The organism is Quyinboa mangrovi, from assembly GCF_042219825.1.
Taxonomy (GTDB): Bacteria; Bacteroidota; Bacteroidia; order Bacteroidales; family UBA5342; genus JBHJHP01.
The window spans coordinates 1-115343 of the sequence record NZ_JBHJHQ010000003.1 but is presented as its reverse complement, the minus strand read 5'-3'; the positions used below and the strand labels follow the sequence as shown (position 1 = coordinate 115343).

82 protein-coding genes (1 of these 82 running past the window's edge) are annotated in these 115343 nt (G+C 38.9%); 39 read left to right on the top strand and 43 right to left on the bottom strand.

Annotated elements, in window-relative coordinates; translation table 11 throughout:
* The 13 genes from ACE1ET_RS06600 to ACE1ET_RS06540 all read right to left on the bottom strand — a co-directional run.
* Nucleotides 1-1208, bottom strand: the 5' portion of a protein-coding gene (locus ACE1ET_RS06600) for a deoxyguanosinetriphosphate triphosphohydrolase (RefSeq protein WP_375727585.1). It extends 136 nt beyond the left edge of the window; 1208 of the gene's 1344 nt are visible here — the first part of the coding sequence; it begins with the start codon at nucleotides 1206-1208; its stop codon lies off the left edge, out of view.
* Nucleotides 1205-1918, bottom strand: a complete 714-nt coding sequence (locus ACE1ET_RS06595) for a M48 family metallopeptidase (RefSeq protein WP_375727584.1) — start codon at nucleotides 1916-1918, stop codon at nucleotides 1205-1207. Before ACE1ET_RS06595 ends, ACE1ET_RS06600 begins: the two co-directional genes overlap by 4 nt.
* Nucleotides 1919-1977: 59 nt before the next feature.
* Nucleotides 1978-2733: a UDP-2,3-diacylglucosamine diphosphatase gene (locus tag ACE1ET_RS06590; protein WP_375727583.1), complete on the bottom strand. Its 756-nt coding sequence runs from the start codon at nucleotides 2731-2733 to the stop codon at nucleotides 1978-1980.
* Between the two features lie 15 nt (nucleotides 2734-2748).
* Nucleotides 2749-3066, bottom strand: coding sequence for an SUF system Fe-S cluster assembly protein (locus ACE1ET_RS06585; RefSeq protein WP_375727582.1), 318 nt, complete (start codon nucleotides 3064-3066; stop codon nucleotides 2749-2751).
* A gap of 10 nt (nucleotides 3067-3076) precedes the next feature.
* Nucleotides 3077-3523: a SufE family protein gene (locus ACE1ET_RS06580; RefSeq protein WP_375727581.1), complete on the bottom strand. Its 447-nt coding sequence runs from the start codon at nucleotides 3521-3523 to the stop codon at nucleotides 3077-3079.
* Between the two features lie 12 nt (nucleotides 3524-3535).
* The gene (locus ACE1ET_RS06575; protein WP_375727580.1) at nucleotides 3536-4753 is read right to left on the bottom strand and encodes an aminotransferase class V-fold PLP-dependent enzyme; all 1218 of its coding nucleotides are present in this window, start codon (nucleotides 4751-4753) and stop codon (nucleotides 3536-3538) included.
* Between the two features lie 47 nt (nucleotides 4754-4800).
* Nucleotides 4801-5337, bottom strand: a complete 537-nt coding sequence (locus ACE1ET_RS06570; protein WP_375727579.1) for a 5-formyltetrahydrofolate cyclo-ligase — start codon at nucleotides 5335-5337, stop codon at nucleotides 4801-4803.
* A gap of 3 nt (nucleotides 5338-5340) precedes the next feature.
* Nucleotides 5341-6729 carry a Fe-S cluster assembly protein SufD gene (sufD, locus tag ACE1ET_RS06565; RefSeq protein WP_375727578.1) on the bottom strand — a complete coding sequence of 463 codons (1389 nt, stop codon included), beginning with the start codon at nucleotides 6727-6729 and terminating at the stop codon, nucleotides 5341-5343.
* Nucleotides 6730-6749: 20 nt separating this feature from the next.
* Nucleotides 6750-7499, bottom strand: coding sequence for a Fe-S cluster assembly ATPase SufC (gene sufC / locus ACE1ET_RS06560; RefSeq protein WP_375727577.1), 750 nt, complete (start codon nucleotides 7497-7499; stop codon nucleotides 6750-6752).
* A 25-nt stretch (nucleotides 7500-7524) separates the two neighbouring features.
* Nucleotides 7525-8973: a Fe-S cluster assembly protein SufB gene (sufB, locus tag ACE1ET_RS06555; protein WP_375727576.1), complete on the bottom strand. Its 1449-nt coding sequence runs from the start codon at nucleotides 8971-8973 to the stop codon at nucleotides 7525-7527.
* Between the two features lie 271 nt (nucleotides 8974-9244).
* Nucleotides 9245-10657 (bottom strand): nitrilase-related carbon-nitrogen hydrolase, encoded by a 1413-nt coding sequence (locus ACE1ET_RS06550; protein WP_375727575.1) that lies wholly within the window; start codon nucleotides 10655-10657, stop codon nucleotides 9245-9247.
* A gap of 84 nt (nucleotides 10658-10741) precedes the next feature.
* Complete coding sequence (locus tag ACE1ET_RS06545; protein ID WP_375727574.1) at nucleotides 10742-11305, bottom strand: Crp/Fnr family transcriptional regulator; 564 nt, start codon at nucleotides 11303-11305, stop codon at nucleotides 10742-10744.
* A 69-nt stretch (nucleotides 11306-11374) separates the two neighbouring features.
* Nucleotides 11375-12658 carry an MFS transporter gene (locus tag ACE1ET_RS06540; RefSeq protein WP_375727573.1) on the bottom strand — a complete coding sequence of 428 codons (1284 nt, stop codon included), beginning with the start codon at nucleotides 12656-12658 and terminating at the stop codon, nucleotides 11375-11377.
* A gap of 306 nt (nucleotides 12659-12964) precedes the next feature.
* Here ACE1ET_RS06540 and ACE1ET_RS06535 point away from each other — a divergent pair, with 306 nt between their 5' ends.
* From ACE1ET_RS06535 to ACE1ET_RS06520, 4 genes are all read left to right on the top strand, one after another.
* Entirely contained in the window at nucleotides 12965-13231 is a 267-nt protein-coding gene (locus ACE1ET_RS06535) for a type B 50S ribosomal protein L31 (protein ID WP_375727572.1), read from the top strand.
* A gap of 74 nt (nucleotides 13232-13305) precedes the next feature.
* Nucleotides 13306-14523, top strand: coding sequence for a putative sugar nucleotidyl transferase (locus ACE1ET_RS06530; protein ID WP_375727571.1), 1218 nt, complete (start codon nucleotides 13306-13308; stop codon nucleotides 14521-14523).
* A 92-nt stretch (nucleotides 14524-14615) separates the two neighbouring features.
* Nucleotides 14616-17084 carry an endopeptidase La gene (gene lon, locus ACE1ET_RS06525; RefSeq protein ID WP_375727570.1) on the top strand — a complete coding sequence of 823 codons (2469 nt, stop codon included), beginning with the start codon at nucleotides 14616-14618 and terminating at the stop codon, nucleotides 17082-17084.
* Complete coding sequence (locus tag ACE1ET_RS06520; RefSeq protein ID WP_375727569.1) at nucleotides 17065-17493, top strand: acyl-CoA thioesterase; 429 nt, start codon at nucleotides 17065-17067, stop codon at nucleotides 17491-17493. Before lon ends, ACE1ET_RS06520 begins: the two co-directional genes overlap by 20 nt.
* Before the next feature lie 727 nt (nucleotides 17494-18220).
* Here the strand turns inward: ACE1ET_RS06520 and ACE1ET_RS06515 are convergent.
* Nucleotides 18221-19597 (bottom strand): alanine/glycine:cation symporter family protein, encoded by a 1377-nt coding sequence (locus tag ACE1ET_RS06515; protein WP_375727568.1) that lies wholly within the window; start codon nucleotides 19595-19597, stop codon nucleotides 18221-18223.
* Nucleotides 19598-19739: 142 nt separating this feature from the next.
* Between ACE1ET_RS06515 and ACE1ET_RS06510 the strand changes: the two genes are divergently transcribed.
* From ACE1ET_RS06510 to ACE1ET_RS06480, 7 genes are all read left to right on the top strand, one after another.
* A complete protein-coding gene (locus ACE1ET_RS06510) occupies nucleotides 19740-20312 on the top strand; it encodes a hypothetical protein (RefSeq protein WP_375727567.1) in 573 nt (190 codons plus the stop codon).
* A 236-nt stretch (nucleotides 20313-20548) separates the two neighbouring features.
* The gene (dacB, locus tag ACE1ET_RS06505; RefSeq protein ID WP_375727566.1) at nucleotides 20549-21937 is read left to right on the top strand and encodes a D-alanyl-D-alanine carboxypeptidase/D-alanyl-D-alanine endopeptidase; all 1389 of its coding nucleotides are present in this window, start codon (nucleotides 20549-20551) and stop codon (nucleotides 21935-21937) included.
* On the top strand, nucleotides 21934-22908 hold the full coding sequence (locus ACE1ET_RS06500; RefSeq protein ID WP_375727565.1) for a hypothetical protein: 975 nt from the start codon (nucleotides 21934-21936) through the stop codon (nucleotides 22906-22908). The genes dacB and ACE1ET_RS06500 overlap by 4 nt, the downstream gene beginning before the upstream one ends.
* A gap of 5 nt (nucleotides 22909-22913) precedes the next feature.
* The gene (locus ACE1ET_RS06495) at nucleotides 22914-24554 is read left to right on the top strand and encodes a carbamoyltransferase C-terminal domain-containing protein (protein ID WP_375727564.1); all 1641 of its coding nucleotides are present in this window, start codon (nucleotides 22914-22916) and stop codon (nucleotides 24552-24554) included.
* Between the two features lie 301 nt (nucleotides 24555-24855).
* Entirely contained in the window at nucleotides 24856-26289 is a 1434-nt protein-coding gene (locus tag ACE1ET_RS06490) for an MATE family efflux transporter (protein WP_375727563.1), read from the top strand.
* Between the two features lie 143 nt (nucleotides 26290-26432).
* On the top strand, nucleotides 26433-27320 hold the full coding sequence (locus tag ACE1ET_RS06485) for a LysR substrate-binding domain-containing protein (protein WP_375727562.1): 888 nt from the start codon (nucleotides 26433-26435) through the stop codon (nucleotides 27318-27320).
* An 80-nt stretch (nucleotides 27321-27400) separates the two neighbouring features.
* Complete coding sequence (locus tag ACE1ET_RS06480; protein ID WP_375727561.1) at nucleotides 27401-28324, top strand: YeiH family protein; 924 nt, start codon at nucleotides 27401-27403, stop codon at nucleotides 28322-28324.
* 185 nt (nucleotides 28325-28509) lie between these two features.
* On the opposite strand, the gene ACE1ET_RS06475 is transcribed toward ACE1ET_RS06480, so the two are convergent.
* Nucleotides 28510-29373 carry an SMP-30/gluconolactonase/LRE family protein gene (locus ACE1ET_RS06475; RefSeq protein WP_375727560.1) on the bottom strand — a complete coding sequence of 288 codons (864 nt, stop codon included), beginning with the start codon at nucleotides 29371-29373 and terminating at the stop codon, nucleotides 28510-28512.
* A 294-nt stretch (nucleotides 29374-29667) separates the two neighbouring features.
* On the opposite strand from ACE1ET_RS06475, the gene ACE1ET_RS06470 reads away from it, so the two are divergent.
* The 5 genes from ACE1ET_RS06470 (at nucleotide 29668) to fbaA (ending at nucleotide 36133) form a co-directional block, all read left to right on the top strand.
* Complete coding sequence (locus ACE1ET_RS06470; protein ID WP_375727559.1) at nucleotides 29668-30714, top strand: LamG-like jellyroll fold domain-containing protein; 1047 nt, start codon at nucleotides 29668-29670, stop codon at nucleotides 30712-30714.
* Nucleotides 30715-30976: 262 nt separating this feature from the next.
* Nucleotides 30977-32632: a pectinesterase family protein gene (locus tag ACE1ET_RS06465; protein WP_375727558.1), complete on the top strand. Its 1656-nt coding sequence runs from the start codon at nucleotides 30977-30979 to the stop codon at nucleotides 32630-32632.
* A gap of 27 nt (nucleotides 32633-32659) precedes the next feature.
* Entirely contained in the window at nucleotides 32660-33634 is a 975-nt protein-coding gene (locus tag ACE1ET_RS06460; RefSeq protein ID WP_375727557.1) for a fibrobacter succinogenes major paralogous domain-containing protein, read from the top strand.
* Between the two features lie 173 nt (nucleotides 33635-33807).
* On the top strand, nucleotides 33808-34857 hold the full coding sequence (locus ACE1ET_RS06455) for a LamG-like jellyroll fold domain-containing protein (RefSeq protein ID WP_375727556.1): 1050 nt from the start codon (nucleotides 33808-33810) through the stop codon (nucleotides 34855-34857).
* A gap of 196 nt (nucleotides 34858-35053) precedes the next feature.
* A complete protein-coding gene (fbaA, locus tag ACE1ET_RS06450) occupies nucleotides 35054-36133 on the top strand; it encodes a class II fructose-bisphosphate aldolase (RefSeq protein ID WP_375727555.1) in 1080 nt (359 codons plus the stop codon).
* A gap of 46 nt (nucleotides 36134-36179) precedes the next feature.
* On the opposite strand, the gene cysK is transcribed toward fbaA, so the two are convergent.
* The 11 genes from cysK to ACE1ET_RS06395 all read right to left on the bottom strand — a co-directional run bounded on the left by cysK (nucleotide 36180) and on the right by ACE1ET_RS06395 (nucleotide 50161).
* Nucleotides 36180-37103, bottom strand: a complete 924-nt coding sequence (gene cysK, locus ACE1ET_RS06445) for a cysteine synthase A (protein ID WP_375727554.1) — start codon at nucleotides 37101-37103, stop codon at nucleotides 36180-36182.
* 71 nt (nucleotides 37104-37174) lie between these two features.
* Nucleotides 37175-38779: a S41 family peptidase gene (locus ACE1ET_RS06440; protein ID WP_375727553.1), complete on the bottom strand. Its 1605-nt coding sequence runs from the start codon at nucleotides 38777-38779 to the stop codon at nucleotides 37175-37177.
* A gap of 11 nt (nucleotides 38780-38790) precedes the next feature.
* Nucleotides 38791-39162 (bottom strand): DUF3127 domain-containing protein, encoded by a 372-nt coding sequence (locus ACE1ET_RS06435; protein WP_375727552.1) that lies wholly within the window; start codon nucleotides 39160-39162, stop codon nucleotides 38791-38793.
* A 7-nt stretch (nucleotides 39163-39169) separates the two neighbouring features.
* Complete coding sequence (locus ACE1ET_RS06430; protein ID WP_375727551.1) at nucleotides 39170-39631, bottom strand: peptidylprolyl isomerase; 462 nt, start codon at nucleotides 39629-39631, stop codon at nucleotides 39170-39172.
* A gap of 94 nt (nucleotides 39632-39725) precedes the next feature.
* Nucleotides 39726-40337 (bottom strand): BamJ family beta-barrel-assembly machinery protein, encoded by a 612-nt coding sequence (locus ACE1ET_RS06425; RefSeq protein ID WP_375727550.1) that lies wholly within the window; start codon nucleotides 40335-40337, stop codon nucleotides 39726-39728.
* Between the two features lie 103 nt (nucleotides 40338-40440).
* Nucleotides 40441-41025, bottom strand: a complete 585-nt coding sequence (locus ACE1ET_RS06420) for a BamJ family beta-barrel-assembly machinery protein (RefSeq protein WP_375727549.1) — start codon at nucleotides 41023-41025, stop codon at nucleotides 40441-40443.
* A 95-nt stretch (nucleotides 41026-41120) separates the two neighbouring features.
* Nucleotides 41121-42251, bottom strand: a complete 1131-nt coding sequence (locus tag ACE1ET_RS06415; protein ID WP_375727548.1) for a sensor histidine kinase — start codon at nucleotides 42249-42251, stop codon at nucleotides 41121-41123.
* A gap of 97 nt (nucleotides 42252-42348) precedes the next feature.
* Nucleotides 42349-43488, bottom strand: a complete 1140-nt coding sequence (locus ACE1ET_RS06410; protein WP_375727547.1) for a sensor histidine kinase — start codon at nucleotides 43486-43488, stop codon at nucleotides 42349-42351.
* 236 nt (nucleotides 43489-43724) lie between these two features.
* Complete coding sequence (ppdK, locus tag ACE1ET_RS06405; RefSeq protein ID WP_375727546.1) at nucleotides 43725-46436, bottom strand: pyruvate, phosphate dikinase; 2712 nt, start codon at nucleotides 46434-46436, stop codon at nucleotides 43725-43727.
* A 206-nt stretch (nucleotides 46437-46642) separates the two neighbouring features.
* Nucleotides 46643-47683 (bottom strand): DUF4249 domain-containing protein, encoded by a 1041-nt coding sequence (locus ACE1ET_RS06400; RefSeq protein WP_375727545.1) that lies wholly within the window; start codon nucleotides 47681-47683, stop codon nucleotides 46643-46645.
* A 3-nt stretch (nucleotides 47684-47686) separates the two neighbouring features.
* Nucleotides 47687-50161, bottom strand: coding sequence for a TonB-dependent receptor (locus ACE1ET_RS06395; RefSeq protein ID WP_375727544.1), 2475 nt, complete (start codon nucleotides 50159-50161; stop codon nucleotides 47687-47689).
* A 197-nt stretch (nucleotides 50162-50358) separates the two neighbouring features.
* Between ACE1ET_RS06395 and ACE1ET_RS06390 the strand changes: the two genes are divergently transcribed.
* The 4 genes from ACE1ET_RS06390 to ACE1ET_RS06375 all read left to right on the top strand — a co-directional run bounded on the left by ACE1ET_RS06390 (nucleotide 50359) and on the right by ACE1ET_RS06375 (nucleotide 52520).
* Nucleotides 50359-50865 carry an RNA polymerase sigma factor gene (locus ACE1ET_RS06390; RefSeq protein ID WP_375727543.1) on the top strand — a complete coding sequence of 169 codons (507 nt, stop codon included), beginning with the start codon at nucleotides 50359-50361 and terminating at the stop codon, nucleotides 50863-50865.
* Complete coding sequence (locus ACE1ET_RS06385) at nucleotides 50843-51241, top strand: hypothetical protein (RefSeq protein ID WP_375727542.1); 399 nt, start codon at nucleotides 50843-50845, stop codon at nucleotides 51239-51241. Before ACE1ET_RS06390 ends, ACE1ET_RS06385 begins: the two co-directional genes overlap by 23 nt.
* Nucleotides 51238-51771, top strand: coding sequence for a DUF4252 domain-containing protein (locus tag ACE1ET_RS06380; protein ID WP_375727541.1), 534 nt, complete (start codon nucleotides 51238-51240; stop codon nucleotides 51769-51771). Before ACE1ET_RS06385 ends, ACE1ET_RS06380 begins: the two co-directional genes overlap by 4 nt.
* Before the next feature lie 203 nt (nucleotides 51772-51974).
* Nucleotides 51975-52520, top strand: a complete 546-nt coding sequence (locus ACE1ET_RS06375; RefSeq protein WP_375727540.1) for a hypothetical protein — start codon at nucleotides 51975-51977, stop codon at nucleotides 52518-52520.
* A 119-nt stretch (nucleotides 52521-52639) separates the two neighbouring features.
* On the opposite strand, the gene lacZ is transcribed toward ACE1ET_RS06375, so the two are convergent.
* Complete coding sequence (gene lacZ / locus ACE1ET_RS06370) at nucleotides 52640-55759, bottom strand: beta-galactosidase, LacZ type (RefSeq protein ID WP_375727539.1); 3120 nt, start codon at nucleotides 55757-55759, stop codon at nucleotides 52640-52642.
* A gap of 170 nt (nucleotides 55760-55929) precedes the next feature.
* On the opposite strand from lacZ, the gene ACE1ET_RS06365 reads away from it, so the two are divergent.
* From ACE1ET_RS06365 to ACE1ET_RS06355, 3 genes are all read left to right on the top strand, one after another.
* Nucleotides 55930-56673, top strand: coding sequence for an MlaE family ABC transporter permease (locus tag ACE1ET_RS06365; protein WP_375727538.1), 744 nt, complete (start codon nucleotides 55930-55932; stop codon nucleotides 56671-56673).
* A complete protein-coding gene (locus tag ACE1ET_RS06360) occupies nucleotides 56670-57434 on the top strand; it encodes an ABC transporter ATP-binding protein (protein WP_375727537.1) in 765 nt (254 codons plus the stop codon). The genes ACE1ET_RS06365 and ACE1ET_RS06360 overlap by 4 nt, the downstream gene beginning before the upstream one ends.
* Nucleotides 57435-57509: 75 nt before the next feature.
* On the top strand, nucleotides 57510-59951 hold the full coding sequence (locus tag ACE1ET_RS06355) for an alpha-ketoacid dehydrogenase subunit alpha/beta (protein ID WP_375727536.1): 2442 nt from the start codon (nucleotides 57510-57512) through the stop codon (nucleotides 59949-59951).
* Nucleotides 59952-60050: 99 nt separating this feature from the next.
* Here ACE1ET_RS06355 and ACE1ET_RS06350 read toward each other — a convergent pair whose 3' ends face one another.
* The 4 genes from ACE1ET_RS06350 to ACE1ET_RS06335 form a co-directional block, all read right to left on the bottom strand.
* Entirely contained in the window at nucleotides 60051-62801 is a 2751-nt protein-coding gene (locus ACE1ET_RS06350; protein ID WP_375727535.1) for an alpha-amylase family glycosyl hydrolase, read from the bottom strand.
* 107 nt (nucleotides 62802-62908) lie between these two features.
* Complete coding sequence (locus ACE1ET_RS06345) at nucleotides 62909-64387, bottom strand: SusF/SusE family carbohydrate-binding protein (protein ID WP_375727534.1); 1479 nt, start codon at nucleotides 64385-64387, stop codon at nucleotides 62909-62911.
* Nucleotides 64388-64431: 44 nt separating this feature from the next.
* On the bottom strand, nucleotides 64432-66015 hold the full coding sequence (locus ACE1ET_RS06340; RefSeq protein ID WP_375727533.1) for a RagB/SusD family nutrient uptake outer membrane protein: 1584 nt from the start codon (nucleotides 66013-66015) through the stop codon (nucleotides 64432-64434).
* A gap of 30 nt (nucleotides 66016-66045) precedes the next feature.
* Nucleotides 66046-68994 carry a SusC/RagA family TonB-linked outer membrane protein gene (locus ACE1ET_RS06335; protein ID WP_375727532.1) on the bottom strand — a complete coding sequence of 983 codons (2949 nt, stop codon included), beginning with the start codon at nucleotides 68992-68994 and terminating at the stop codon, nucleotides 66046-66048.
* 291 nt (nucleotides 68995-69285) lie between these two features.
* Between ACE1ET_RS06335 and ACE1ET_RS06330 the strand changes: the two genes are divergently transcribed.
* From ACE1ET_RS06330 to ACE1ET_RS06310, 5 genes are all read left to right on the top strand, one after another.
* Nucleotides 69286-70320: a LacI family DNA-binding transcriptional regulator gene (locus ACE1ET_RS06330; protein ID WP_375727531.1), complete on the top strand. Its 1035-nt coding sequence runs from the start codon at nucleotides 69286-69288 to the stop codon at nucleotides 70318-70320.
* A gap of 177 nt (nucleotides 70321-70497) precedes the next feature.
* Nucleotides 70498-71805: an MFS transporter gene (locus ACE1ET_RS06325; protein WP_375727530.1), complete on the top strand. Its 1308-nt coding sequence runs from the start codon at nucleotides 70498-70500 to the stop codon at nucleotides 71803-71805.
* Nucleotides 71805-72464, top strand: coding sequence for a beta-phosphoglucomutase (gene pgmB / locus ACE1ET_RS06320; protein ID WP_375727529.1), 660 nt, complete (start codon nucleotides 71805-71807; stop codon nucleotides 72462-72464). Before ACE1ET_RS06325 ends, pgmB begins: the two co-directional genes overlap by 1 nt.
* Before the next feature lie 10 nt (nucleotides 72465-72474).
* Nucleotides 72475-74757 (top strand): family 65 glycosyl hydrolase domain-containing protein, encoded by a 2283-nt coding sequence (locus ACE1ET_RS06315; RefSeq protein WP_375727528.1) that lies wholly within the window; start codon nucleotides 72475-72477, stop codon nucleotides 74755-74757.
* Nucleotides 74758-74893: 136 nt separating this feature from the next.
* Nucleotides 74894-77242 (top strand): glycoside hydrolase family 31 protein, encoded by a 2349-nt coding sequence (locus tag ACE1ET_RS06310; RefSeq protein ID WP_375727527.1) that lies wholly within the window; start codon nucleotides 74894-74896, stop codon nucleotides 77240-77242.
* A 1-nt stretch (nucleotide 77243) separates the two neighbouring features.
* On the opposite strand, the gene ACE1ET_RS06305 is transcribed toward ACE1ET_RS06310, so the two are convergent.
* The 7 genes from ACE1ET_RS06305 to ACE1ET_RS06275 all read right to left on the bottom strand — a co-directional run bounded on the left by ACE1ET_RS06305 (nucleotide 77244) and on the right by ACE1ET_RS06275 (nucleotide 83335).
* Nucleotides 77244-78170 (bottom strand): sialate O-acetylesterase, encoded by a 927-nt coding sequence (locus tag ACE1ET_RS06305; RefSeq protein WP_375727526.1) that lies wholly within the window; start codon nucleotides 78168-78170, stop codon nucleotides 77244-77246.
* A gap of 69 nt (nucleotides 78171-78239) precedes the next feature.
* Nucleotides 78240-79055 carry a hypothetical protein gene (locus ACE1ET_RS06300; protein WP_375727525.1) on the bottom strand — a complete coding sequence of 272 codons (816 nt, stop codon included), beginning with the start codon at nucleotides 79053-79055 and terminating at the stop codon, nucleotides 78240-78242.
* Between the two features lie 61 nt (nucleotides 79056-79116).
* Complete coding sequence (locus ACE1ET_RS06295; RefSeq protein WP_375727524.1) at nucleotides 79117-80088, bottom strand: NAD(P)-dependent alcohol dehydrogenase; 972 nt, start codon at nucleotides 80086-80088, stop codon at nucleotides 79117-79119.
* A gap of 1 nt (nucleotide 80089) precedes the next feature.
* The gene (locus ACE1ET_RS06290) at nucleotides 80090-80470 is read right to left on the bottom strand and encodes a VOC family protein (RefSeq protein WP_375727523.1); all 381 of its coding nucleotides are present in this window, start codon (nucleotides 80468-80470) and stop codon (nucleotides 80090-80092) included.
* Between the two features lie 79 nt (nucleotides 80471-80549).
* Nucleotides 80550-80912 (bottom strand): hypothetical protein, encoded by a 363-nt coding sequence (locus tag ACE1ET_RS06285; RefSeq protein ID WP_375727522.1) that lies wholly within the window; start codon nucleotides 80910-80912, stop codon nucleotides 80550-80552.
* An 82-nt stretch (nucleotides 80913-80994) separates the two neighbouring features.
* Entirely contained in the window at nucleotides 80995-81441 is a 447-nt protein-coding gene (locus ACE1ET_RS06280; protein WP_375727521.1) for a hypothetical protein, read from the bottom strand.
* 4 nt (nucleotides 81442-81445) lie between these two features.
* Complete coding sequence (locus ACE1ET_RS06275; protein WP_375727520.1) at nucleotides 81446-83335, bottom strand: mucoidy inhibitor MuiA family protein; 1890 nt, start codon at nucleotides 83333-83335, stop codon at nucleotides 81446-81448.
* Nucleotides 83336-83677: 342 nt separating this feature from the next.
* On the opposite strand from ACE1ET_RS06275, the gene ACE1ET_RS06270 reads away from it, so the two are divergent.
* From ACE1ET_RS06270 to ACE1ET_RS06245, 6 genes are read left to right on the top strand one after another with little or no spacing between them, the layout of a single operon-like run.
* Complete coding sequence (locus ACE1ET_RS06270) at nucleotides 83678-86563, top strand: SusC/RagA family TonB-linked outer membrane protein (RefSeq protein WP_375727519.1); 2886 nt, start codon at nucleotides 83678-83680, stop codon at nucleotides 86561-86563.
* 24 nt (nucleotides 86564-86587) lie between these two features.
* Nucleotides 86588-88180: a RagB/SusD family nutrient uptake outer membrane protein gene (locus tag ACE1ET_RS06265; RefSeq protein ID WP_375727518.1), complete on the top strand. Its 1593-nt coding sequence runs from the start codon at nucleotides 86588-86590 to the stop codon at nucleotides 88178-88180.
* A gap of 58 nt (nucleotides 88181-88238) precedes the next feature.
* Nucleotides 88239-90281: a beta-L-arabinofuranosidase domain-containing protein gene (locus ACE1ET_RS06260; RefSeq protein WP_375727517.1), complete on the top strand. Its 2043-nt coding sequence runs from the start codon at nucleotides 88239-88241 to the stop codon at nucleotides 90279-90281.
* A gap of 7 nt (nucleotides 90282-90288) precedes the next feature.
* The gene (locus ACE1ET_RS06255) at nucleotides 90289-91914 is read left to right on the top strand and encodes an arylsulfatase (RefSeq protein ID WP_375727516.1); all 1626 of its coding nucleotides are present in this window, start codon (nucleotides 90289-90291) and stop codon (nucleotides 91912-91914) included.
* A gap of 13 nt (nucleotides 91915-91927) precedes the next feature.
* Nucleotides 91928-93580, top strand: coding sequence for a glycoside hydrolase family protein (locus tag ACE1ET_RS06250; RefSeq protein WP_375727515.1), 1653 nt, complete (start codon nucleotides 91928-91930; stop codon nucleotides 93578-93580).
* Nucleotides 93581-93606: 26 nt separating this feature from the next.
* Nucleotides 93607-94857 (top strand): T9SS type A sorting domain-containing protein, encoded by a 1251-nt coding sequence (locus ACE1ET_RS06245; protein WP_375727514.1) that lies wholly within the window; start codon nucleotides 93607-93609, stop codon nucleotides 94855-94857.
* A gap of 311 nt (nucleotides 94858-95168) precedes the next feature.
* Here ACE1ET_RS06245 and ACE1ET_RS06240 read toward each other — a convergent pair whose 3' ends face one another.
* Nucleotides 95169-99176: a hybrid sensor histidine kinase/response regulator transcription factor gene (locus ACE1ET_RS06240; protein WP_375727513.1), complete on the bottom strand. Its 4008-nt coding sequence runs from the start codon at nucleotides 99174-99176 to the stop codon at nucleotides 95169-95171.
* 253 nt (nucleotides 99177-99429) lie between these two features.
* On the opposite strand from ACE1ET_RS06240, the gene ACE1ET_RS06235 reads away from it, so the two are divergent.
* The 5 genes from ACE1ET_RS06235 to ACE1ET_RS06215 are packed head-to-tail and all read left to right on the top strand — an operon-like array spanning nucleotide 99430 to nucleotide 110108.
* Nucleotides 99430-101244 carry a hypothetical protein gene (locus tag ACE1ET_RS06235; RefSeq protein ID WP_375727512.1) on the top strand — a complete coding sequence of 605 codons (1815 nt, stop codon included), beginning with the start codon at nucleotides 99430-99432 and terminating at the stop codon, nucleotides 101242-101244.
* A gap of 24 nt (nucleotides 101245-101268) precedes the next feature.
* Complete coding sequence (locus tag ACE1ET_RS06230; RefSeq protein ID WP_375727511.1) at nucleotides 101269-104058, top strand: sulfatase; 2790 nt, start codon at nucleotides 101269-101271, stop codon at nucleotides 104056-104058.
* 25 nt (nucleotides 104059-104083) lie between these two features.
* Nucleotides 104084-105652 (top strand): sulfatase family protein, encoded by a 1569-nt coding sequence (locus ACE1ET_RS06225; protein WP_375727510.1) that lies wholly within the window; start codon nucleotides 104084-104086, stop codon nucleotides 105650-105652.
* A gap of 57 nt (nucleotides 105653-105709) precedes the next feature.
* Nucleotides 105710-107272 carry a sulfatase family protein gene (locus ACE1ET_RS06220; RefSeq protein ID WP_375727509.1) on the top strand — a complete coding sequence of 521 codons (1563 nt, stop codon included), beginning with the start codon at nucleotides 105710-105712 and terminating at the stop codon, nucleotides 107270-107272.
* Nucleotides 107273-107300: 28 nt separating this feature from the next.
* Nucleotides 107301-110108: an MBG domain-containing protein gene (locus ACE1ET_RS06215; RefSeq protein WP_375727508.1), complete on the top strand. Its 2808-nt coding sequence runs from the start codon at nucleotides 107301-107303 to the stop codon at nucleotides 110106-110108.
* Nucleotides 110109-110428: 320 nt separating this feature from the next.
* Here ACE1ET_RS06215 and ACE1ET_RS06210 read toward each other — a convergent pair whose 3' ends face one another.
* The 4 genes from ACE1ET_RS06210 to ACE1ET_RS06195 form a co-directional block, all read right to left on the bottom strand.
* Entirely contained in the window at nucleotides 110429-110650 is a 222-nt protein-coding gene (locus ACE1ET_RS06210) for a hypothetical protein (RefSeq protein WP_375727507.1), read from the bottom strand.
* Nucleotides 110651-111168: 518 nt separating this feature from the next.
* Nucleotides 111169-111678 (bottom strand): hypothetical protein, encoded by a 510-nt coding sequence (locus ACE1ET_RS06205; protein ID WP_375727506.1) that lies wholly within the window; start codon nucleotides 111676-111678, stop codon nucleotides 111169-111171.
* 323 nt (nucleotides 111679-112001) lie between these two features.
* Nucleotides 112002-114230 carry a leucine-rich repeat protein gene (locus ACE1ET_RS06200; RefSeq protein WP_375727505.1) on the bottom strand — a complete coding sequence of 743 codons (2229 nt, stop codon included), beginning with the start codon at nucleotides 114228-114230 and terminating at the stop codon, nucleotides 112002-112004.
* Between the two features lie 143 nt (nucleotides 114231-114373).
* On the bottom strand, nucleotides 114374-115093 hold the full coding sequence (locus tag ACE1ET_RS06195; protein ID WP_375727504.1) for a hypothetical protein: 720 nt from the start codon (nucleotides 115091-115093) through the stop codon (nucleotides 114374-114376).
* Nucleotides 115094-115343: the final 250 nt, after the last annotated feature.

Below are 115343 nucleotides of genomic sequence, written 5' to 3'. Positions count from 1 at the left end.
TCGTATTGCTCAGGCAGACGTTGCAGTAATTGCTTTGAGTAAGATTTATCAGGATTTAAAGCGGCTTCCACAAACACATCCAGCAATGTTGAAAGAATGCGGTACCCGGCAATTTCGATTTCAACCACCTCTGGGGCTTTGTAAATTTTACGCACGGCAAGACCGGCACAGGTTTTATAAGCTTCACCAACCACACCCTGAATATTTTTAATCAGACTTCCCTGATATGATCCTGACATGATAGCTGTATAATTTTCCATAAATTCATGCGAACATGCATCTATCAGTTTCCCGATAACAGAAGCCCTCAGGTAGGCAATCTGTTCATTTTTATCTGTCACCCGGTTCATGGTTTCCCGGAGTCGTTCAATTCGTTTGCTTTCAAGTTCAGTATCAAAAAATGACAGCAGAAGAGATTTTGTCTTCCTGGTGGTTAGCATTCCCAGTTTATGCGCATCTTCAATATCCATAATCTGATAGCATATATCGTCGGCAGCTTCTACCAGATAAACCAGTGGATGCCTGAAATATTCTCCCGGTTGTTCGGGATTTTCAAGACCTAATTCTTTAGCAATCCGCATAAATTGCGACTCCTCGCTTTGAAAAAATCCGTATTTCTTTTTATTGAATTTATGAGATGCCCATGGATATTTTATGGTTGAAGCCAAAGTTGGATAGGTGAGGACAAAACCACCTTCCCTGCGGCCTTTAAACTGATGGGTGAGTAGCCTGAATGCATTGGCATTACCTTCAAAATTGGTAAGATCGCTCCATTCCTCATTGCTTACATCCGTTTTGTATTTAATGCCTTTCCCTTCTGTAAAATAGCTGCTAAGTACATTCTCACCTGAATGACCAAAGGGAGGATTCCCTAAATCGTGAACCAAACAGGCCGCCGATACAATGCTCCCGATTTCATGAAGTGTTTCGGATACAGTATTGTCTTTTTCTACAATCTGTATGGCCACATTATTCCCCAGGGACCTTCCTACACTGGCAACCTCAAGACTGTGGGTTAACCGGTTATGAACAAAAATCCGTCCCGGGAGTGGAAATACCTGTGTCTTGTTCTGTAACCTGCGGAACGAAGATGAAAAAATGATCCGGTCGTAATCGCGCTGGTATTCCGTACGGTTTTGTTTATCGGTTTTAAAATAGTCTTCAAGACCAAGTCGTTTTGTGGAGAGCAGTGAGTTCCAGTTCATCATAACCAGGGTTTATAAGCACGCATTTCTTTCTGATATTCTGTGGTTCTGCCTTTGGTAACCTTATCCATTAAGGCATAAAAATTTTTGCCATGATTCGGTACCACCGTGTGGCATAATTCATGTAAAAGTACATAATCTATTAAATGATGCGGCAATCTCATGATGTAAAGTGAAATACTAATATTCTTTAATCCCGTGCAACTACCCCAGCGCGTGCGTGCATCCCTGATACTAACATTCTGATACATAAATCCGAAGCTGTGTGATAACCAGGTGATGCGTTGCGGGATATATATTTTGGCCTCATTGCGCCATATTTCCCTGATCACTTCTTTGGCAACTTCCTGCACTTCTTCTGCTTCAACGGGAATACCATCAGGATAGTAAAGTGTTACATCCTTTTCTTTGGTTTCGGAATAAATTTTTGTTGTATCCGACGCAATTATGTTGAATGTATGGTATTTAAAAGGAACCTCCTTACCGGTTCTGTAAATCGTTTCAGTTTCCTCCAGTTCATACATTTTTTTAATGACCCAGGCTTTCTTCTGCACCAAAACGGATTGCCCTTCTTTAATGCTTGCTCTGTATGGCAGGGTGACAAAGACCAGTGGCCCCGGCTTTATGCGAATGGAAATATGTTTGGCGTTTTTATTTTTTCTAAATGTAACAGGTCCGAAATCGGGGTATGCTATTACCTTCTGTTCGCTCATTTTTGTTTGCTTTAAAATATTAATACCTTTCATGAGGAGTGAAAGTAATGGGGGTGTGGTCAATGCCCGAAAAATTCGAGCTTAAATGTTTTGTCTTCCAGTGATCCGAACGAAAAGTGGGTGATCCAGTCACCCAGAATTATAACTCTTGAATTTTTCGTCAGCATCAGGTCGAGTGTGATATGCCTGTGCCCGAAAACATAAAAGTTTATGTCGTTCTCCTTTAAATGTTTTTTTGCATACTGAACCAGGTGTTCTTTATCTTCGCCAAGATACGTTGCTGTATGTTTCTGGTCATGACTTTTACGGCTGCTGTTGGACCAGGTTTGTCCGATTTTTATAGCCAGATCCGGATGCACAAATGTTTCGAACATTTTTTGAAGAAACTTACTGTGAAATGCTCCCCGTACAATTCTGAATCCCAAAGATGTGTCGTTCAGTCCGTCACCATGCGCCAGGAACAGTTTCAGCCCGTTTCGCTCAAACACTGTTGGTTTTCTGTGGATGCTCATACCGATTTCTTTCTCCAGATAATCTTTGAGCCATATATCATGGTTTCCGATAAAAAAATGAACCGGAATGCCGCTGTCAGAAAATTCTGCCAGTTTGCCCAGCAAGCGCACAAAACCTCTCGGAACCACACGTTTGTATTCCCACCAGAAATCGAAAATATCACCTAAAAGGAAGAGTTCTTTTGCCGTTGGTTGAATGGACGTCAGCCAATCCACAAACCGTTTTTCGTGCAGTTTCGGATCGGTGATGTAGGGTGCACCCAAATGGAGATCTGAAGCAAAATATATCTTTTTGGTGTTCAATGCGGGCTGATGTTATTACAAAAATCCTAGTTCAAGTCTTGCTTCCTCACTCATCATATCTTTATCCCATGGCGGATCGAAAACAAGGTTTACAGTTGCACCTTTTATACCATCTACCGCGTTGACTTTATCATTTACTTCATCCATAATGAAATCCGCTGCCGGACATGCCGGAGCAGTCAGTGTCATCTCAATTTCCACACTGTTATCATCCTTAACATCAATGCTGTAGATGAGTCCAAGGTCATATATGTTTACCGGAATTTCCGGATCGAAAACCGTTTTGAGTTGCTTTACAATCTCCTCCTCAATATTCAAAAATTCATTTTCCATAATCAACTTGTTAAGCGTTTTTAGCATTAAAAGCCAATCCGTAAAGCTTCATTTGTTTAACCATAGCCACCAAACCATTGCTTCGCGTTGGTGAAAGATGGTTGTTTAATCCAATCTTTTCAATAAAATAAAGATCAGAATCCATAATATCTTTCGGGCTCTGGCCTGAAAGTGTGCGTAACAAAAGCGCCACAATTCCTTTCACTATAATGGCATCGCTGTCGGCATCGAAAAATATCTTTCCATCCCTGAAACGTGCATCAATCCATACTTTGGACTGACAGCCCTTAATCAGATTCTGTTCTTTCTTTTTGGATTCATCAATCGGATCCAGACCATTCCCTATTTCGATGAGATAGGCATATTTATCCATCCAATCATCAAAAATGCTGAATTCCTCAATTATCTGATCCTGTATTTCGTTGATTGTCATCTTTTCTCCTCTTTTGTGGTTCAAAGATAATAATTATTAAAACATGGCTGCAATCCTGTTAATTCCGTTCAACAGGGTATCGACCTCTTCTTTAGTATTATAGATAGCGAACGAGGCCCTGACCGTTCCTGAAATACCAAACCGGTCCATAACGGGTTGAGCACAATGGTGCCCGGTTCTCACGGCAATACCCATCTGGTCCAGCAATGTTCCCATGTCAAACGGATGAATACCATTTACCATAAACGATATCACGCTGCTTTTCATTTCTGCTTCACCATATATTTTCAAACCCGGAATGCTCTTCAGTTGTTCAGTTGCATACTTCAAAAGTTCGTCCTCGTATGCATGAATACTGTCAATACCGAGCGTTTCAATATATTTAATTCCGGCTGCAAAACCTACAGATCCTGTAAAGTCCGGTGTGCCTGCTTCAAATTTGAAAGGCAGCTCGTTATATGTTGTCTTCTCGAACGTAACCGTTTCTATCATTTCGCCACCACCCTGATAAGGCGGAAGTTCATTCAGGAGGTCTTCCTTTCCGTATAAAACTCCCATTCCGGTTGGACCGTACATTTTATGGCTAGAAAACACAAAAAAGTCGGCATTCAGAGCCTGCATATCCAGTTTGAAGTGTGGTGCTGACTGTGCACCGTCAATTAATACTTTAATATTGTTTTCGTGAGCTATACTGATAATTTTCTCTATCGGATTCACCGTTCCCAGCGTATTGGAAACATGCGCCACAGAAACCAGTTTTGTTTTAGGAGAGATCAGGTTTTGGAACGCATCCATATCCAGAGTTCCGGAATCATCAAACGGTATAACTTTAAGCTTTAATTCTTTGCGCTCACACAGCATTTGCCACGGAACAATATTTGAGTGGTGTTCCATCGCAGAAATAATGATTTCGTCACCTTTTTCGCAGAAACGTTCGCCAAAAGACCATGCGATAAGGTTGATGGATTCTGTTGTCCCTCGGGTGAAGATGATCTCTTTGGTACTTTTTGCATTGATAAATTCACGGATCACCTCGCGCGAGTTTTCGTGCGCCTCGGTAGCTTTCTGGCTCAGATGGTGTACCCCACGGTGAATGTTGCTGTTGTACTTCAGATACGCATCCTCAATTTCTTTCAGTACCTGAACCGGACGTTGCGATGTAGCTGCATTATCAAGATAAACCAGTGGTTTACCATGAACCAGTTCTTTCAGGATTGGAAAGTCCTGTCGTATTTTTTGTACATCTAAAGCCATAACACTGAGTTTGCAAAGGTAAATAATCTGAATAAAACGTGAAGATATCAGGCAAACAACACTTTATCAACTTTCACATCGTGAATATCTACCGGGAGCTGTTCAATGTACTGATGAGGGAAACAAATGCCTATTTTGGGACATTGGCTGTAACTCAGAGCCCTGTCGTAGTATCCTTTGCCTCGCCCCAGCCGGTTGTTTTTTTGATCGAATGCCACACCCGGAACTACAATAAGATCAATGGTTTTTATATTGTAAATATTGTTATTTCCCGGTTGCAATACACCAAATCTGTCTTCCTTCACCATGTCTTTCATGCCATCGTAAGTGGCAAAATATATATTGTCACCTTCAATAACCGGAAGAAGTATCGTTTTTTTGTCGTTCCATTTTACAATAAAACGGTGTGTGTCCACTTCATCATCCAGTGACCAGTACAAGGCGACGATTTCCGCTTTTTGAAACAGCGGATCGTTTTCAAGTAAGTATGTTGCACGGTCAGACATGGAAAGCTTTTCTTCCCTGGTAAAACTGGCAGTTATTTCCCTTATTTTTTTCCTGACCTCCGGTTTCGATGCTTCCATATATTAGTGCGTGTGATAGGTATCTGTATCCACCGAATTACAAATGGCACAGCCAACACATTTACTCAACTCACCTCTGAAACGTTTTTCTACCAGGTCGTGAATCCTCTCTTTCAAAGGTTCAAGTCTGATACTTTCAATTACGTCGTGGGTAAAGGCAAACATCAGCAGTAAACGTGCTTCTGCTTCCGGAATCCCGCGTGAACGCAAATAAAACAGCGCCTCTTCATTCAATTGTCCAACGGTTGCGCCATGGCTACACTTTACATCATCCGCATAAATCTCAAGTTGCGGCTTGGTGTGCATCTTGGCATCCTTCGTCAGACAGATATTTTTATTGGTCTGATATGCTTCTGTCTTCTGGGCATCTTTTGCCACATATATCCTTCCTCTGAAAGCACCTGATGATGAATCGTCCAGTACATATTTGAAAAACTCATCGCTTACACAATTGGGAACGGCATGAACCACATTTGTAAAATTATCCACGTGCTGCCGTTTGTCGGTCAGCGCCATACCATACAGATGGTTTTCGCAATGTTCTCCGGCAAGATTTACGAATGTGTTATTCCGGGTCAAACCGTTATGCAGCGTAATAAAATTACTTACCACATTTGAATCTGCCTTTTGATCAATGAAAGATGAAATGATCTGATTTACAAAATTGTGCTGATTTTCAATCAGGTAGTAATCCAGCCTTGCGTTTTCAGCTACAAATAACTCACGCACATGATTAGCTACATACCTCTGATCTGTCATGGTATGATCACAAACCAGAATTTTGGCTTCAGAATTTTCTTCGGCAATAATAAGCCCTCTCTGACTGACAAACAAATCCTGATTACTGTTGAGAATATTGATGATCTGGATTGGTTTTTCAATGACCACACCCTTGGGAACATAAATGAACAACCCGTCCTGGGCATACATGGTATTCAGGTTCACCATCGGATCATCAGACAGCATTGCCTGTTTATTGTAATACTTCTCAAACAGTTCCGGGTACTCCTTAGAGGCCTTTAGAATGCTTGAAATTATCACGCCTTCCGGCAGATTTTCCGGCAGAATATTCTTTTTGTAATACCAGCCGTTCACCGTAAAAATAAGGTGCGCATTCAGGTCCGGCACATCGCATTTAAATACATCATGCAGGTTGAACCCAAATTCATTTCTCGGGGTAATATCAATGCCGTATTCATGTTTAAAAATACGTTTGATATCTGTATTCTCGTAATTTTCAAAACCTGTATCCGGAAATCCTTTCTCTGCAAATTTTGCCGCAGCTTCATCCCGTGGTTCATTCAGTACTTCAGGACAAGGTGCGGAGATATGTTGCAGGTTTTCTTTCCACAAGTCAATATATTCGTCTTCTATCTTAACGGTTTCAATCATTATCCATTAAATTTACCCGTTTAAATCACGGCTTTTTTAATCCAGTCATATCCTTTTTCTTCCAGTTCCAGAGCCAGTTCTTTTCCGGCAGTTTTCACAATTTTCCCCTGGTAAAGAATATGAACATAATCAGGTACGATATGATCCAGTAAACGCTGGTAATGTGTAATAACAATGGTAGCGTTATCTTTTGTTTTTAGTTTGTTAACGCCGTTGGCCACGATTCTTAATGCATCGATATCCAGTCCGGAATCAGTTTCATCCAAAATGGCCAGTTTCGGGTTCAGCATCGCCATCTGGAAAATTTCATTTTTCTTTTTTTCTCCACCTGAAAAGCCCTCATTTACCGAACGGTTGGCCAGGTTAGAGTCCATTTCCACCATTTCTTTTTTCTCACGCATTAACCGTAAGAAGTCAGATGCAGAAAGAGGTTCCTCATTTCTGTATTTACGGTGTTCATTGATGGCTGTCCTTAAAAAGTTAACCATGCTTACACCCGGAATCTCAACCGGATACTGAAAACTCAGAAACATTCCCTCTCTCGAACGGTCTTCAGGAGACATCTCCATAATGTCCCGTCCGTTAAAGGTAATTTCGCCTTTGGTTACCTCAAATGCTTCATTACCTGTAAGTACTGCCGACAAGGTACTCTTGCCCGAACCGTTGGGTCCCATTATGGCATGTACTTCGCCTGCCTTAACTTCCAGGTTGATCCCTTTTAATATCTCTTTGCCGTTGATTGAGGCATGTAAATCTTTTATCTTTAACATTTTAATTAATTTTTCTTCAATATCATTAACCAACACTGCCTTCAAGGCTGATCTGCAGCAATTTCTGCGCTTCAACTGCAAATTCCATAGGCAGTTTATTTAAAACTTCTTTGGCATATCCGTTAACGATCAGCCCGATGGCATCCTCGGTAGAAATACCTCTTTGGTTACAATAAAATATCTGGTCTTCACTGATTTTCGAGGTTGTGGCTTCGTGTTCCACCACCGCTGTATTGTTTTTAACATCAATATACGGAAATGTGTGAGCGCCACATTTATCCCCCAGTAACAGAGAATCACATTGTGAAAAGTTACGGGCGTTGTCAGCACGTTTCCCTACTCTTACCAAACCCCTATAACTGTTTTCACTCACTCCTGCAGAAATTCCCTTGGAAACAATGATACTACTGGTGTTTTTGCCAAGATGAACCATCTTGGTCCCTGTATCGGCCTGTTGATGGTTATTGGTGACTGCCACGGAATAGAATTCTCCTTTGGTGTTGTTTCCCATTAAAATAGTACTCGGGTATTTCCATGTGATTGCAGACCCTGTTTCCACCTGTGTCCAGGTCAATTTGGAATTATCACCTTTACACATGCCTCGTTTGGTCACAAAGTTGTAAACACCACCTTTGCCCTTTTTATCTCCGGGATACCAGTTTTGAACCGTGCTGTATTTCACTTCAGCATCATTCATTACCACAATTTCAACGATAGCCGCATGAAGCTGATTTTCATCCCGCATCGGCGCGGTGCAGCCTTCCAGATAGCTCACATAGCTTTCATCATCAGCCACAATAAGCGTCCGTTCAAACTGTCCGGTATTCATTGCGTTGATCCTGAAATAGGTTGACAGTTCCATTGGGCAACGTACGCCTTTAGGAATGTAAACGAATGAACCATCGCTGAACACTGCAGAATTTAATGCGGCAAAATAGTTATCATTTGCAGGGACAACCGATCCCATATATTTTTTCACCAGATCAGGATGTTCCTGAACTGCCTCGCTGAACGAACAAAAGATAATGCCCAGATCTGCCAGCGTTTCTTTGAATGTTGTTTTTACCGAAACACTGTCCAGAACTGCGTCAACGGCTACACCTGATAAAACTTTCTGTTCTTCCAAAGGAATTCCAAGTTTATTGAATGTCTCCAGTAAATCCGGATCCACGTCATTCAGACTTTCCAACTTGGCTTTTTGCTTCGGAGCGGCATAATATATTATATCCTGATAGTCGATGGGCGGAATCTTCAGATGAGCCCATTCCGGCATCTTCATATTTAACCAGTTCCGGTATGCGGTTAGCCGGAATTCTGTCATCCATTCCGGTTCATTTTTTTTGGCAGAAATGATGCGAATTACCTCCTCGTTCAAGCCCTTCCCAATATCCTCAGTTTCAATGTTGGAATGAAATCCATAAGCATATTCTTTCTGAGTTATATTGTCTATTAATTGATTTTGATCTTCAGCCATATTACCTGTTATTTTCAAGTATAACACTTAATCTTAAAAGAAGTTGCAAATTTAGCAACTTTATACAAAAAGAAGACTGTAAAGTTTTAAAAATAAATAATTAGTCTAAATAGTACTTGATATCTATAATAAGGGCTGAAAAAGGGATTAACAACTTACAAAATGTCAATTGTGAGAGAAAAATCAGGGAGTTCAGCAATTTAGCCAACTTATCAATTACGACTGGCAAAAAATGCAAATATTTAAATTTAAAGATATCCTGTTATGTTATTTAGTTTCTGTTTTTAAAAGACATAAAAACCAGAAGAATGGTTATAAAAAGGATATAGATAAAAGAATCTCCTATTACTGAATACACCGATGTGATTTTCTTTGCGGGTAATGATGCCAACAGTAACCTTTCATTTGTATCAAAGCTACTGATCATCCCCACCATTTCACCCAATGGATTAATAGCGGCTGAAAGGCCAAACCTGGTTGATCGCAATATGGAATGGCCTTGTTCAATTGCCCGGTATGCAGCCATTTTTGTATGAACCGGATCAATACCACGCCAGTCAGAAGATGGTAGAGCAACTAATTCTGCTCCTGATTTTCGCAGTTGTTTTGCGATGTAAGGGAAATCATAATCATAACATATTGCACCTCCCGTTGCGGTATGATTCACAGTATTTATTGTAAAATCTTCTTTTCCCTTTATTGCTGGTTCTCCCGGAACAGGTTCATGTTTATGATACTCGGCTTTAATTCTTCCGTCCGTATTAATAAAGAGATATTTATTTTCATATGTTAAAGGATCTGTGGATATTGGCACAATATAAGATGCATAGAGAGAAGCTTGACACCCTTGGGCCAATTGCTTAAGATCATTTTTCCAGCGTGGTTCATTATCGGGTAACACATAAGTTGCTGCTTCGTTCCAAACAATAAGTTTTGCACCTGTTTTCGCTGCTTTTTTTGTATCATCAAACAATGTGTTTCGGACCTTTATTTCTGTTTGATCGGATGGGAGTGGCAGTCCATTTACTTTACTGGTTGTTCCAACTGCCGCTACTAAAATTGTATCATGAGATTTGGAATGATAGATATTTAAACGGATAGCTCCGAAAATAATCAGTACTGCAAGAGTTGCGAATGGTACGGATAATGTAAATAGGGTATTAGATTTTTTTAAGTAAGCTTTGGCAAATGAAATATTGATCCAGTAAATTAAAAAGCTTAAGCCTGGCATGCCAAATAACGATACCGTTTGGAGAATTGCAAGATTGTCATTTTGGGTATAGGCTGCAGTTCCCCAACTGGCCAGTGGCGTAAAAGTGTATTGTATCCATTCCATTATTGTCATTACAGAAGGGAAAAGAAGGTAGCCGAATCTTCTGGCTTTAAATCTGTCCCAGATCAGATATCCCGGAATTTGAACCAGGGTCATAGGAATAGAATACATGAACACGAAATAGAATTTAAGTGGAGGTGTAATAATTTTTGCGGTTACTAAAGACCAGGAAACCATCAATGCCGTAACAAACCAAACACGGGATTTGATACCCGAGGTTTGATACAGAAATACGATGAAGGGAGCATATGCAATCCAGGCGGCTAAGCTCAGACTAAAGGTCATATGAGTTATTGTTTGAAGGAGGATTCCTGCCACTAAATACCAGTAAGGATTTATTTTGTTGTTCATCATGAAAAGTTTAAATGATTGTGTTACAACAAAATTATGGTGGATAATATCCTATTCCATTAACAATTGATAAAAAGAGACAAGTCAGATAAGCTCTTTCCTAAGCCTGCTTAGCGATATGTTGGTAATTCCCAGGAATGTGGCTATATCGGTATGCGGTATCATATTTTCGAGTAAAGGGAACCGTTGTCTGAAATTGATTAATCGCTGCTTAGCAGTCAAAGTAGCCAGTCCGGTTTCTTTCTGAATTTTATGCATAAGTTCATTTCTCAGGGTCTGGTTTCCAAAGCTTCTGATTTCCAGATTTTCAATCATTAAGGCTTCAAAATCTTCAGCTTTAAGAACGCCAAGTTCAATATCTGTAAGTGCTTTGAAATTTAAAATAGATCGTTCACCGGATGTACGTGTTGTATATGGCGATAAAACAGAGTTGTCATCAAAAAAAGATATGGTAATTTCTTCTCCATCAGGATTATGAAGAAAGCTTTTGCAAATTCCCTCTATCAGGAAGTATTCGCTGCGATTTATTTGGTTAAGCTTAATAAAGACTTCCCCTTTAGGAATTGATTGATACTCAATCAGAGCTTTGATCTTTGCAATATTTTGTTGCGATAAAGGATGAATTGAGTGAATTATGTCGTCAACCATACCTGCACATTTATTTAGCTGTATAAAAATAACAGCGGGGGCAGTCAAAGGTTGAACTCTTATTATTATTTATTCGGTTCTTTCTTTAAATTCTCCCAGTGTTTTTGTAAAGATCCAGATAGCAATAATTCCGATTATGGCATGAACTGCCAGTGTGTACATAATAAAATGTGGATTTCCGGCTTCTTCGAAATTATCCATGTAAGACGTATAGATACCGCTTAGGCTTGCACCGATAAAAGTTGCCAGAAAGTTGGTTCCCATATATAATCCTGCTTTCTCTTTAGGTGCAATCCACATAATATATTCCTGGATACGCGGAGAAGAGATCATTTCTCCAATGGCAAAAATAAATATACCCAGGAAGACGAGGTTGTTATTACCGGTGTAAGAGAGTCCTAAAACTATAAAGCCTATTGCTGAAATAAACAATCCAAGTAAAAAAGATGGTATGGCAGCACGTTTCTCAAAAGTTCTCGAGATTACTAACTGCAGAAGGATTATGATATAACCGGTATGTGATATCGCTTCTGCATTTATTTTCCAGATACCATCATCATTATGCGAAATTATTTTAGTAAACCATTCTCCAAATATCGATCTTACAGAATGGTACAGTTGAGCTGTATCAAGATAATCATGTATATATACAGTTACTGTATTGAAAAAAGCCCAAAAAGGCAACCAGAAAAACAGCCCTAGGAGGATAAGAAAAATGAGGAATTTTACATCTGATAATGCCTCACCCATATCTCTAAACTTTTGTTTTAATGTAATTCCTTCAATTTCCCTTGGAGGTTCTTTATAAAAGACTAAAGTAATTATTGCAGCAATGAGCATGGTGACTGCTGCGGCTATAAATACATAATTCCAGTCCCAGCCTCTGAGCTTGCCAACAACAATTGGACCTAATGATGCTCCAAGGTTAACCATTTGATAGAAAATACCAAACCCCAGAGTTTTATTGGTTGAGTCAGTTGTAGCACGTACTGTAGCTGAAATTAATGGTTTAAATATGCCAGCACCAAATCCTAAAATAAGCATGGTCATAGCAATTCCGCCAGCAGTATCGGTTATCATAAAAAGTAAAAAGGCAGGTATATAAAAGATGTATGAAAACATCAACATTTTTTTGAATCCAAACTTATCTGCAAATGTTCCTGAAAATAGCGGAAGAAGATAGGAGAACCCAAGTAAAATACTTTGTGATAAACCAAGATCACCTTTAGTGAGACCGATGGATTCAAGATAAATACCAAATGGCATATACAGCCCGTAATAGGCAAAACGTTCCAGTACTTCAATGGAGTTGGCTGTCCAGAATACTTTTGGGAATGGTGTGCGTTTGCTCATAGTAAATTATTTAGATGGTGTAAGATACAAAAGAAAATGAAATCTGAATAAGGCGGTATGATTTATGTCAATCTAAAAAGTGCTTGGTTTGAGTTATTTGCAAGAGGCATTTTGCTTAACATAAAGTTGTGATTACGTGTTCTTACCTGTATCAGTTCTAAATTTCTGATTTTACTTTTGTGTTGCACTTGAAAACCAACATTTTAACATTTAAATTTTTTGTGGTATTATTTTGTAATTATAAAAATCAGTTATAATTTTGCAAGCCATTCGAAAAGAGGAAATAGAAAATAAAATTATAGAGCAATGAAAAAAGACATTCATCCAGAAGGATATCGGTTGGTTGCATTTAAAGATATGTCAAACGAAGAGACTTTTCTTACAAAATCAACTGTGAAAACAAAGGATACAATCGAAATTGACGGCGTTGAATATCCTTTGGTGAAAATTGAAATTTCAAACACTTCGCATCCGTTTTATACCGGAAAAATGAAGTTGGTTGATACTGCAGGGCGTGTTGATAAATTCCGTAACAGGTACAAACAACATTACGCAAATCAAACTAAAAAATAATTCTCCTGGAGCTCCGTACGACGGGGCTCTTTTTTTATCTGTTTCTTTTTTCGAACCATTCCACTCCCCATGCCATGTTTAAAACCATTACTTTCTTTGATGCAGGATTCAGGAATACGCTGAAACCACTCACCTTTACAAAGCCGGTATCCGAAATTCGCGCAGGCATTCAAACTTTCCGCGAAAAATGGGAGTTGATATTCGACGTCAAAACTTCGTGGGATGCGCATGAATACCTGAAAGATAAATTTCCGGATCGGCCTGAGCCGGAAACTCTTTATTTGTACGGCGGTTGCCTTCCAACACCCGAACTCATTGTACAAATAAAGGCATTGAATCCGGGAGACTCCATCTGGTACGATGATCGGTTGATGGCACTGTTTGGAAATCCGTTTGAATGGCTGGACTTTAAAAATTCGGGTCAGACTAAAGGGAAACGTTTTTTGCTGGACGGTGAACCGCATGTTCTGAAATATCCGTATCAGCTTTTGGGATGGAACCAAAATGAAATTAAAGCTGATTTTAAGCGGTTAACCGCAAACAGAAAAAGTGCTGTTGTCAGCGATTCTGTGCGGTTCATTGGCGACCAGTATGACAAGGAAGGCAATCCTCAGTTTTTTATGGAAGAGGGTGCTGTTGCTGAATATATTACGGTGAATCTTAAAAAAGGGCCTGTTTATATCGGTAAGGATGCAGAGGTTATGGAAGGAAGCCATTTAAGGGGACCGGTTGCCATATGCGATCATGCCACCATAAATATGGGAACCCGGATTTACAGCAGTTCAACTATTGGACCATGGTGTAAAGTTGGTGGAGAGTTGAGCAACGTTATTTTTACAGGTTACTCCAATAAAGGGCATGAAGGTTTCCTGGGAGATTCAATAATCGGGGAATGGTGTAATATCGGGGCCGATTCCAATAATTCAAATCTTAAAAATGATTACAGCGAAGTGAAACTGTGGGATTATGCCACACAACGCTTTTTAAAAACCGGTCGTCAGTTTTGCGGACTTATAATGGGCGACCATACCAAATGCGGTATTAATACGATGTTCAATACAGGAACAGTTGCAGGAGTTGCAGCAAATGTAGCGGTAAGTGGATTTCCACGGAATTTTGTGCCGTCGTATACGTTGACCACAGCGAAAGGTGTAGAGAAAGTAAAGCTTGAAACTGTATTTCAGATTGCTGAACGTGTGATGAGCAGGAGAAATATTACGCTTACAGATATAGATAAAGCCATTTTGAAAGCAGTATTTGACGAAACGGAGCAATTCAGATCAAGACTTTAGGGGCTTGGCACAATTCTTGAACAATTACACGACGCCTGTATTTAACGGATCGGGCGTGACAGTTTGTCACAATTTATTGAAAAATAATTTACATGCGCTTAGATAATATATTTTTAACGGATATGATGGATGGTGAAGCAGGGTTTATCCCTTTGGTTGACGAGAATAATCCGGAAATCTTTGAAGTGTCGGAATTACCTGACACCCTGCCAATATTGCCGCTACGAAACATGGTATTGTTTCCGGGAGTCGTTATGCCGGTCTCTGTGGGAAGAAAAAAATCGTTGCGACTGGTTCGCGAAGCTTTTAACAACGGGACTTACATTGGTGTGATTACCCAACGCGAAGTGAACACTGATAATCCAAAGGCAGAAAATCTCTACGCTGTTGGAACAGTTGCACAAGTTGCTAAAATTCTGGAAATGCCTGATGGATCAACATCTGTTATTCTTCAGGGAAGGGCACGGTTTAATCTGGTGGAATTTGTAAAAACTGATCCGTTTATTGTAGCTAAAATTACTCACCGTGAAGATATTCTGAATGTAGATGAAGGTGATGTGAACGAAGCTTTGGTAGCTGCCATAAAGGATCTGGCCGTTAAGGTTGTTTCCGGTTCTAATAATCTGCCGAACGAAGCAACATTTGCCATCAAAAATATCGACGGACTGCCGTTTCTGACCAATTTTATCAGCTCTAATCTTCCCTTTAAAATAAAGGATAAGCAAAAACTGCTTGAACGCGATAAAATCAAAGACCGTTCCTACCAGTTGTTGGAGGTTTTGGCGCGTGAAGCACAGTTACAGGAAATTAAAAACGATATTCAGGCTAAAGCCCGTGTGGATATCGATCAGCAGCAGCGCGAGTATTACCTGCATCAGCAGATGAAAACCATTCAGGATGAGTTGGGTGGAAATCCTATTGAAGCTGAGATACGCGAACTGAATGCTAAGGCAGCAAAGAAAAAGTGGAGTAAGGCAATCCGTGATGTATACGATAAAGAGGTTGCCAAGCTGGAACGGATGAATCCGGCAGCAGCAGATTATTCGGTTCAGTCAAACTATGTTTCTACTTTGGTTGAATTGCCGTGGGATGAGTATTCCAAAGATAATTTCAATCTGAACAGGGCTCAGAAAATATTGGATAAGGATCATTACGGACTTGAAAAAGTGAAGGACAGAATACTGGAATATCTGGCTGTTCTGAAGCTGAAAAATGATATGAAATCGCCTATCTTGTGTTTAGTAGGCCCTCCCGGAGTTGGTAAAACATCACTGGGGAAATCGATTGCAAAAGCACTGGACAGGAAATATGTACGGATGTCGCTCGGTGGTTTACACGACGAAGCAGAGATTCGTGGTCACCGTAAAACGTATATAGGGGCATTACCGGGACGCATTATTCAAAATATCAAAAAAGCAGGCACTTCAAATCCGGTGTTTATTCTGGATGAGATTGACAAGGTAAGTTCGGACTTTCGTGGCGATCCGGCATCTGCATTGCTAGAGGTGCTTGACCCGGAACAAAATAATACCTTCCATGATAACTACCTTGAAGTGGAATATGATCTGAGTAAGGTAATGTTTATTGCAACGGCTAACACGGTTGCATCAATTTCTCAACCATTACTTGATCGTATGGAGGTGATTGACGTGAGTGGCTATATCATGCAGGAAAAAGTGGAGATTGCCAAACGTCACCTTGTACCGCGTCAGATGGAGAATCATGGGCTTCAGAAAGGTGTGGTTAAGATCCCGAATAAAACGTTACAAGCTATTGTTGAAGGATATACCCGTGAATCGGGTGTGCGTGAACTGGATAAAAAACTGGCTACTCTGATGCGTCGTTTAGCACGAAAAGTTGCAAATGAAGAGCCGTTTGAAAAAACGCTTAACCCTGAGCATATTAAAGAATATCTTGGCACATCACGTTTTTCAAAAGAAGAATACCAGGGAAATGAATATGCAGGTGTAGTAACCGGTCTGGCATGGACCGCCGTTGGGGGAGAAATTTTATTTGTGGAATCCAGCCTGAGCAGAGGCTCGGGAGGTCGTTTGTCAATAACCGGTAACCTTGGCGATGTGATGAAGGAATCAGCTATGCTTGCTCTTGAATACATTAAATCTCATAACGAGGAACTTGGTTTGGATCAGCGTATCTTTGAACACTACAATGTGCACTTGCATGTGCCTGAAGGAGCTATTCCAAAGGACGGTCCTTCGGCAGGTGTAACCATGCTGACCTCTTTGGTTTCATCTTTTACACAACGGAAAGTGAAAAAGGGACTGGCAATGACGGGCGAGATAACCCTGCGTGGTAAAGTGTTGCCGGTTGGTGGAATTAAGGAGAAAATTCTGGCTGCAAAACGGTCGGGTATTACTGAAATTATTTTGTGTGAAGAGAACCGTAAGGACCTGGATGAAATTAAAGATATCTATATAAAGGGAGTGAAGTTCCACTTTGTTTCAAATGTAAAAGAGGTACTTGATCTGGCACTTTTGAAACAAAAAGTGGATCATCCGGTAAAATTTGACTTTTCAGACCATGGAGCTTCAAAGAATTGATTTTAAGGTAAATACTGAGGTTCAGATCCGTTTTAACGATATTGACGGACTTGGACATGTGAATAATTCGGTGTATTCCCAGTATTTTGATCAGGGCAGGATGCATTATTTCAACATGCTGAACGATAATCAGCCTGTGGACTGGCACGATGCCCGGTTGATTATTGCATCTACTCATATTGAGTTTATGCGTCCTATTTTTCTGGATGAGAAAATTGAGGTGCTGTCTAAGGTTTATAAGTTGGGTAATAAAAGTCTGAAAATGATGCAACACCTTACAGATAAAGAGACCGGTGAAATTAAAGCTACCTGCAAATCGGTGATGGTAGGCTTTGATCCCAAAACCAGCCAGTCTTTGCAATTGGCAGACAAATGGCGTTCAGCTATTGAGGGTTTTGAAGGATTGTGAGCAATAAAAAAGGAAGGGATTATTAAGGTATATGTAGGACTCCGCAGGAGTCCTTTTTATTTTCATTCAATTCATTCTACAAATGTTTGACCTCTAACGAGGTCATTTTATGTATTATCTCACTTTGAATTTTTGTATTCTTCTAAGATAAACATAAATCGTTCAAAAATGAAAAGTTTATACCTGTTTATTTTTCCTATTTACCTTATGTTGTTGTCAGTTTTTGCTTTAAATATGTTTTCCTTCACTGTTCAATACGTTTACGGTTTTAAAGCATTTTAATGATTATGACTCCGTAGGAGTCTTACATTTGTAGAAAAATGATCCTTCAATAAAACATGACCCCGGATGGGGTCAAACCCAATTGAATAAATACTTCAGATTATAATCGATTTGAAATTTCTCCAGAAACTCTATATATTCTTCTTTAAAGGATTTTATTTTGTGATGTTTTTTTTGATTAAGAATGTATTGAGCAACAGTATCAATTTGATTTCTGCTGTAAGAAAATGCACCAAAACCTTCCTGCCATGAAAAATTTATACCTGTTTATTTTGCCTATTTACTTTATGTCGTTGTCAGTTTTTGCTTTAAATATGTTTTCCTTCAATGTTCAATATGTTTACGGTATAAAAGTATTACTCTAATTATGACTCCGTAGGAGTCCAATATTTGTAGTTCCAATAATGAAGGAAATCCATGACCCTGTTAAGGGTCAAACATTGTATCAAATATTAGAATTATATTCGCCCATTTTCAGTTTTTTAAAATACAACTTTGAGGCATGTTTTACTTTAGGAGCCAGAAGCAAGGCAGCTATCATATTCGGGAATGCCATAAGGGCGTACGCTGAGTCGATAAGTGCAACAACTAGGTCAATGGATATTACCGCAGCTACAATTGACGAAGCAGCGCTTAATCCGTTATACAGATTTATATACCTGTGTCCGAACATAAATGATACACATTTGGATCCGTAATAAGGAAATGCAAATAGTGTGGATAATGCAAAAAATGATACACAAACAATCAGAATATAAGGTCCCCAGACGGGAAGTGCCGCGTCAAAAGCCATGGCTGTCAAAGTAATCCCGTCCACATCGGTGGAATGCCATACGCCGGTAACGATGATCGCGAGGGCAGTCATGGTACACACAATCAGTGTATCAATAATGGGTCCCAGCATGGCGACGAGTCCTTCGCGAACCGGTTCGTTTGTTTTGGCTGCTCCATGAGCGAGTGGTGCGGTTCCCATACCTGCTTCGTTACTGAATGCGGCTCGTTTAACACCGGTTATGATTATGGCTCCTACGGCGCCACCCAAAACGGCATCACCGCTGAACGCATCTTCGAAAATCAGTTTAAATGCGGGCAAAATTTTATCCGGTGAAGAAAAGATTATAAATAATACCAGGGCAACATAAATGACAACCATTAGCGGAACTAATTTACCGGTAACCTTTCCAATACGCTTAATGCCTCCGAAAATAACCACAGCCATTAACGCAGAAATGGCAATGCCTGTAATCAGGTCTGTCGTAAAGTTTCCGCCTAAATTATTTGGGATCAAAACCACATCGCGGATAACCTGCGTAAGTTGGTTCGCCTGAAATATAGGGAAGACAGCAATAGAAGCCACGAATGCAAAAAACACAGCCATAGGTTTCCACTTATTCCCGAGCCCTTCGGTGATATAATACATGGGACCACCCTGAATTTCACCCCTTGAATCTTTTCCGCGGTACATTACAGCCAGCGTACAGGTGAAAAATTTTGTCGATACACCGAGCAAAGCACTGATCCACATCCAGAAAATGGCTCCGGGGCCACCCATTGTTATTGCTACTGCAACACCGCTGATATTCCCCATTCCGATGGTTGCCGCCAATGCAGTAGACAAGGCCTGATAGTGGTTGATCTGGCCCTTTTCGTTTTTATTATCGTATTTCCCGGAAAGGATTTTTATGGCATGGCCAATATAGCGTACAGGAATTAAACGGGAGTAGATCAGGAAAAATAAACCGCCACCAAGTAAAAGGATCAAAAGGGGTGTTCCCCATACAAAATTGCTAAACTCGATGGCGACTTGTGTTATTCTACTCATTTTACGAATATACGGAAATAAAAATAAACATGTAATGATCTGAAAATGTGTGTATTAATTGATTTGAAAAATATTTTCTATCACCTGAATATGGAAATTGTTTTATGTATAATTTTGGCGTCAGAATGATTTTTAATTCTGAATGTACCATAAAGTTCTGGCAGTGCGCAAAGTATTTGCGGAAGCCGATAAGGTTGTTGTATCATACCGTAAAAGTTCTCATATATTCTGTGAGCTGAATTGTTATTCCTGTTGTACAAAACCTGATATTCAGGCGACCGTTCTTGAGTTTTTGCCATTAGCATATGATCTTTATAAAAAGGGTGAAGCGGAAACGTTTTATGATGAGCTTCAGAACAATGGGTTCAATACTATTTGTAAACTACTTGTTCCCTTTGCGGTAAATGGAGGTGAAATTAAGGGTTGTTCTAATTATAAATACCGTGGACTGATATGCCGCATGTTTGGGTATTCAGGGTTTTCGAATAAAAATGGTGAGATTCAATTGTCTACCTGTAAAATAATTAAGGAGGGACAAGGCAATAAAATAGCTGCCGCACCTGTTAATCCACCAGTAATGTCGGAATTTTATTACCGGTTAATGGATATTGACAGATCGCTATGCGTTCCTATGTTACCCATAAATAAAGCGATCCTGAAAGCAATAGAAGTGGTTTTATTCCATTACAGTTTTAAAGGAAAACGAACGGGATAACCTTTGTTGAAGGCATAAGATTATCTAATAATCAGGTTTACCCCAAACCCCTGAAGGGAGCCTGATTTTCAGCGACTTCCTTTAGGGAATTTAAGTTTAAAAAGGCTATGAGAATATTATTGACTTTTGAACAGTCTTTTTAGTTGAAGCCCTGTAATTTTCGTCAATATACCGGTACTCTCTGCTTTTTATTTTCCTGCTTGCATTATATTGAATATTTTTACAAAAAACTCTGAATGGGAAAATCCGGTTTCATCATAATTAGTCTAATATTTTTTGCATTTAAATGCCATTCGCAATTTCAAACTGAGGAATATCAACATGCATCTTTAGGATTTTCTGTGGTTGATGTTGCAACCGGTAAATCGGTTAAATCATTAAACCAGGATAAAAGTTTGGTCCCGGCTTCAACATTAAAACTGATTACTACAGCCACAGCTTTGGAAAAGCTCGGGAAGGATTACCGGTTTAAAACTGAGGTTTTGGCTTCAGCTATGCCAGTAAAAGGAGTCCTGAAGGGTGATCTGATCATAAAAGGCGGTGGTGATCCAACTTTGGGATCCCGATATTTTAACAGTAATATTTACAGCTTTTTAGAAGACTGGGTCACAGCAATTAAAAATAAAGGAATTACGGAAATAAAAGGGGATATTGTTGCTGACCTTTCATTATTTTACCCTGAACCCATCCCATCAAGGTGGATTTGGGAGGATATTGGGAATTACTATGGTGCGGGTGTATATCCTTTAAGTTGTTTTGATAACTATTACACATTAACATTTTATCCTGCAAAGGTTGGTGCTAAAGCAAGGGTTGCTTCTGTTGATCCTCAGATCAAAGGCATGACGTTTAATATAGAGGCAGTCGGAAGTCCTTTGATTAGGGACAGCGCTTATATTTATGGAGGACCATTTGAGCTGCAAAGGGTCGTTAGAGGTTCAGTTCCTGCCAATAAAATTGACTTTCCCATAAAGGGTTCAATTCCTGATCCCCCGAAGGTTTTACTGGAAATGCTGAAAGAAAAGCTATTGACTTCAGGAGTCAAGGTGAGTGGAGATGTGGTACTCTCTTACAATCCGGTTCAGGCCGGACTAAAAATTACAGAAACCCTTTCGCCTTCGTTACATGAGATTGCTGAAAATGTAAATTTTAATAGTAACAATCTTTTTGCTGAACATCTGTTCAGAGCATTGCAGCCAGACGGAGATATTCATCAAATTACCAATGATCTGAAAACATTCTGGGAGAAAAGAGGTATCCCTACGGCATCATGTTTTATGTATGATGGATCAGGCTTGTCGCCTTCCGATGCAGTGTCTGCAAAGTTTATGACAGATGTTCTGGTCTATATGGCTACAACCGGCAGAGCGGGTAAACCATTTATGGAAACCATTCCACAGGCAGGCAGAGAAGGATCGGTCAGTTATTTTCTCAGGGATTTAAAAAGTGCGATAGTTCTTGCCAAATCCGGATCAATGGACAATACCCGCTGTTATGCAGGATATATTAAAAAAGACGGGAAGACATTTGCATTTTCGATAATGGTGAATAAATTTACATGTTCACAAAAAAAAGTCATCCAGGATATTGAGGCCTGGCTGAGCCAAATGATTGAGACATTATGATAATCAGTCACTATTTAAAATCAGTATCCATTTTAACTACAGTGTTATTAACCATAGCACTTATTGTACTGAATCTGTATGTCCCTTATGATTATCATCCAACAATTAAGTTTTTGCCTTTGGCAGATTCTCTGGTCAGCAGATTTTCTGAAAATAAATATGTGAATGCGGTTACTCTGTTTGTGATTGCCAATATCATTGCATTTTTTTCCTATATAATCAACGACAGGTTTATCATTCTTACGCAACGAAGTTATTTCCCTTATTTTATTGCCGGAACACTGATCGTAGCCGGACCGTATATGCAAACATTATGTGCAACGCATTTCAGCTTTTTATTTGTATTTTTTTCACTGTATGCGATTTTATCCATCAAAGAAGGTAGCGATAACAGATATAACATTATTAATGCTTCATTAATCCTTTCGATAGGCAGTTTTATACAGTTCCAGGTCTTATTTTTTCTTCCGGTGTTATGGATTGCTGCATCAATGCAGAAAAGTTTTAATTTCAGGGCTTTTCAGGCATCTTTACTGGGGGTGATTCTGCCATACATGATAGTTCTAGGGGCATTTTATGTGTTTGGGTCAGTTGATACAATCCTTATCCCGATTAAAGAAACCATGCAGTTTAAAGGCTGGGATATGCAGAGCATTCCTGATGGTTTCTGGCCCATGTTTTTGGGTGTAGCACTGTTTGTTGTTATTGGTTTTTTTTCATTTTTGCGATACCGGGAACGTTTGAATACCATTTCGCGGCGCAGCATGGAAATTTTTATTGTGTTTATGCTGGCTAATTTTCTGTTATTTATTATTGGGATTCTGCCGTTGCAGGCCAGTCTCGTTTATGGCTCACTTTCAGCCGGAATAATACTTTCAGGTCTTTGGATCCGCATCAGTGTAAGGGCAAAACGACTGATGTACTACACCTATCTTATCATGTTGCTGATCAGTTTCATCGTTAAATTCTGATCCGGATGGGAAAACCAACTGTTGCCGTATATGCCATTCCGGAATGCTATCCTGCCGGTACAATTGCGTATGCGCACGATCATGCTATCGCCGTCATGCAGGATGGTAAGCTAATGAAATATCTGCACCTTGAACGTAAAACAAGGATAAAGCGCGATAACCGTTTGCAGGATCATTTATATGATTTACTGAAAGATGCCGGATTATTGAAAAAGGATTTTGACCTGGTCTCTGTTGATTCCGTGCAGGGTAGAAGCTTTATTACAAATGATGGTAAAATCCGGGTGGAGGCTGGTCCTGTAAAAGAATTATCTGCCGGTTTGGAAGAGCCAGGTTGCTGGTTTCTTGATGGTCCGAAGCAGGCTTATGTGGTAAACCATGAACTGGCACATATATTTTCTAATCTGCCTTTTTATAAAGGATTTAAGGAAAACAGCCTGTTAATTCATTTTGACGGTGGAGCCAGTAAAAGCAACTTTTCTGCCTGGCATTTTAAAAATAAAAAACTGATTCCTGTTGAAGCCCACTGGGAACTGAAACAGTTAAGTTCACTTTTTAATGCAAATGCGCTTACGTTTAATATTATAGGAGCAACATTTACAGATCAACACAGTGTTCCGGGAAAATTTATGGGATTTGCAGGATATGGTGACCCGGATGAAAAGATTCGTGCATTTTTAGAACAGCATAAGTTTTTTCAGGATACCTGGGGTAAACCTTCTTTTTTCCTTAAATCATCAGAGAAGGAGTTTGGAATTAAGCTGAACGAGTATGATCAGAATAATCCATACATACAGAATGTTGCTGCCACCATGCATGAGTATTGGGTGGAAACATTACTGACGAAGATGGGAATGCTGAAACAAAAAACAGGAGCTGATCATTTATATTACAGCGGTGGTTCAGCTTTGAATATAATTGCGAATAGCAGGTTAGTAGATTCCGGATTATTTAGTTCGATATATATTCCACCTTGTACGGATGACAGCGGACTGGCACTTGGTGCAGCGGCTTTTATGGAATATCAAAAAGGGAATACAATAGAAAAAATCCCGCCGTATATTAACTCATGGGGAATTGAAGACTATAAAGTAGAAATAGATACTGGAGTGGTCAGCAATGTTGCGGATGGTATTGCACGGGGCAAAGTCTTTGGCATATGTAATGGTTATGGCGAATGCGGTCCGCGAGCCTTAGGTAACCGGAGTATTATTGCCAGGGCAGATTCCAAATCACTGGCTCAAAAAGTGAGTTGTGAAATGAAGCAACGTGAATGGTACAGGCCTGTAGCACCTCTTATGCTGGCAGAAAATGTGCCGTATTTTACAAATACGCTGGCACATCATTTAAAGAAATATATGCTGTACGATGCTCCGGTTACACATCATAAGAATGAGTTGGAAGGTGCTACGCATGTGGATGGTACTGCCCGGATTCAGGCATTGTTTCGAAAGGAGGATAATCCATGGATGTACGAATTATTGAAAATACTGGATCAGAAATATAACATCAAAGCCTTGATTAATACCTCCTTTAATCAGAGGGGAGAACCCATTGTGCATACTAAAACCGATGCAATAGATGCAGTCAAAGCTATGAAGCTGGATGGCTTAATAGTAAATGGGAAGATGCAATTCATCGGATAAGTTCAATTCATTTTGTGACTATCATAAAATTTATTTGGCGTACAAAAATTAATTTTCATAAATTTGCGCATCATGAAAATTAATCGCTTTCATATCACCCCGGATCTGGTCTGCTAAACAGTAGACCCCACATCCACATTTACCATTTATTTTTTTATTTATTAATCTTTTAATCAGGAGGAATTGTTATGAAGACAATCGAATTATTATATCGGTACTTACCGGATTTATCAAAACGAGTGAATAATGCTGTTTATTCAGAGAATATTAACCGACATAAAAATCGATTACGGCAACAAAAATGGAAAAACTGAAACAAAATATAAAAAAAAGAACTACCCGCTTAAACTACAGGGAAATCAAACATGACATTATGGATGCCCTGCGTGGTAACGAAAAAGATTTTACTACCGGAAGCATCAACAAAGCCATATTTATTCTGGCAGTTCCAATGGTTCTGGAAATGCTGATGGAATCTGTATTTGCCATTGCAGATATTTTTTACGTGAGTAAGCTGGGAGCAGAGGCAATAGCCACTGTTGGCATTACAGAGTCGCTGATTACTATTGTATATGCGCTTGGTATAGGATTAAGTACCGGCGTTTCAGCCATGGTGAGCCGAAGGATTGGAGAAAAGCGATATGGCGTTGCTGCACGATCAGCTTATCAGGCCATCATTACCGGGGTATTTATTTCGGCTCTGATTGCCGTCCCTGGAATAATTTTTGCCAAAGACATTCTGCGGTTAATGGGAGCTGAGCAGGTAATCATTGATCAGATGTCTGGATATACATCGGTGATGCTGGGCGGAAACCTGAGTATAATTCTACTGTTTATTATTAACGGCGTATTTCGTAGTGCCGGAAATCCTGTGCTGTCGATGTATGTGCTGGGGTTTGCCAATGGCATCAATATAATCCTTGACCCTTTGCTCATATTCGGAATCGGACCGTTTCCCGAAATGGGAGTGGAAGGTGCTGCTGTGGCAACAACTATAGGGAGGAGTCTTGCAGTACTTCTGCAGCTTTATCTTTTGATAAAAGGCAAAGGGCGTATTAAATTTAAAGGTATTAGTCTGCTACCGGATAAAAAGCTGATAAAAAAGCTGCTGGATCTGTCATGGGGCTCTATCAGTCAGTACATTGTAGCAACATCCAGCTGGATCATTCTGGTGCGCATAATTGCCATTTATGGCAGTGATGTGTTGGCAGGTTATACAATTGCACTGCGTATTGTTGTATTTGCTTTGTTGCCATGTTTTGGAATAGCAAATGCTGCCTCTACATTGGTAGGGCAGAACCTGGGTGCCGAACGACACGACAGGGCCGAGAAATCGGTATGGATAGTTGGCAAAACAAATATGATTACTATGGGAATTCTTGGACTGATCCTGGTGATTTTCCCTTCTGTATTTCTGGAATTTTTTTCTTCCAGCGAAACAATCATCAGGTATGGATCGGAAGGCCTGAGAATCATCAGTCTGGGATTTCTTTCTTACGGACTTGGAATGGTGATGGTTTCTGCTTTGAATGGGGCAGGAGACACCCGGACACCTTTCAGGATTAATGTAATCAGTTTCTGGCTGTTCGAAATACCGTTGGCCTGGTTGTTATCTAATTGGGTGGGCTGGGAACAGCATGGTGTCTATCTTGCCATTATAACAGCTGAAAGTATTATGACCTTTTTCGCCTATATGGCCTTCAAAAAAGGAAAGTGGAAATTAAAAGAGGTATAATAATAACAATACTCACCGGTTGAATGCAACAAAGTTTGTAATGATCACCCGGTGAGTAACTTGTTATAGCTACTTTATTTTGTGATCCTGACCGGTAATTCAGTTATTTTTGTTAAAATAGTGCCTCAGTATTTAAAAGGACTATGAACTTTAGAGATATTGTATTTTTGTCCGTTGCCGAAAATTTGAGCTTTTCCAAAGCTGCCGAAGAATTATTAATAAGTCAGCCGGCTGTAACCAATCATATTAAGGAGCTGGAAGGGAAATATCAGACGGCGCTTTTCGAAAGGAAAGGGAACAGAATTTACCTGACTAAGCCGGGTAAGCTGTTGTATAATTATCTTAAAGTTATCAGGCAACAGTACCGCGAAATTGAATTTGAGTTGGGCCAGATTAACAATAATTTTAAAGGATCGCTGAGAATAGGGGCAAGTTCTACAATTTCGCAATATGTTATTCCAAAGGCTCTGGCTGCATTTTATAAACGGTATCCCCAAATAGAGCTGTACCTTTTGAATGGGAATTCGTTCGAGATGGAACAAAAGTTGATAGAAAATGAAGTTGATATTGCTTTGGTAGAGAATGAATCGTCAAAGTCGAATATACGCTACATCGACTTTTGGGACGATGAAATTATTGCAGTAGCCAGTAGTAACAGCGTTTATGCTAAACGCAAAGTTATTTCTCCTGCCGATTTAAAAGAAATTCCTGTTGTTTTAAGGGAAAAAGGTTCGGGAACACTGGAAGTGATCCAGAAATCCCTGAAACGGCACAATATTATTCTTGATAAATTGAACATTCTGATTCATCTTGGAAGTACTGAAGCCATTAAAAATTTTCTGCTGGACTTTGATGGCATTGCTTTGGTCTCGGAGAAATCTATAGAAAAAGAACTGCAGCTAAAAGAAATTGTAAAGATTAGCCTGAAAGGCATTCAGTTTAACCGTAAATTCAGGATTGCTCTGCTTCAGGGAAATGCTTCTTTCACCCCAAAACTATTTATGGATTTCCTGTATTCTTATAATTTTTAGTTATAGTTTATAATTATTTTCTATTTGATCTGATTATAATCTGTTCATACATTTGTCGCAAACTTTAAAAGACGAACCGTATGACCTTTTTTAGAAAACATGCCAAAACCATTTATGGAGTTGTATTGTTTGTTTGCCTGCTTCCGTTTATGACGCCGGCAATTGCTTTGCTGACAGGTATTCTGTTTTCTGTTTTGGGAATTACGCATAAAAACATTCATAAATACACTTCGTATGCTTTACAGGCTTCTATTGTTTTGCTTGGATTTGGAATGAATTTGGCCCAGGTACTTTCTGCTTCCAAAACCGGTTTTGCAGAAACTGCCATATCAGTAACACTGGTTATGTCGTCAGGAATCCTTTTGGGATGGCTGTTAAAAGTTGAGCCGAAGACAGCGTTGCTTATTTCTGCCGGTACGGCAATATGCGGAGGAAGTGCTATCGCTGCTGTTTCTCCTGTTATAAATGCAAAAAACAATCAGATTTCATTTGCGCTTATTACTGTATTTGTTTTGAACGCTATCGCCTTATTCATTTTCCCGGTTATTGGCCATTACCTAAACCTTAGTCAGGAACAATTTGGGAACTGGGCTGCTATTGCTATTCACGATACAAGTTCAGTTGTCGGGGCCGGGGCCACCTATGGTTCAAAAGCATTGCAGGTTGCCACAACAGTGAAATTGATCAGGGCTTTGTGGATCATTCCTTTGTCGGTAGTCATTGCACTATTTAATAAGGGGAAAACATCAGGTAGAATAAAATTCCCCTGGTTTATTCTGCTTTTTGCAGTCGCAGTGGTTGTCGCATATCTTTTCCCGGAAATGAAGAATACATTTGCTCATTTTTCGTGGCTGGGAAAACGTGGAATGGTTATTGCCCTGTTTCTTATCGGATCAAATATTTCTGTAGCAGAGATTAAGAAAGCCGGGATAAAAAGTTTCGCATTGGGTATTATGCTATGGTTTATTATTGGGTCAACATCGCTTTATTTGTTAACACGATAGATTTCTATTCCGTCGTATTAACCATGGAAATTACTAGTACGGCATTTATGTTTAATCATTCTGTCTTCCATAATTTTTATTGACAAACGGTTGAACAAAAAGTTATTGGCAGTTTTTAAGTGGATATCTGTTTCTGTTCCTTGTGCTGAGGTCGTTTAGTTTTTTAATATGTATTATTCTGAATGCTATTTTTTTACCAACTTATAAGCAGCAAGTGTATTATGACCAAAGGTTGGCACCAAAACAATATTTTTATCCTTGATAAATCCTATATCTGCTGTGTTTATCTTTTTGTCTATCGTATTTAAGAGAGATTGCTTTTTCATGTCGGGAGTAATCAGGGTTAACTCCCCATTCCAGTTTGATACGATATAAGTCTGATCTGCAACCTCAATAATACCATCTGCGCTTGGTAAACCATCCAAAGCTTTTGATTTTGTCATACTGTCAAAATCAACCGAATAAAGTTCTCCGTCACTCATGGAAAGAATCAATAAATCGTCTTTTTGATCCAGTAATCCATTTGGACGATTGATCTCTTTATTCAGAAACAGATCAACTTCACCATCCAACGCAGTGTATACATTATCAGAATCCATATCAGAAACATAGATTCTGCCATTGGGTGCTACAGTAATGTCATTCAACATTCCTGCATTGAATACAGGAAGCCGCTCCATGATTTTATCTTCACTTGTATTCACAACAGCTATATTGTCGATGTCCGCTGCATACAGTATGTTTTTGTAGAGCCCCAGACCTTTTGGTGCATCCAGAGTTGTAATCCAGTATCGGTCAATTATTTTCCCTTCCGGGCTTACTTTGGCAATAAAGCCATTTCCGTCTTTTGTCCTCGGGTCACCGTTTATACAGGAAACATAGATCACATTATGTACAGAATCGAATACGGCAGACTCAGAAGTTGTAAGAAGTGAGTCCGTTTCCCAGATTTTTTCAAGACTGTACTTTACAGTTTCTTCAGCTTGTTTTGGTTTTGATTTACACGAAATAAAAACTGCAATGCTTAAAAGAATAACCAGATATTTCATACTATTAATTATTAAGAAGTTTCACAAAAACAATAGATATTACTCTAACATTAAACGTTTATAGAATAATAAAGTTGAAAAAATATTGTGTAAATTACTGACAGTCAGCGAAGAATTTCAGAGTACGGAATTGGAGTATTGGGAATCTATTGAGTCAATTAATCAATTTTCATAATATTTATCCCGCTTTTTGGGAAAACTTTCCCTAAATTAAACTGACAAAAAACCTGTTCTTTTTTATTTTTTTCTCAATTTGTAGTGCAAGTTTAGTTGTTAATTTAAATACGTAATATTATGAAAAAACCTTTACAATTTTTAATGTTATTATTTCTGGTATCAACTGCCGTTGGACTAGCTCAAACGCAGGAAGGATTAGTGGGATACTGGAAGTTCGATGAAGGAACAGGTACTACTGTTAGTGATGAATTGGGAACTACAAATGGTGAATTGGTCAATGCTGTTGAAGCAACATGGGCAGATGGATACATGGGGAAAGCTCTTGATTTTTCTCAGACCGATGGAAATCCTGCGTATGCAAGATTTGACGGGTCAGGTGTGGCTGACATTGATGGGAGCTTCTCTATGATGTGTTGGGTTAAGAGTCCTATGTCGCCGGATGGTGATACTGAATATTCTATTATCAGTAAAGGTGTCCCATTTCTTGTAACAGACGGTATTGATGGTGGATGGTATCATCTTTCATTAAAGGATGGTAAAATTCGTTTTATGTTGTGGGATGAATCTCAATTACCTTCACCGGCTGGGGATCTTCCTGACGGATTTACCTGGGATGAAAATACCTGGTATCACATTGCATGTGTATTTGATAAAGACGCAGGATTTTTATATACCTTTTTGAACGGAGAGTTAATCTCTGATGCTGCCAATACCATGTCAGGCAGTTTACATAATAATGAAGACCTGACGTTTGGTAGCGTAGCCACAGGTGTTCAAACAACGCCAGGAGGGTCAGGAGATCCGTTCTGGGGAAGTAACTATATCGGTTCCCTTGATGAAGTGCAGCTATATAATGTTGCTTTAACTTCAGAGCAGATCAAGTCAATCTACGATGCTTATATGACTGTGGGCGTGGACAGTAAACAAGTGGAAAAACTTACTGTTTTCATGAATCCTTACAGTAATATGTTAACCATAAATAACGCTGAACGCTTAACTAAAGTTAAGGTTTATGCTTTGACAGGTCAGGTGGTTAAGATCATTGATACTTCTATGGCTCCAAGTGTGAGTGTGAATGTGTCTGATTTGTCGAAGGGAACATATATTGTGAAAGCTTATCGTACGGATTATTCTGTAGTTGCTTCTAAATTTGTAAAGCAGTAATACGGAATTACGTTTAATCCGCGAAAAAAATCTTATTAAGGTTAGATAATGTATCAGCCCATCGGCATAATGAAAGTTATGTGATGGGCTGTTTTGCATTAATTGCAGAATCATGAATGCCTTTGTTCTGTATTATCAGGATTAAAAGGAACGATTCCGATGTAACCATTAACCGGAATCTGATAAATGCAATGTAAGGCTGACCTTTAATAAATCCTGAAATATCAACTTTTTTGAATAGTGAATATTAAAACACATTTAGATGAAAAAAAATATAACGTTTATTCTGATACTGTTCTTGTTTACCATAGCTGTACAGGCACAGGATCAGCTTTATAACGAAATAGCTGATAAGGTAACCCTGATCGTTGCCAGGGATGGTTCAGGTCATTTTGACCAGGTTCAGGCTGCCATAGACTCCATTAAAAAAGCTGCCACTCCGGATGCTGTAATATATGTAAAGAATGGCGTATATGAGGGAATAATTTCTGTGAGTTCAACAGTTAAAAATCTGACCATCGTTGGTCAGGATGTCGATCATACAATTATTACAGCTCAACCAACCCATGGAGATGGTGGGTTTGGGACAGCATCTGTGAAGATTGCTTCAGAAGACTTTTTGGCTTTAAATCTGACCATCGAAAACAGTTACGGCGTTGGAAACCAGGCGGAAGCCTTGGCTACAGCCACAAAAGACAGGCAACAGTTTGCGCATTGCAGATTTATCGGTTTTCAGGATACCTACTATTCAGGAACGCCTTACCGTAACTATTTTAAAGATTGCCTTATTATAGGAGCCGTGGATTATATTTTTGGAAACAGTACGGTTATTTTTGACAGTTGCCAGATCCATAACCTGAGAGACCGCAGTTGGATAACTGCTGCCAGCACCAGTTCCAGGAGCAGGTTTGGATATGTCTTTCAGAATTGTTGGGTAACAGCTGAATATGGAGTGAGGAATGTTTACTTCGGACGACCCTGGAAAGACTATCCCAAGGTGATGTTTATGAATTGTTATCTGACCGATTGTATCAGTCCGCTGGGCTGGGATAATACCTGGTATAATCCTGATGATATCGGCAATGTGCAGTTTTATGAATACCATAATTATGGTCCCGGATCTGCTACAGATAACAGGATAAGCTACAGTAAAAGGTTAAACGATGAAGAGGCAAGTGTTTATGTTATGGATACTGTTTTTGGCACAAATAATTATCCGGCTTTAATTAAAACAGAATGGTCGCCGGATGTGGCAGAAGATCCCTTATATATTGCTGTTAAAAAGTATTTTAAATCATTTCTGGATGAAGATGTCACCAAGGCGGATCTTTCAGCACTTAAACTGAATGGTGAGGATGTGCCGGGATTTGATCCTGCAAACGAAGCTATAACGGTGACGTTACCATCAGGAACAACAGAATGGCCTGTACTGGAAGCTGTTCCTGTGTCGTCAGATATGGAAGTGAGGATCATCTATCCGAAGGAGATTCCGGGTGCTGCAACAGTGGTCGTGAGTTCAAAATATAAAGCGACGCACAAAGCTTATACTGTAAATATCCAGAATGATCAGACCATCAACCTTGAAATACCTTATGACATCAAACCTATTATTTTAAACCAGAATATTTATGATTGCTATGATGCAACTGATGAGATTTCAATCAGTGATGGTTTGTCCGTTTTTCCAAATCCAGCCGAGAGCAGGTTTACGTTAAGTTTTCGGGGATATCCGGATAAGGAGCCTGTATTGATTCAGGTTTATAATTTTATGGGTCAACGGATTTATTCAGAAGCATTAAGTGCGGACCAAATAAGGATGGATAACGTAATTGATTTGTCCGGATTTAGTGCAGGGCAATATATGGTCAATGTACATTCTGAGCATAAAAATTACTCAGGAATAGTTATTTTAAAATAATCCGGTAACAAATAAAAACATTGGAAAATGAAAAGAATAAGTATAATAACATTCCTGTTAACTATGGCTACAATATATTCCGTGGCACAGATAGATGGATATAAAAACAGGGCAGTTAATCAGAATGAGACAGTGATTATAAAACTGGAAGGAACAGAGGGAACTGTTGTTTGGGAAAAATCGAATGATAAAATTACATGGGAGGTTATCAATGGAGTAACAGATCAACTGGAATTTGTGGCTGATCAAACCACTTATTTCCGTGTAATTTCCACCGTTGATGATTGTTTGCCAGATACATCTGAATTAGGAAGTGTTACGGTGTATGGTGAAATGTCGGATATTGATGGTAATACGTATAAAACGATTCAGATAGGAAATCAGGTATGGATGGCGGAAAATCTGCGTGTAACACATTATCCGGACGGTCAGCCAATATTTAATGGTGTGGCGGATTCTTCATGGGCTTACACTGATTCTCTTGCATTTTGCTGGTATAATAACGATAGTGCTGCATATGCTGCAAGTCATGGTGCGCTTTATAACTGGGGAGCGGCTATGAATGGGAGTTTTACCAGTTCAGAGGTCCCCAGCGGTGTGCAGGGAGTCTGTCCGGATGGCTGGCATTTGCCCAGCGACATGGAGTGGCAGATACTGGAACAGTCGCTTGGTATGAGCTCCACAGAGACCGTAGAAACCGGATGGAACGGTACGAATGAAGGTTCTAAAATGGCAGGCGAAAGTCATCTTTGGGGGAAGGGCGTACTGATCTCCGATGAACAGTTTGGTGAATCAGGGTTTAACGGATTGCCAACCGGAGATCGCACCTGGGATGATGAGAGTATTTTTTATGGAGAAGGCATATTCGGAACCTGGTGGACATCAACCAGGCTGAAAAGTGACAATACCTGGTCCAGGTACATTCAGTTCGACCGGATGGAGATACGTCGGGCCGGCACCTGGAAGTGGAACGGAAACAGTGTGCGATGCGTTAAAAATTAAATATTAATCGTTAATAACGTGAGTCTGAAATTTCAGGCTTTCGTTATTTTTCATTATGCATTATAAAACAATTTTAACGCGCAGGATTTTGAAACCTGATATATAACTTTTATATTGTAATCGATTGCATAAAATTTATTTTTCAATTTTTACTAACGATAAAATTTTACATTATGAGAAAAAAACATTTACTTTTTGCATTTACTTTTGCCTTAATATTTAGTACGGGTGTGACAAAGGCACAGTTGTCCTTTGATGCTAATATTGTTTCCCACTGGTCCTTTGATGACGAAACGGCCTCGGATTCAAAAACAGGAGCAACCGGTGTAATCGTAGGTGATGCTGTAACTTTTACTGATGGGATTTCAGGTAAAGCTATTGACTTTAGCAGCTACGTGACCGGTGACATTGCTGGTGTGGTGGTTAAGGATGATGGGAGTAATTTAACTGCCATTAATTTTACGTCAGAATCTTTCTCCATTTCTCTTTGGGCAATTGTTGATCCAACCTTAGATGAACAGACACAAATAATTAAGGGTACAAATGGAGCTGATGCAACTGACTTTGAAGGAAATGCCGTAAATAATGCCAATGGATACAGATATACTATACAAACAAAACAGGGTGAAATACGTTTTGCAATTGATGATAATGATGATTTTGGAGGTAAAACCCAGTTAGGTGTTAATATTGCTGATCTCGCCAATCCATACCCTACCGGGGAATGGGTAAATATTGTTGGCGTGAGAGATCGTAATGCTGGTAATTTGTACTTGTATCTTAATGGAGCGCTAATTGGCGAAGCGGCTGATGCAACCGGTGATTTAAATATAGCCGGGCAGGATTTGGTGATTGGCAATTATGTTACCGGTGCCAATGTAACCATGGGACCTATTGATGAAGTTATGATCATGAACAAAGCGTTATCAGCTGATGAGGTTGCCGAACTATACAATAATTTAGCTACCAGCTTTAATGCACCTAAAGTGTCAATCGGAACATTAAAAATTCAACCAACTTTTGTTAACAGCTCATTGTCTATCCATGAAGTATCTGATTTCAATACCATTGAAATCTATAATTTAACCGGAGCACTGGTTAAGTCTGTAAACAATGTTGAAAGCAACGTTACATTAAATGTAAATGATCTTTCAAACGGAAAATATATTGTAAAAGGAATTAGTCAGAATAAAGTTAACGTTGGCAGCTTTATTAAGCAATAAAACTTATTTACAGGTAATAAAGACCCGGGTAAAATTTATCCGGGTTTTTTATTGTGAGGATTTTATAATTATGATCACTTTTTGAGAACATCCCTGACAATTTCGTCTTATTAAGGCTTTTTAGATAAACATTTTATGTTATTCAACATTTAAAACTTATTTTTGCAAAAAATTAATTACAGAAAAATAAAATACAATGGGTAAAATTTCAGACTATGTTAAACCGGGTGTAATTTTCGGTGATGATGTAAACAAAGTATTTGAATTAGCAAAGGCAGGTCAGTTTGCACTTCCTGCAGTTAATGTTGTTGGCTCAAACTCAGTGAATGGAGTTATGGAAGCAGCAAAAAAAGTTAATTCTCCGGTAATTATACAGTTATCAAATGGTGGTGCATCATTTTTTGCTGGTAAAGGTGCATCTGGTGAAGGCCAGGAAGTAGCTATTTTAGGTGGCATTGCTGCTGCTAAATATATTCATACGGTGGCTGAAGCTTATGGTATTCCTGTTATTTTACATACCGACCATGCAGCTAAAAAATTACTTCCCTGGATTGACGGTTTGTTAGATGCCAGCGAGGAAAACTTTAAAGCTACAGGCAAACCATTGTTTTCTTCACACATGCTCGACCTTTCTGAAGAACCGCTTGAAGAAAATATTGCAATAAGCAAGGAATACCTGAAACGCATGAGCAAAATGGGTATGACTCTTGAGATTGAATTAGGAATTACAGGTGGTGAAGAAGACGGTGTAGACAACTCAAGTGTTGATAACTCTTTACTGTATACACAACCGGAACACGTATATTATGCTTATAAAGAGTTAAGCGAAGTTTCTTCTAATTTTACTATCGCTGCTTCTTTTGGCAATGTTCATGGTGTGTACAAGCCGGGAAATGTGGTATTGAAACCTTCCATCCTTGGAAATTCACAGGAATATATTAAGGATAAAGATGGATTATCTGTTGACAAGCCAGTTAACTTTGTATTCCATGGAGGTTCGGGATCATCACTCGAAGAAATTCGTGAAGCCATTGGTTATGGTGTAATTAAAATGAATATTGATACTGATACTCAGTGGGCCTTCTGGGATGGTGTTCGTATATTTGAAGCAAAGAATCATGATTACCTGCAGGGACAGATCGGAAACCCTGAAGGTGATGATAAACCAAATAAAAAATATTACGATCCAAGAAAATGGTTACGTGCCGGTGAGGAGACATTGGTAGCACGTTTAGTGCAGGCATTTAACGATCTTAATAATATTGATACATATTAATCCATAGTATCATTCACAAAAAAAGGCGCTCAATAAGCGCCTTTTTTTATTCGTGAAACAGGGACGTGCTTAGATAGCGTTCTCCTGTGTCGCAAACAATCGCGACAAATGTTTTTCCTTTATTTTCGGGTAAGCTTGCCAGCGATAGTGCTGCCCAAACTATAGCACCGGAAGATATTCCGCAAATGATACCTTCTTCCTTCATCAGCCTTCTGGCAGTTTCAAACGCGTTATCGTTTGAAACAGGAACAATTTCATCAATAAGTTCTGTTTTACAGTTCCCGGGAATAAATCCGGCACCGATGCCCTGTATTTTATGTGATCCAGGCTCCCCTCCTGATAACACCGGCGAATCTTTTGGTTCAACCGCCACATTTGTAACCGATGGTTTTTTCTCTTTAAGTATTGTGGATACCCCTGAAAATGTTCCACCGGTACCTACGCCCGAAATAAAAAAATCTATCGTACCATCCGTATCGTTCCATATCTCAACAGCAGTAGTACGTTTATGGAATTCTATGTTAGCAGGATTTTCAAACTGCATGGGCATGAAAGAACCATCAATATCTTCGAGTAATTCGTTCGCTTTTGCTATGGCACCTTTCATCCCTTCGGTAGCAGGTGTAAGGACAACTTTAGCACCTAAACCCTCCATGAGCTTTCGGCGTTCTATGCTGGCAGATTCAGGCATTACAATGATAACATGGTAACCTTTAACAGCGCTAACCATTGCAAGTCCGATACCTGTATTACCCGAAGAAGGTTCTATAATGGTTCCTTCCGGTTTAAGTACACCTCTTTTCTCTGCATCTTCAATAAGAGCAAGCCCGAGTCTGTCTTTTACTGATCCTCCGGGATTTGCAGATTCCAGTTTAACAAACACGTTAGCATCTATACCTTTTGTGAGTTTATTTAATCTGACAAGTGGTGTATTACCAATCAGATCAATAACACTATTTGCAACTTTCATGCGTATAACTTTATATGTTTTTCAAGAATATCAGCAGGAATAAATTGTGGAAACTACTGACAGAGCACTTACTATTTCTCAGATAGTTTTTGTTCCAGCATGCCTGAGTTAGAAAGAATTTCTACCGCTTTCTGAAAAATATCGTCCTGTTCATTCATTACCTGGTAGTATTCACTGATATCAAAAATATCGCGGGCAACCAGAGCTTTAAACTGTGCAGAGATTAGCGGCAGCGAATGTTTAAATTGCTCATCGTTGTATTCCAGTTTTGCTTTTTCACCATTCGCAATCAGCTCATCCAGCATATCCTGTGTCACGAAAAATTTAGTATCAAACATGGCAAAGTCAGGATACAGGCTGTTTAATTCCTGTCTGTGTTTGTCAACATAGTTTAAAACCGTTTTGTTCATCACGCCTTTGGCTACCAGGCTTCTGTGGTAATCGGTGATAACAGCTGTATCAATAGGAACAAAAACGTCGGGCATAATGCCACCACCTCCATATACTGTCCGGTTCAGGACAAGCGTTTTATACTTTAATGAGTCGGGGAAATGTATGCTGTCCTCTGAAAGGAGTTCGCCATTATTATACCGGTTAATGATTTCTTTCCGGTATTCAGCCCGGCCATGATTGTAAGGCTTTTGTATCAACCTTCCGGAAGGGGTATAGTATTTTGCAGTGGTCAGGCGCATGGCAGAACCGTCTGGTAAATTAAACTGTCGCTGTACCAAACCTTTGCCAAAACTTCTGCGACCCACTATCAGTCCCCTGTCCCAATCCTGTATTGCCCCGGATAATATTTCGCTGGCAGAGGCAGATGATTCATCTATCAATACCACCAGTTCGCCTTTTTCAAATTTTCCGCCTTTTGTAGCGCGAAAGGTTTGACGTGGACTGTTAAGACCTTCTGTGTAAACAATAAGTTTATTGTTTGAAAGGAATTCGTCAGCCAGACCAGTTGCAGCATTCAGATATCCACCTCCATTACCTTGCAGATCAAGAATGAGACTTTTCATTCCATCCTTTTTCAGATCATTAAGGGCGGTTGAAAATTCGTCAAGTGTTGTTCCTGAAAACCTGTTCAGTTTAATATAACCTATATCGTCATTAACCATGTAAGCTGCGTCAAGACTGTGAAGCGGAATTTTATCACGTACAATGGTAAATTCCAATAACTTCTTCGTTCCATTCCGTTTTATTTTTACCGTGACCTCGGTACCTTTATCTCCCCTAAGCCTGTCAGTTACATTCTTATTTGTTATTCCGATTCCTGCAACCATATCATCATCAATATAAATGATCCGGTCCCCTGCCAGTATCCCTACTTTTTCGGAAGGTCCCCCGGGAATAGGATTGACAACCATTAAGGTGTCATCCAGAATATTGAACTGAATCCCGATCCCTTCAAAATTTCCCCGCAACGGTTCATTCATGCGTTTAACCTCTTCGCTGTTCATATAAACCGAATGCGGATCCAGATCCTCGAGCATTGCTTTTATCGCGTCCTCTACAATTTCTTCCTTATCAACAGTATCAACGTAATATGCCCCGATTGTTCTGGCAGCAACGGATAATTTGTACAGTTGCACATCTGCCTTAGAACGGATCGAATTCTGTGCTGTGGTTGATAATACAAGTGTTGCAAGGAACACAAAAAGAAATGCTCTACGTATCATAATACCTGGTTTTAGAATGGTAAATCGTCGTTTTCCGGAGGGATGTTATCAAGATCCGGAGGAGGAATATCAGCAGGGACAGGTGAATTCTGTGCCATAGCCCCTTCGATACGCCACGCCTCAAGATTTGAGAAATAGTTAACCTGACCGTTCTTTTCCCATTTCCTTCCTCGAATATTGAAGCTCACCTTAATCTTATCTCCGTTATTGTACTGATCGATAAGGTTGCACTTATCCTGAGTTAACTGAAACTTAATAAAATCGTTCCACTCAGAATTTCGTTCATTTTCTACTTCAATTACAAACTCCCGTTTTTTAAATTTATCCGAAATCTGCTGTTCGTTTTCTTTTAAAATAAGATTTCCTTCAATTTCAAAGTTCATAGATATGTTAGTCTTTTTCTACAATTATTATTTTTTCTATTACGTCTCCCTGCCTGATGGAGTCAATTACATCCACTCCTTCAAATACCTTCCCAAAGCAGGTGTGCTTTCTGTCAAGATGGGCTGTATTTCGTCTACTATGGCAAATAAAAAATTGCGACCCTCCGGTATTTCTTCCGGCATGAGCCATAGATAAAACACCCCGGTCATGAAATTGTTTCTCTCCATCAAGTTCACAATCAATTTTATAACCAGGTCCACCTGTTCCCACTCTTGGATCACTCATGTCTTTTGAAAAAGGACATCCGCCCTGGATCACAAAGTCCGGAATTACACGGTGAAATGCCAGACCGTCATAAAAACCGTCTTCTGAAAGTTTTACGAAATTTTCTACTGTGTTCGGGGCGTCATCTTCGTAAAGTTCGGCCACCATTACGCCTTTTGATGTATGAAATTCTGCTGTTAACATAAGTTCTATAATAAAAATGTACCCGGCTGCGGGAGCAACCGGGATACAATAAAAGAAAATTTTTACAAAAACGGTTTAAAACCGTTTGCTAATATTATTTTTTAATATCAATTAACTCCATTTCAAAGATCAAAGCAGAATTGCCTGGAATTGATTGATTGCCTCTTGCACCGTATGCAAGATCAGGATGAATGTATACCTTCCATTTTGAACCTACAGGCATTAACTGTAAAATTTCAGTCCATCCTTTAATGACGCCCTTAACGCCAAATACAGTAGGATTCGCAGGATCTAAATTACTATCAAATTCTTTCCCGTCAATAAATGTTCCTTTGTAGTTAACAGCAACTTTATCATCTGCTGTTGGCTTTGGTCCGTCACCTTCTTTGAGGATTTCGTACTGAAGTTTTCCATCCATTAAAGAAGTTACTCCGGGACGTTTAGCGTTTTCAGCTAAAAAGTCTTCCGCTTTCACAAGGTTTTCCTCAGCTTGTTTTTTCTGAGCCGCCATAAAGTAATTGTTAATAAAGCCCTGGATGTCTTCTACGTCTATTTTACTGTCATTCCCTTTGACACCTTCAACAAATCCTGCGGCAACCAAATCAAGGTTTACACTATCTCCAGGTACAGTGGAACGGTTTTTATAAAGGCCGCTTCCATAATTATAACCAATCAGATAGAATGTACTGTCTGCTTGAGTTTTCATAGGAACATTGTTGTAAGATTGATTGCTGGAGCAAGATGCTATTGTAATGGCTACCAATACAACGACGAATAAATTTTTTAATTTCATGAGTTTTCTATAATAATTAAACAATTTCTAATAATTCTACTTCAAATACCAGCGTAGTATCGGGACCGATCATTTGTCCGGCTCCCTGGTTGCCGTAAGCAAGTTCAGAAGGGATGAAAAGTTTCCATTTACTTCCTTCTGTCATCAACTGCAATGCTTCTACCCAGCCTTTAATAACCTGATTCACTCCAAAGGTGGCAGGTGCTCCTCTCTGAACAGAGCTGTCAAATACTGTACCGTCGATTAATGTACCATGATAATGGCATTTCACACTGTCAGTAGCCGATGGTTTATTTCCTTCTCCATCCGTTAAAACTTCATATTGTAGACCGCTGGGTAATACGGTTACTTCTTCACGTTTTGCATTTTCATTCAGAAAATCATCACCGGCTTTTTTATTTATTTCACTGGCTTTGTTCTGAACCGATTCAAAAAAATCATTTAAAACCTGACGCGCTTCCTCACTTGAAATTTCTGGCATTTTTCCTTCCATTGCATCGCGTAAGCCTTTGTTGAATTTTTCAAAATCCATTTCTTTAACACCACTTCCCAAAAGACTCCCTGCAACACTAAGTCCTAATGCGTAACTTAATTTCTCCATTTTACTTTTCTAAAAATTAAGCAGCGAAGATAACGGTTTTAGATGAGCAAAAAAAATAAAAGTTTGAGTATTAAAATTTATTAGAATTAAGCGTTTTAGGCTGTTAAAATTTGTGGAATCTCAAAGGAAAAAGTAGTCCCTTTTTTCTCTGCTGAAGTAAATCCGATTTTGCCTTTCAGGTACCTTTCACCCAATAATTTCATACTGTATGTACCTACACCCCTTCCCGAACCTTTTGTAGAAAATGACCGCTGAAAAATCTGACTTTGTGCTTTTTCGGGGATAACAGTACCGTTGTGAACCTCAATCATAAAATTGTTCCGTTTTTTGAAGATATTCAAAGTAATCTTGTCCCCATCCTGACTCGCTTCCAAAGCATTCTTTAGCATATTGAGCATGACACGGTTAAATATAACCTTGTCTGTAATAATCCCTTCATCATCAAATGGGGGAGTGAAAATTATATCTTTTCCTTTGGCAACATCATGATGACTGATCTTTTCAACGGAATCGGCCAGTAGTTCATGCATGACAAATGGCTCAGGATTTACTGATAATTCATTATTTTCAGCTTTTACAAGCTCTTGCTGTGATACAATCTCTTCAAGCAGTGAACTGCTGATTCTTTTGGCAGATTGAATGAACTTTTTACGGTTAAAATCGTCCATCTCTTCTAGCGTTTCCATGATGCCTTCCAGACTGCCTGCAAGATTGATGATGTCATGAAAGAATGTGCGTTCCAGTAATTCTTTTCTCTTTTTGTCTGTGATATCTTTGGCTGAAATAACAATCAACTCCGATCCGTCAATATCTAATGCAGATGCGCTTATTTCGAGATCAAGTTGTTCATCAACACCATTCTTTTTTGTTGTGATTCTCGTCTCTTTCACTGCTGGTAATTTTGTGACTGCCACATCAAGAATTACAGACAGCAGGTTACAGTATTTACAATATAAAGATGTCCCACATCCGTCAGGTCCTTCTGTATGATGTATACAGGAAAGAGCTTCTCCGGGTTTAATACCTTTACTTAAAGTCTCCTCCGTGATATTCAGATCATTCAGAAAACTTTCATTTGCATAAACTATTTCCCTGTTTTCGTTTAGTATGAAAACAACGTATGATAAAGAATTTAGCAGATCCTTAATTTTATTAATGTTTTCTAACGTAATATTTTGCGATAAAAAAGCATTCACGGAGTTATATTTTGCAGGAGCAAATGTCATATGCTAACTATTAATTAGTACAAAATTAACTAAAAGTTATTATAATTCAAAATTAATTAACGTAAAATTAACAGAATTAAACTTAATTTTATCTGAATTAGTTTTGCCGGATTGATTTAGGAATGCTGAAAGAAAAGGTTGTTCCGTTTTCTTGATTTGAAATAAAACTTACAGAGCCCTTTAAATATCTTTCTCCGAGTAGTTTCATGCTATAAGTTCCGATTCCTCTTCCTGACCCTTTCGTGGAAAAAGAACGTTGAAAAATTTGTTGCTGAATATGTACTGGCATGAAATGTTTATTGTTAACCGTAATGTTAAATTCACTATCGTTTTTAGAAAGATCTATCCATATAGTCTCGTTAGAATTGCTTGCTTCAAGGGCATTTTTCATCATATTGATCAGTATTCTGTTAAATAAGATTTTATCAGTAACTATGGTTTGATTTATTAAAGTGGGATTATAGTGTATTATTTTTTTTGTGGCCACGTGATGGTGAGATATGTTATCAATGGCATCAAGGATCAGAGAATTAATATTAAATTCTCCTGGATTAACCGTTAGTTCATTATGTTCGGCTTTTGATATTTGGTACTGAGCCATAATTTCATCGATCAGCGTATTGCTGATTCGTTTTGCCGTAATCAGTAATCGGTCTTTTTCGTGGCAACTCATTTCTTCCATCAGTTCCATAATCCCATCCAGACTACCTGCCATGTTTATGATATCGTGAAAGAAAGTTCGTTCAAGTATTTCTTTTCTCTTTTTATCAGTAATATCCTGTGCCGAAAAGACAGTATAATTGTTTCCTGCAAAGCGGAAAGGTGTTGCTGTAATTTCAAGATCCAGTTGCTCTTCCAATCCGTTATTATCAACAATAACCCTTGCTTCCCTGGTATTTATAACATTTGTAGCATGGGTTTCCAGGATTGAATTTACAACACTGCAATATCTGCAGAACTCGGATGAACCACAACCTGCCGGTCCCTGATTTGCATGGATACATGCGAAAATTTCACCTGGTTTATATCCGTGTATATCTTTGTTATTTACAATTTTAAATTTTGCCAACAAATTATCGTTCGAGAATACGATTTCTTTATTCCGGTTCAGAATAAATATAATATACGATAATGTTCCCAGAAGTTCTTTCAGGTTCGCGATATTTTCCAGTGAGTTAGTCTCATTCAGAAAATCTTTTATAGGATCATTTTTGCCAGGTGAAAATTCTACCGCCATAACTGTTAATTATAAAGTAATTAATAAAAGTGTCTGCCTGGTTTTATTTGGGTTAGGATATTACACTAACGCAACTAACGTTTTATCCAGGTTATTTGGATCTGGGCTGTATGCAAGTATAGATAAATAATAGGTCTTTAAACTCTAACAACTTTTACCTAAGTTTTGTTTTTATATGGATAAAAATAAAAGGGATACTTAATTAAGTACCCCTTTTATCATCAAAAGTTTTATAGCTATGCCTGTTTTATAGCGGCCTGAGCAGCAGCTAACCTGGCTATAGGTACCCTGTAAGGTGAACAGCTTACATAATCCATTCCAACAGAGTTGCAGAATTCGACTGAACTTGGTTCGCCACCATGTTCCCCACAAATTCCAACCTTAAGTTTTGGATTGGTACCACGACCTTTTTCAACACCCAGTTTAACCAGCTGACCAACACCTTCCTGATCGAGTACTTCAAAAGGATCGTTTTTCAGGATGCCTTTTTGAATATATACTGGCAGGAATTTTCCGGCATCATCACGGGAATAACCGAAAGTCATCTGAGTTAAGTCATTGGTACCGAAAGAGAAGAACTGTGCTTTGGTCGCAATCTGGTCGGCAGTGACGGCAGCTCTTGGAACCTCTATCATTGTACCCACCATATAGTCTACCTTAGCTCCTTTTTCTGCAAACACTTTTTCTGCTGTTGCATGTATAATGTCGTACTGCAGTTCAAGTTCTTTTAGTGTTCCCACTAAAGGCACCATGATTTCAGGACGCGCATCCACGCCTTTTTGCTTCAGATTCACAGCAGCTTCAATAATAGCACGTGCCTGCATTACAGTAATTTCTGGATAGGTATTTCCGAGACGGCAGCCACGGTGACCTAACATAGGGTTGAATTCTTCCAGTTCGGCCACTTTGTTTTTTACATAATCAAGACTTACGCCCATTTCCTGAGCCAGTTCTTTTTGTGTAGCCAGCTGATGAGGAACAAATTCATGCAAAGGCGGATCAAGCAGACGAACTGTTACTCCAAAACCGGCCATCGCTTCAAATATTCCTTCGAAGTCACTTCTTTGAATCGGGAGTAATTTTTCCAATGCTTTTTCCCTTCCTGCAACATCGCTGGCAAGAATCATTTCGCGCATGGCCTTAATACGTTCCCCTTCGAAGAACATATGTTCTGTACGGCAAAGACCAATACCGGTTGCACCAAACCTGCGAGCAACAGTAGCGTCTTTAGGAGAATCCGCATTTGTTCTGACATTCATTCTCGTAAATTTGTCAGAAAGGTCCATGATTTTAGCAAAATCGCCGCTCAATTCCGGTTCCATAGTAGCAACACGTCCTTCGTATACCACACCTGTAGATCCGTTTAAAGAGATCCAGTCACCTTCTTTAAAGGTTTTGCCTTCCATGGTGATGGTTCTGTTTTTATAATCAATTTTAATTGATCCGGCACCTGACACACAGCATTTACCCATACCACGTGCAACTACAGCAGCATGCGATGTCATACCACCACGGGCTGTTAAAATACCTTTGGCAATGTTCATTCCTTCAAGGTCTTCCGGTGAAGTTTCAATACGAACCAGAATAGTATTGTCATATTTTTTTGCTTCATCTGCAAAGAATACAATCTGTCCTGTGGCAGCTCCCGGAGATGCTGGTAAGCCTTTTGCCATAACACTGGCAGAAGCTTCAGCTTTTTTATCAAAAACAGGATGAAGTAATTCATCAAGTTTTTGTGGTTCCTGACGTAACAAAGCTGTTTTTTCGTCAATCATACCACTTTCGAGCATGTCAACAGCGATTTTAACCATGGCAGCACCTGTACGTTTACCGTTACGGGTTTGGAGCAGCCAGAGTTTTCTGTCCTGAATGGTGAATTCAAGGTCCTGCATATCGCTGAAATAGTTTTCCAGTTTTGTTTCCACATCAAACAATTCCTGAGCCACTTCAGGCATGGCCTCTTCCAGTGACGGATATTTCTCTTTACGAACTTCTTCAGTTACATTGGCTAACTTTGCCCAACGGCGTGAACCTTCCAGTGTAATTTGCTGAGGTGTACGAACACCTGCAACCACATCTTCACCCTGAGCATCAATCAGGTATTCACCATTGAAAATATCCTCACCTGTTCCGGCATCACGCGTAAAAGCAACACCTGTACCTGAGTTTTTACCCATGTTTCCAAATACCATGGCCTGAACATTAACAGCTGTTCCCCACTCATCAGGAATACGGTTCAGACGACGGTAGTAAATGGCACGTTCGTTGTTCCAGCTATCAAATACAGCCATCACAGCTCCCCAAAGCTGATCGTATGCATCTTCAGGAAAATCGTGGCCTGTCTGTTTTTTAACGGCTGCCTTAAATTTTTTAACCAGCTCTTTCAGATCAGCAACTTCAAGTTCAGTATCCAGTTCAACACCTTTGGCTTCTTTAACCTCTTCCATGATGGCTTCGAAAGGATCAATATCTTCTTTGCTCTCTGGTTTCATGCCTAATACCACATCGCCATACATCTGAACAAATCTGCGGTATGAGTCCCATGCAAATCTTTCATTACCTGATTTTTTTGCAATACCTTCAACGGCAGCATCGTTCAGTCCAAGATTCAAAACGGTATCCATCATTCCTGGCATTGAAACTCTCGCGCCGGAACGAACAGAAACAAGACATGGGTTTTCTTTGTCGCCGAATTTGGTGCCCATAAGATTTTCAATGTTGGCAATAGCGGCTTCCACATCTGATTTAAGCAATTCAACCACTTTTTCCTCTCCCAGTTGATTGTATTCGGTACATACGTCTGCTGTGATAGTAAATCCCGGTGGTACCGGAACCCCAATGAGGTTCATTTCGGCAAGGTTGGCACCTTTTCCTCCCAGGAGGTTTTTCATGTCGGCCTTTCCTTCAGCCTGGCCGTTTCCGAAAGTGTAAACTCTTTTGTTACTCATAGTTATTATTTAAATATGTAGTTATTAAATATTTGAATATTCATGAATGGGGAACAAAGGTAGGATAAATATTTAAAAAGTTGAATGTAAAAAATGTAAAAAACCGTTACTTCTGTTAAGGACTGTTTAATAGCCTTTCTCAGCTGGTTTCACGCGTAATATCTATCAGGAAATCTGCTGTTGTAGCCTGGAATTATGTTGTTTATTTAGTCTGGTTTTATCGTTAAACTTCGGCTTGTCTGGCTGGCAGCACCAAAAATTCCACGGCCGTTTTTAATGTTTGTATAAATGTATATTGGTTCAGAAAGCGGAAAATCATAATAACTGTTATACGATGCCAGAGACCTGAGATAATAAAACATATCTTTGGTGTAAGACGTCAGGGTAATTCTTAAATTCAGAATATCAACATCGGTATAGAAATAAAAATTATCTGAACTGAAGGAAATTTGGTTCTTTAGTCCCGGCAGCAACTGATCTTTGAAATAGAGAATATTTCCACCGGTTTCTTCCGTGATATCTGTATTAGTGTAAAGTCCGTAATCGTTTTTAAACTCATATATGCCATCCCAGGAACTAATCTCTACCGGGTTGAACACGAGAATACTATCTACTGAAACATAATTTTCGGGGTCAGGCGGAGGAAAATCATTGGTGTATTTATATTCTCCATCGTCCATAATGTAAGTATATGAAGCTCTTTCTATTTTGATGCTGTAGAAATTATCTGTTGCCGGAGCATCATCCAGAAGTACGGATAAACTTATGTTGTATATGATTGGCTCAACATAATCCGGTGGACAATCATAGCAGGGAGTTCCTGATTCTTCTTTTGTGATTTTTATATTTTCAACGGAAAAAGACGTGGAATCAGGAACAGTCAAATCAGCCTGAGCAGTTTCCAGTCCGTTTACGGATACATTAATGTCAAATTTATCCAAAGGTGTAACGTGAATATTATCGGCAACAAACAGATTGGAATCACTACTGTATCTCACATTTACATTGCTTCCGTTTTGGAGCAGCTCCAGTTCTGTTGGAGTGACTCTTGACCATTCCATATTCAGGTTATTCCGCATAGCAGTTCTGGCAATCATAAAGCTGAAAGCAGAGTCAGACTGTGCCATTCCGTTGATAACGATCTGAGGTTCATGTACCTGTAATGGAAAATCTTCCACAACTTTGCTGCATGATGAGCTAATGATGATCAGTACTAAAACCAGATATATTTTTAATATTGACTTCATGATCTAAAATTTAATAGTATAACTCAGTGTTGGCAAAGGGAAGGGTAACAGACTGAACTGACGGACCACGAATAAATCCTGCATCAGATTTTGATCCCACCGTGTTCCGGGAAACATAAAAGTAGGATTTTTAGCTGCCGTTACATTATACACACTAAGATTGAATTTATGAGTGGTTCTGGTCATTTCTTTTATATAAGTTATACCCAGGTCAACCCGTTTGTAAAATGGCATTTTGTAGCTGTTTTTAGACTCAAAAAAGTAATTGTCATCCACAAAAAACGGGATATTCCCGTCATCGGGGCCATATACATAGTAATTATTCCAGTACTGTTTGGTGTCAGGACTGTTCAGTAAAGGCATTTTCTGATCGTAAAGTGTAAATGAATTTCCTGAATTCAACTGCACATTGGCTGAAATCTCCCAGCTATCGTTTAATTTATAATTACCGACAACAGACAGGTCGTGGCGTCTGTCATACTTGAATGGATAAGGCATCCCGTTGTTAAGATCCTTAAAATACCGATCACTCCATGCCAGTGTGTATCCTAACCAACCAGTTAGTTTGCCCTGTGTTTTCTGAAAAAACAGCTCCATGCCATAGGCTTCGCCACTTCCCTGTGTCACTTTGTCTTCCCAGTTTGTTTCTATAAGAAAGAAGGATTCTCCCTCTTTATAAGAAACCAGGTTGTCCATCTTTTTATAATAGCCTTCGAGTGTAATCTCATACACATCGTTTATAGCCAGGGCTCCTCCCAGTGCCGCCTGCCAGGATTCCTGTGGTTTGATATTTTCTGTAGCGGGAACCCATAAATCAGTCGGTAAATTACCGATGGAATTGGCCAACAGATTAAGGTACTGCGTCATTTGCGCAAACGAGGCTTTAACTGATATATTTTTATCCAGTTTATATCTCAGTGATGCTCTGGGTTGAACGGACTGATAGTAGGTTTTCCCTTTGTTAAAACCAGAATAATGCACACCGATATTAGCTTTTAGCCGGTTTGAAAATTCGATGTTATCTTCGGCATACAGTGCCACTTCAAAAGCAGGAATATTGACAAATCCCAGTGTGGTGTCGAGCAGTGAACCCTGACCGGATGAATTATAATTTAATGCAGATGTTCCAGGCGTATAGGTATGATAAGTGTACCATCCTCCCATTCGAATATACTGTTTACTCGTCGGAATAAAATCAAAGTCCTGTTTGATCCCAAAGTCCCTTATGTTGGAGTAATAGGACAGATCAAAACTTTCCGATTCTTCTTCCTCTCCGGTTACTTTACTTTTATAGTCGAAACCAAGACTAGTCTGAAACTGGTATTTGGTATAGGTAAGAGTGGTATTAGAGAACAGCTTGCTGTTGAAAACATGGTTCCAACGCAATGCAGAGGTAAGATTTCCCCAGAAAAACCTGAACCCGATGGTATTTTCGTTATCGTAAGTAATTAAGGTTTGTGTTCCGTCCCGGTCTTCGTAATTGGAGTAGCTGTATTTGTCGGTGACCCCAAGACCCAGCACATCCCGTCCGTTATAGACACTTAAAAACAGACGGTCATGGTCAGAGAATTTATGATTGATTTTGGCATTGATGTCATAAAAATAAAGATCGAGATTAATATCGACGTTTGGATCTGTATTAGAAAGTTGAATGAATGGCGCTGCAACAGCATCAATATAAGTTCGCCGGGCAGCAAACAGGAAGGATGTTTTACCTTTGCTGATTGGTCCCTCCAATAAGATTTTGGAAGAGATTAAACCCAGTGTCGCTTCTCCGTGATAATTATACAGGTCTCCTTCTTTCATCCTTATATCAACTACCGAAGATAAACGGCTGCCATAGCGTGCAGGGAATCCTCCTTTTACGAGGTCCACACTTTTTATGGCATCTGCATTGAATACCGAAAATATTCCAAGGGCATGACTGACATTATATACCGGAACCCCATCCAGTAAAAACAGGTTTTGATCAGGGCCACCGCCACGAACATAAATCCCTGCAGTCCCTTCGGTTCCTCCCGCAACACCGGGCATCATCTGTAATGTTTTTAGTACGTCTACCTCTCCGAATAAAACAGGCATAGACTTAACCTGTTTGGGATTCAATGATACCGTGCTCATCTGTGAAGTCTCCACTGTTTGCTGTGGAGAACGGTCCATAACGGTAATTTCCTTAAGGGTTAAAGATGGACTGAGCTCAATATTAATGATTGTATCCTTTTTAAGGTTCAAACTCAGTTTAACCGGTTCATAACCAATATAGGAGTATTCGATTTCCACATCTTTACCAGCTTCAACACTGATGGAGTAAAACCCGTAATAGTTTGTAACGGTTCCTTGCTGCAGAGCCCTGATGTACACATTGGCCTGTATAAGCTGTTCACCCGAGCTTTTATCAGAGATGGTACCACCTATATTGACTTTTTGACTGAAGAGTGGAAGTGGGAGTAAGAATAGCAATATTAAAATCCTGTTCATTAGGGTTTTATTATTAGGTTAATATGATTATTAACACCCAAAGATAGTGTTTCATCATCTAAATTCATCAGTATATGCTGTATTAACGACGCATAATTAGATAAAAAGTTGCATAAGAGAATAAAAACTGTAAAAAATAATACCTTGCATTGTAATGTTTTTTTTTCTGGAACGTATCTTATTTAAAAGCGATTTTTTTGAGAACTAAGGAATTCAATACACATTTTCTGGAACATAAAGCGGCGCTGTTTGGCTATATATTCGGATTGGTAAAGAACCGGGAGGAGGCTGAAGATGTGCTTCAGGAGCTTTATCTCAAACTATGGCGTAAAAGGGATTCCATTAAAAAGGAGACATGCCGTTACTATTTCTACAGCAGTGCCAGATCGTTAAGTATTGATGCCCTTCGAAAAATAAAACGGACAATGGATCTGCAGTTTTCTGTGGAGTATGAAACGTTCTCTGAGAATACCTTTGAAAAGCAGGAACTGACCATGCACTTCAGGAGAGCTATTGATAATCTTCCGGGAAATTACAGGGAAGTGATTTACCTGGTGGATGTATGTATGATGAACACAGCTGAGGTTGTGGATTTGACCGGTCTGAAAACAAATAATGTTCGCGTTATTCTGAGTCGGGCCAGGAACATGATAAAGGAGGAACTGACTAAAATTTACAGTTATGAGCGCACAGAAAAATCCTGACGAACTATATAAGGCTGCCATCCAAAGTGAAAGGCAGGCACTTACTGAACAAGGTAACAGCATTCAGATAAAAATGAAATCTGATAAAGCGGTGAGAGTGAGGCGGATCGTATATTATGCATCTGTGGCCGCAGCGATTGTTGCAATGTTTCTGATTTTCAATCCCTCGGCGAAACAGAACAGAAAGTTGAGAACATTTCAGGTCATGGTTAGCAATATGGAGTTTACACCACCATCAGAGACATTCAGGTTTGACACCAGGATCAACCAGATTAATAAACTGAATCAGAAAATTGAAGAAATGAATAAGGATGATATGATAAACCGGTTAAATGCAAAAATGAAAAAGTATAAACAACAAAACAAAGCATTATGAAGACAAAACACATTGGACTTTTACTGGTGATGATATCAGTATTGTTCGTATCCCACACGACAGTGGCTCAGCAGTTTAAATCTCCTGTAAGAATGCTGTATGAAAAGTATGAAGACAACTCGGACATGAATATGATGTACATGAGTAAAAAAATGTTTGAACTGAAATTCAGGCAAAAGTTACAGGGGAATCCTGATTTTCCGGAGGATATCATTGATAATTTTAACGAGATGATCCTGATTGGAGGTGAAGATGATAAACTGATTCCGGATGATGAAATGAAGAGGCTGAAAAGTGAAATCAGGGATAAGAACTACGAACAGATCGTAAAAATGGTGGATGACGGAGAAAGCCTGACGGTTTATATCCTGGAAGATAAAAAGACGGATCGCATTAAGGATCTGATTGTAATGGCGCTGGAAGATGATGAACAATTAATTCTCAGTGTTTCAGGAAACATGACCATGAAGGAAATTATTACCGTTTCCCGACTGCTTGATATTAACATTCTGGATGTTTTAAATATGTAAGAAAAGCGGGCACTGCCCGCTTTTTTTGTTTTCTATTTTCACAGATAATTACATTTGTATTATTTTATGGCATTGAGTTACTTTTTAAAGAAGCCAATGAAAAAACTAACGGTTTTCCGTGATTTACTTTCGATATCAATATGTGTAAATTTATAGTTGTTTTTTGACCTTAACTTAAATTGAAATGGAATAAGCATTTAAAAATGAAAGCTAAATTGTTTTTTTTAATCCTGATTATGACATCGCTGTGTTCTGTGAATGCACAGGCGCAGGATGTTCCGGTAGTTGTAAAGCTTAAAAAGGGGGATAATTACACCTGTCCTTTGTTTTATGTTACAGTAACTATATCTAAGCTTCCATCCGCCGATTCAGTTAAAGTCTATATGAAAAGTATTGATTATGTTCAACCTGCAGGATTTAACTATGTTACAAGTCTTGAATTCTTTGTGAAAAATAAAACATTGAACACTCCGTTTTATGCTCCTAGTGCCATTCCGGATCGTAACCCTGAAAGTAAGTTTATTGAAATTACGACTACAGGATTAACATATAAGTTTAATTTGCTTCAGATTTTTATAGCAGGATCTATACCTCAGCGATTATCAACTGAGGCATATTTATATGATTTAAAAGTTATGCTGACATCAACATTTATGGTGGAGGAAGAATTATATCCATTCTATAAAATAGAATCAAATACAGAAACAAATCTTCTTCATACTTTTCACGATGATGATTTAGCGCATTGAGTATTTCGGGAAATATTTCACTCCAGAAAATAGTTACAGTACCACGTCTGCTTGATATTAATATTCTGGATGTTTTAAATATGTAAAAAAAGCGGGCACTGCCCGCTTTTTTTATGTTCTTATCTTACCGGATAAATTGTAAATCCGTATTCGTATTGTTCTCCGGCATACCGCATATATTGCGGATGAGGTTTGGCTCCCCAGCTGTTGTCGCCGCCAACGCCCATCTGAAATTTATCTATTCTCAGTTCCACCAGGTCGCGAGGCTTAATGTCCGTTGTATGACGCTGTGCCTTACGCATTCCGGCATCAAAATCTTCAACCGTATTATTCAGGGCACTGAATCCTATGGGTTCATCACCTTTTATGCATAAGCCAATGCCATCGTGGTTGATCAGTTTCACCCAGCGCGTATCCGTTTTATATCCGTTTTCCTGTGGCCGGATATATGGCCAGTACTGGTCAGCCACTTTTGAATGGTAAAGATCCACAAAGGCTGCAGTGTTACGGTCGACATAGTTTTCCCACGGGCCACGTCCAAAATAACTCAGGTTATCAAATTCTGCAGGCAGTTGCATGGTCATGCCGATTCTCGGAATCTCCGGCAGTTTTTCCTTGCGTGCTTTAAAGGCGTATGAAACGTGAACTGAACCATCGCCCTTAATATCATATTCCATATGGATAAACCCATCGATACTGTCCAGCTGGAAATGTGCATATACAATTACTTCATCATCAGAAACCTGTTTGGAATACACATCGGTAGCTTTGAGATCTGTGGTGACATCCTTCCAGATTTTGCATCTTCGTGGCATTCGGTTTCCGAAGTCATTATCCGTGGGAGCTCGCCAGAAATCAGGCTCGAGCGGTTCTTTAACCAACTGTGTCTGATTTACAATATATGAGCTGATCACGCCATGTGTTCTGCAGAAACCAACAGAAAAGTCAAGACCTGCAACACTGATTTTTTTATCGTCTGTTGTAATTGTCAGTTTGCGCATCGGCCTTTCCACTGGTTTCGGTTCAATGTATTCAGGATACCTGAACTGTTCAGTTGCAACGGTATGGATCAGAGGAATAAGATCCGATGTCTGACCGGTCATCGCCTCAATGGTTAAAAAGTATTCCACGCCCGGTTCAGGTTTAAAATTACTTAGATTGAGATTCACGGTTCTCGATTCCTGGGGCCTGATGTTTAAACCGGCCAGGTTTCCCTGAAGTACAAGCTTCCCGTTTCCTTTCAGTTCCCAGTGATAAACGAACGGGGCAAGGGACGTGAAGAAAAACTTATTCGTAATCTCTATCTCTCCCTGCTTCAGATTAACTGCTTTGAATCCAATATTCTGATACACTTTTTTAATTTCATGCAGTGCAGGATGCGGAATTCTGTCGGGATTAACCACGCCGTTCAGACAAAAGTTACCATCGTTTTTTGTTCCTTCCGGCTCAAAATCGCCACCATAACCAAAAAATGTTTCTCCTGTAGCTGTTTTTTTAACAATGCCCTGGTCCACCCAGTCCCAGATAAAACCACCCTGGATCTGTGGTTCCGATTCCACCAGATCCCAGTATTCCTGGAAGTTTCCATTACTGTTGCCCATGGCATGCGAATATTCACACCAGATAAATGGCCGTTCCGGATCATTTCCGGTATATCTTTCCTTTACATATCTGATACCGGCGTACATGTCGCCATGAATATCGGTATGGCGTTCTTTGATGTCGGTTTGTTTTTCTGCTCTTTCATAATGAACCGGACGGGACATATCTCGTTTTTTTATGGCTTTGTAGGCATTCAAAAAGTTCATGCCTGTTCCGGCTTCATTTCCCATACTCCACACAATAACAGAAGGGTGGTTCTTATCGCGTTCCACCATATTTATGTTGCGGGCAATATGAGCCTTTTCCCATTCCGGTTTGGTAGCAAGTGTGTATTTGGGGTCATAGCCAAAACCATGCGTTTCCAGGTCTGCCTCATCGTACAAATAAATGCCATATTTATCACACAGTTTATACCATAGCGGATCGTTAGGGTAGTGGGACGTACGGACAGCATTAAAGTTATTTTCCTTCATCAACTGAATATCTTTTATCATGGTTTCTTTATCCACCACATGCCCGTAGACCATGTCATGCTCATGCCTGTTGACACCTTTCAGGAGAATAGGTTTCCCGTTCACAAGCAGTTGTCCGCCTTTAATTTCACTGGTTCTGAAGCCGATTTTTGTACTGACAGCTTCCAGAACTTCACTTTTAGGGTTTTTAAGAACAATATTCAACGTATAAAGGTTAGGAATTTCTGCGGACCATTGCTTCACATTCTTAACAGTGCCGTTAAATGTTGTTGTGATTGATTGTTTCCGCTTAACGGTAACGTCTTTTTCTCCTTCAAGTACACTGATCCCATTTGCGTCCTTAACTTCATAAGACAGCTTATAACGGTAAGCAGAACGTCTCTGCAGGTTATCAACGTCAACATCAAGGAAGAATATACCATTTGTATATTGCGCATCGAGTCCGGGTTTGGCGAAAAAATCTCGGATATAAACCTGTGGTCTGGCAGTCAGGTAAACATTACGCTGTATACCGGCAAGGCGCCAGAAATCCTGATCTTCAAGGTAACTGCCATCGCTCCATTTAAATACTTTTACAGCCAGTTTATTCTTCCCGGGTTTTACATAATCCGTAATTCTAAACTCAGAAGGAAGCTTGGAATCCTGTGCATAGCCCACTTTTTCACCGTTGATCCAGACATAGTAAGCAGAGCTTACAGCTCCAAACGTCAGGAATATCTCTTTCCTGTCCCAATCCTCAGGGATGTCAAACACTCTGACATACGATCCCGTAGGGTTGTAGTTTTTGTCGATAAACGGTGGATTTTTTGGAAATGGATATCCTGCATTTACATAATTGGCAAATCCGTAACCAAAAATCTCCCAGTTTCCCGGTACAGGAATGTCATCCCATTTTGAAACATCATAGTTTTCCTGGTAGAAATCTTCCGGACTGTCAGCAATGCGATCTGCAAAACTGAATTTCCAGGTGCCATTCAGGTTGATATAATCCGGATTCAGAGATGGACAATCCTTCTGTGAAAGGTCAGAGTTCGGATATGCAAGAAAGGTAGCGTGAGCTTTTTCCGCATTAATTGAAATGACATCAGGATTTTCCCAGTCATTTTGTTGCGCGGACACCGTGAATGTCAGCAATAAAAAAGTCAGTATGGTTATGTTCTTCATATTAAAATGTTTAAATTCTTTTTGTTGTAAAACATTGATAGTATTTTCATAAAGTTATAAAGTGAGACCCGAAAGTTATTAATTAATTTTGGTAGGGCGGAAATATTAGGTGGGAAATTACGACAGTCTACTTCAAATAGTTTTTATATTTTTGTACAAAATCAGAAAGAATGAATTTTTTCGAACACCTTGGCCGATACGGTACGTTAATGGGAAAAGTTTTATCCAAACCCGACAAACACAGGGCCTTTGTGAAAAATACGATCATTGAGTTTCAGAAGCTGGGAGTTCAGTCTGCCGGTATTGTAGCTATAATATCAGTATTTATAGGTGCCGTTATTGCCATCCAGACGGCATATAACATGGAAAATCCGCTTTTACCAAGATATTCTGTGGGGCTGGTTACAAGGGATACATTATTACTCGAATTTTCATCTACCATTGTATCATTGATCCTCGCAGGGAAAGTTGGATCTAATGTGGCATCGGAGATTGGAACCATGAGGGTAACGGAGCAGATTGATGCACTCGATATTATGGGGATCAATTCTGCCAATTATCTTATTCTGCCAAAGCTCGTTGCATTTGTTATCATCATTCCGTTTCTGGTACTTTTAAGTATGGTTCTGGGAGTTGCAGGTGGTTATCTGGGAGGTGTTACGCTTTCAGGTGCAGTAACATCCACTGATTATTTATTTGGGATCCAATACTATTTTATTCCGTATTACATTGTTTATTCGCTTATTAAATCGCTCTTTTTTGCATTTATCATTGTTTCCATTTCAGCTTATTACGGTTATTTTACTAACGGTGGAGCGCTGGATGTTGGAAAATCCAGTACAAAAGCAGTTGTTCACAGCACTGTGACGGTGTTGCTTTTTAATGTTTTACTCACTCAAATGTTGCTGGGATGATAGAAGTAAAGAATGTCTCAAAAAGCTTTGATGGCAAACAGGTACTGAAAAATGTATCGGCGGTATTTGAAGCAGGAGTAACCAACCTGATTATCGGGCAAAGTGGTTCCGGTAAAACGGTTTTGCTGAAAAGTATTGTGGGACTCCATGCCATAGATGAAGGTAGAATACTGATGGACGGACGCTGTTTTTCAGCTTTAAGGCCAGGGAGTAAAGAAAAGAAAGCTGTTCGACGCGAGATGGGAATGTTGTTTCAGGGATCTGCATTGTTCGATTCCATGAGCGTTGAAGACAATGTACGGTTTCCCCTTGAAATGTTCACAAACATGACCGTAAAGGAGAAACAGGACAGGGTAGATTTTTGTCTTGACAGGGTGAATATTCAGGGGGCTCATAAGTTGTTGCCGGCAGAAATCAGTGGCGGAATGCAGAAAAGGGTGGCTATTGCCAGGGCCATTGCCTTAAATCCAAAGTATTTGTTTTGCGATGAACCGAATTCCGGACTTGATCCTAAGACATCGATCGTTATTGATCAGCTGATACAGGAAATAACAAAAGAATACAATATAGTTACCATTATAAATACCCACGATATGAACTCCGTTCTGGAGCTGGGTGAAAAGATTATTTTCATCAACCAGGGAGAGAAGGCATGGGAAGGAACCAGCGATGAGATCATGAAAACAAAGGACGAAGAGGTCCGGGCATTTATCTTTGCTGGAAATACAATGAAAGGTTTTAAGGATTATTACAATGAATAAACAGGTTCGCTAACCCCAAAGTGAACTCATTGATCGAAATTACTGTTTATTATAAGTTGTGATAATTTAAAATGCATGGCACTTAAAAGCAATATTGCACCACTTGGGAATATGGAAGAGCTTTCGTTTGAAGATTTCAAAAAAGAGGTATTAAACGATTATAAACTTGGTTGGGTCAGCCGTAATTTAAGTATTACAGGCAGAATGGAGGTCCTTACCGGAAAAGCCTTTTTTGGCATTTTTGGTGATGGTAAGGAGGTAGCCCAGATTGCAATGGCAAAAACATTTAAGAATGGTGACTGGCGATCGGGTTATTACCGTGATCAGACGTTTATGCTGGCTACAGGCATGCTGACTCCGGAAGAATTTTTCTCCCAGCTTTATGGTGATACAGATATAAACCGTAATCCTTCAACCGGAGGAAGAGGCATGAACAACCACTTCGGGTCAAGAATAATTGATGCCGATGGTTCCTGGAAAAATCAGACAAAGCAAACGAACTCTTCAGCTGACGTATCCTGTACTGCAGGACAGATGCCACGTTTAGTAGGTCTGGCGCAGGCTTCGAAATTATACAGGAATAATCCGGATCTTTCCCATCTTCAATCCATGAGTAAAAACGGGAATGAAGTGGCTTTCGGAACAATCGGGGATGCCAGCACATCAGAAGGTCAGTTCTGGGAATCTATCAATGCGGCAGGTGTATTGCAGATCCCAATGGCTATCTCCATTTGGGATGACGGTTACGGTATTTCTGTTCCGCGGAGTGTGCAAACCACAAAGGACAGCATTTCGGAAGCTTTAAAGGGATTTGAAAAAGAAAGCGGTACCAACGGATTAAAGATTTACAAAGTTAAAGGCTGGGATTATCCAGAGTTGATAAAAATATACCAGAAAGGCATACAGCTTTGTCGCAAAACACATACGCCGGTTTTGTTTCATGTGAACGAACTGACACAACCACTCGGACACTCTTCTTCAGGTTCCCATGAAAGGTATAAAAGTCAGGAGCAGCTAAACTGGGAAAAGGAACATGATTGCCTGGTGAAAATGAAGGAATGGATTCTGGAAAATAATCTTGCGCTTGAGGAAGATCTGGATAAACTGGAATCTGAAGCGAAGAAAGAGGTTCGTGATGCCCGCAAGAAAGCGTGGGATGCATACCGAAAAGAATTTGACACCTATTACAAGGAACTACGAGCGATTGTGACCGGAAAGACCTGTACCTGCGACATTGTTAATAAAGGCAAGATTGATAAGGTACTGGAAGAACTCGATGCAGTGCAGTTTCCGGTAAAAGAACATTTGCTGAGTGCGGCCAAAACAATTCTTTGGCATACCTGTCGTACATGTGAGCTTAAAGGTTCATTACGGGATCAGCTGAATGTATGGCTCAAACAGAAACGAAAAGAAAATTACGAAAACTATTCCAAACATCTTTACGATGAACCGTGGCCGAAACTGGTGGGCGAAAGTGTCCCTCCCGGAATAACAAATGCTGCAATACAGGTGAATGGCAATGAGGTGATCCGTCGGAATTTTGATGCATTGCTGGCTAACGATCCGCGGATTCTGGTATTTGGTGAAGATTCCGGAAAACTGGGCGATGTGAATCAGGGACTGGCGGGATTGCAGGATAAGTTTGGAGAGATGCGTGTGGGAGATACCGGTATCAGGGAAACAACCATTATCGGACAGGGCATAGGTCTGGCACTTAGGGGACTTCGTCCCATTGCCGAAGTTCAATACCTTGATTACCTGATTTATGCCATTCAGACCATGAGCGACGATCTGGCTTCACTGTCCTGGCGTACTGCAGGGGGCCAGAAAGCACCATTGATAGTCCGTACACGCGGGCACCGTTTGGAAGGCGTTTGGCATTCCGGTTCACCCATGAGTTTGCTGATAAACAGTCTGCGTGGTTTCTATATTTGCGTACCAAGAAATATGACGCAGGCCGCAGGTTTTTACAATACCTTGCTTGATCACGATAATCCGGCGTTGGTAATTGAGCCACTTAATGCGTATAACCTTAAGGAGTATCTTCCTGACAACTTAGGGAAGTTTAAAGTTCCTTTGGGCAAACCGGAGATCTTACAGGAAGGGGAAGATATCACCCTGGTTACATATGGCTCATGCGTAAGGATCGCTCAGGAAGCCATTGAACGATTAAAATCGTTTGATATATCTGTGGAGTTGATCGATGTTCAGACACTGCTTCCGTTCGATGTGGAACACGTTATTGCAGAATCCATCAAAAAAACCAACAGGGTACTCTTTTTTGATGAGGATGTTCCCGGAGGTGCTACCGGATTTATGATGCAGCAGGTACTGGAAGTACAGAAAGCCTTTGAATATCTTGATTCAGCACCTAAAACACTCACAGGAAGGGACCATCGTCCGGCCTACAGTACCGATGGTGATTATTTTTCAAATCCAAATGCTGATGATGTGTTTGAGTATGTATATGATATTATGAATGAAGCTAAACCGGATAAATATCCTGGCTGGACGTGATCATTTTTGCAAAATAAAAAGGTACCGTAAAGGGGAAAACGGTACCTCTCTGAAAAACAAACTAATCTTAGTTTGTATCTTCCGGAAACAGTAGTGAATCTAATGAATGATAATAAATGGTGAAGTTATTATCCCGGAAGACGTTTGAGCCTGTAAATAATACAGACCTGATATAAAGTGATTTGTGTTCATTACAGGAAACGTATTATCTGCTTTTTTTATTTCAATTAACCTGCCAATTCTGTCATAAATTTTTATTTTAAGGATTTCAGAAGCGCATTCAACGGTAATTTTATCTGTCGCCGGATTGGGGTATATCTTAATCTTACCGGGATCAACATACGGTGTGTCGATAATTGTTCCCTTCTGAGCAGCGCCGTTTAATTTGTATGAACTTAATATTTTAAATTGTCCGGCAGACAGGTCCATTTGTAGTGTCCCATTGGCTACCGCTATTGAGTCCCCGGTGAAGGCATCCCACCACCATCCGTTCATGGGCATAGAAACAACACTGGATTTATTTGAAACGTCAGTATTGGAAGCCACAACCACAAAAGCCGTGTCGTTATCATTCAGAATTATCTTTTTAATAGATTTTGCCCCAATATCTGTGGTAAAGTCGGTGGTTTTGAAAATGGGATTCTGAGTCTTAAGATTGATGAGTCTCGAAAATGTATTTTTCAGTGCGACTCTGTTTGTATCTTCCAGATAAGACCACACAATGGGTTTTTCTCCAATTCTACCGTTATAATCTATGGAATAATCGTAACCCAGTTCTTCAAACTGCCACATCATTTTAGGCCCCGGAATTGTAAAAAACAAGGATGCAGCCATGCCAATTCTTTTTAAGGCAGTCTTCGGATCTTTCACAGAATAATTCCCATTTGAATTTCCCCAGGTAAGGCATTTGTACATTAAACGTTCTTCATCGTGGCTTTCCATATAACTTACAAGGTTTGGATTATTCCATCCTCTGGTTTTGTATGACGCCCAGCTAAGGTTTGATGTTGTTACATATCCCATGGCATTTTCACCATAGGCATAATTCATATTGCCCCAAAGCAGAATTCCATGATTGGCCAACACTGTTTCCTCGGAATTATCTGCCAGATGTTCGCAGATCATGTAGGCCTCAGGCTTTTGTTCCTTCATTTTATCATAAATACGTTCCAGTATTTTGATGCGTGATAAATCATAGGCCTGGCCTGTTCCGGGAGTATTTGTAAACCCTTTGGTAAAGTCGAACCGGAATCCATCCAGGTTATAATCATTCAGCCAGTGATCGGTAACCCTGTCAACAAAATACTGAGTTGTCGGTGATTCATGGTTGAAATCGTATCCCCATGAAAACAAGGTATTGGGACTCGTAACATTGAACCATGGATTTTGAGGTGAGGGATTCCCATTTTCAAAATACATCTGAACCATTGGATTCTGTCCGTAAGCATGGTTCAATACCATATCCATAATTACTATCATTCCTTTGGCATGGCATGAATCGATGAACTCTTTATAGTCACCTTCTGTGCCGTAATATTTGTCAGGTGCAAAAAAGAAAGAAGGGTTATATCCCCAGCTGCTGTTACCCTCAAATTCATTAAAAGGCATTAGTTCAATGGTGTTCACGCCTAAGGATTTAAGATAGTCCAGTTTGGTCCGGACTTCTTTTATAGTATGAGACTCCACAAAATCGCGGATTAGTAGTTCATAGATAACTAAATCCGAAACTTCCGGCAATTCGTAATTCGTAATTTTCCATTCGTAATTGATTTTGCCGGGTTGTAAAACGCTTACAATTCCTGTGGTTTTTCCTGCCGGGTATGGTTTTAAATTTGGATATACACTTTCAGAAATGTAACCATCATTCCAGGGATCGAGTACTTTTTCGGTGTAAGGATCTGCGATCAGAAGTCCGTCATCGATAAGGTATTGGTATGCGTACTCAATCCCTGGAGTGAGATTATTCAGTGTAATCCACCAGTAGTCACCATCCTTGTATAACTGGTAATCAGAAGACGGCACCCAGTTATTAAAATCCCCGATCAGGTAAACATGTTGTTTGTAAGGAGCATAAAGTACAAGGGTCACGGATTGATCCGAGATATAGTTAATTCCGTCAATAACGCCTTCAGGTCGTGATTTTTCAACCGGAGTGTCCCTGACAAAAATCAAAGTGGTATCATAATCAGTATTGCCATCTTTTTCTGCTTTTATAATAGCCGTATAAGTTCCCGGATCAATAAACTGATAACTGAATTCCATGTTTATATCATTTACGGAATGAACTGTGCTGTTATTGATTGTCAGGCTTAAATCAGCAGTGTCGGATGCCGATGCTTTAAAAGTAATACTTTGGGTAGGATCAATAAGTAAAGGTGAAGCATCAGGATAGATGAAAGCAACAGAGAACTCATCTGTGGCCACATCCACAAAAATATCGGTTCCCCCGGTTCCTTTACCTTCCCTGGTTGCATCGGCACTACGAAATACAAACGCAAGTTGAAGTATCGTTTCACTTTCAGGAACACCATAATAAGATCGAATAGCCGGCGTTAATTCCAGTTTATACAGATTGGTGGATATCCGGGTCAGCTTACAAGCAGGAATATTTACTCCCCATTCTGTCTTTACATATTTCCAGTCACTTGTACCGGTACTTTTATCAGTGATAACACCTGTGTGTGCGTATATGTCACCAGTATAGTTTTCGAGGCCGCCTGATCCCTCTGATGCGTTGAAATATACTATAACCGGTTTCGAGTCCACTGGTATCCCCGGATCGGTATACACAACCTGTGCATAAGAGACAATTTCAAATAAGGAAAATAAAATAAATACGAGTTTCCTCATGCCTTCATGGTGTTTTTTAAAAGGTGACTAATTTATGATGTAAAAATTCAGAAACAATAAAAAAGCATACCCAAAACTGGATATGCTTTTTTATTTAAAAAGAAGTATTATTCGATAGTTCCTGTTCCATCAGTAAAGTTAAGCGTAACTTTTTGTCCTGCTGTAACATTTGCTCTTTCTTGATCATCACCGGTACCTCTGTATTCAATTACACCGTTAAGAACGATAAATTCAGCTTGCCACCAATCAATAGCATTGCCATCATCTTTAGTTAATGTATTTGCTTTAACATACATTCTCAACTCTCCGTCTGCTGTGAATACAGGTGACGTAATGGTTTTAGCTGTATTATCAACCGTGAATTCTATTCCTCCAGCCCATGAATCATCCCCAAATACAGGGCCAATACCATTTACGGAAGGAGCATTTATTTCAATAGTTTCATCAGCAAGATTGACAACTACCATGTAATATCCGGATTCAGCCACATCAGGTACGTTGTCAGTTCCTTTTGCATAAACTCCGTCTGTAGCTCCAGCTGTTGCATCAACACCAAAATCTTTACCCCAGCTTTTTTCCTGGCAAAATTTAATGCCTGCATCTGCCACTCCAGCTTCAATCCATACAACGCGCCAGAATAAGTGAGGATTACTATGTACAGGTATCATTTCGATACCATTAGCAGCCCAGTCCCAGCCTCCAATAGAAGCTCCAATCATATACATTTGTTCCGGGTATTCTGGAGGAGGCAATTCGCCAGCATCTTCAGTTGTGCCGACAACACCTGCAATACCTTTCTCTCCTGCAGTCCAGGTAAATGTAAAGTTTAGTAATTGTCCACCATTATCAACTTCAATATCATCACCATCTGCGGTCAGGTCAGCCAGAGATCCTCCGTAGCTTATATCAGGACGACAGTGATCACCGTCCTGGCCTCCTGCATCAAGGTTTGTCCATGGAACATCTTCTAAAATAAATTTCCAGGCTTTATTGATACGAACCTTAAACTTGCCACTTAAATTTACGCTTTTACTTGTTGTAAATGTTGCTGATTCTGCAGTTCCTGAAACATAAGAAGCAACATCTCCTGTTGCACTGATTTCGAATTCATTAATCTTCATAATCCAGAACTGTGAAGTGGTTTTATCGGTCATCACATAATACAAACCCGCTTCAGAGATAGAATAAGTATCAGTACCACCAGAAACCAGACTACCTTTTTTATACATGATAGAGTCGGTTGCAGTTCCTACCTCTGCATTTTGATAAACTGTTTCAACACTTGCAGCACTGTAACTGATGGTTTCATCTGCTGTAACTTCAGAAAATGCAAATTCGCCTGCTGAGAGATAGAAAATGCCATACATCATGCCTTCCCTAACAGCTTTTACAGCATAATCACTACTAGGTTCAACATATTGTTTTGCGTCCAGAACCAATACTTCATCTCCGGTTGCTGTTCCTTTAATCTGCATTCCATAGATAGGATTATCTATTACAGTAGGGCCATTGTCATCTTTATTACATGAGGTAAAATAAACTCCCCCAATAAGTAACATGAACAAATACAAAAGATTTTTCTTCATAACTTTTATTTTATATTAATTAGTAACTAAAAATAATTGCGTTTTTATAATTGTAAATTAACAGGATCACTGTTTAAATTAGGATTCGCATCAAGCTGATCCTGAGGTAAAGGGAACACACGTCTTTCGGCACCTTCTCCGGATTCTGTTGCTCCCAGCCACCAGTTTCTGTCAGCAAAAAGTCCAAACCTGATTAAATCACTTCTTCGGTGGCCCTCCAGAAATAATTCTCTTCCTCTTTCATTCAATACTTCACTCAATGTAGCTGTTACAGAAGGCAAACCTGCTTTGGTACGCGTTTGATTTAGATCATCATCCGCTGAAGCATCTGCAAGTGTAGCTCCTCTCAATGTTGCTTCTGCCCGCATCAGGTAGGCATCAGCCAGGCGGAACACCGGAAAGTCATTATTCATAATTGGTCCTGATCCGATTTCTACTTCGAATTTAACAACCCGATAACCTGAAAATCGTGTAACTGCAGCTCCATCAGTAGCGTCTGTCATTATGTCGGCTTTAATATTCTGTGTAAGAATTAGTTTACCATTGTCATTGGATAATTCATTACCATCAATATCATACTGCTGACCACGAAGGAAAGCACTCGCCCTTTGATCAACGATTTCATCGTTTACAGAGGTGTTATCGTCCGGATTATCATATCCGTCATTTGGTGCAAATAGTTTTTCATAATAGTCCGGTTTTACAGCACATCCGTTCCAGGGCGAACTTTGGAGGTCGTATGTCTTTTGATGCAGTGTATGCAGTGTTCTGAAATTGTGACGCATTCCATCATCCGCATTTTCATCTCCAAGGATTGAAAATATAACTTCCGAAGAAGCGGCATTATCAACTTTAAATGGTCCAAGTCTGTCTGATTCAAGTTGATAACCGGAATTTATGACTAAATTCATATACTTCGCCACAGAATCCATGTCGTTGACATTGAAATTACTATCACCCTTGTATATTGCTCCGTTCAAATATAATTTACCCAATAGCATATAGGCCATTGCTTTGGAAATTTTGTAGTTGTCAACCGTTCCCGGTTCCGGTAAATCAGGAATTGCTTCTGTAACTACTGTAATTAGTCTGTTGTAGATATCGGCTCGTTTAACACGATAGGGATTACTTTCGGCATTGCTAAACGATTCACTATAAGGAACTGCTCCGTAGTTGTCAATCAGCAAATAAAACAGATAGCTTCTTAAAACTTTCATTTCAGCACGGGCCAGAGTTGCTGCTTCACTGTCAGCCTGAAAATACTCTAAAGCCTGGTTACAACGAACCACACCTGAGTATAAATGAGACCACATGCTTTGCACTCCAATTGTTGTAGAATTCCATGTGTGTCTGTGCAGAACACGCCATTTCCCGTCATCTTCCCAGTCTGTTCCACGCTGAGGGAAAACCAGAAAATCAGATGTTACCTCCTGCATATATAACCACCAACCCCAGTCATCCAACAAATGCCTTTGCTCTGTATAGGCACTTAACGTAATTGACTCCAGTTGACCTTCGTTCTCCGGAAACTTATCGGCAGGTAAATTTTCATATATTTCAGTATCAAGATTACAAGCCGAGATCCAGAAAATACTGGCTATAATAATTAATATTCTATATGTCTTCATCACTTATTCAGTTATTTGATATGGTTAATTTTAAAAAGTAACATTAAACCCGACGGTGAATGTTGTACTTTTTGGATAAACATTAAAGATATCAATGCCAATTGTACTTGGATCAATACCAGAGTATTGAGTTAGTGTCCATAAGTTGTTTCCTGAGGCAAATACTCGTGCTCTTTGCAGCCAGTTAATATTTTTTGTATTAAATGTATAGCCTACGGTAATGTTTTCCAGCCTTACAAAATCTCCTTTTTCCAGAAAATAATCAGAAAAAGTAGAAGCCTCTTTGAGTTCAGTCCTGGCAGGTGCCGAATTCAGAACGTTTCGGGTTGGGAAATAACTTGGGTTATCAAATACCATATTAGTAGCATTCAGGATATCGTGTCCGAACATTCCGCGCAGTGTAAAGGTTAGATCCCAATCCTTAAAAAGAGTAATATTATTACTCCATCCCAACTCTAGCGTTGGTTGTGCATGTCCGAGAATTTGTTTGTCTTTTTCTTCAATATTATCAATAGTGGCATAAGTTCCATCCGCTTTCTCATATAAAAAAGAACCTGTTCTCTTATCTATGCCGACAAATTTAGGACCAAAGAATGTTCCCCTTTCTTCCCCTTTCTTCATAATTTGAGTATAGGTGCCATAACCAAGCGGTTCCTGTAAGTAGCCTTCATTTACTTTTTCTACTGCCGGATATTGCTCGTTTCCAAGGGCTGTAATAATAGCTTTGTCATGTGTAGCAACGATTGTACTCGCCCATTTTGCATTTAGACCGGCAAGGATATGTCCAGTTAATGAGGCCTCAAAACCATTTATATCAATAGCACCTCCATTAGCCAGGGTACTGGTAACAAGATTAGGTGGGACTGGAACTGTATAGGAATATATTAGGTCTGTGGTTTTTTTGTTATAATAATCCACAGATCCGGTAATTCTGTCGTTAAGTAATCCAAAATCAGCTCCGATATTTATTTCAGTGTTTACTTCCCATTTTAAATAAAGATTGGGATTCTGAATTGCCCCGTAATTAACGGTATACTTATTGGTGGTTGGATCCAGAGTATAACCTGTAACACCATACAATGCAATATTCTTATAGGAATCGATCTCCTGATTTCCTGTTTGTCCATATCCCAATCTGATTTTGGCCAGGCTTAAAAAGTCAACATCTTTCATAAATGACTCCTGCTTCATATTCCAGGCAAGAGAAGCTGATGGGAACAGTCCCCATTCTTTATTTGCTCCAAATTTGGAAGATCCGTCACGCCTTAAAGTGGCAGTCACAAAATATCTTCCGGCATAATTGTAAACGAGTCTTCCGAAACCAGAAATAAGCTTACTTTCACCTTTATAAGAATCAACATCTCCCGGAACAACCAATGCCAATGAAGCTAAATCGTCAGCTCTGGTATAATCTGAACCTGGATTTTTACCTTCGGCACTAAATCCGTCCCAAAGGAATTTCTGATAAGAATAACCACCGACCAGATTTAAAGAGTGATTGTTAAATTCCTTTTTGTAATTTGCAAAAGCTTCAAATAAAATGGATGCATTGTTCCCGTAATTCCGTCTGCCATATCCTTCTCCATTTATTGGTCCATTAGATGCAGGTTCAAAGTATGATGATTCTGAGTCATCGCGGGTATACGCACCGTTTAAGGTAATTTTAAAACCATTAAATACGTCAATATCTGTTTTTAATCTACCTAAGAAACGCTTGGCATCCCTTGTATTTTGAATATCGTTTAAAACGGCGACAGGGTTACTGTAATTATTTACCGGTTGCGTAGGATCCTGATAATATGTTTTATCTTCGTTATAAACCGGAATCGTGGGATTTCGCTGAAAAGCCTGGAACAACACACCGTCGGCTCCTGAGCTTCCATAATTTATATAGTCGTTATGTTCAATTGTATTTGCAATATTCATGGATAGCGTAACAACATCATTAAATGCTTTGGTTTCTGCATTTAATCGCATTATTGTACGTTGTTTACCTGAATTTAATACAATTCCCTGCATATTATTGTGAGAAAGAGAGGCTCTGTAATTGCCGTTTTCATTTCCTCCCGAGAATGCCAGGGATTCATTGTTGGAATATCCCGTTCTATAAATTTCGTCCTGCCAGTCGGTGTTATATCCCAAGTCTCTAATTTCAATTCCCAGTTCATTGGCATAGGCTCTGTATTCATTTGCCGACATAAGATCAAGTCTACTTTTAGATGCAATTTGATCAATGGTGCCATAACTACTGAATTCGATTCTTGATTCTCCTTTTTGACCCTTTTTCGTGGTAATAATTATAACGCCATTTGCGCCTCTGGATCCATAGATTGCTGCTGATGACGCATCTTTTAAAATGTTAAAACTTGCAATATCTTCAGGTGCAATAGTTGTTGGATCAACACCCACAACACCATCAACAACATATAAAGGATCTGTACCAGCCGATAATCCTGAGGCTCCTCTGATTTTTACATTAAATCCTGCATTTGGATCACTTCCGGCTTTTCGAATCGTAACACCGGCAACCTTCCCTTGTATCCCCTCAATAGGATCCTGAACGGCGACAGTCTGAATGTCTTTGTCAGTCACATTATAAACGGCCCCTGTTTTATCCTCCTTTTTCTGAACGCCATAGCCAATTACAAGAAACTCTTCCAGTTGCTCAAGTTTGGGATCAAGGGCTACGTTAAGTACAGTTTGCCCTGTAGTAGAAACTTCCTTAGCATTATAACCAATAAAGCTAAATACAAGGGTTTCGTTTGCTGAAGGAATGGTAATGCTGTAATTTCCATCAAAGTCAGTAATTACACCCATCGTTGTTCCTTTTACAAGAATAGAAACCCCCGGGAGTGGAGATTTGTCTTTAGCATCTGTAACAGTACCTGTTACAGTTACAGTTTGAGCAAATATATTTGTTGAAAATAAGAGAAATGTGCTCAACAATATTATTGCTTGCTTTTTGATTTTTTGTCTCATAGAATCAATTTCTTCGTTAACAATAAAAACCTGAAAATTAACTGAGATTTTATAGAGATTTTTTATGTATAGCCTTCCCAAGCCAGTACAAAACTATGACTGTTTAAAGCGATTGCATAGATTTTTTGCGCAAAAGGCAACAAATTTTAACGAAAACGTTTCCGCAAACGTTTTCGGAATTAGTGTTCCGCACGTAGGTTAGGTATAGATTATACTTGCAGTTGAATAGAGTTTTCTTGCTTAACTTAATATTAATACCTAATATTGTAACTGTACAACACCTCAATACCGGTGAAAAGAACTCAGATAACCATTAAGGATATTGCTCGCGAACTGGGTATATCTCCTTCAACCGTTTCCCGTGCGCTAAAGGATCATCCCGATATTAGTGCAGAAACAAAAAAGGCAGTTAGAGATCTGGCTGCTAAATATCATTATACGCCTAATTCTATAGCACTAAGCTTAAGAAGTCAGAAGAGTAATGTGATTGGTGTAGTCATCCCTCAGATTGTACATTTTTTCTTTTCATCCGTTATAAGTGGCATTGAGGAAGCCGCAGAAGAATATGGATATAATGTTATGGTGTGCCAATCGGATGAGAGTTACGAAAAGGAGATCCGTAACGTAGACACCTGTATCAGTAGCCGTATAGATGGTATTCTGGTTTCCATGTCAAAGAATACGCACAAATATGATCATTTTGAAAAGGTACTTGACGATAATATCCCTCTGGTTTTTTTCGACAGGGTGTGTCCAGGTGTAAAAGCAGACCGTATTGTTGTGGATGATTACTATGGTGCGTTCAATGCAGTAGAACATATGATCAAAGGCGGATGCAGGCGTATTGCTCACCTTGGATCATCAAAACATCTTTTAATTGCACGTAACCGGTTGAATGGGTATATTGATGCGCTGAAAAAATATGGTTTGCCGGTTGATGAAAGTATTATTCTTGAATGTGACAGTCGGGAAAGTGCATTGGAAAGAACCCCGACATTATTTACAAAAGGTGAAAATCCGGATGGAATTTTTGCCATAAACGATCTTGCTGCTTCAGGGGCACTGACGGCTGTGAAAAGACTTGGATTTAGTGTTCCGGATGACGTATCAATATGTGGCTTTTCCGATGGTCTGGTGGCACAGGTGGTCGAACCACCGATGACTACCGTGGAACAACATGGATTTGAAGTGGGAAAGGCAGCTGCACAATTACTGATTGACCGTATTGAAGGCAGAGCTACGACAAACAGCATCACCAAAATGATCAAAACAACACTTGTTGTTAGAGAGTCCACCAGGCTGGTAAAAGATTCTGCAAACGTTTGAAATTTCAAAAAATAAGATTAAGTCATTTAAAATCAGTGTCATATGAGAAAAGTAATTTTTTACTTGGTATGATTGTCCATATATTTGTTGCACTGATTTTATAAAAGAGATTTCCCGTATAACAACTTCCCGCCAATTAATAATCTGCAATATTAATTGCTAACCAATGCTATATTCATGAAAACGAAACCCCGCCTTAGTTTTTGGCAGATATGGAATATGAGTTTCGGGTTCCTTGGAATCCAGTTTGGCTTTGCTTTGCAAAATGCCAATGCCAGCAGAATACTTCAGGTTTTTGGAGCTGATGTTGAACATCTTAATTGGTTTTGGTTGGTTGCTCCTGTAACAGGTATGATCATTCAACCTATTATAGGGTATTATAGCGACCGAACATGGAACAAACTAGGGCGAAGGAGACCATACTTCCTTATTGGTGCTGTATTGACCAGTATTGCATTAATCATGATGCCGAATGCTCCGCATTTTGCACAATATCTTGCCCCAATGTTTATTGGAGGCGGTTTGCTGATGATTATGGATGCATCCATAAATATTTCCATGGAACCATTTCGTGCTCTTGTTGCTGATAAACTACCGGAAGATCAACATACTCTGGGATTTTCAGTTCAGACGCTGTTAATTGGAATTGGGGCGGTTATTGGTTCCTGGTTACCTTATATTTTGGGTAATTTTTTAGGGTTTTCAAAAGAAGCTGAAGAAGCAGGCAGGGTAGCACCCAACGTATACTGGTCATTTTATATTGGGGCCATGGTTTTGATAACAACCATTGTATGGACTGTTTCAACAACTAAAGAATATCCTCCAGAATTTTACGATGAGGAGAAGGTTGAAACAAAAGTTAAGGCAAAATTCAAGATTCCTAAAACGATGATCCAGCTTCTGGTGGTTCAGTTTTTCTCCTGGTTTGCATTATTTTCTATGTGGGTTTACACCACACCGGCAATAGCATATCATTTTTATGGTACGCTTGATGCCAACAGCACAGGGTATCAGGAAGCGGGGGACTGGGTTGGTATTTTGTTCGGCGTTTATAATGGTATTTCAGCCATTATTGCGTTATCACTACCTGTCATTGCAAAACGAATTGGAAGACGTCATACACATGCTTTAGCGTTGACCATTGGTGGATTATCTTTCCTGTCATTTATATTGTTTAGAGATGACACGTGGCTGATTTTACCAATGATAGGCATCGGTATTGCATGGGGGAGTATTCTGGCCATGCCTTACTCTATTCTTGCGAATACAATACCGCCAAAGCAAATGGGTGTTTTTATGGGACTGTTTAATATGTCCATTACAATTCCTCAAATTACAAATGGTGTTTTCGGAACGCTTATTCTTAAGCATATTTATAATGATAATCCTTTTAATGCCATTATTGGTTCAGGAGTTTTGATGTTACTGGGAGCAGCAAGTACATTCTTTGTGGAGGATAAGTTGGATAAAAAGACCGGGCATTAGTGGAAGTCAAAGCATGCATATTCGATCTGGACGGGGTGATTTGTGATACCGCAAAATATCATTACCTGGCATGGAAAGAGCTGGCAGATAGTCTTGGATTTAAGTTCACTCCTGAAGACAATGAACGGCTGAAGGGTGTAAGCAGAATGGTATCACTGGATATATTGCTGGAAATAGGAGGTTTAGCATTTGATGCTCAAAAAAAACACCAGATGGCTGAAGAAAAAAACATGCGCTACAGGGAATATATTTTTAAGATGAACCCAGATGATATTCTGCCCGGTGTTCTGCCATTTCTGGATGAACTGAAACGGTCTGGAATAAGTATCGCTTTAGGTTCGGCGAGTAAAAATGCGAAAACCATACTGGAACGACTCGGAATTCTATCGTTGTTTGATGCTATAGTAGATGGCTCCATGGTTCAACACGCCAAACCTAATCCCGAGGTCTTTCTCCTTGGGGCGGAACTGGTTGGAGTTCAACCGGCAGAAACGGTGGTATTCGAGGACGCACAGGCAGGTATTCAGGCTGCTTTGAATGGAGGCATGATTGCAATTGGTATAGGTGACAAACCTATGTTGCAAAAGGCACATTATGTTGCAGATGGATTTAAGGATTTTACGCTGAAAAAACTGCGTGAAATTGTGGTAAATCTTTAACAATGCCAATATGAAAAGTATCATAGAAAAAGATAACTGGAAAATCATTCAATACAGGTTTGACCCGGAGAAGCAGGAAGCTGCTGAAAGTATTTTCAGCATTGGAAACGGGAAGATGGGGCAACGGGCAAATTTCGAAGAATACTATAGCGGTGATTCCCTCCAGGGATCATATATTGCCGGCATTTATTATCCGGATAAAACCCGCGTAGGATGGTGGAAAAACGGGTACCCTGAATATTTTGCCAAAGTGCTGAATTCTCCTTCATTTATTCCGGTTCACGTAACAGTTGAAAATGAAGTGCTTGACCTGGCGACCTGGCAGGTGGTTGAGTTCGAGCGTGCTTTGGATATGCAAAAGGGTGTATTAAGCAGGTCATTTACTGCTGTTTCACCATTAGGGAAAAAGGTTCAGGTAAGAGCTGAGCGATTCTTAAGCATGGATGAACCGGAGGTGGCAGCTATAAAATATTCTATACTTTTACCTGATGGAGGTGCCAGTATTCTTATAAAACCAGGCATTGATGGTGATGTGAAAAACAGGGATTCCAATTATGATGAAATTTTCTGGAATATCCTTGAGACAGAGAATAAAACGCTTACCAATCACCTGGTGGCCCAGACGAAGAAACTGGATTTTAGAGTAGCATATTCCATGCATAATAAACTTTTTCTGAACCAGGTGGAACTGACTGCCACACCCAATCATATTGCCACAGATAAAAAAATTGAATCCGCTTATGAAGTGTATCTTGACAAAGGTCTTGAACTGATTCTTGAAAAGTATGTATCAGTCCTAAGTTCTTTGAATCATCCGGTGGAGAAGCTTCCAAGACTGGCAGTGGAAAAAGTAAAAAATGCGGCACGTACCGGTTATGTGCAATTAAAAGAGAACCATAAAGCATGGTGGGCAAAAAAGTGGCACGACAGCGATATTGCCATAAAGGGAGATGTGGCTGCACAACAGGGAATTCGCTTCAATATCTTTCAATTAAACCAGACCTACACCGGTGATGACCCGAGATTGAATGTTGGCCCGAAAGGTTTTACAGGTGAAAAATATGGTGGATCTACATACTGGGATACCGAAGCATATTGTGTGCCGTTCTTTCTTGGAACAGCTTCGTCTACGGTGACCAGGAATCTGTTATTATATCGTTACAAACATTTGGGAAAAGCCATTGAAAATGCAGGTAAATTAGGGTTTAATAACGGTGCAGCGTTGTATCCTATGGTGACCATGAATGGTGAAGAATGCCACAATGAATGGGAAATTACGTTTGAAGAAATTCACAGAAATGGTGCCATTGCCTACGCCATTTACAACTATACAACATATACCGGTGATAAAAGCTATCTGGAAGACTACGGGCTTGAGGTTCTTATTGGAATAGCACGTTTCTGGTCTTTGCGGATCAATTGGTCCGAAGAAAAGCAGAAATATGTAATACTTGGGGTTACTGGTCCGAATGAATACGAAAATAACGTTAATAACAACTGGTATACCAATTATATTGCCACCTGGTGTTTACGTTATACGATGGACGTTATCAGTGAATTGAAGGAATCAAGGCCTCAGAAATTACTTGCAGTTTTGGGCAAGACATCTTTCGACGAAGAAAAAGAGATTCGGAAATGGAAGGATATTACTGATAAAATGTATCTGCCTTACGATGAAGAGCGTGGTATATTTTTGCAACAGGATGGTTTTCTGGATAAAGAGGATAGTTTAGCTGAAGATATTCCAGCTTCAGAAAGACCAATTAACCAAAACTGGTCGTGGGACAGAATTCTTCGTTCATGTTTTATAAAACAGGCCGATGTCCTGCAGGGAATGTTCATTTTTGAACATGAATTTGACTACAATACGATAAAAGCCAACTATGAATTCTATGAACCGAGGTGCGTACATGAATCATCGCTGTCACCCTGTGTTCATAGTATACTGGCTACGAGTCTTGGTAAAATCGACAGAGCTTATGAACTTTATCTGCGTACTTCGCGGCTCGACCTTGACGATTACAACAAGGAGATTGCAGAGGGTCTACACATTACGAGTATGGCCGGAACCTGGATGTCCGTTGTAATAGGTTTTGGTGGAGTTAAAGTGCGGAATGGTAAATTATATATCAATCCTGTGCTTCCAAATGGCTGGACACAGTTCTCTTTTAAGATAAACTTCAGGGAGCGCATCCTTAGTGTAACCATAAATGAAAGTGGCGTAGAACTTTCACTTGAACAGGGAAGCGACCTCGAGCTATTTTTAAATGGAAATTTAATGGTGATAAACTAACAGTGCTTAAAAAGGGCATATTTGAGTATGTGTAATAAATAGGTATTACCTTTATAAGTATAAATAATTAGTTTATTGACCCAATTAAGAATTTAAAAGCAGGTATTCGGATGTAATTGCAGTAAAATTACCAGGAATGAAGCGAAACATTGGATTATACTTTTTCTTTTTATGGTTTGCCTTCTTTCCCGGCAATGCTAAAAATCGGTATATATCAAAAATTTACGACGGAAAAGATCTGTTAGTTTCAACAGATTCAGGAGAGTACATCCTGTCTGCTGTGAAAGAGAATATAATTAAAGTGTCTTTCCGAAATCACCGGATTTATTCCAATAGGACCTATGCACCTGTCATAGCAGGCACTCTGGAAACTCATTTAACAGAATTGAATAATGAACTGGTTTTGTCCACTGATGAAATAGATGTGCACATTAATAAATTCCCTGTCTCCATCAATTTTGTTTACAGGGGAGCATTAAAATTGGGTGGGTTAAAATTTGAAACTTCCACTGATACAATGATATACCGGTACAGGATGAAGTCGGATGAACAGATCTATGGCACAGGTGCAAGAGCTTTGCCACTTAATCGCAGGGGATACCGTTTTCAGTGCTATAACCAGGCAAACTATGGTTATGGCATGGGAGCTGATTTTCTTAATTATTCCATTCCGCTAATCATGTCCTCTGAAAAATACATGTTGCTGTTCGATAATCCAGCCAGAGCATGGTTCGATATCGGGAAGCGTGATGTGGATCGTTTTTCATTTGAAAGCCTGGGAGGAAATGCAACAGTTTACTTTTTTGCTGATGATTCGTATGATAAGCTGGTGTCTGATTATGTGAAATTTACCGGGATGCAACCTATGCCGCCGGTCTGGGCGCTCGGAAACCTGCAATCAAGATTTGGATATAGGTCACAGATGCAAACCGAAAATGTTGTGGATTCCATGCTTCAGGCTGGTTATCCAATGGATGCCATTATCCTTGATATTTTCTGGTTTGGCCCTCAGGTTCAGGATGGTTTAATGGGGAATTTGTCATGGGATGCAATACATTGGCCTGAACCGGAACGAATGATCCGTAAGTTCAGAGATCAGGGTGTGAAGACCATATTGATCAGTGAACCGTTTTTCACAAAAAAGTCAAATCATTATACCTCCCTGGATCAACACGGTTTATTTGGCAAAAATGCTGACGGAACAACCATGACACTCCCCAACTTTTACTTTGGCGAAGCCGGTTTGCTGGATATTTTTAATCCTGAAGCAGGAGACTGGTTGTGGCAGCAATACGATGCATTAAAACAGCAGGGCGTTGAAGGCTGGTGGTGCGATCTGGGAGAACCGGAAATTCATCCTGATTCCATGATTCATGTGAATGGAAAAGCATCGGAAGTACATGGTATTTACGGGCATAACTGGACTAAAGTGTTTTACGATCATTACCGGAAGGAGTATCCTGACGAACGTTTGTTTGTGTTAGGCCGGGCCGGTTATGCCGGGTCACAACGCTTTGGATTAGTTCCATGGTCTGGAGATGTGGGACGAACATGGAGTGGATTACGTGCGCAGATACCGGTGATGCTTGGCATGGGGCTGTCGGGTCTGGCTTATATGCATTCCGATGCCGGTGGCTTTGCCAGTGGAACGAAGAATCCTGAACTTTATACCCGGTGGTTGCAGTATGCTGTTTTTACGCCGGTATTTCGTCCGCATTCCGATTCGCATGCTGAACCGGAGCCCATCTATTATGCGGATTCCATTCAGGACATTGTCAGGCATTACATCAAGCTAAGGTATGCGATGTTGCCATATAATTACACTTTAGCATGGCAAAACCATCGTTCCGGAGAACCAATGGCAAAACCATTGTTCATGGTATATGATGATCCCGAACTGTCAGCTAACGACTCCATCTATTTCTGGGGTGACAATTTGTTGGTGGCGCCGGTCATGCGGTCAGGCACAGGCGTGCAAAAAGTTGTGCTGCCGGAAGGAACCTGGTATGATTTTCATACCGGAGATATGATAGAAGGTGGCAAAACTGTTGATGTTGCGGTTACTTTATCTGACATCCCCGTATTTGTAAAAGCAGGTAGTTTTATCCCCATGATTTCTCCAATTCAGTCTACTGAGGATTATAAAACCGATACTCTTATTGTTCACTTCTTTACTGACCCGGAACGTAAAGCATCAAACTTCATAATGTATGCAGACGACTGCCATACCTTTGGTGCTTATGAGAAGAACCAATATGAGTTGATTGATTTCACATATAAAAACGGCATTTTTACGGTTAAAAATTCAGGATATAATTACCCGGGCAGACCGCCACATCGACTGCTAAAATTTGTAGTCCATCAACCTGATTTTGAAAAAGTGAAAATCAACAGGAAATGGATAAAGACTGAAATAAAAGAAAAGACCACCTCAGTTATAGTCACCTTGCCTGCCAACCGGACCATTGAAATTCAAACCCGCTGATTTATTTTTTGTCTTTTAACTGGTAAAGTGCATTTGCAAACTCAATTCCCAAATCGATATAATCGGGACTGGTATAATGCCATGGATCAGAATATGAATATTTTTTGGTGGAACGGACAATCGTTGCATTGGCATCTGTCCGGGCAAATTTTTCCTCGCCATACTGAACCAGGTCACCATAAGGCCATGTTATGCCATTATTCTTCACTCCTGAATCAGATATTTTACCAATTACCACCGGAAGATCATTGGATCTGAAAGCCGCACGGATCAGTCCCATAAGTTGGTTCAGATTATCGTAATAGGCTGCAGCTACATCTTCGGTAAAATCACCATCCGATTCTCCCTGCATCCAGAAAATACCTGCCGGCACCAGCACGTCTTCAACGCCATCGCCATTGATATCATTTACTGCATAGGCATTTTTTACGGTTTCCAAAAAATGGTCATACTGATTAATGCCAGTCTTATCCGTGTAATTGGGGTCCCAGCTTCCGGCTCCTCTGGCTGCTCTCTGATCAATGGATGTACCGCCTCTGGAGTATTTTATCAAGGCTATATTCTGATCCGGATATAATGCCTGTAAACGTTGGGCAAGGGATAACTCTACGCCAAACCGGTCAGAATAGGTATTGGATGTGGCATCACTTTTTGTCCCACGTCCGTGACCCGGTTTCAGTTGTTCCCATATCCCGATTCCTCCGCCCGTTTCATTGTCTCTTGCTGTATTTCCCTGAAAGATCCATACATTTTTATTCGTCTTTTTCAGTGAATCGGGCAGATCTTTCACAAAACCATAACCGTCCATATTGGACTGGCCACCAAGGTAAAATACCATGATGGTATCTTTTACTGCTGTTTTCTTAGCTGATGCAAACGTTGGAATAAATAGTAAAACGGTTAATGCTGTAATTATTCGGTTTTTCATTATAGTATGTTTTATATTTTTTAGTCACCGGGTGAATATTGAAGTGTTACTATTCACCCGGAGACTAAATTAAGAACTTATTTTTTTAATTCTGTCCCAATCCTGTGAAAAATGCAATTTTACTTTTTCCAGTTCTTTTGGATCAATAAATGGCTTTGGATCAATCCATACCGAAGGAACAATCTTTGCAAGAAAGAGCAAGGAATATCTCAGAGTTCCTAAACCAATACGCCAGAAAAAATTTAGGAGTCCTGATTTAAACTTCCTGCGCTTGGTAAGGTTTACAGATTTTGCAACAGAGCGGATAACTTTCAACTGTTTCTCAGAATATGAGCGGTGTTTTCGGCTGTAATCAACAGACTCAGTATCAATTTCCGCATCCATAATCTTTGCAAGTTTTCGGATAAAACCTTTAGGATCGTTCCTTAAATCGTCGTATAAGAGCACCACCGGTTCTTTGGCAAAATAAGTTTTCAACAATTCAACCTGATGTGAATAATTCAGGTCTGAATTTTTGAAATAGCCTTTGTCTGACTCCAGATCAAAGAATGCTGAAAATGTTCCACTGAAACCGTTTTTTACAAAGCGTCTGTATTGCGAGGCAATATAACTGTCGTGTCGCCTGAATACGATAACCGGAGTTGTGTCGGGATAGGATTCTGTGAACCATGCAATTTCTTTTTCCAGCTGCTGATCGAATTCCCGTGAAATCAGAATTTTGTGAACTGCGGTTCTGGCAATAATCTTTTTTACCTTTTTATATCGTGTCCGCTGTATGTAATAAATATTGCGCAACTTTGGAAATACACGGTATTGCAGAAAGGTAGTGCCGGTTTTCCCGGTTCCCACATGAAAAAAGATTTGATGCTGTGTTGTATTGTTCATAACCCGCTTTCAGCACCAAAGATAGTATGATTTGCTTAAATGAGAAACGAAAGTACTGATGCTATTTTTCATCTCTAACCTGCAGTATCACATTCCCTATCTTTTGCTCAGATAACACATAAGTATAAGCTTTCCTGATTTCTTCCAAACGGAATGACCTGTCAATTAGTGGTTTGAATTTCCCTTGTTTCATCAGATCCAGTACTACCGCCAGACTGCCTTTTATATTTGTAGGCAGAGGGAATTTCACTTTCTTTCCTGAGGTAAAAGGAGAAATTAGCGCTAACAAAGGATTTTCGGAATGTGGACCAAGTTCCGATGAAATATATGTCCCGTTGGATTTAAGCAAAGGTTTACATTGTGAAAATGAACTTTTACCCACAGCGTCAAAAACAAAATCATACACTTCATGATCTTTGGTAAAATCTTCATTCTGATAATCAATGACACGATCTGCACCGAGGGTTTTTACAGTTGTCAGATGATCTGTTGGTGCTGTCGCTGTTACTTTTAATCCCTTGGCTTTTAGCAATTGAATGGCAGCTGACCCGATAGCTCCTGTTCCACCGTTAACCATCACTTTGTGATCCATAAAAAGAGAAACTTTATTAATAAAGTTCACGGCGTAATGCGCTCCTTCTGCGCATGCTGCAGCTTGTGTAAACGAAAATCCTTCAGGAACAGGAAAGATCGCCCTGTCCTCGCGTATTACCATAAATTCTGCCTGCGATGCCAGTCCGTTATCATCAAATCCCCACACTTTATCCCCACGTTTAAAAGCGGTTACACCAGTGCCAACCTCTTCAATCACGCCGGCAAAATCTGTTCCGGGTGTCTGATGTTTAGGTTTGCCAAAGCCGGTAAAGGCTTGTATTATAGCTGGCTTTCCACGTAAAATTCCACAATCTGTCCTGTTGACCGTTGTGGCATACACTTTAATCAAAAGTTCATTGAATTTTGGCACAGACACGGGAATATCACCAAGATTAAGGACATCGGGATAACCATATCGGGTGCGGAGTACTGCTTTCATGTTATGGGGCTTCAAGGTGTTGATCAATCAAAATCTGGTTACCGTCAGGGTCTGTGATCATAAAACTGGCCGGTCCTTTGGAATTTTCATCGGCTTCCATGTCAATAGCAATATCCTTAACCTTCAGTTCTTTCTGGATATCACGAATGTCGGTGAACTCATGCAGAGGCTGTGCTTTATCATTCCATCCGGGATTAAAGGTCAGAATATTTTTTTCAAACATTCCCTGAAACAACCCGATCAGAGTGGTATCGTTTTTCATGATCAGGTAATTTTTATCCGGATCACCTGCAAAAACCGTAAATCCAAGTTTTTCGTAAAACGCTTTTGACGTTTCCAGATCTTTCACGGACAGACTAACAGAAAATGCGCCTAACTTCATGGTACAGAATTTATTATTAAAACACCATGAGCAGGTAAATTGTTGAGTCTGGAGATCTAAATTTCTGAATTACTCAGGCTTAATTAGTATAACTCATATGCAAGTCAATAGAACCGGTTGCATTGTTGCTGGTATATTGTAACTTCCAGGTACCCTGCGCTGCAGAAAATGTTTCATTAATAGAAAATGTTTCAGGCCCTGCAAAGGAATTTTTATAAACTTCAGCTCCTGCCGGATCACTTAGAATAACTTCTACAGATTCTGTATGTACAACTACACTTCCGGTAAGAGAAATCAAATCTGCACCTTTATCTACATCCATAAGTGTAAGACCGCTGGAATTTGTGTTTATATCAGAATCAAAACCAAAGCTTACCGGGGATTTCTTTTCACAGGATGATATAACAACCATCAGAATGAATAGCATAAATAGTTTTTTCATGTTGTGTTTTTTGTACGGAGAAACGGACATAGCAGATATAAGTTACAAAAACAAATCAGAAATTTTGTCTTTGTTTAAACTATTAGTACCCAATCTCTTTAAATTGAGTTTCAATCTCAGGGATATTGGTGTTATAGTCTGAAGAGAGTCTGATGCGTTTTCCGTTTTTAAGCTGGATTTTTAAAATGAGTACAGACCTGAATTTCAGATCAATATTTGTCATTTTATCGGTTTTTTTTCTTTGAATAGTTGAAACTGCGTTGACAGAAAATCTGAATGTTTTAAACCTGTAAGGATATCTGATGGATATATGTTCGTTGTTAATCTCTACCTCTTTAATTCCGGATATAAAAATCAGGGCGGCACTAAAAATTATAATAAGAACGGAGCAATAAATTATCTCTGTCAGATTTCTGTAATCGATTCCGTAAGTAAATAATTGAATTATCAAAAGAGTAGCTGAGATAAATAAAGCTATCCCCGGGTATGCGATAGCTTTAAATGTATATCTGCTTTTGATTTTTTTCATTTTCTTATTCAATGTACAATGTCCTTGATTTAGGATATTTAACGAGGTAGTTTAGATTAAAAGTCTTCTCTTTAGCGGGGTTGAGCTCAAACTCCCATTTCAGTTCTCCTGTGTCGTTATTCATCTTTGCGCCGGACAAATCTTTAATTTCGATTTCAATTTCTTCATTTTTCGATACCGGAACCTGATCCAGGATAACCATGCTGATTTTCTGACTCTTATTGTTTTTCACATTTATTTCCCAGGCACGGCTAACTTCTTTTTTAGTTCCGATAAACTGTCTGCTGGTCTTGTCTTTGAGTAATTCTCTTTGAACCACAACATTTTTGTCTCTTCCAAGTGATACCTGTAATGTATCACCAGCATTTCTCACATCAAGGATCGTTTTACCGATGTAGGTTTCCTCAAAAAAGATATTGGCTTCACCTTCAAGAAAATTGTACTTACTCCAGTCTGTAATGTTTGCCAGCAGGAAGGCATCTTTGTCAACTTTTGGAATACAGAAATACTGGTAGTTTGCCGGCAAACTGTAATCTACCATTTCAACGGCATATGTTTTTTTATCTGACTTCAGTGAGTAAGGAACCGAGATCTCAAATTCAACAGTCGTTTGATTTTCGGTTTGAACAAATGGTACAGCTATACTTTCTTTATCTGCAATGTTCTTTTTGTTTCGGCTTCGTGAAATATCCAAACCTGCAATTCTACCCTGAAGAGCATCGCTTATACTGGTTGCTTCAACATCTCTAAAACTAACCTCACCTAATTCCTGAGCACTTTCATTTAGAGCGATATTAATTAATGGTTGATTTGCATCAACCGTCTTAGAGCTATACCCTATAAATGATATTTTTAACCGGTTAGAACCGGCAGGTAACATCAGGGAATAATGGCCATTGATATCAGCTACAGTTCCGATAGTCGTACCTTCTACTGATACGGAAGCACCGGGCAGAGGCTCACCTTTATTATCATATATGAAACCAGATACTTCAGAAATTATGCGCCCATAATTTGAGGGTCTGTAATTATAGCTGATATAATAGGGATTCAACGAGGGCATGACACCTGAAACATTGGGATCGGATGATGAAAACCTGATTTTAACATTCTCCCAATCCACTTTTGTATCCTGGTGCACATTGGCCTTGTATAGGATCTCCACGGGTTCAGATATGTTTTTAGCCCGGATATCATAAGACGGGAACCATCCTGCATTTGTGACAAGATAGGAAAGTTCAAATTCAGACTTGCTGTTTGTTTTGGATTCAATCTTAATTACAATTTCACCGGTTGGAAATCCGCGGTTATCCGATAGCTGGTTTCTCTGATTTTCAAGTTGCTGAATCTTTTTCTCTAACTGGTTAATATCGTCTTCCTGTTTAATTTCTTTTAATTTAAGCGCCTTAAGACGTTCCCCGTAAAATGCAGATGTTTCTTTCAGGTTCGTAATGCTTAATTCATTATTCCGTCCACTGATTATGCGGTTGTCATTCAGAAAATCGAGTTCTTTTCTGGTTATCGTAAGATAAGTCTGTGCCAACTTTAGTTGTTTCCTCAGTTCGAATATTTCAGCATGTAGTTTCTCAGCTTCTGCCAGATCTGGTTGATTGTTCATGTAATTCCTCTGTTGCGATACAGATTGTACCATCACCTTACCTTTGACTTTTACCTGGATGCTTTTTGAATCTATATAGGGTGAGAGATTTACAAAAACAATATTTGTTATTCCTGTCGGAACATCAACTGTCTTTTTGCGGGTTACCTGAGCACCATCCAGAAAAACGGTTACATCATTAACTTTGGAATCAATTTTTAGCTCCTGAATATCCTGAGCTATCACAAATGAAGAAACAATAAATAATAGCGTTAAGAAAGAGAATTTTGTTTTCATATGATGTTATATTTGGTAATTTGTTAACACGGCTCATTGACCATAAACTGCTAATTTAATAAATTAATTTATTTCCATTTAAACCATCAGCGTTTTCTACATATTTATTGTATTAATATTACAAGGTATGATATGTTTAAATTTAAATTAGCTCTTTGTCAGACACTTAATTAAATGATGGGTTTATTTAAAGATTTACATATCCATTCATTTGATATAAAAATCCATTATAAAATACTTCTATAGCTATACTTTTGGGATATTAATCATTGTATAAAACCACAGCAATGAATTTCTTTAGTACAGAACTTTAATTAATGAAATTATTAAATACACTTAGAAATGAATAAGAAAACTCCGTTTTTACTTTTATGCAGTTTACTTTTTACAGCTTTTAATGGATATGCCATTAATATAGAAGGTATAGTTTCGGATTTGCAACAAGAACCTATCCCTGGCGTAAATATCATGGTAAAAGGCACTTCTGATGGTACTGTTACAGATATTAATGGTAAGTATGAAATTACTGCAAATGATAATGACATTCTTGTCTTTTCGTTCATTGGTTTTCAAACAGAAGAAATTCCGGTAAATGGCAGTAATCAAATCAATGTAACATTAAAAACAAATCAGGAAGTACTGGATGAATTTGTCGTTGTAGGGTATGGTACATTACGAAAAAGCACACTTACAAATTCAGTAAGCAGAGTCACAGCTGAAGATTTTCAGCAGGGTACGGTATCAGATCCCATACAGTTATTAAGAGGGAAAGTTGCCGGTTTAAGTATAAATACTACATCCGGTGACCCGAACAATAATGGGGTACAAATGATGCTTCGGGGTGTTAGTACCTTAAGTGGAAATCAGGAGCCTCTTATTGTTATTGATGGGATCCCTGGCGGAAGCCTTAGTTCTGTTTCACAGGATGATATTGAATCGATTGATGTGCTTAAAGATGGTTCTGCTGCAGCTATATATGGTGTTAGGGGAACGAACGGAGTTATTTTGGTCAATACCAAAAAGGGAACAAGTAGCGGGAAAAACAGGATCGAATATAACGGTTATTTTGGTACGGAGCAGATTTCAAATAAAATACAGGTATTCAGTGCTGATGAATACAGAAATCTGGCAGAAACAACAGGTGGAGTATTTACGCCGGTAGATAACGGATATAATACCGACTGGTGGAATGAAGTTTCACAGTCACCGTTAAATCAGACCCATAACATTTCATTAAGAGGAGGAGATTCACATTCCAACTATTACGGATCGGTTACCTATACCGAAAAGGAAGGAATCATTAGGAATACTGAACAGAATCGCTTTACCACACGAGTTGGTTTTAATCACAATATGTTTGAGGATAAATTGCGGATCAACATGAACCTGTCAAACGTTAACGTTAAAGGTAATACCGTAAGTACTTCAGATGTACTTTTTGGAACACTAATCGCCAATCCAACAGATGCGGTATTTAATCCAAATACCGGAGAGTATCAGACTTTTGCCGGTGTTGCCAATCCTGTTCGTCTGGTGGATGAATTTAAAGAGGATATAGGTTGGAATGAGGTATTCATAAACGGAAAGATAACGGCAGAAATTATAGAAGGCTTGAACCTAAACCTGGTTGGTGGTTTTAAAAAGTTCAACCATTTGAATGGGTCCTATGCAACCCATAGTTTCGATCTTGATTTTACCGGACAGGCATGGAGAAATGCCAGTACAAATACCTCAAAAACACTGGAACTGTTTGGAAATTATTCAAAAAAAATCGGGAATCATGATTTTACAGCACTGGCAGGTTACAGCTATCAGGATTATGAGGGAGAAGGGTTCAATGCCTATAACTATAATTTCCCGAATGAATATTTTGGATATAACAGAATGGATCTCGGCTTAGCATTGTCAGAGGGTTTCGCATCAATGGGAAGCAGTAAAAGCCAAACCAGACTGGTTTCCTTTTTCGGACGCTTAAATTATAGCTTTAAGGAAAAATATCTGTTTGCCGCCAGCTTAAGGGCAGAGGGCTCATCAAAATTCGGTACCAATAACCGTTGGGGATATTTCCCTTCCGTATCTGCGGCATGGAGATTAAGCGAAGAGGGTTTTATGGAAAACATAACCTTTCTCGATGATTTGAAAATTAAAGTAGGATATGGTGTTACAGGAACAGAACCATCAAGTGCGAATCTTTCTAAACTGAGATTTACCTATGGAAATCCTGTATTCCTTGATGGTCAGTGGACGTATACCATATCACCTGTTGCAAATGCAAACCCGGATTTAAGATGGGAAACAAAACATGAACTTAATGCAGGTGTTGAGTTTGCTTTTTTAAAGGATAAACTTTCAGGTGAAGTGAATTATTATCAACGAAATACCAAAGATCTTATATATAGTTATAATGTACCGGTTCCTCCAAACCTTGCCCCTACTACAGTAGCTAATGTTGGAGCAATTAAAAATTCAGGAGTGGAGGTTGTATTATCCGGAAATGTTGTTAACACCAGGGACTTTGGATTAAGACTGACGGGTAATATGTCCTATAATACCAACATTCTTACAAAATTATCGAACAATCAGTACAAACGTGATTTTCTTGAACTTGGAAATACGGGAGCACCGGTTCAGAAGAATACACACTATCTGGAAGAAGGCGACGCAATCGGAAATTTTTATGGTTGGGTTAGCACGGGTTTGGATCCGAACGGTGAATGGATGACAGAAGGAGAATACGGGATTGACAGTTTAAGGCAGGTAATGGGGAATGGTATTCCTAAATACTTTGCAGGTTTTTCTATGGCTGCACGGTATAAAAAACTGGACCTGAGTGTTGAGTTAAGAGGCGCATTCGACTACCAGATATTAAATCAGTACAGAATGTTATGGGAAAACTTTATAAGAGGAACCCAATACAATTATCCGACTTCAATTCTTGATACTTATAACGGTCAGTACGTAAATACGGCCCAGGCTTATGTGAGTTACTATATCGAAAACGGCGACTATGTGAAGCTTGATAATGTTGCCATTGGGTATACGTTCAAATTTAAGAAAAATGTTAACTCACTGCGACTTTATCTTTCAGGACAGAATTTGTTCACGTTTACGAATTATAAGGGTGTAGATCCTGAAGTTAACTATAACGGACTTACTCCTGGCATCGACTATGTAGGAGGTTATCCTACCGTCAGGACATATACACTTGGATTAAAATTGAACCTGTAAAACCATACATTAAAATTAATAATCATGAAAATGAGAAACATATATATATTAAGTATCATAACATTTTTGTTCTGTTATTCCTGTACTGATCTGGACGTGCCTGTGCATGATGAATTGATAGCAGAAAACTATTATGCTAATTTTAGTGAAGATGATATTCCCGCAGCCATTGGTAAAGTCTATAGTGATTTAAGAAACTTGTATGCAGGAGGAAGCGTCCATAAAAATGGTTGCTGGTTATATACAAACGAAGAGGTGGGAGACCTTTGGATCACACCTAAAAGAGGTGGTGCATGGTATGATGCCGGAATTTATGTGAGATTAAACAATCACGAATGGAATATTGATGAACAACATTTCTTGCAGGACTGGCGTAGAGCATACTCGTCCATAAATAATTGTAACCGTTTGATTTATGAGTTTCGAGAACAGGAACTGAAAGATACCGCAATGGTTATGGCAGAATTAAAGGTTGCACGGGCATTTTGGTATTATACCTTGGTTGATATGTTCGGAAATGTGCCAGTAGTTACTCAATATGATGTACCGGACGATTATTTGCCTGCAACAAACTCAAGAGAGGAGGTATTTAATTTTGTGGTCAGTCAATTAGAGGAGAATATACCATATCTGAAGGAGGATGGATATGGAAGGTGGAATAAATACTCTGCTTCACAATTACTCGCTAAAACATATTTAAATGCTGAGGTCTGGGCTGGTAAGACATATTGGGATGAGGTTATAGCATTGTGCGATACTATCATTGAATCACAAAAATATGTATTGGAAGCAGATTACAGTACGCCTTTTAAAAGCGAAAACGAAAACTCAAAGGAAATCATAATGGGAGTTGCCAACGATGAGGTTTACCATGAAGATTTTCCCTGGAGGATGCATATGTGGACGATGCATTGGTGGTATAAATATCATGCGAATACCGAAACGTTTTTTTGGGGCGGTCCATGTGCCACACCTGACCTGGCCTGGAGTTATGACCCGGATGATCTGAGATATACAAAATCCTGGTTAGAGGGGCCACTTTATGATAATACAGGAGAAAAAACCGGTACAATAGGAGCACCACTTCTTTGTGATGGTTCCTGGGCAGCTGATGCCGGCAAACCAATAGTTCATACCAAGAATATCCGATCATTGGGAAGTGATGGAAGAACTACCGGTGAAGCCGATGGAGTGCGTATGCAGAAATATGAAATAAAGACGGGTGCAAAAAACAGGTTGGAAAACGATTTTGTCCTTTTCCGCTATGCAGATGTGTTTTTTATGAAGGCTGAAGCTATTTACCGGAAAAACGGAAAGGCTGCCAATCAGGAAGTTGTTGATTTGATAAATAAAGTCAGACAGAGGGCATTTACTGATTTTTCAGGTAATAATGTGTTAACGGCAGCACAGTTGAATGATAACCGGTTTTTACTTGAATATGCATGGGAATTTTGTCAGGAAGGGCACAGACGCCAGCAGCTGATCAGATTTGGTCAGTTTACAACAAAAAGGTGGTTTTGGCATACTCCGTCTAACGAAGATTACAGAAATCTTTTTCCGATTCCACGTGATGAGATCTTAGCGAATCCTAATCTGATTCAGAATCCGGGATACTAAAAATAACAGAGTTTTAACGATTTGGCATTATTCCCGAATTAATAAGATTTTAACAGATATGAGATTTAGAATAGACAAGGTGTTTTTTGTGGTAGTGTTGTTGGCTTTATTGAGCTGTTCTTCAAAGGATAATTCTGCCAATTATCGTAATAACAGATCTCCACTTATCACAAAACCATATATAGAATTACCTCTGGGTAATATCAAGGCCCGCGGATGGCTGCTTATGATGCTTGAGGCTCAGCGAACTGGTGCTACAGGTCATCTGGATGAACTCTATCCTCAGGTTATGAATCACCGAAACGGATGGCTTGGTGGTGACGGAGATCAATGGGAACGAGGTCCGTACTGGATTGACGGCTTACTTCCTTTAGCGTATATTCTTGAGGATACAGCACTTATCAATCTTACCAAACCCTGGGTTGAGTGGATGATCAGCAGTCAGCGTGAGGATGGTTATTTTGGCCCCTCAAAAGATTATGATAATAATGAACCGGGCTTGCAGCGGGATAATGCAGAAGACTGGTGGCCCAAAATGGTTGCATTGAAAATATTACAACAGTATTATTCGGCAACGGGAGATGACAGGGTGATCGATTTAATGACAAATTACTTCAAATATCAGTATAATAATCTGGAAAAGAAACCTTTGGATAACTGGACGTTCTGGGCCAGATACAGAGGAGGTGATAATCTGATGATGGTATATTGGTTATACAATATTACCGGAGAAAAGTATCTGCTTTTTCTAGCTCAGATGATCCATGAACAAACAGAAAATTTTACTGATGATTTTCTCGAAAGAGAAAGGCTGAGCCAGAAAGGATCAATCCACTGTGTTAATCTTGCGCAGGGATTTAAAGAACCTGTCATTTATTATCAACAATCAAAAGATCATCGCTATCTTGACGCCGTTAAGGTAGGATTAAAAGATCTCAGGAATTTTAATGGTTATCCCAACGGTATGTACGGTGGAGATGAGGCTTTGCACGGTAATAATCCGGTGCAGGGTATTGAGTTGTGTTCCGTCGTAGAATTTATGTATTCCCTGGAAAACATGTTGCAGATAACGGGCGATAATCAGTTCGCTGAACACCTTGAACGAATTGCTTTTAATGCTTTACCGGCACAGGTTACGGATGATTTTATGAACCGGCAGTATTTTCAACAGGTTAATCAGGTGAAAGTCAGCAAGCATATCAGAAATTTTGATATTAACCATAATGGTCTGGACAACTGTTTTGGACTGCTAAACGGTTACCCGTGTTGTACGTCAAATATGCATCAGGGATGGCCTAAATTTACGCAGAATCTATGGTATGCGACCGCAGATAAGGGTTTAGCCAAAGTTGTATATGCTCCTTCGAAGGTGCGTGCTCTTGTTGGAGATAGTGTAGAAGTATCACTGGTGGAAGACACGTATTATCCGTTTGAAAACTCAGTAAATATTTCAATTGAGAGTATGGAAAAATCAACACGATTTCCGCTTACACTCAGAATTCCGGAATGGTCATCCGAATGCTTTAAGGTAAAACTGAATGGTGAATTGCTGGAAGACGTGATAAAGGATGCCAACAACAATATTACAATTGACCGGCAGTGGCACAAAGGAGATAAGCTGGAGCTGAATTTCGCAGCCCGGGTTTCAATCTCAAGATGGTATGAAAACTCTGCAACTGTTGAACGCGGACCTTTGGTTTATGCATTGAAAATGGATGAGAAATGGAAACTTGTTGAAAATAAGGAGCACCAGGTTTGGCAGGGAAAGGAATATTGGACAGTAGATTCTGATTCACCCTGGAATTATGGGTTGATAGAGGTTCCTGATGATGAATTGGAAGAACATTATGAGGTGATAGAGTCCTTTAATGAAAATGTTTATCCGTGGAATACTGAAAATGCGCCGATCCGGATTAAAACAAAGGCAAAAAGATTGCCATTCTGGAAAGTATATAATGATATGACAGGGCCTTTGCCATACAGTATTATGTGGGGTCCTGAAGTCAGTGAAAAGAAGGAAGAGATAACATTGATTCCGTATGGATGTACGGCCTTAAGAATAACTGAATTTCCATTACTTGGAGAACATAAAGTTAAATAACAATATTATGAATAAATCTGTAGCATTACTTGCATTAACATCATTGTCTCTTTCATCCTGTATTAAAGAAAAAGAGACCAGACCTAATATTTTGTTAATTCTGGCTGATGATATGGGATATTCAGATCTGGGTTGTTTTGGCGGGGAGATGAATACGTACAATCTGGACAGGTTAGCTCATAACGGTGTACGTTTTACCCAGTTTTATAATACAGCCCGTTGCTGTCCCAGCAGGGCATCATTAATGACCGGTCTTTATCCGCATGAGTCAGGTGTAGGTTATATGTCTGATTTGAATGTAAGTCCGGGTTATCGTGGATATCTCAATGATTCATGTGCTACGATTGCTGAAGTGCTTGGTGATGCAGGGTATTTTACGGCTATGGTTGGGAAATGGCATATTGGTTCATTAAAAAAAGCCTGGCCGGAAAATCGCGGATTCCAGAAATTTTTTGGTATCCATCACTGGATTGATAGTTATTACGGTGTTCTGGATGATTCTGAAATTTATGAGGATGGCAGGATGGTGATACCTGTTACCGATAACCCTGAACTATACGCTGAAAATGGTAAGGAATGGTACACGACAGATGTATTTACCACTAAGGCAATGGAGTATATGGATGAGGCTCAGGCTGAAGGGAAACCATTTTTTCAGTATCTGGCTTATAACGCACCACACTGGCCTTTACATGCCCCAAAAGAAGTTGTTGAAAAATACATTGGGATGTATAAGAATGGCTATGAAGCGTTGAGAAAACAAAAATATGAGCAAATGATCCAAACGGGTATTATAAGCTCCGACTGGGAGCTGCCTCCTCAGACTACACCCGATTGGGAGAATTTATCTGAAGATGACAGGGAAACGCTGGATTTTTACAGAGCAATATATGCAGCTCAGATTGAAGTTTTGGATCAAAATATAGGCAGGATAGTTGAACATTTAAAGGAAAAAGGAATGCTGGATAATACCGTGATTATATTTTTATCTGATAACGGTTGTTCGGCGGAACCAATGAATAGTGATTTTGGGTTTTACTGGAATAAAAACAGAAAGGGCAACTATGATGAATGGCGTAAAAGCCCGTCCCGTAAAGGAGGAAGTCAGGGCAGAGTATGGAGTGTAACAAGCAATACGCCTTTCAGGAAAAATAAACGGTTTACGCATGAAGGAGGAATATCAGCCCCGCTTATCGTTTACTGGCCTGATGGCATAACTAATACTGACAGGATTAATAATAAGGCTTCACATTTAGTAGATATAATGGCTACCTGTGTGGATCTTGGAAAAGCGCAATACCCGGAGTCCGTAAAACCAATGAGGGGAATAAGTCTGGTGCCTGACCTCAGAGGGAAAGAGTCTTTGCCTCACGATTATATATTTTGGGAACATGAAGGCCACGGCGCATTGAGGAATGCTAAATGGAAAATAGTGAACCTGCATGCTAAAGATGCTACTTCCTGGGAGCTTTATGATATGGAAAAAGACAGGACAGAAATGCACGATTTATCGGATAAGTATCCGGAGATCAGGCAACAAATGATAAAAAAGTGGACTGAAATGGCATATGATACTAATGTATTGCCATGGCCGGATTGGTCAACTAAGACATATAATCCGGTAGAGAAGTAGTGCATAAAAAAGAGTGGAGAAGACAGACGTGATGATAGGAATAATGAAGATTAAAGCTAAAACAATGGATCTGATACTAAGTATAATAATTTCAGTGTTGCTACTCAGTTGTGAATCAGAGTCACCGAAGATACCTGAAGAGGAGGAACCAAATGATTCTGTAACCATGACCTATTGCAACTTTGAGGACAAGGTTCTGAGTTTCACAGAAAACAATAATACATCTTCGCTGGATTACCGTATTGTGTTTAACCCTGACAAAACTGGAATAAACGCAAGTGAAAAATGCGGGAGGGTTACAACAACGTCAGACCGTTTTGAACTTTTGTTATCCGAAAAGTTAAACCGCGAGTTTAATTTTCTGGAAAACGGTTACGCGTTTAAAATGAAAGTGTATGCTCCAAGCACCGGATATGTGTATTTTAAAGTGCAGAATGGAGGAGGAAAAGTGTTGAGTTCTGAGGTAAAAGTCTACCTGAATGCAGCAAATCAATGGAAGGAACTTGTCTTTGATTTTGAAAAACTGGCAGCACCTCCGGGGAGTGGTGAGATGTGTAAAATTGTTGTGTTGTTTGATGCCGATTCAGAAAAAAGCGGAGACATGTGGTATTTCGATGACATCACCGGACCTGGCAATAATCTTGTAACCACTGTGTTTAAGCGCTACGATTATAATCCGGTTCTTAGACGCTTTAAAGCCGGGAATCCTGACTGGCGGAATATTCATGTTGCCAATGCAACAATCCTGGAGCCCGGGAATACACCTGACGGTAAATGGAAAATGTATGTACGCGGAAGCGGTAATGTGCCGGAATATCATGACCAGATAGGATTATTGTATCAGGAAGCAGATAACTTTTCTCCGTTCGGCCCATGGATTGAATATGAAAACAACCCTGTATTACCCTATGGCGAACCCGGTTCTTACAGTGAAAGAAATGTGCTGGATTGTGCTCCGGTTATGGGTGAGAATGACGATATGTACCTCTTTTATAATGCAAAAGCATATACCGGTGTTGGCTCATTGGGAGGCTCCCATTCGTTGGATGGTGGTTTCTCATTTCAGAAATTCGATCAGCCTGTAAAAAGATATGTGGGGTGTAGTGATGCAATATACCATGATGGGAAATATTACCTCTTTTTTGGTGATGGAAACTGGGACGGAAGCAAGTTTGGGACTTTAAGACTATATGTCGGTGTTACCACAGATCCTACCGTATTGGATGAGAGTAATATTCATCTGGCCATAGATGTGGGCGGGGGTCCTGATAATTTTGACAGCTTTGCCGTGAACGGTGCAAGGGTATTCAGAATAAAGGGAATAGATAAGTGGTTTATGACATACCAGGGTAGCCGGAGGTATTTTGATTTTCCAAACAGATTTCATATTGCATATTCTGATGATCTGATCCACTGGACTAAGGTGGATAATGATAAACCTTTGTTTGAACGTGGCGATTATGGGAAATGGGATCAGGGAGGTATCTGGTACGGTGAAATATTTGAGTTCGAAGATAAGCTGTATTTGTATTATGAAGGCTGGGGACAGGACGGTATTGTGGCAGATCGTGATGTCGCATATTTTTCGGGAGGCTCGCAGACTGGCGCCGCATGGGTGTTAACGAGTGATTTTATTGAATGGACAGGGTTAGATATAAACAAGTAAGATAATTAACTTTTAAAATTAATGTTATGAAAACAAGACTACTATTATTATTCTTTTGTCTTTCTGCCGTAAATATTCTGGCAGCAGATTACGTTTACTGTGATTTTGAGACCAAAGATCTGAATTTTGCAACCAATAATTCCATTACTTACGAAGTAGTGGCGAATCCTGTAAGTGGAGGGATTAATACCAGTGCACATTGTGGGAAAGTTATTTCTGCCGGAGGTAAGTGGGAATTGATTTATTCGGCGTCAATGGAAGAATTTATTGACTTTAATGAAAGTAAGATTTTTAAAATGAAAGTATATTCTCCAAGAAGTGGTGTGCCGGTTTATTTTAAAGTCGAAGGTGGCGCTCCTGCAAAAGAAGTCACAACCGTAACAACGACGAAGGTTAATGAATGGGAGGAACTTATTTTTGATTTTACCTCACTGGATCCTCAAAGTATGGTCTATAATAAATTTGTATTATTGTTTGATGCGGGTAATGAAGGATCTGGCGAAACATTTTATTTTGATGATATTATCGGACCGGATGCGGCAACTGTAACAATTCCGGAAACAAATTTTATTACCTATAGTGATTTTGAAGATATAACACTCAATTTTACCCAGCAGAATACAGAAAACGATATGCAATACGAAGTGGTGGCTAATCCTGATAAATCGGGTATAAATACCAGTGACTACTGTGGTAAGCTTGTTACAACATCTGATAATTATGAACTGCTTGCATCTGATGTAATGGATACTCCATTTGATTTTGCACAGTATGGCTTTAAATTTAAAATGAAAGTCTATGCTCCTACAGTGGGAAATGTATATTTTAAAGTTCAGAATACCGAGGGAAGTTCTAATAAAGAGGCTCAATTGTATTGCCCTGTAGCAAATCAGTGGTACGAAATGGAATTTGACTTTGCAGATTTGTTACCTGCAAGCGGGGTTATGACGAAGATTATTTTGTTGTTTGATGCCAACTCTCCTGTTGAGGGAGATACATGGTATTTCGACGATATTCAGGGCCCTGGAGAAGATGCTACTGCAATTCAGCATATTGAAGTAAACCAGGCGTTAACCTACCCTAATCCCGTAGATAACAGGATCAATTTTTATGAAACACAGGAAAACGCGCTTGTTTCCATAACATCGTTAAATGGTAAAGTAGTATTCAAAGAAAGATTTACCGGAAACTCATTATCCGTATCAGAACTAAATCTGGATAATGGCATTTATTTTATAAGAATTAATGAGCAAACCGCAAGCTTTATTAAAAAGTAGGTACACAAACAGATATTCTTTTCATCAACGCATCGCCTCAAAAGCGATGCGTTTTTTGTTTACAACATTTGTTTCTAGATAATTGGAATTACCTGGCAATTCTAAAAGCAAGCGTTATGAGTATTCTGATGAGAGTAGAATTAGGCATTATAACCACAGCTGTCCGGCAAAAAGTATTACCGGTAGTGGGACATCGTTAAAATCTAAGGAGTGCGTATTAATATCGGGCTTGCTTTCAAAACATTAAAATCAATAATTTATGATCAATCAAAACCATTCCGGGTTCTGATTTCTCCCGGCACAATTGAATATTAATTCTGGCTGATTATGCTCTCACGGTATTTTTTGGGTGAGACATTAAAGTTTTTCTTAAAAGCCCGGCTGAAATAATAGGGATCACTAAAACCGGTTTCATAAGCAATCTCAGAGATACTCATTTGGGTTTCATTTAACAACTGAGCGGCTTTTTTTAAGCGTAAAATCTGTACAAACTCATTTGTTGATAAGCCGGTGATGGATTTCATCTTTCTGTACAGGGTTGATTTACTTAACCCAATTTCCTTGGCAAATTTATCTACATCAAATTCTGAATCGTTTAAATGTTCATTTACGGTATTAATTATTACCTGTAAAAGCTCTTCATCAGGATTTGAGAATGTTATTTCCTTAGGTGTAATATTTAAGTCCTTTTGGAATTTTTGTTTTAGAACGTAACTGTCTTTAAGTAAGTTGTTTATTCTTGATATGAGCAACTCAATATCAAAAGGTTTGGATAAATAAGCATCTGCCCCTGCTTTGTATCCGATTAATTTGTTTGTGTCATCAGACAGTACCGTTAAAAGAATGATTCTGATGTGGCTTGTTGTAAATGTGTTTTTTATTTTTGAACACAACTCATATCCGTTGAGTTTAGGCATCATAACATCACTTACAATAAGTTCCGGGTTTTCAGATTGTGCAAGTTTGTAGGCATCCAAACCATTCGAAGCAGTTAACAATGTGAACTTATTTTCTAAAGCATCACAAATAAAATCCCGTAATTCTTTTACATCTTCAACAATTAATATTTTGGGTTTAATATTTTCGTCAAAAATAGGATATGTCGGGTCAAGATCAATGTCCAGCGAAGGGTTATATCCCGGAACGGACTCGTTTTTGTGTTCCTCCAAAGAAAAGGTTTTGTCAAGATTTGTAGGAATCTTTACGATAAAGGACGTTTCTACATTTTCAAGACTAAAAACATTAATCGTTCCTTTATGCAATTCTACCAGTGTTTTTGTGTAAGCTAATCCAATGCCTGTTCCTTTGTTGAGTTCGTTATATTTATTCTGAGTAAAATCCCGGTCAAAGATTCGTGTTATTTTTTCGGGCGATAGTCCTGAACCGGAGTTTTTAACAAGTATCTTCAAAAAGTCATCATTTAAATAGACTTCAATTGAAATATAACCATTTTCTGGAGTATTCCCGAAAGCGTTCAGCAGAAGGTTATTAAGGATTTTCTCAAGTTTTACTGCATCCAGACAGATATATGAGACGGCATTTTCAATGTTAACCGTGAAATTAATTTTATTGGTCTCTGCCAGCCAGAAATAATTCTCACAGATGTCTTCTATGACCTCATTAATGTTGACGTTTTCCAGGCGTATATCCAGATGATCATTATCCACATTTTTAAACTCCAGCAGTTCGTTTATCAAATGCAATAACCGTTCAGTATTCTTTTTGATAAGATTATGATACCACACAAGTTGCTTGTTGGTCAGACTTTTATCACTTATGAGCCTGTTTACGGGACCTTTGATAAGCGTCAGTGGCGTTTTTAATTCATGCGAGATATTGGTAAAGAATTTTATTTTGGCATCGTTGATATCCTTGATTTTGAGTTTCTCGAGTTTTTCAATCTCCAGTGCATGTTTAACCTTGGTTCTTAAAAAAAGGAGGTACAGAATAAAAAAGACTATTGATACGCCTACAGAAATGAATATTACTTTGGCAAGGAAGGTTCCCCACCAGGGTGGTATTATAGTTATATTCAGTGATTTTTCATAGTTCTGCAGCTCTCCGAATTTGTCAACCGTTCTTACCCTGAAAGTATACGTCCCGGGGACGAGATTATTATAATTTGCTATTTTAGAATCGCCTACATAGTTCCAGGTATCATCAATACCATCCATCTTAATGGCATATTTTATTTTGTTGCTTTCCCTGAAATTAATGCCGACATATTTTATGCTGAAAGAAGAGAAATTATGATTGAGTTCAAGTTTATCAATATGATCTATACTTTCTCCCATTTCGGGAAAGTTATCTTTTCTGTTCGGAAATTCTATGGATGTGATATGCAACAGTGGCTGCATAACCTCGGTAGTCTGTAAATCAGGATTAATGACCACAAGTCCCTGTGTACTGCCAAAATATAGTTTCCCGTTAAATTTAGCGGCCGAGTTATAATTAAAGCGATTTGTTGGCAGTCCGTCGTGCGTAGTAAAAGTTTCTATTTTATTAAAGTCTTTTGTTTTGCATAATCCTTTGTTAGTCGTAAACCATATTGTATTACTGTTATCTTCTATTATACCGTAAATTGTATTGTCGGGGATCTTGTTTTCTGCAGTTGTCAGGTGTTTGTAAGTTCTGCTATCCGGATAATATACAATTAAACCCTGTTTTTCTGTGCCAATCAGAACAGTATTGCTGGTTGTAATTATCAGTGTTACTGTTCGGTTTACCGGAAGATCAATGTGATTTGGGGCGTAGTTGTTTTTTCTGTCAAGAAAATAAACTCCATTCTCAAAAGTACAAAGCCATATATTTCCGTCTTTGTCTTCTTTTATGTCCCAGATAAATTTTCCACCTAAAATATTTTCGTGTATACGTTCAAAAGTCTTGTTTGCATAATTAAACCGGTTTAAACCGCCTCTGGTTCCTACCCATAAGTTTTGGAACGAGTCGTTTACCAACGCATAAATGCTGTTGTTTGAAATGCTTTTCGGATCTTCGGAATTAACAAAGTGAACAAAGTCTCCGGAACCTTTGGCCAACAGATTCAGCCCTCCTGTAAACGTACCCACCCATAGGTTTCCTAAATGATCCATGCATAATGAATGGACGTTATCATATGATAAATTACTGTTGTTATGTGAATAATGTTCAAATATTCTTTTAGGTTGGTTGAATTTATTTACACCATTATCTTCTGTTCCTATCCACAGATTGTTCCCATCTTTTATTATTGGTCCGACAGCATTACCACTAATGTTATTTTTTGATCCGTCTGGCTGAAACGTATGAATAAACTCAGGACGGTTATAAAACACATTTACGCCACCAAAAAAAGTTCCGATCCATATATCTCCGTTTTGTTCTTTATAGAGACAATATATGGCATTATCATTTAATCCGTTATGGTATTCAAATTCTGATTTAACAGTCGTAAATTTATCTTTGTCCTGATCCAGAACAGATAAGCCATTTTCTGTTCCAAACCATATGGTATGGTCATTATTTTCAACAATTCCTCTTACGTAGTTATTGACAATCTGGTTAGGCTTATTTGTGTTCTGAATGTTTCGTACATATTCTTTGGTCCATGAATTGAATTTAGATGCACCAAATCCATTATACCCAACCCACAAGTAGCCTTGATGATCTTCATAAATTACATTAATCCCGGTGTAGTTTTTATTTTGTTGGTTTCTGAAATTTATGAAATGGTCATTTAAAGGGACATACATATAAAGCGAGCCATCGTTCCCACCAATCCAAAGCTGGTTTTTTGAATCGAAAAGTAATGCGTTCAAAACATTGGTGTTTAAGGAATTGTTTCTTGCATCACTGAAGTATCGTTTAAAGGTTTTTTTTGTTTGGTTAAATGAAAATAACCCGTCTCCGGTGGCAATCCAGAGATATCTTTTGTTATCTTCAGTTATTGCATTAATAAGATTCGACGAATTGCTTCCCAGAGAATCAAGAAAATATCGTTGAAACTTATTTGTTTTTCTTTGGTATTGGATCAAACCTTCGTTGGTTCCAAACCAGATATTTGAATTATTATCTTCGCTGATGCAATTGATATTAACATTTGAAATACCTGAAGAAGATTTAAAAACAAATGTTTCAAATTCATTACCATCATATCTGAAAGCGCCTTCCTGCGAACAAAACCACATAAACCCTTCAGAATCTTTAAAGATATCCCATATCCAGTTATAGTAGAGGCCTTCTTTATCGGTAATATGTTTGAAAGATATGTCCTGTGCAACACTGGACGTGATGGTAAAAAATATACCTAAAAAGGTTACTATGATTCTTTGGATTTGCATCGTAAGTAAAGCTAATACTTTTTATAAAATCTGGCAATTCAGCAACTGAAAAGACCGTATGACAAAAATATTATGATATAGCTATAAAAACTGGACAATTCAGTCCATTGCATGTAAAATCAGTTCACTGTAGTTGAAAAACATACTATTTGATTAATTAATCCATTGTTTTGAATCAGGATGTACATGCCAATCCGGTAATCAATGAATATTTTTGGCTTGTGTTAAAACTGGATTTAACCTGATTATTATTATGAATAAAACTCTCGGATTAGCGGTCGCTTTTTGTTTTGTATTTTTATCCGGCGGAATATCTCAAAATTCGTTATTCAAAAAATACAAAAAAAATCCGGTGTTGAATATCGGTTCTTCCCTGCCTGACTGGAGGGCTATTCACGTTGCGAATGCTGCAATCTTAACACCTGACGAGAGTCCCGATAAATTATGGCGGTTATATGTAAGAGGTAGTGGTAAAACACCTGAATATCATGATCAGATTGGTGTTTTATATCAGGATACAAATAATTTTTCTCCATATGGCCCCTGGCTGGAGTACGAAAATAATCCGGTAATACCTTATGGCAATCCCGGGACTTATGACGAACAGAATCTTCTGGATTGTGCACCTGTAGTAGGCGAAAACGGAGATGTCTATTTTTATTATAAAGCTGTAAACAGTAACGGTACTTCGACGCTTGCAGGAGCCAGGCTTGGTAGCGATGGCCTTACGTCAGAAAAATTTAGTTCTAATCCACTGAAAAATGATGTTGGTGCCAATGATGCCATTTATCATAACGGACAGTATTACATTTATTATGGCGACGGACTTTACAACAGAAAAACGCATCGTTTTGACAGCAACCTGGAGATATATGTTAAAGTAACCTCCGATCCGGAGAATATTTCAGATAGAGACAGCATAAAAGTACTTGGAGTAGGTGGGGGACCCGGTAATTTTGATTCTTACTCAGTTAATGGAGCCCGCATTTTCAGGTTGAATAATATGTGGTATATGATTTACCAGGGCAGTAATCAGCATTTTGATTTTCCAAACAGATTCCATGCGGCTTATTCAGATGACCTGATTAACTGGACAAAGGTAGATAACGAATTTCCACTTTTAATGAGAGGTGATCCGGGAGACTGGGATCAGGGAGGAATATGGTTTGGCGAAGTTTTTGAATACCGGGATACACTTTATATGTTTTATGAAGGCTGGGGATGTTATTGTATACCGGAAGACAGGGATGAACCTTATTTCCCCGGTAACTCACGAACCGGTATCGCAAGTGTTTCCACATCTGATTTCTTATTCTGGGTAGATGGTGGTTTTAAGCCGGAATGGCAAAACAAAGTTGTTCTGTCAGGCGATACGATAGTGAATTTTGAAGATAGAGATCTAACGTTTTTTAATAGTAACAACAACATGTTGTATGATGTTGTATACAACCCAAACCCTGATAATAACAATCCAAGCAACCAGAGTGGCAGAATCATTACAACCACAGATCAGTATGAGTTGCTCTATTCTGAACCATTGGAAAACAGGTTTGATTTCACTGATGGATCAGTTTTTACAATGAAAGTATTCACAGAAACTCCGGGCAAGGTATTTTTTAAAATAGAACATCCTTCAAATTATAAATATGGGCAGCTTGAAGTAAAACAGGAACTTACTACTGTAAATAAGTGGGTTGATATGGAGTTTGACTTTTCGGCTCTGGATCCACAGTCTGAATTATATGGGAAAATAGTTTTGCTATTTGATGCAGGAGGTACTGCTGCCAATAATTACTGGTACTTTGATGATATCGTTTTTAATCCCGAAAAAATATCGACAGGTATACTATCACCCAATCAACCTGCTGCTAATAGCTTTAAAATAAAGCGCAATGGAAACCAAAGCATTTCGGTCACAGGAATGACCGAGGATGATGTATATAAAATATTCTCTGTAAATGGCCGGCTTCTTTTAAATGGAACAGGCCATTGTATTGATATTGCCGGATTGAAAAGTGGTGTGTATGTATTGAATGTACAGGATAAGTATTTGAAATTCAAAAGGTAAAAACAGGAAGTAATTATAGTGATCATGGAACATGAAGTTACAAGAAGAACAGGGACTCTGCTTAAAAGAGGATTTTTGAACCTCCGAATTAATTTGTTTATTCTGGTAGATATTTTGTTCTATTTTAACAGTGGGATTGCAAAAGCTCAGGCAGAGAAGCCCAATATTGTGATGGTGCTTATTGATGATCTTGGCTATGGAGAATTTGAGACTTACGGCAATACCTTTAATGAAACTCCCAATATAAACCAATTGGCAAAGGAAGGTATGACCTTTACAAATGCCTATGCTTCGGCACCGGTATGTTCACCATCCAGAGCTTCGATACAAACAGGACAGTATACAGCCAGACATGGCATATATGATTTTGTATCAGAAAATTCGGATGAATACCTGAAGCCTGGGGATCATGTTACCGTAAATGAAGCTTTAAAAAATGCAGGCTATTATACAGGATTAATTGGCAAATGGCATTTGGATACAGATTTTGAAAATAATCCGGGTGGTCCTGCTGCTCATGGCTATGACAAGGTAATTGCAACAGAAACAAAATATATTGCCGGAGGTGATTATTTTTATCCTTACGATAAGATATCGACTGTAACAGAGGGCGAAACAGATGAGTTTTTACCAGACAGGCTTTTTAGAGAGGCTGATCAGTTTATCAGGGATAAAAAGGATACCCCTTTCTTTTTAGCACTTCAGCTTTATAGTGTGCATATGACGTTGGAGGCACCAGAGAATCTGGTCCAAAAATATAAGCAAAAATATGAAGACAAATACGGTTCTGGTACCTCGGATTATTTTGATTCCTCATCTCCACGTCATGCCGGAGCAATAGATAATCCCTATCTGGCAGCAATGCTGGAAAGAATAGATGCCGGGATAGGAAGTATTGTAGAAACTTTAAAGGAGTTGGGGATTGATGAGAATACCTTGCTTGTTGTAACATCTGATAATGGTGGTGCAGAAGAGGTAGCTAATAATGGTGGTTTAAGGGAGGCTAAAACGTGGCTTTATGAAGGAGGTATCCGTGTCCCTTTAATTGTTAGGTACCCTGCAGGGTGCCTTGCAGATAAAGTAAATGAAACCCCTGTAAGTTTTGTTGATTTCTATCCAACATTTTTAGATCTGGCAGAAGGAGCAACATCCCAGGTTTTGGATGGTGTCAGCATGGTTCCGCTTTTTAATGCTCAGGATATAGGCAGGGACGAGATCTTTTGGTATTATCCGGCAGGAGCATCAACATGGAATCCGCGGAAGGCTTGTGTACTAAGAAAAGGTGATTATAAGCTGATTTATCGGTATGCATTATCGCCCGATTATTACGAACTCTATAACTTAAAGGATGATCCGGGAGAACACAATAATCTCTATTCCACAAATACGGAAAAGGCTGAAGAATTAAAAAGCAGATTGGATAGCTGGATGAATGAAATGAATATTCCCAAATGGGCTTTAGGCGAGGATGAAATTTTTGATTTTGAACAGGAGTTTTATGGAGATTACGGAACCAAAGGAAATGTGACCGAGCCTCCAAATGCTACATCAGATGATGAAGATGTGGATCACACCTATTTTAATAAGGTGGAGAATCCTTTTTCGGAAGGAATCAATACCACGTCAACGGTTGGGAAATTCAAAAGACTGAAAACAGGGTATTGGTGGGGATTCGCCTGGTTTGATTTTGATCCGGTTTATGTGTCTGCAACTGAAACAACTCCGAAATATCTGCATGTCATGGTGCGCAAACCGATCTTATCCAAAGTTTGTGTCCAGTTTAAAGGTGGGAATAATGCTGCAACTCCTGAGGTGGTTGGTATTAATACAAAAGTAGATGAATGGGAAGATATGGTATTTGAGATCTCGACGCCGGGACTCTATTCTTCTCTCGAAATAAAAGCGGATTTTGATAATTCAGCAAATCCACCTTATCCTGAACGTTTGGCAGATGACATTGATATTTATTTTGATGAGATTATAATCAATGATGACCCAAAGCCAAGAGGCGGAGAAGTGTTTGAATTTGAAGAGGTTGTTGTGCAGGATTTTGAAGACGGATTTGCAGGCCGTTGGGGTGTAAATGGAAATCCGGATGGATTACTGGAAGATCATGAGGCATTTGATATTATAGATAATCCACAAATTTCCCAATTGAATCAAAGCGATTCTGTTGGTCGGTTCAACCGGAAAATTGACGGGAAATGGTGGGCTTATGCCTGGTTTGAATTTGACACGGTTAACATTACAAATGTTCCGGTTTATTTACATGCTTTGGTCAACAAACCCGTTGCCTCAACGGTGTGTGCACAACTGAAAGACAGACATTCCAAACCTTCAAGTAATACAGGTGAAATTAAAAATGAGACACAGAATTATATAGATAAGTGGCAGGATCTGGTATTTAAGATTACCACTCCGGGGACTTATTGTTACATGGAGTTTAAGCCTGATTTCGTGAATCAGGACATATATACCCGGCTGGATTCGGATATTGATATTTTTTTTGATGACATTGTTTTGAATACAGATCCGACGCCAAGGCATTTTTTGCCAACTCATTCCGCAGAAGTCACAATGGAAAGTTTCATGGTTTACCCAACGGTAACATATGGAAATGTGAATATAAAGGCCTCAGGCGATCTTCCGTCAGTGGTAAGTATTTATGATATTAATGGTTCACATATCAGAAATGAGGTGATAAACGGATCAGAGGCACACATCATAAATATGTATGGTTTAAAAACAGGGGTTTATCTGTTGAACTGTAGTAATTACGAAGAGATAAGAAAATTCAAAATTTTGAAATTGTGAGTAAAGATAAAATCAGATTATTAATATGATGAACCTGACAAAGACTATTGGATCAGCGTTGACCCTGGCATCTGCTTTTGCATGTTTAAATGGTGCAGGTGCCCAGGACAGACCAAATATTTTATTTGCATTTGGGGACGACATGGGACGTTACCAAAGTATTTACGATTCGATTGAAGGAGGCAATACTCCGAATTCGATTATCAAAACGCCCAATTTTGACAGGATTGCCAGAGAGGGAGCTGTTTTTATGAATGCTCATGTAACTGCACCATCATGTACACCATGCCGGAGTTCGTTGTTGTCAGGGCAATATTTCTGGCGGACCGGCAGAGGTGCCATATTGCAGGGTGCTGTCTGGGATGATCAGATTCCGTCGTATCCGCTTATATTAAAGGATAACGGATATCACATAGGCAGAACCTATAAAGTATGGTACCCGGGAACACCAGCCAATGCTCCTTATGGAGGGCCATCAGAAAACAAGTATGAAGGGGCAGGACGTGATTTCTGTTTCTTTTCCCAAACCATTTTACAATACAGCACTGATGAAGCCATAGCGTCTGAACGGCAGCGGTTATTTGATGAAGTGGTGAATAATTTTGAAGGCTTTTTGTCTGACAGGGAAGAAGGTCAGCCGTTTTGCTATTGGTGGGGGCCATGGAACACACACAGGCCCTGGGCTGAAGGTTCGGGATCAAAATTATGGAATATAAATCCTGATGACCTGATAGGTAAGCTCCCATCTGGTTTGCCCGATGAACCGGAGATACGGGAAGACTTCGCTGATTATCTCGGAGAAGTTCTGGCCTTTGACTATGCATTGGGACTGATCATTCAAAAACTGGAAGAAATCGGCGAGCTTGACAATACAGTCATTGTAGTAAGCGGAGATCATGGTATTCCCGGATTTCCACGCGCAAAATGTAACCTATACAATTTTGGAACACATGTTCCATTGGCTGTCAGATATCCTTCTATGATAGACAGTGGCAGGGTAGTTGAAGATATGGTAAACCTGATGGATCTGGCTCCTACATTTCTCCAGCTTGGAGAGGTTGATATACCGGATGTAATGACAGGAAAAAGCCTTGTGCCTGTAATGGAAGCTTCCGGAAGTGGAGTTATTGACCCGACGAGGAATTATGTTGTGACCGGACGCGAACGGCACGTTGCATCAGCACGGCCTGGAAATCTTCCTTATCCTCAAAGAGCCATTATAAAGGTAATTGATGGGAAACAGTATAAGTACATCCGAAATTTCAAACCAGAAAGATGGCCTGTTGGACATATTGGTAATAGTTTCCCTGATTTGGGAGATGGTCCAACCAAGACCTGGTATCTGAATAACTATTGCAATCCGGAGTATACGTATTATATGGATTTGGCATTTGCGAAGCGTCCTTATGAAGAGTTGTACGATCTGAGTGCAGACCCATGGGAGGTTAATAATCTTGCAGGTCAGGTTGAAATGACTGTGATAAAAGATGAACTATCTGATCAGTTGGAAACTGTGCTAACGGAAACCAATGATCCGAGAATGGCTGAAGGTGTTTCAGTTTTTGACAGACTTCCGTATACAATTGCGAACTGAGAAAATATTTGAATCTGTAATGAGATTAAAAAATAAAGTTTAACTAAAAATAGTACTATGAACCTTACAAAGACAATGGGATCGGTTTTGACCCTGGCATCTACTTTTGCATGTTTAAATGGTGCAGGTGCCCAGGACAGGCCAAATATTTTATTTGCATTTGGAGACGACATGGGGCGTTACCAAAGTATTTACGATTCGATTGAAGGAGGCAATACTCCGAATTCGATCATTAAAACGCCTAATTTTGACAGGATTGCCAGAGAGGGAGCTGTTTTTATGAATGCTCATGTAACTGCGCCATCGTGTACCCCATGCCGGAGTTCGTTGTTATCAGGGCAATATTTCTGGCGGACCGGCAGAGGTGCCATATTGCAGGGCGCTGTCTGGGATGATCAGATACCATCGTATCCGCTGATATTAAAGGATAATGGCTATCATATCGGCAGAACCTATAAAGTATGGTACCCGGGAACACCGGCCAATGCTCCTTATGGTGGAGCAGACAATACCTATGAAGTTAGTGGTCGTGACTTTTGTACATTTTCCCAAACTATTTATCAGTACAGCACAGACGAAGCTATGGCGACTGAACGACAACGGTTGTTTAATGAAGTGGTAGAAAATTTTGAAGGCTTTTTGTCTGACAGGGAAGAAGGGCAGCCGTTTTGCTACTGGTGGGGTCCATGGAATACACACAGGCCCTGGGCTGAAGGTTCGGGATCAAAACTATGGAATATAAATCCTGATGACCTGATAGGTAAGCTCCCATCTGGTTTGCCGGATGAGCCGGAGATACGGCAAGACTTTGCAGATTATCTCGGAGAAGTTCTGGCCTTTGATTATGCATTGGGACTGATCATTCAAAAACTGGAAGAAATCGGCGAGCTTGACAATACAGTCATTGTAGTAAGCGGGGATCATGGTATTCCCGGATTTCCACGCGCAAAATGTAACCTGTATAATCTTGGAACACATGTTCCATTGGCTATCAGATATCCCTCTATGATAGACAGTGGCAGGGTAGTTGAAGATATGGTAAACCTGATGGATCTGGCTCCTACATTTCTCCAGCTGGGAGAGGTTGATATACCGGATGTAATGACAGGGAAAAGCCTTGTGCCTGTAATGGAAGCTCCTGGCAGTGGAGTTATTGACCCGACAAGGGATTATGTTGTGACCGGACGTGAACGGCACGTTGCATCAGCACGGCCTGGAAATCTTCCTTATCCTCAAAGAGCTATTATAAAGGTAATTGATGGGAAACAGTATAAGTACATCCGAAATTTCAGACCTGAAAGATGGCCGGTTGGACACATTGGTAACAACTTTCCCGATTTGGATGGCGGCCCAACCAAGACCTGGTATCTGAATAATTATTGTAATCCTGAGTATTCATATTACATGGATTTGGCATTTGCGAAGCGTCCTTATGAAGAGTTGTACGATTTGAGTACAGACCCATGGGAGGTTAATAATCTTGCAGGTCAGGTTGAAATGACTGTGATAAAAGATGAACTATCTGACCAGTTGGAAACAGTGCTAACGGAAACCAATGATCCGAGAATGGTTGAAGGTGTTTCAGTTTTTGACAGACTTCCATATACCATACCAAATTAATCAGGAATGAAACCTTAAAATTTTAAAGATGAAAGCTTGTAATAAAATCTTAATAATAACGGCAATATTATTTCATAGTTTTATAATAAATGCCAGTGTATTCTATGTAACGATAGATGGAGACGATAATAACGACGGAACATCTGTAGAAAATGCATTCAGGACTATTAACAGAGCATTTTTAGAAATTCACGACGGTGATGAAATTATTATCGGAGAAGGCGTATTCACAATTTCCAGAACACTTGAATGGGACTGTTCACTGACAATTACTGGAGCAGGTTCAGACAAAACAATTATTCAGGCATCAGAAAATCCTGTGTTGGATAAAGAATCAGTATATACGTTCTCTGTCTTTTACAATCAAAAACCGGAAGGATGTGATAATACACTTCCTGTATCACTGATACAAGGTGTAACAATCAGAAATGGTGCTGCTCCTGTAAAAGAAACAATACCAACAAATGTTGGAGGGGGCCTGAAGAATTTTGCAGATTTAACCATTAAAGATTGTGTACTGGAGGATAATGCTGCTTTAAATGGTGGAGCAATATATAACGATGGAAGCCTGACACTGGAGAATTCAGTAATTAGGAACAACCATGCCTTTAATTTAAAAGGTGGTGTTTATAATACCGAGGGTGCAACATATACCCAAACAAACAGTACGTTTGAAAATAACACAGAGGATTTCGTTAGTTCAGGCATCTACCTGATAAGTGATTTTGAAGACGGATTTTGGGCTGATCACGGTACAAACGGAAATTATGAAGGAGGACTTGTAAGCGGTAGTGATAAATTCGTGATTGCAGAAAATCCGGATAAAACAGGTATAAACCCGAGCGATAGTGTAGGTAAATTTATACGTAACAGACTTGGAAACTGGTGGGCATATGCATGGTTCGAATTTGAAGAAATAAGTATTCAGGAGACTCCTAAGTATCTTCATATGATGATCTATAAGCCTGTTATTTCTAAAATATGTGTACAGGTTAAAAACGGACATACTCCAACTGATGGGAATAATACTAAAGAGATTGTATCAACAGATCAGACCAAGGTTAATGAATGGGAAGATATTGTTTTTGAAATAAAAACAACCGGTTTGTTTTCATACATAGAAATAAAACCGGATTTTGAGAATGCAGTGACTTCGGAAAGACTGGAAGAAGATATTGATATTTATTTTGATAATATAATCATCAGTGATTCACCAAAACCAAGGACCCTGATTGAAAAAAAGTTGGCTAGCTACCCTTTGCCGACAGGAACTCCTAATGTGACACCATTAGAAGAGATCTTTAAAGCTGAGGATGTTGAAGAGGGCGTTTCATTTTCTAATCTGCTGTATGAAGATATTCTTTTCGATTATAATTATGCAAACGGTTTTTTCAGGCCTTATGGCTGGCCGGACGGTGATTATAATGACGCGCGGTATGTAGAGTTTACGGTTACTCCGGATTCCGCTGTTAGCGTGGGGATCAATAAGATTATTTTGCGACAAAAGTCAAATACCATTGAGTTGGGGCCGCAAAAGCTGTTAGTTGCTGTTTCAACTGACAGCGCAAAGACTTTTTCCAGTGTGGCGACAGTTGAGCTGTCACGATCATCTTTCAGTATTGATGAGGTACTGGTAAATAATATTTCAAGTACGGGACCTGTTACATTCAGGTTCTACGGATTTGAGTCGTTACTTGGAACTACTGTTCAAAAAGATTTATGGATTATTGATAGTATTCAGGTTCGTGGAACGGTGGAATATCTAACATCTGACTCTGTAAAAACTTTAAATACCACGGAACTGACAGATTCATCTGTGAATGTTTCCGGTGACGTATACAGTTTGGGAGCATTAATATCAACAGAACACGGTTTCTGTTGGAATACGGCTGGAGAACCAACAGTAAATGATAGTATAATTGATCTTGGGGAGGTAATTTCGGAAGGAGAATTCTCTGCTGGGCTATCAGGTTTAATGCCAAATACCAGCTATTATGTAAGAACTTTTGTTAAAAATGAAATAGCAATACGTTATGGTAATGAATTAAACTTTACAACACCTAAGAGGGTGATACAAATTGAAGGTAGTTTTAGTGTATTTAATAAGGAATATGACGGAACTTCGGATGCAACGGTCGAGGAGAACAATTTGTCTCTGGATAGAATTATTGAAGGGGATGATGTTGATCTGAAAGAACCAACAGTTCAATTCACAGGTACTGATGCCGGTGAAAATATTACAGTGACAATCATAGATATTGAACTTACAGGAACAGATACAGCCAGGTATAATTTGTCGTTAGAAAACCTTCCTGAAGCAAATGCAACCATTGGTAAGAAGGATCTGGCAGTCTCGGTAGCGGATACAAGTCGTTTTTTTGGAACTCCTAATCCGGAATTCAGGTTGATCTTTTCCGGCTTTATAGAAGGAGAAGATCCGTCTGTTCTTGATGAGGTACCGGTTGCCACAACCGAGGCCGACGAAACCAGCGTTACAGGTGAATATACAATAAGTGTTTCAGGTGGTAGTGATAATAATTACAGTTTCGTTTTTTATTCTGGGATACTTACGATAGAATCTGTTACAGGCATATCGAATCCGGTTAATAAAATTGAAGTCTTCCCAAATCCTGCAACTGACATTGTGAATATAATTCTAGATGAAGATAAACCATACACTTTAGAAGTGTTTAATCTGAATGGAGAAAAAATTCTTACCCGGATGGTACGGGATGAATATTTTGTTTTGGACATTTCTGATCAATCCCCGGGAGTTTACTTTTTAAAATGCTCATTAGAAGAAAAGAGTATGTTCTTTAAAGTTATGAAAGAATAGCAGGGGATCTGATTGAAGCCCTTCCGGATTAACTCCCCGGAAGGCTTATTTAATTATTTTGAGAACAGATTAAAAATTTGACTATTTAGGAGCCATCACTTATGGCTTTATCGGGAAATTAAAACTGTATTTATTTTTTTGAATTAAAGAACTTTAATTCAAGTCTCAATTGTTTAGAATTAGTTAGTTAATTGGTTGATCCTGCTAATTTAAGGTTAGCAGGATCTTTATCTTTAATTCAAATTTATAAGCAGTGTTATTGATTGAACATTACCTGGGTTTATTTCTGATTTTCATTCAAATTCTAATCCCAATTTTTCTTAGTGGAATTCACTTGCGAGAAACAGAAGAATAAATATGATTAGAATATAAATTAAAATTCTTTTCCCATACTTTTTCTTTAGTCTTTCTCCAACTATTTTATTTTGAACCGATGGAAAGCTATATTGTACTTTATCAAGAAACTTTTCAGCTTCATCATATCCTAATAATTCGATCAAATCACTTAATAGGGGTTCTGGTATTTTTTCATTGTCAATCATTCTCGCGAAATTACAGTTGCACACAACGTTTTTGCGGTATGAAACGGTTGGGTTTTCGGAGCGCGTTCGTATCCACCGTGGAAAAAGTTGATGCGAGAACGAATGCCCGCAAACCACTGAACCCCAACTGTTTTATGACCGCATGTTATGGCCAGTTAATTTTATATCTCTTTCAAATGTAGTTAATATTATAATCAGTCCAATTAAGCAATTAATCAATGAAAATAGCCAAAATTCATAATCTGAGTAAATCAAATAAACAATCACTCTCTCAATTATCAAACTCAATGAAATAATCCTAAGAATCAATAATCGTTGATAAATCTTTTTGTAGAAAATTCCAATCAGTGAAATCAGTATGTAAATAATGAATTTTCCAATCTCCGACGATAATGGCGAAGGAGAAAAATAAAGAATAAAAATCCATGAATTAAGTTGCATTAGAGTATTTATCAATCCTATTACAATTAATCCAATCCGAAATAGTAAAGTTTTTTGTTTTGGATTTAGTTTTCTCATTACTTGATTTGAATCTCTAAAGTATTTGACAGTAAAATATAGTATCCTAAACCAATGGTATATTTCCCTTTTGGAATTAGTCCATTCTCAATATAATCCTTAAATGCTGGTATACTCTGTAAAGCAACCTTGCCAGTTATCTTAGAATTAGGCTCGATAGATTTATAATAATCTTTGAGGTCTTTCTCGAAAAATAAAGTGGACGAATAATAAGTCCTTGTAGGATATTTACATATACTTGAATCATTTTCATCAAGAATCGAAGCTGTCATGCCCATCGGATGATTCCAATATTCTTTAATCAATATTTCTTGTGTACTATCTGAAACATTTAGAAAAGTATAATCAATCCAGATAGTGTCTCCCAGGTTGTATAATTCTCTGTCTGTGGTAATTTTTAAACGAATCTTTTTGGGAAGCTCTTTTCCATTCTCATTGAAAATTATATTCTGGCTAAAGCTATTAATGCTCAGAATCAAACAACAAATAATCAAAATGTTACTTCTCATGCTGTATCGCAGTTTAATTGGCCATAACGTTCCCGCGGTATGGTGTCGTGCGGTTGACTGTCCCACGAAGTGGAGACTGTCAAGCCGAAAACGACGGCATACGGAATGAGGTTTTGCAGATTAAAACACAACCGCCTGCACTTTGACCGCGCTATGGGTTGTAATTATCCGAACTTATCAAATATTCTATCTTTTAAGTATCTGAATATAGAGAAGATCATTTCCCATAAATTCCGGTATAGTATCAGAAAATCCAATTTTAACTAACAATGTATAATGTTCATTGTTTTATCCTAGAATTGAATAACATTATCCATTAGTTTTTAATTAATTATTACTTTTCTTAATATTGAACTTTTTAAGAATTTTATTTTAAAAAAGTAAGTCCCTTTTTTAAAATCATTTAATGGAATTATTGAGTCGTCTTCAGTAATATGCTTGCGCAGCACAATATTGCCAGAAATATCAATGATTGACAATTCAGCATATCCTGGCGTTTGAATATTAATATATTCGCTGGCAGGGTTTGGATACAATTTTATATTTCTAAATTCATCGAAATTTGTGATTGCTACAATATTTAAATTTATATTTGTATCAGCAGTAGCAACGGAAATTACTATATTAAAATCATAGTATCCAGGTTTTGTTACTATACACGATATCTCAGAATCCGTTTCTACACTTGGATATATTGCTTTACCATCCTCATTCGTATCAACATACCAGTATCCATCTAGATATATGACAGCACCCTCGACAGGATTAAGACCATCTGTGATATAAAAGGTAACTCTAAATCCAATAGGTTCCAATTGAGCTGTATATATGGTATTATAGTTTTTAACTGTATCCCCGCCGTCAAATATATTGCTATTTTCATCTGTCCAATAAGTGAAATCATACCCTGGTATATCTGGAACAGGCATGACAAATGATACATCAAATGCTCGTCTGCCAATATAATTCAATGAATGACATGAACTAATATCCAAATTTGAAATGGGATTCAATTGAAATGAATAATTTCCAAGACTCCGAATGGTTGAGGGTAGCTTCAGGCTCGTTATTCCTTTGTTTGAAAATGCTCCATATCCAACACCGATAACTTTCTGGTAATCCAGCTCTTCTGGAATTATTATATCTGTATATAAGAAATTATATGAGCAAACTTCTATTACTCCGTTTTTTACCGCTACATCTTCATCTTTTAATATATAAGGAACGGGAACATAATAATAGTATCCAGTATTATATACAGTATCGCCTCCTAAATATGTATTCCCATTTTTTTCTTTCCATCCTAAATTTTCATATTTATAATTTATTGGCAATTCAAAGTTGGCAAGGTTATTAAAATTACCCTCGGAAATCTTAGTAAGATTATGACAATTAGAAAGATTAATAAATGAGAGAGAAGAATATTCAAAAGCATAACTTCCAATCATCGCTAACGAATCACATAGGCTAAAATCAACATTGATTAATCCATTAGAACTGAACGCGTATTTATCGATAATTTTTATTGAAGAAGAAAATTTTACACTTCTGATTGCATTTTTATAGAACGCATAAATACCTATATGGCCCAATTTATTACAATTACTTAAATCTAACTCGATTAAGTTGTTAAATCTAAATGCCAAATCATTTATACTTTCAATTGAGGATGGTAATTCCAGAACCGTCAAATAGTTGTGGTCAAAGGCTTGCTTTCCTATTGATATTAATTCATTACATGAACTAATACCAATATTTGTAAGTTTATTATTGGAGAAACAATTGTCAGAAATCATTTTTATCGTTTCAGGCAATCTTAAATATCTCATGACATTATAAGCAAATGCACCGCTTCCAATAAAGGATAAATTGGGGCAGACTGCTAAATCTAGACTATCAATGGAATTACCTGTAAAAGCACCGCTTCCAATATAGGATAAGTTTGAACAAAAACTTAAATCCAAACTTTCAATGTAATTATGTGAAAAAGCTCTATTTCCAATAGAATCCAGGTTAATACAAGAACTAAGATCTATTTTTTTTATATTACTCTTATAAAATACCCCATCACCAATCTTTTCAATGGATGCAGGCAATTTTATTATATTAATAGTATTCTCCCCAAAGGCATTAGTTTCAATACATTTTAAAGAACTACAGTTTTCTAAATTTACTACGGAGATATTATTGTAGGAAAATGCATTTTCACCAATATTTACCAATTTAATACATTTTCTCAAGTCAATATTTTGTATAAAATTATGTGCAAATGCATTCTTGCCAATCCATTCAATAGTTGAGGGAAGCACTATGTTTGTTAGTCCTCTATAATCAAATATTTTTCTCCCACTTATATAGTCTGCAATGCCAATTACATTTTGTTCATCCAAAACATCAGGTATAATGATATTTTTAATCTGAAAACTATATGTACATTGAGTAATTATACCGTTTTCAACAATCACATCATCATTTGCTAAAGTATAGTATTCCTGAGACCTAACAATCAGTATAGGATATAGAAGTGTAAATAGTAAAAATAATTTCTTCATGTTTTTTCTGTTTAAATAGTTTCTTGGTATATATTTACCTCTATACAGTTTTAACGTTATTAGCCCTAATGGCGCTATACGGAATAAGGATTTGCAGGTTAAAACAAAACCGCATGCAGTATGCACCGCGTGTTAGGGGCCGTTTATTTTATCAATTTGTTAATCTCATTTTTATTATTTTCATATAACTTTTGAGCCTCATTATATTCATGTAAATTCATTAAACAATGATATTGAGAATTTAAAATGTAATTTTTAGTTTTTGGTTGAATATTTTCAAAATTAAATGTTTTGTATTTCTCCAAGGCTTGTTCAAAATTACGGTCTCTGTATTGTTTGTCAATCTCATAGAGCGCTTTTTTTATTTGTCCATTTTCTCCCTTTAACTCTGTTCTAATTTTTTTTCTTAAATCTTTATTACTCTGCTTGGCAGTAATTGATTCCTCCCAGAACTGTCTTTTAATTTCATAGTCTATTTCAGATTTAACATCAATTCTATATATAGAATCTAGGTAAGAATAAACGACAGAGTTGTACCTATCTTGTATTTTCTGTAATAAAGTCTCTGGAAATAAGAATTCTTCAAAGTGATATTTAAAACCAAATCTATCTTCAATCAACTTCGTGTCAAAAAGGTCATCATATGGATCATTAGTCCCATATAGATAAAGAATTCTGATGTTATTTTTACGTATATCTTTTAAAGCGATTTCCTCATTATATGGAAATCTAGAGTACATAATTGAATCAATGCGCATTTTTGTGATAGAATCCACATCTGAATAATTTTTCTCGTTAATTACAACTTGTCCGTAAGAATAGAGAAAGAGCATTGAAAAAATCAGAGTTATATAAAGCTTCATTTAGTCTTGTTTAAATGGCCCCTAACGTTCCCGCGGTATGGTGTCGTGGCAGTTTCTGTCCGATAGGATAGGAACTGTCAGGACGAAAGGTGCTTGCAGCGAACGTTGAATTATTTGGTTTAAAAAGTACTGCCATGCACTATGACCGCGCTTTATATTTACACCTGTTTATTAACAAAAAGAATCATATAATGATGTAAGTGATTGATATTCTTTTCTTTTTGCTACTTTTTCTTTTCTTGTTAATTGT

Bases quoted from the DNA above. Each gene is read 5' to 3' on its own strand.
- ACE1ET_RS06595 (WP_375727584.1), bottom strand. From the start codon at position 1,918: ATGAGCGAACAGAAGGTAATAGCATACCCCGATTTCGGACCTGTTACA.
- ACE1ET_RS06585 (WP_375727582.1), bottom strand. From the start codon at position 3,066: ATGGAAAATGAATTTTTGAATATTGAGGAGGAGATTGTAAAGCAACTC.
- ACE1ET_RS06575 (WP_375727580.1), bottom strand. From the start codon at position 4,753: ATGGCTTTAGATGTACAAAAAATACGACAGGACTTTCCAATCCTGAAA.
- ACE1ET_RS06570 (WP_375727579.1), bottom strand. From the start codon at position 5,337: ATGGAAGCATCGAAACCGGAGGTCAGGAAAAAAATAAGGGAAATAACT.
- sufD (WP_375727578.1), bottom strand. From the start codon at position 6,729: ATGATTGAAACCGTTAAGATAGAAGACGAATATATTGACTTGTGGAAA.
- sufC (WP_375727577.1), bottom strand. From the start codon at position 7,499: ATGTTAAAGATAAAAGATTTACATGCCTCAATCAACGGCAAAGAGATA.
- sufB (WP_375727576.1), bottom strand. From the start codon at position 8,973: ATGGCTGAAGATCAAAATCAATTAATAGACAATATAACTCAGAAAGAA.
- ACE1ET_RS06550 (WP_375727575.1), bottom strand. From the start codon at position 10,657: ATGAACAACAAAATAAATCCTTACTGGTATTTAGTGGCAGGAATCCTC.
- ACE1ET_RS06545 (WP_375727574.1), bottom strand. From the start codon at position 11,305: ATGGTTGACGACATAATTCACTCAATTCATCCTTTATCGCAACAAAAT.
- ACE1ET_RS06540 (WP_375727573.1), bottom strand. From the start codon at position 12,658: ATGAGCAAACGCACACCATTCCCAAAAGTATTCTGGACAGCCAACTCC.
- ACE1ET_RS06535 (WP_375727572.1), top strand. From the start codon at position 12,965: ATGAAAAAAGACATTCATCCAGAAGGATATCGGTTGGTTGCATTTAAA.
- ACE1ET_RS06530 (WP_375727571.1), top strand. From the start codon at position 13,306: ATGTTTAAAACCATTACTTTCTTTGATGCAGGATTCAGGAATACGCTG.
- lon (WP_375727570.1), top strand. From the start codon at position 14,616: ATGCGCTTAGATAATATATTTTTAACGGATATGATGGATGGTGAAGCA.
- ACE1ET_RS06520 (WP_375727569.1), top strand. From the start codon at position 17,065: ATGGAGCTTCAAAGAATTGATTTTAAGGTAAATACTGAGGTTCAGATC.
- ACE1ET_RS06515 (WP_375727568.1), bottom strand. From the start codon at position 19,597: ATGAGTAGAATAACACAAGTCGCCATCGAGTTTAGCAATTTTGTATGG.
- ACE1ET_RS06510 (WP_375727567.1), top strand. From the start codon at position 19,740: ATGTACCATAAAGTTCTGGCAGTGCGCAAAGTATTTGCGGAAGCCGAT.
- dacB (WP_375727566.1), top strand. From the start codon at position 20,549: ATGGGAAAATCCGGTTTCATCATAATTAGTCTAATATTTTTTGCATTT.
- ACE1ET_RS06500 (WP_375727565.1), top strand. From the start codon at position 21,934: ATGATAATCAGTCACTATTTAAAATCAGTATCCATTTTAACTACAGTG.
- ACE1ET_RS06495 (WP_375727564.1), top strand. From the start codon at position 22,914: ATGGGAAAACCAACTGTTGCCGTATATGCCATTCCGGAATGCTATCCT.
- ACE1ET_RS06490 (WP_375727563.1), top strand. From the start codon at position 24,856: ATGGAAAAACTGAAACAAAATATAAAAAAAAGAACTACCCGCTTAAAC.
- ACE1ET_RS06485 (WP_375727562.1), top strand. From the start codon at position 26,433: ATGAACTTTAGAGATATTGTATTTTTGTCCGTTGCCGAAAATTTGAGC.
- ACE1ET_RS06480 (WP_375727561.1), top strand. From the start codon at position 27,401: ATGACCTTTTTTAGAAAACATGCCAAAACCATTTATGGAGTTGTATTG.
- ACE1ET_RS06475 (WP_375727560.1), bottom strand. From the start codon at position 29,373: ATGAAATATCTGGTTATTCTTTTAAGCATTGCAGTTTTTATTTCGTGT.
- ACE1ET_RS06470 (WP_375727559.1), top strand. From the start codon at position 29,668: ATGAAAAAACCTTTACAATTTTTAATGTTATTATTTCTGGTATCAACT.
- ACE1ET_RS06465 (WP_375727558.1), top strand. From the start codon at position 30,977: ATGAAAAAAAATATAACGTTTATTCTGATACTGTTCTTGTTTACCATA.
- ACE1ET_RS06460 (WP_375727557.1), top strand. From the start codon at position 32,660: ATGAAAAGAATAAGTATAATAACATTCCTGTTAACTATGGCTACAATA.
- ACE1ET_RS06455 (WP_375727556.1), top strand. From the start codon at position 33,808: ATGAGAAAAAAACATTTACTTTTTGCATTTACTTTTGCCTTAATATTT.
- fbaA (WP_375727555.1), top strand. From the start codon at position 35,054: ATGGGTAAAATTTCAGACTATGTTAAACCGGGTGTAATTTTCGGTGAT.
- cysK (WP_375727554.1), bottom strand. From the start codon at position 37,103: ATGAAAGTTGCAAATAGTGTTATTGATCTGATTGGTAATACACCACTT.
- ACE1ET_RS06440 (WP_375727553.1), bottom strand. From the start codon at position 38,779: ATGATACGTAGAGCATTTCTTTTTGTGTTCCTTGCAACACTTGTATTA.
- ACE1ET_RS06435 (WP_375727552.1), bottom strand. From the start codon at position 39,162: ATGAACTTTGAAATTGAAGGAAATCTTATTTTAAAAGAAAACGAACAG.
- ACE1ET_RS06430 (WP_375727551.1), bottom strand. From the start codon at position 39,631: ATGTTAACAGCAGAATTTCATACATCAAAAGGCGTAATGGTGGCCGAA.
- ACE1ET_RS06425 (WP_375727550.1), bottom strand. From the start codon at position 40,337: ATGAAAACTCAAGCAGACAGTACATTCTATCTGATTGGTTATAATTAT.
- ACE1ET_RS06420 (WP_375727549.1), bottom strand. From the start codon at position 41,025: ATGGAGAAATTAAGTTACGCATTAGGACTTAGTGTTGCAGGGAGTCTT.
- ACE1ET_RS06415 (WP_375727548.1), bottom strand. From the start codon at position 42,251: ATGACATTTGCTCCTGCAAAATATAACTCCGTGAATGCTTTTTTATCG.
- ACE1ET_RS06410 (WP_375727547.1), bottom strand. From the start codon at position 43,488: ATGGCGGTAGAATTTTCACCTGGCAAAAATGATCCTATAAAAGATTTT.
- ppdK (WP_375727546.1), bottom strand. From the start codon at position 46,436: ATGAGTAACAAAAGAGTTTACACTTTCGGAAACGGCCAGGCTGAAGGA.
- ACE1ET_RS06400 (WP_375727545.1), bottom strand. From the start codon at position 47,683: ATGAAGTCAATATTAAAAATATATCTGGTTTTAGTACTGATCATCATT.
- ACE1ET_RS06395 (WP_375727544.1), bottom strand. From the start codon at position 50,161: ATGAACAGGATTTTAATATTGCTATTCTTACTCCCACTTCCACTCTTC.
- ACE1ET_RS06385 (WP_375727542.1), top strand. From the start codon at position 50,843: ATGAGCGCACAGAAAAATCCTGACGAACTATATAAGGCTGCCATCCAA.
- ACE1ET_RS06380 (WP_375727541.1), top strand. From the start codon at position 51,238: ATGAAGACAAAACACATTGGACTTTTACTGGTGATGATATCAGTATTG.
- ACE1ET_RS06375 (WP_375727540.1), top strand. From the start codon at position 51,975: ATGAAAGCTAAATTGTTTTTTTTAATCCTGATTATGACATCGCTGTGT.
- lacZ (WP_375727539.1), bottom strand. From the start codon at position 55,759: ATGAAGAACATAACCATACTGACTTTTTTATTGCTGACATTCACGGTG.
- ACE1ET_RS06365 (WP_375727538.1), top strand. From the start codon at position 55,930: ATGAATTTTTTCGAACACCTTGGCCGATACGGTACGTTAATGGGAAAA.
- ACE1ET_RS06360 (WP_375727537.1), top strand. From the start codon at position 56,670: ATGATAGAAGTAAAGAATGTCTCAAAAAGCTTTGATGGCAAACAGGTA.
- ACE1ET_RS06355 (WP_375727536.1), top strand. From the start codon at position 57,510: ATGGCACTTAAAAGCAATATTGCACCACTTGGGAATATGGAAGAGCTT.
- ACE1ET_RS06350 (WP_375727535.1), bottom strand. From the start codon at position 62,801: ATGAGGAAACTCGTATTTATTTTATTTTCCTTATTTGAAATTGTCTCT.
- ACE1ET_RS06345 (WP_375727534.1), bottom strand. From the start codon at position 64,387: ATGAAGAAAAATCTTTTGTATTTGTTCATGTTACTTATTGGGGGAGTT.
- ACE1ET_RS06340 (WP_375727533.1), bottom strand. From the start codon at position 66,015: ATGAAGACATATAGAATATTAATTATTATAGCCAGTATTTTCTGGATC.
- ACE1ET_RS06335 (WP_375727532.1), bottom strand. From the start codon at position 68,994: ATGAGACAAAAAATCAAAAAGCAAGCAATAATATTGTTGAGCACATTT.
- ACE1ET_RS06325 (WP_375727530.1), top strand. From the start codon at position 70,498: ATGAAAACGAAACCCCGCCTTAGTTTTTGGCAGATATGGAATATGAGT.
- ACE1ET_RS06315 (WP_375727528.1), top strand. From the start codon at position 72,475: ATGAAAAGTATCATAGAAAAAGATAACTGGAAAATCATTCAATACAGG.
- ACE1ET_RS06310 (WP_375727527.1), top strand. From the start codon at position 74,894: ATGAAGCGAAACATTGGATTATACTTTTTCTTTTTATGGTTTGCCTTC.
- ACE1ET_RS06305 (WP_375727526.1), bottom strand. From the start codon at position 78,170: ATGAAAAACCGAATAATTACAGCATTAACCGTTTTACTATTTATTCCA.
- ACE1ET_RS06300 (WP_375727525.1), bottom strand. From the start codon at position 79,055: ATGAACAATACAACACAGCATCAAATCTTTTTTCATGTGGGAACCGGG.
- ACE1ET_RS06295 (WP_375727524.1), bottom strand. From the start codon at position 80,088: ATGAAAGCAGTACTCCGCACCCGATATGGTTATCCCGATGTCCTTAAT.
- ACE1ET_RS06290 (WP_375727523.1), bottom strand. From the start codon at position 80,470: ATGAAGTTAGGCGCATTTTCTGTTAGTCTGTCCGTGAAAGATCTGGAA.
- ACE1ET_RS06285 (WP_375727522.1), bottom strand. From the start codon at position 80,912: ATGAAAAAACTATTTATGCTATTCATTCTGATGGTTGTTATATCATCC.
- ACE1ET_RS06280 (WP_375727521.1), bottom strand. From the start codon at position 81,441: ATGAAAAAAATCAAAAGCAGATATACATTTAAAGCTATCGCATACCCG.
- ACE1ET_RS06275 (WP_375727520.1), bottom strand. From the start codon at position 83,335: ATGAAAACAAAATTCTCTTTCTTAACGCTATTATTTATTGTTTCTTCA.
- ACE1ET_RS06270 (WP_375727519.1), top strand. From the start codon at position 83,678: ATGAATAAGAAAACTCCGTTTTTACTTTTATGCAGTTTACTTTTTACA.
- ACE1ET_RS06265 (WP_375727518.1), top strand. From the start codon at position 86,588: ATGAAAATGAGAAACATATATATATTAAGTATCATAACATTTTTGTTC.
- ACE1ET_RS06260 (WP_375727517.1), top strand. From the start codon at position 88,239: ATGAGATTTAGAATAGACAAGGTGTTTTTTGTGGTAGTGTTGTTGGCT.
- ACE1ET_RS06255 (WP_375727516.1), top strand. From the start codon at position 90,289: ATGAATAAATCTGTAGCATTACTTGCATTAACATCATTGTCTCTTTCA.
- ACE1ET_RS06245 (WP_375727514.1), top strand. From the start codon at position 93,607: ATGAAAACAAGACTACTATTATTATTCTTTTGTCTTTCTGCCGTAAAT.
- ACE1ET_RS06240 (WP_375727513.1), bottom strand. From the start codon at position 99,176: ATGCAAATCCAAAGAATCATAGTAACCTTTTTAGGTATATTTTTTACC.
- ACE1ET_RS06235 (WP_375727512.1), top strand. From the start codon at position 99,430: ATGAATAAAACTCTCGGATTAGCGGTCGCTTTTTGTTTTGTATTTTTA.
- ACE1ET_RS06230 (WP_375727511.1), top strand. From the start codon at position 101,269: ATGGAACATGAAGTTACAAGAAGAACAGGGACTCTGCTTAAAAGAGGA.
- ACE1ET_RS06225 (WP_375727510.1), top strand. From the start codon at position 104,084: ATGATGAACCTGACAAAGACTATTGGATCAGCGTTGACCCTGGCATCT.
- ACE1ET_RS06220 (WP_375727509.1), top strand. From the start codon at position 105,710: ATGAACCTTACAAAGACAATGGGATCGGTTTTGACCCTGGCATCTACT.
- ACE1ET_RS06215 (WP_375727508.1), top strand. From the start codon at position 107,301: ATGAAAGCTTGTAATAAAATCTTAATAATAACGGCAATATTATTTCAT.
- ACE1ET_RS06210 (WP_375727507.1), bottom strand. From the start codon at position 110,650: ATGATTGACAATGAAAAAATACCAGAACCCCTATTAAGTGATTTGATC.
- ACE1ET_RS06205 (WP_375727506.1), bottom strand. From the start codon at position 111,678: ATGAGAAGTAACATTTTGATTATTTGTTGTTTGATTCTGAGCATTAAT.
- ACE1ET_RS06200 (WP_375727505.1), bottom strand. From the start codon at position 114,230: ATGAAGAAATTATTTTTACTATTTACACTTCTATATCCTATACTGATT.
- ACE1ET_RS06195 (WP_375727504.1), bottom strand. From the start codon at position 115,093: ATGAAGCTTTATATAACTCTGATTTTTTCAATGCTCTTTCTCTATTCT.